At 65.6% G+C, this 115,343-nt stretch carries 103 protein-coding genes (2 of these 103 cut by a window edge); 45 read left to right on the forward strand and 58 right to left on the reverse strand.

The features are described from left to right. From M2390_RS09330 to M2390_RS09375, 10 genes are all read right to left on the reverse strand, one after another. On the reverse strand, window positions 1-1,834 hold the 5' portion of the coding sequence (locus M2390_RS09330; RefSeq protein ID WP_259178197.1) for an alpha/beta hydrolase. It extends 44 nt beyond the left edge of the window; the window shows 1,834 of its 1,878 coding nt (coding positions 1-1,834); the start codon lies at window positions 1,832-1,834; the stop codon falls past the left edge of the window. Further along, window positions 1,831-2,115 (reverse strand): hypothetical protein, encoded by a 285-nt coding sequence (locus M2390_RS09335; RefSeq protein ID WP_259178199.1) that lies wholly within the window; start codon window positions 2,113-2,115, stop codon window positions 1,831-1,833. The genes M2390_RS09330 and M2390_RS09335 overlap by 4 nt, the downstream gene beginning before the upstream one ends. A gap of 205 nt (window positions 2,116-2,320) precedes the next feature. Beyond that, window positions 2,321-3,301 carry an ROK family protein gene (locus tag M2390_RS09340; RefSeq protein WP_259178201.1) on the reverse strand — a complete coding sequence of 327 codons (981 nt, stop codon included), beginning with the start codon at window positions 3,299-3,301 and terminating at the stop codon, window positions 2,321-2,323. Then, window positions 3,298-5,085: an ABC transporter ATP-binding protein gene (locus M2390_RS09345; protein WP_259178202.1), complete on the reverse strand. Its 1,788-nt coding sequence runs from the start codon at window positions 5,083-5,085 to the stop codon at window positions 3,298-3,300. Before M2390_RS09345 ends, M2390_RS09340 begins: the two co-directional genes overlap by 4 nt. Next, a complete protein-coding gene (locus tag M2390_RS09350; RefSeq protein WP_121689186.1) occupies window positions 5,082-5,984 on the reverse strand; it encodes an ABC transporter permease in 903 nt (300 codons plus the stop codon). Before M2390_RS09350 ends, M2390_RS09345 begins: the two co-directional genes overlap by 4 nt. Further along, window positions 5,981-6,976, reverse strand: coding sequence for an ABC transporter permease (locus M2390_RS09355; RefSeq protein ID WP_051701935.1), 996 nt, complete (start codon window positions 6,974-6,976; stop codon window positions 5,981-5,983). The genes M2390_RS09350 and M2390_RS09355 overlap by 4 nt, the downstream gene beginning before the upstream one ends. Before the next feature lie 29 nt (window positions 6,977-7,005). Then, window positions 7,006-8,817: a peptide ABC transporter substrate-binding protein gene (locus tag M2390_RS09360; RefSeq protein WP_121689187.1), complete on the reverse strand. Its 1,812-nt coding sequence runs from the start codon at window positions 8,815-8,817 to the stop codon at window positions 7,006-7,008. A 133-nt stretch (window positions 8,818-8,950) separates the two neighbouring features. Then, window positions 8,951-9,712: a copper homeostasis protein CutC gene (locus tag M2390_RS09365; RefSeq protein WP_259178207.1), complete on the reverse strand. Its 762-nt coding sequence runs from the start codon at window positions 9,710-9,712 to the stop codon at window positions 8,951-8,953. Window positions 9,713-9,762: 50 nt separating this feature from the next. Beyond that, window positions 9,763-11,253 (reverse strand): M81 family metallopeptidase, encoded by a 1,491-nt coding sequence (locus M2390_RS09370; protein ID WP_259178208.1) that lies wholly within the window; start codon window positions 11,251-11,253, stop codon window positions 9,763-9,765. Between the two features lie 117 nt (window positions 11,254-11,370). Then, window positions 11,371-12,651, reverse strand: coding sequence for an ROK family transcriptional regulator (locus M2390_RS09375; RefSeq protein WP_259178210.1), 1,281 nt, complete (start codon window positions 12,649-12,651; stop codon window positions 11,371-11,373). 158 nt (window positions 12,652-12,809) lie between these two features. Here M2390_RS09375 and M2390_RS09380 point away from each other — a divergent pair, with 158 nt between their 5' ends. The 5 genes from M2390_RS09380 (at window position 12,810) to M2390_RS09400 (ending at window position 22,685) form a co-directional block, all read left to right on the forward strand. Further along, complete coding sequence (locus tag M2390_RS09380; RefSeq protein WP_259178212.1) at window positions 12,810-14,267, forward strand: 3' terminal RNA ribose 2'-O-methyltransferase Hen1; 1,458 nt, start codon at window positions 12,810-12,812, stop codon at window positions 14,265-14,267. 97 nt (window positions 14,268-14,364) lie between these two features. Beyond that, window positions 14,365-17,127, forward strand: coding sequence for a polynucleotide kinase-phosphatase (locus tag M2390_RS09385; protein ID WP_259178213.1), 2,763 nt, complete (start codon window positions 14,365-14,367; stop codon window positions 17,125-17,127). A gap of 146 nt (window positions 17,128-17,273) precedes the next feature. Beyond that, complete coding sequence (locus M2390_RS09390; protein WP_259178215.1) at window positions 17,274-19,427, forward strand: adenylate/guanylate cyclase domain-containing protein; 2,154 nt, start codon at window positions 17,274-17,276, stop codon at window positions 19,425-19,427. Then, entirely contained in the window at window positions 19,420-20,856 is a 1,437-nt protein-coding gene (locus M2390_RS09395; RefSeq protein WP_259178217.1) for a mechanosensitive ion channel domain-containing protein, read from the forward strand. The genes M2390_RS09390 and M2390_RS09395 overlap by 8 nt, the downstream gene beginning before the upstream one ends. Window positions 20,857-20,960: 104 nt before the next feature. After that, window positions 20,961-22,685, forward strand: a complete 1,725-nt coding sequence (locus M2390_RS09400; RefSeq protein WP_259178221.1) for a sodium:proton antiporter — start codon at window positions 20,961-20,963, stop codon at window positions 22,683-22,685. A gap of 82 nt (window positions 22,686-22,767) precedes the next feature. On the opposite strand, the gene rsrA is transcribed toward M2390_RS09400, so the two are convergent. Then, window positions 22,768-23,016 carry a mycothiol system anti-sigma-R factor gene (gene rsrA / locus M2390_RS09405; protein WP_259178224.1) on the reverse strand — a complete coding sequence of 83 codons (249 nt, stop codon included), beginning with the start codon at window positions 23,014-23,016 and terminating at the stop codon, window positions 22,768-22,770. Beyond that, on the reverse strand, window positions 23,013-23,630 hold the full coding sequence (locus M2390_RS09410) for a sigma-70 family RNA polymerase sigma factor (RefSeq protein WP_051701974.1): 618 nt from the start codon (window positions 23,628-23,630) through the stop codon (window positions 23,013-23,015). The genes rsrA and M2390_RS09410 overlap by 4 nt, the downstream gene beginning before the upstream one ends. Before the next feature lie 136 nt (window positions 23,631-23,766). Between M2390_RS09410 and aroA the strand changes: the two genes are divergently transcribed. The 3 genes from aroA to bcp all read left to right on the forward strand — a co-directional run bounded on the left by aroA (window position 23,767) and on the right by bcp (window position 26,834). After that, entirely contained in the window at window positions 23,767-25,155 is a 1,389-nt protein-coding gene (aroA, locus tag M2390_RS09415) for a 3-phosphoshikimate 1-carboxyvinyltransferase (protein ID WP_259178227.1), read from the forward strand. A gap of 31 nt (window positions 25,156-25,186) precedes the next feature. After that, window positions 25,187-26,251, forward strand: coding sequence for a ribosome small subunit-dependent GTPase A (gene rsgA, locus M2390_RS09420; protein WP_121689194.1), 1,065 nt, complete (start codon window positions 25,187-25,189; stop codon window positions 26,249-26,251). A 103-nt stretch (window positions 26,252-26,354) separates the two neighbouring features. Beyond that, window positions 26,355-26,834: a thioredoxin-dependent thiol peroxidase gene (gene bcp / locus M2390_RS09425; RefSeq protein WP_259178229.1), complete on the forward strand. Its 480-nt coding sequence runs from the start codon at window positions 26,355-26,357 to the stop codon at window positions 26,832-26,834. 50 nt (window positions 26,835-26,884) lie between these two features. Here the strand turns inward: bcp and M2390_RS09430 are convergent, their stop codons facing one another. Then, the gene (locus M2390_RS09430) at window positions 26,885-27,424 is read right to left on the reverse strand and encodes a MarR family winged helix-turn-helix transcriptional regulator (RefSeq protein WP_259178231.1); all 540 of its coding nucleotides are present in this window, start codon (window positions 27,422-27,424) and stop codon (window positions 26,885-26,887) included. 59 nt (window positions 27,425-27,483) lie between these two features. On the opposite strand from M2390_RS09430, the gene M2390_RS09435 reads away from it, so the two are divergent. Beyond that, complete coding sequence (locus tag M2390_RS09435; protein ID WP_259178233.1) at window positions 27,484-28,410, forward strand: DMT family transporter; 927 nt, start codon at window positions 27,484-27,486, stop codon at window positions 28,408-28,410. On the opposite strand, the gene M2390_RS09440 is transcribed toward M2390_RS09435, so the two are convergent. Next, a complete protein-coding gene (locus tag M2390_RS09440) occupies window positions 28,407-28,871 on the reverse strand; it encodes a hypothetical protein (protein ID WP_259178234.1) in 465 nt (154 codons plus the stop codon). The two genes, M2390_RS09435 and M2390_RS09440, sit on opposite strands and share 4 nt — an antisense overlap. 185 nt (window positions 28,872-29,056) lie before the next feature. Between M2390_RS09440 and M2390_RS09445 the strand changes: the two genes are divergently transcribed. Beyond that, the gene (locus M2390_RS09445) at window positions 29,057-29,305 is read left to right on the forward strand and encodes a WhiB family transcriptional regulator (protein WP_030148928.1); all 249 of its coding nucleotides are present in this window, start codon (window positions 29,057-29,059) and stop codon (window positions 29,303-29,305) included. 193 nt (window positions 29,306-29,498) lie between these two features. Then, window positions 29,499-30,530, forward strand: a complete 1,032-nt coding sequence (locus M2390_RS09450; protein ID WP_259178239.1) for an NAD(P)-dependent alcohol dehydrogenase — start codon at window positions 29,499-29,501, stop codon at window positions 30,528-30,530. Here M2390_RS09450 and M2390_RS09455 read toward each other — a convergent pair. Then, window positions 30,527-31,546 (reverse strand): LacI family DNA-binding transcriptional regulator, encoded by a 1,020-nt coding sequence (locus M2390_RS09455; protein WP_259178241.1) that lies wholly within the window; start codon window positions 31,544-31,546, stop codon window positions 30,527-30,529. The genes M2390_RS09450 and M2390_RS09455 overlap by 4 nt on opposite strands. 296 nt (window positions 31,547-31,842) lie before the next feature. Between M2390_RS09455 and M2390_RS09460 the strand changes: the two genes are divergently transcribed. The 6 genes from M2390_RS09460 to M2390_RS09485 are packed head-to-tail and all read left to right on the forward strand — an operon-like array spanning window position 31,843 to window position 37,965. Further along, a complete protein-coding gene (locus M2390_RS09460) occupies window positions 31,843-33,147 on the forward strand; it encodes an ABC transporter substrate-binding protein (protein WP_121689206.1) in 1,305 nt (434 codons plus the stop codon). Window positions 33,148-33,152: 5 nt separating this feature from the next. Next, window positions 33,153-34,058, forward strand: a complete 906-nt coding sequence (locus tag M2390_RS09465; protein ID WP_121689207.1) for a carbohydrate ABC transporter permease — start codon at window positions 33,153-33,155, stop codon at window positions 34,056-34,058. Continuing rightward, the gene (locus M2390_RS09470; RefSeq protein WP_259178244.1) at window positions 34,058-34,972 is read left to right on the forward strand and encodes a carbohydrate ABC transporter permease; all 915 of its coding nucleotides are present in this window, start codon (window positions 34,058-34,060) and stop codon (window positions 34,970-34,972) included. The genes M2390_RS09465 and M2390_RS09470 overlap by 1 nt, the downstream gene beginning before the upstream one ends. A 15-nt stretch (window positions 34,973-34,987) precedes the next feature. Beyond that, a complete protein-coding gene (locus tag M2390_RS09475; protein ID WP_259178247.1) occupies window positions 34,988-36,175 on the forward strand; it encodes a Gfo/Idh/MocA family protein in 1,188 nt (395 codons plus the stop codon). Window positions 36,176-36,196: 21 nt separating this feature from the next. After that, window positions 36,197-36,886: a ThuA domain-containing protein gene (locus M2390_RS09480; protein ID WP_030148935.1), complete on the forward strand. Its 690-nt coding sequence runs from the start codon at window positions 36,197-36,199 to the stop codon at window positions 36,884-36,886. After that, window positions 36,871-37,965, forward strand: a complete 1,095-nt coding sequence (locus tag M2390_RS09485) for a Gfo/Idh/MocA family protein (protein WP_259178249.1) — start codon at window positions 36,871-36,873, stop codon at window positions 37,963-37,965. The genes M2390_RS09480 and M2390_RS09485 overlap by 16 nt, the downstream gene beginning before the upstream one ends. Before the next feature lie 75 nt (window positions 37,966-38,040). Here the strand turns inward: M2390_RS09485 and M2390_RS09490 are convergent, their stop codons facing one another. Further along, window positions 38,041-39,531, reverse strand: coding sequence for a sensor histidine kinase (locus M2390_RS09490; protein WP_030148937.1), 1,491 nt, complete (start codon window positions 39,529-39,531; stop codon window positions 38,041-38,043). Window positions 39,532-39,770: 239 nt separating this feature from the next. Here M2390_RS09490 and M2390_RS09495 point away from each other — a divergent pair, with 239 nt between their 5' ends. Then, window positions 39,771-40,313 carry an Rv3235 family protein gene (locus M2390_RS09495; protein WP_259178251.1) on the forward strand — a complete coding sequence of 181 codons (543 nt, stop codon included), beginning with the start codon at window positions 39,771-39,773 and terminating at the stop codon, window positions 40,311-40,313. 90 nt (window positions 40,314-40,403) lie between these two features. On the opposite strand, the gene secA is transcribed toward M2390_RS09495, so the two are convergent. The 6 genes from secA to mtrA all read right to left on the reverse strand — a co-directional run bounded on the left by secA (window position 40,404) and on the right by mtrA (window position 50,086). Beyond that, the gene (gene secA, locus M2390_RS09500) at window positions 40,404-43,187 is read right to left on the reverse strand and encodes a preprotein translocase subunit SecA (RefSeq protein WP_121689217.1); all 2,784 of its coding nucleotides are present in this window, start codon (window positions 43,185-43,187) and stop codon (window positions 40,404-40,406) included. A 307-nt stretch (window positions 43,188-43,494) separates the two neighbouring features. Beyond that, window positions 43,495-44,148 (reverse strand): ribosome hibernation-promoting factor, HPF/YfiA family, encoded by a 654-nt coding sequence (hpf, locus tag M2390_RS09505; RefSeq protein ID WP_259178253.1) that lies wholly within the window; start codon window positions 44,146-44,148, stop codon window positions 43,495-43,497. 217 nt (window positions 44,149-44,365) lie between these two features. Then, window positions 44,366-44,902 carry a DUF1440 domain-containing protein gene (locus M2390_RS09510; RefSeq protein ID WP_121689219.1) on the reverse strand — a complete coding sequence of 179 codons (537 nt, stop codon included), beginning with the start codon at window positions 44,900-44,902 and terminating at the stop codon, window positions 44,366-44,368. 1,147 nt (window positions 44,903-46,049) lie between these two features. Next, window positions 46,050-47,753 (reverse strand): LpqB family beta-propeller domain-containing protein, encoded by a 1,704-nt coding sequence (locus tag M2390_RS09515; protein ID WP_259178258.1) that lies wholly within the window; start codon window positions 47,751-47,753, stop codon window positions 46,050-46,052. Further along, complete coding sequence (gene mtrB / locus M2390_RS09520) at window positions 47,750-49,333, reverse strand: MtrAB system histidine kinase MtrB (protein WP_259178261.1); 1,584 nt, start codon at window positions 49,331-49,333, stop codon at window positions 47,750-47,752. The genes M2390_RS09515 and mtrB overlap by 4 nt, the downstream gene beginning before the upstream one ends. Window positions 49,334-49,405: 72 nt before the next feature. Then, a complete protein-coding gene (gene mtrA, locus M2390_RS09525) occupies window positions 49,406-50,086 on the reverse strand; it encodes an MtrAB system response regulator MtrA (protein ID WP_259178263.1) in 681 nt (226 codons plus the stop codon). A gap of 252 nt (window positions 50,087-50,338) precedes the next feature. Between mtrA and M2390_RS09530 the strand changes: the two genes are divergently transcribed. The 5 genes from M2390_RS09530 to M2390_RS09550 are packed head-to-tail and all read left to right on the forward strand — an operon-like array spanning window position 50,339 to window position 55,999. Then, window positions 50,339-51,775 (forward strand): hypothetical protein, encoded by a 1,437-nt coding sequence (locus tag M2390_RS09530; RefSeq protein WP_259178264.1) that lies wholly within the window; start codon window positions 50,339-50,341, stop codon window positions 51,773-51,775. Further along, window positions 51,772-52,431 carry a DUF4129 domain-containing protein gene (locus tag M2390_RS09535; RefSeq protein WP_259178265.1) on the forward strand — a complete coding sequence of 220 codons (660 nt, stop codon included), beginning with the start codon at window positions 51,772-51,774 and terminating at the stop codon, window positions 52,429-52,431. Before M2390_RS09530 ends, M2390_RS09535 begins: the two co-directional genes overlap by 4 nt. Then, window positions 52,428-53,678: a DUF4350 domain-containing protein gene (locus M2390_RS09540; RefSeq protein WP_259178266.1), complete on the forward strand. Its 1,251-nt coding sequence runs from the start codon at window positions 52,428-52,430 to the stop codon at window positions 53,676-53,678. The genes M2390_RS09535 and M2390_RS09540 overlap by 4 nt, the downstream gene beginning before the upstream one ends. A 5-nt stretch (window positions 53,679-53,683) precedes the next feature. Further along, window positions 53,684-54,667, forward strand: coding sequence for a MoxR family ATPase (locus tag M2390_RS09545; RefSeq protein WP_259178267.1), 984 nt, complete (start codon window positions 53,684-53,686; stop codon window positions 54,665-54,667). Beyond that, the gene (locus M2390_RS09550) at window positions 54,668-55,999 is read left to right on the forward strand and encodes a DUF58 domain-containing protein (RefSeq protein WP_259178268.1); all 1,332 of its coding nucleotides are present in this window, start codon (window positions 54,668-54,670) and stop codon (window positions 55,997-55,999) included. Here the strand turns inward: M2390_RS09550 and M2390_RS09555 are convergent. Both M2390_RS09555 and M2390_RS09560 read right to left on the reverse strand, forming a co-directional pair. After that, window positions 55,996-56,646 carry a TMEM175 family protein gene (locus M2390_RS09555; protein WP_259178269.1) on the reverse strand — a complete coding sequence of 217 codons (651 nt, stop codon included), beginning with the start codon at window positions 56,644-56,646 and terminating at the stop codon, window positions 55,996-55,998. The genes M2390_RS09550 and M2390_RS09555 overlap by 4 nt on opposite strands. A gap of 31 nt (window positions 56,647-56,677) precedes the next feature. Next, on the reverse strand, window positions 56,678-57,190 hold the full coding sequence (locus tag M2390_RS09560) for a DUF6790 family protein (RefSeq protein WP_259178270.1): 513 nt from the start codon (window positions 57,188-57,190) through the stop codon (window positions 56,678-56,680). Window positions 57,191-57,246: 56 nt separating this feature from the next. Between M2390_RS09560 and M2390_RS09565 the strand changes: the two genes are divergently transcribed. After that, complete coding sequence (locus M2390_RS09565; protein WP_259178273.1) at window positions 57,247-57,702, forward strand: MarR family winged helix-turn-helix transcriptional regulator; 456 nt, start codon at window positions 57,247-57,249, stop codon at window positions 57,700-57,702. 80 nt (window positions 57,703-57,782) lie between these two features. Here M2390_RS09565 and M2390_RS09570 read toward each other — a convergent pair whose 3' ends face one another. The 4 genes from M2390_RS09570 to M2390_RS09585 form a co-directional block, all read right to left on the reverse strand. Next, a complete protein-coding gene (locus tag M2390_RS09570) occupies window positions 57,783-58,142 on the reverse strand; it encodes a VOC family protein (protein ID WP_259178275.1) in 360 nt (119 codons plus the stop codon). A 168-nt stretch (window positions 58,143-58,310) separates the two neighbouring features. Next, entirely contained in the window at window positions 58,311-59,762 is a 1,452-nt protein-coding gene (locus M2390_RS09575; protein ID WP_121689234.1) for a catalase, read from the reverse strand. A 94-nt stretch (window positions 59,763-59,856) separates the two neighbouring features. Then, on the reverse strand, window positions 59,857-60,321 hold the full coding sequence (locus M2390_RS09580; RefSeq protein WP_259178278.1) for a Fur family transcriptional regulator: 465 nt from the start codon (window positions 60,319-60,321) through the stop codon (window positions 59,857-59,859). 73 nt (window positions 60,322-60,394) lie between these two features. Then, entirely contained in the window at window positions 60,395-61,390 is a 996-nt protein-coding gene (locus tag M2390_RS09585) for a stage II sporulation protein M (protein ID WP_259178279.1), read from the reverse strand. A gap of 17 nt (window positions 61,391-61,407) precedes the next feature. Here M2390_RS09585 and M2390_RS09590 point away from each other — a divergent pair, with 17 nt between their 5' ends. After that, complete coding sequence (locus M2390_RS09590) at window positions 61,408-62,259, forward strand: RDD family protein (RefSeq protein ID WP_259178280.1); 852 nt, start codon at window positions 61,408-61,410, stop codon at window positions 62,257-62,259. Window positions 62,260-62,331: 72 nt separating this feature from the next. Here the strand turns inward: M2390_RS09590 and M2390_RS09595 are convergent, their stop codons facing one another. Next, window positions 62,332-63,207: a trypsin-like serine protease gene (locus M2390_RS09595; protein ID WP_259178282.1), complete on the reverse strand. Its 876-nt coding sequence runs from the start codon at window positions 63,205-63,207 to the stop codon at window positions 62,332-62,334. Between the two features lie 149 nt (window positions 63,208-63,356). On the opposite strand from M2390_RS09595, the gene M2390_RS09600 reads away from it, so the two are divergent. From M2390_RS09600 to M2390_RS09620, 5 genes are all read left to right on the forward strand, one after another. After that, entirely contained in the window at window positions 63,357-64,592 is a 1,236-nt protein-coding gene (locus tag M2390_RS09600) for a histidine kinase (RefSeq protein WP_259178284.1), read from the forward strand. Next, on the forward strand, window positions 64,580-65,245 hold the full coding sequence (locus M2390_RS09605) for a response regulator transcription factor (protein ID WP_259178286.1): 666 nt from the start codon (window positions 64,580-64,582) through the stop codon (window positions 65,243-65,245). Before M2390_RS09600 ends, M2390_RS09605 begins: the two co-directional genes overlap by 13 nt. After that, the gene (locus M2390_RS09610; RefSeq protein WP_259178287.1) at window positions 65,242-65,826 is read left to right on the forward strand and encodes an SMI1/KNR4 family protein; all 585 of its coding nucleotides are present in this window, start codon (window positions 65,242-65,244) and stop codon (window positions 65,824-65,826) included. The genes M2390_RS09605 and M2390_RS09610 overlap by 4 nt, the downstream gene beginning before the upstream one ends. Before the next feature lie 114 nt (window positions 65,827-65,940). Further along, window positions 65,941-66,180: a hypothetical protein gene (locus tag M2390_RS09615; RefSeq protein WP_259178289.1), complete on the forward strand. Its 240-nt coding sequence runs from the start codon at window positions 65,941-65,943 to the stop codon at window positions 66,178-66,180. A gap of 53 nt (window positions 66,181-66,233) precedes the next feature. Continuing rightward, the gene (locus M2390_RS09620; RefSeq protein WP_259178290.1) at window positions 66,234-66,848 is read left to right on the forward strand and encodes a Fic family protein; all 615 of its coding nucleotides are present in this window, start codon (window positions 66,234-66,236) and stop codon (window positions 66,846-66,848) included. Between the two features lie 93 nt (window positions 66,849-66,941). On the opposite strand, the gene M2390_RS09625 is transcribed toward M2390_RS09620, so the two are convergent. From M2390_RS09625 to M2390_RS09655, 7 genes are all read right to left on the reverse strand, one after another. After that, a complete protein-coding gene (locus M2390_RS09625; protein ID WP_121648305.1) occupies window positions 66,942-68,111 on the reverse strand; it encodes a glycoside hydrolase family 1 protein in 1,170 nt (389 codons plus the stop codon). Between the two features lie 43 nt (window positions 68,112-68,154). Continuing rightward, complete coding sequence (locus M2390_RS09630) at window positions 68,155-69,051, reverse strand: alpha/beta fold hydrolase (protein ID WP_259178297.1); 897 nt, start codon at window positions 69,049-69,051, stop codon at window positions 68,155-68,157. Between the two features lie 122 nt (window positions 69,052-69,173). After that, a complete protein-coding gene (locus M2390_RS09635) occupies window positions 69,174-70,901 on the reverse strand; it encodes an ABC transporter ATP-binding protein (RefSeq protein ID WP_259178299.1) in 1,728 nt (575 codons plus the stop codon). Further along, window positions 70,898-71,803 (reverse strand): ABC transporter permease, encoded by a 906-nt coding sequence (locus tag M2390_RS09640; RefSeq protein WP_259178300.1) that lies wholly within the window; start codon window positions 71,801-71,803, stop codon window positions 70,898-70,900. Before M2390_RS09640 ends, M2390_RS09635 begins: the two co-directional genes overlap by 4 nt. Further along, entirely contained in the window at window positions 71,800-72,780 is a 981-nt protein-coding gene (locus M2390_RS09645) for an ABC transporter permease (RefSeq protein ID WP_030148966.1), read from the reverse strand. Before M2390_RS09645 ends, M2390_RS09640 begins: the two co-directional genes overlap by 4 nt. Further along, complete coding sequence (locus M2390_RS09650; protein WP_259178303.1) at window positions 72,780-74,462, reverse strand: ABC transporter substrate-binding protein; 1,683 nt, start codon at window positions 74,460-74,462, stop codon at window positions 72,780-72,782. The genes M2390_RS09645 and M2390_RS09650 overlap by 1 nt, the downstream gene beginning before the upstream one ends. A 227-nt stretch (window positions 74,463-74,689) precedes the next feature. Then, window positions 74,690-75,787 carry a LacI family DNA-binding transcriptional regulator gene (locus M2390_RS09655; RefSeq protein ID WP_259178304.1) on the reverse strand — a complete coding sequence of 366 codons (1,098 nt, stop codon included), beginning with the start codon at window positions 75,785-75,787 and terminating at the stop codon, window positions 74,690-74,692. 92 nt (window positions 75,788-75,879) lie between these two features. Here M2390_RS09655 and M2390_RS09660 point away from each other — a divergent pair, with 92 nt between their 5' ends. After that, on the forward strand, window positions 75,880-76,290 hold the full coding sequence (locus M2390_RS09660) for a tautomerase family protein (protein ID WP_259178306.1): 411 nt from the start codon (window positions 75,880-75,882) through the stop codon (window positions 76,288-76,290). 22 nt (window positions 76,291-76,312) lie between these two features. On the opposite strand, the gene M2390_RS09665 is transcribed toward M2390_RS09660, so the two are convergent. Together M2390_RS09665 and M2390_RS09670 are read right to left on the reverse strand one after the other, a co-directional pair. Beyond that, window positions 76,313-76,681, reverse strand: a complete 369-nt coding sequence (locus M2390_RS09665; protein ID WP_259178307.1) for an ImmA/IrrE family metallo-endopeptidase — start codon at window positions 76,679-76,681, stop codon at window positions 76,313-76,315. A gap of 3 nt (window positions 76,682-76,684) precedes the next feature. Beyond that, window positions 76,685-77,167, reverse strand: a complete 483-nt coding sequence (locus M2390_RS09670; protein ID WP_259178309.1) for a helix-turn-helix transcriptional regulator — start codon at window positions 77,165-77,167, stop codon at window positions 76,685-76,687. Window positions 77,168-77,298: 131 nt separating this feature from the next. Here M2390_RS09670 and M2390_RS09675 point away from each other — a divergent pair, with 131 nt between their 5' ends. Then, on the forward strand, window positions 77,299-77,859 hold the full coding sequence (locus M2390_RS09675) for a helix-turn-helix transcriptional regulator (RefSeq protein WP_259178312.1): 561 nt from the start codon (window positions 77,299-77,301) through the stop codon (window positions 77,857-77,859). Window positions 77,860-77,889: 30 nt separating this feature from the next. Beyond that, window positions 77,890-78,642: a M23 family metallopeptidase gene (locus M2390_RS09680; protein ID WP_259178314.1), complete on the forward strand. Its 753-nt coding sequence runs from the start codon at window positions 77,890-77,892 to the stop codon at window positions 78,640-78,642. Window positions 78,643-78,700: 58 nt separating this feature from the next. Here M2390_RS09680 and ahcY read toward each other — a convergent pair whose 3' ends face one another. The 3 genes from ahcY to M2390_RS09695 are packed head-to-tail and all read right to left on the reverse strand — an operon-like array spanning window position 78,701 to window position 80,673. Then, window positions 78,701-80,182: an adenosylhomocysteinase gene (gene ahcY, locus M2390_RS09685; RefSeq protein WP_259178315.1), complete on the reverse strand. Its 1,482-nt coding sequence runs from the start codon at window positions 80,180-80,182 to the stop codon at window positions 78,701-78,703. A 56-nt stretch (window positions 80,183-80,238) separates the two neighbouring features. After that, window positions 80,239-80,457 carry a hypothetical protein gene (locus M2390_RS09690; RefSeq protein ID WP_259178317.1) on the reverse strand — a complete coding sequence of 73 codons (219 nt, stop codon included), beginning with the start codon at window positions 80,455-80,457 and terminating at the stop codon, window positions 80,239-80,241. Window positions 80,458-80,469: 12 nt separating this feature from the next. Next, complete coding sequence (locus tag M2390_RS09695) at window positions 80,470-80,673, reverse strand: DUF3499 family protein (protein ID WP_030148976.1); 204 nt, start codon at window positions 80,671-80,673, stop codon at window positions 80,470-80,472. Window positions 80,674-80,753: 80 nt separating this feature from the next. On the opposite strand from M2390_RS09695, the gene M2390_RS09700 reads away from it, so the two are divergent. After that, window positions 80,754-81,194: a metallopeptidase family protein gene (locus M2390_RS09700; protein ID WP_030148977.1), complete on the forward strand. Its 441-nt coding sequence runs from the start codon at window positions 80,754-80,756 to the stop codon at window positions 81,192-81,194. Window positions 81,195-81,320: 126 nt separating this feature from the next. Then, entirely contained in the window at window positions 81,321-82,133 is an 813-nt protein-coding gene (locus M2390_RS09705; RefSeq protein ID WP_259178319.1) for an ABC transporter ATP-binding protein, read from the forward strand. A 167-nt stretch (window positions 82,134-82,300) separates the two neighbouring features. Here the strand turns inward: M2390_RS09705 and M2390_RS09710 are convergent, their stop codons facing one another. The 4 genes from M2390_RS09710 to manA all read right to left on the reverse strand — a co-directional run bounded on the left by M2390_RS09710 (window position 82,301) and on the right by manA (window position 88,842). Further along, window positions 82,301-83,704, reverse strand: coding sequence for a DUF5719 family protein (locus M2390_RS09710; RefSeq protein ID WP_259178321.1), 1,404 nt, complete (start codon window positions 83,702-83,704; stop codon window positions 82,301-82,303). Then, on the reverse strand, window positions 83,705-87,037 hold the full coding sequence (locus tag M2390_RS09715; protein WP_259178323.1) for a glycosyltransferase family 2 protein: 3,333 nt from the start codon (window positions 87,035-87,037) through the stop codon (window positions 83,705-83,707). It lies immediately after the preceding gene. A 124-nt stretch (window positions 87,038-87,161) separates the two neighbouring features. Next, window positions 87,162-87,479, reverse strand: a complete 318-nt coding sequence (locus tag M2390_RS09720; protein ID WP_121689252.1) for a WhiB family transcriptional regulator — start codon at window positions 87,477-87,479, stop codon at window positions 87,162-87,164. Window positions 87,480-87,630: 151 nt separating this feature from the next. Then, window positions 87,631-88,842 (reverse strand): mannose-6-phosphate isomerase, class I, encoded by a 1,212-nt coding sequence (manA, locus tag M2390_RS09725; protein WP_259178326.1) that lies wholly within the window; start codon window positions 88,840-88,842, stop codon window positions 87,631-87,633. A 182-nt stretch (window positions 88,843-89,024) separates the two neighbouring features. On the opposite strand from manA, the gene M2390_RS09730 reads away from it, so the two are divergent. The 3 genes from M2390_RS09730 to M2390_RS09740 all read left to right on the forward strand — a co-directional run bounded on the left by M2390_RS09730 (window position 89,025) and on the right by M2390_RS09740 (window position 93,047). Then, a complete protein-coding gene (locus M2390_RS09730) occupies window positions 89,025-90,203 on the forward strand; it encodes an acyl-CoA dehydrogenase family protein (RefSeq protein ID WP_259178328.1) in 1,179 nt (392 codons plus the stop codon). 91 nt (window positions 90,204-90,294) lie between these two features. Continuing rightward, the gene (locus M2390_RS09735) at window positions 90,295-91,734 is read left to right on the forward strand and encodes an O-antigen ligase (RefSeq protein ID WP_259178329.1); all 1,440 of its coding nucleotides are present in this window, start codon (window positions 90,295-90,297) and stop codon (window positions 91,732-91,734) included. Next, entirely contained in the window at window positions 91,731-93,047 is a 1,317-nt protein-coding gene (locus M2390_RS09740; protein WP_259178331.1) for an O-antigen ligase, read from the forward strand. The genes M2390_RS09735 and M2390_RS09740 overlap by 4 nt, the downstream gene beginning before the upstream one ends. 23 nt (window positions 93,048-93,070) lie before the next feature. On the opposite strand, the gene M2390_RS09745 is transcribed toward M2390_RS09740, so the two are convergent. The 3 genes from M2390_RS09745 to M2390_RS09755 all read right to left on the reverse strand — a co-directional run bounded on the left by M2390_RS09745 (window position 93,071) and on the right by M2390_RS09755 (window position 95,188). After that, window positions 93,071-93,463 (reverse strand): DUF2304 domain-containing protein, encoded by a 393-nt coding sequence (locus M2390_RS09745; protein ID WP_259178333.1) that lies wholly within the window; start codon window positions 93,461-93,463, stop codon window positions 93,071-93,073. Then, window positions 93,460-94,200 carry a glycosyltransferase family 2 protein gene (locus M2390_RS09750; RefSeq protein WP_259178335.1) on the reverse strand — a complete coding sequence of 247 codons (741 nt, stop codon included), beginning with the start codon at window positions 94,198-94,200 and terminating at the stop codon, window positions 93,460-93,462. The genes M2390_RS09745 and M2390_RS09750 overlap by 4 nt, the downstream gene beginning before the upstream one ends. A gap of 103 nt (window positions 94,201-94,303) precedes the next feature. Continuing rightward, window positions 94,304-95,188 (reverse strand): glycosyltransferase, encoded by an 885-nt coding sequence (locus tag M2390_RS09755; protein ID WP_259178337.1) that lies wholly within the window; start codon window positions 95,186-95,188, stop codon window positions 94,304-94,306. A 96-nt stretch (window positions 95,189-95,284) separates the two neighbouring features. Between M2390_RS09755 and M2390_RS09760 the strand changes: the two genes are divergently transcribed. After that, window positions 95,285-96,259: a glycosyltransferase gene (locus tag M2390_RS09760; protein WP_259178338.1), complete on the forward strand. Its 975-nt coding sequence runs from the start codon at window positions 95,285-95,287 to the stop codon at window positions 96,257-96,259. Window positions 96,260-96,351: 92 nt separating this feature from the next. Here M2390_RS09760 and M2390_RS09765 read toward each other — a convergent pair whose 3' ends face one another. After that, a complete protein-coding gene (locus tag M2390_RS09765; RefSeq protein WP_259178340.1) occupies window positions 96,352-97,506 on the reverse strand; it encodes a hypothetical protein in 1,155 nt (384 codons plus the stop codon). A gap of 359 nt (window positions 97,507-97,865) precedes the next feature. Here M2390_RS09765 and M2390_RS09770 point away from each other — a divergent pair, with 359 nt between their 5' ends. Beyond that, window positions 97,866-99,425, forward strand: a complete 1,560-nt coding sequence (locus M2390_RS09770) for a DUF2142 domain-containing protein (RefSeq protein WP_259178341.1) — start codon at window positions 97,866-97,868, stop codon at window positions 99,423-99,425. Between the two features lie 65 nt (window positions 99,426-99,490). Here the strand turns inward: M2390_RS09770 and M2390_RS09775 are convergent, their stop codons facing one another. From M2390_RS09775 to M2390_RS09785, 3 genes are all read right to left on the reverse strand, one after another. Continuing rightward, window positions 99,491-100,024: a hypothetical protein gene (locus M2390_RS09775; RefSeq protein WP_259178342.1), complete on the reverse strand. Its 534-nt coding sequence runs from the start codon at window positions 100,022-100,024 to the stop codon at window positions 99,491-99,493. Between the two features lie 201 nt (window positions 100,025-100,225). Next, window positions 100,226-102,688, reverse strand: coding sequence for a hypothetical protein (locus M2390_RS09780; protein WP_259178345.1), 2,463 nt, complete (start codon window positions 102,686-102,688; stop codon window positions 100,226-100,228). Between the two features lie 130 nt (window positions 102,689-102,818). Next, the gene (locus M2390_RS09785; protein WP_259178347.1) at window positions 102,819-105,296 is read right to left on the reverse strand and encodes a glycosyltransferase; all 2,478 of its coding nucleotides are present in this window, start codon (window positions 105,294-105,296) and stop codon (window positions 102,819-102,821) included. 190 nt (window positions 105,297-105,486) lie between these two features. Here M2390_RS09785 and M2390_RS09790 point away from each other — a divergent pair, with 190 nt between their 5' ends. Both M2390_RS09790 and M2390_RS09795 read left to right on the forward strand, forming a co-directional pair. Next, on the forward strand, window positions 105,487-106,413 hold the full coding sequence (locus M2390_RS09790; RefSeq protein WP_259178348.1) for an ABC transporter permease: 927 nt from the start codon (window positions 105,487-105,489) through the stop codon (window positions 106,411-106,413). 16 nt (window positions 106,414-106,429) lie between these two features. Beyond that, complete coding sequence (locus M2390_RS09795; protein WP_259178350.1) at window positions 106,430-107,668, forward strand: ABC transporter ATP-binding protein; 1,239 nt, start codon at window positions 106,430-106,432, stop codon at window positions 107,666-107,668. 30 nt (window positions 107,669-107,698) lie between these two features. Here M2390_RS09795 and M2390_RS09800 read toward each other — a convergent pair whose 3' ends face one another. Genes M2390_RS09800 through M2390_RS09810 form a run of 3 tightly spaced genes read right to left on the reverse strand, consistent with a single transcriptional unit; the run spans window position 107,699 to window position 110,237 of the window. Then, window positions 107,699-108,766: a glycosyltransferase gene (locus M2390_RS09800; RefSeq protein ID WP_259178352.1), complete on the reverse strand. Its 1,068-nt coding sequence runs from the start codon at window positions 108,764-108,766 to the stop codon at window positions 107,699-107,701. After that, the gene (locus tag M2390_RS09805; RefSeq protein WP_259178358.1) at window positions 108,763-108,972 is read right to left on the reverse strand and encodes a hypothetical protein; all 210 of its coding nucleotides are present in this window, start codon (window positions 108,970-108,972) and stop codon (window positions 108,763-108,765) included. The genes M2390_RS09800 and M2390_RS09805 overlap by 4 nt, the downstream gene beginning before the upstream one ends. Window positions 108,973-108,974: 2 nt before the next feature. Beyond that, on the reverse strand, window positions 108,975-110,237 hold the full coding sequence (locus tag M2390_RS09810; protein ID WP_259178360.1) for a glycosyltransferase: 1,263 nt from the start codon (window positions 110,235-110,237) through the stop codon (window positions 108,975-108,977). Between the two features lie 123 nt (window positions 110,238-110,360). On the opposite strand from M2390_RS09810, the gene M2390_RS09815 reads away from it, so the two are divergent. Further along, on the forward strand, window positions 110,361-111,248 hold the full coding sequence (locus M2390_RS09815) for a glycosyltransferase family 2 protein (protein WP_259178361.1): 888 nt from the start codon (window positions 110,361-110,363) through the stop codon (window positions 111,246-111,248). A 67-nt stretch (window positions 111,249-111,315) separates the two neighbouring features. On the opposite strand, the gene rfbA is transcribed toward M2390_RS09815, so the two are convergent. The 3 genes from rfbA to M2390_RS09830 form a co-directional block, all read right to left on the reverse strand. Beyond that, a complete protein-coding gene (gene rfbA / locus M2390_RS09820; RefSeq protein ID WP_259178365.1) occupies window positions 111,316-112,194 on the reverse strand; it encodes a glucose-1-phosphate thymidylyltransferase RfbA in 879 nt (292 codons plus the stop codon). A gap of 4 nt (window positions 112,195-112,198) precedes the next feature. After that, the gene (locus tag M2390_RS09825) at window positions 112,199-112,804 is read right to left on the reverse strand and encodes a dTDP-4-dehydrorhamnose 3,5-epimerase family protein (protein ID WP_259178367.1); all 606 of its coding nucleotides are present in this window, start codon (window positions 112,802-112,804) and stop codon (window positions 112,199-112,201) included. Between the two features lie 66 nt (window positions 112,805-112,870). After that, the gene (locus M2390_RS09830; protein WP_259178369.1) at window positions 112,871-114,160 is read right to left on the reverse strand and encodes an esterase family protein; all 1,290 of its coding nucleotides are present in this window, start codon (window positions 114,158-114,160) and stop codon (window positions 112,871-112,873) included. A 139-nt stretch (window positions 114,161-114,299) separates the two neighbouring features. Here M2390_RS09830 and rfbD point away from each other — a divergent pair, with 139 nt between their 5' ends. Together rfbD and M2390_RS09840 are read left to right on the forward strand one after the other, a co-directional pair. Beyond that, on the forward strand, window positions 114,300-115,163 hold the full coding sequence (gene rfbD, locus M2390_RS09835; protein ID WP_259178373.1) for a dTDP-4-dehydrorhamnose reductase: 864 nt from the start codon (window positions 114,300-114,302) through the stop codon (window positions 115,161-115,163). 81 nt (window positions 115,164-115,244) lie between these two features. After that, window positions 115,245-115,343, forward strand: the 5' end (the start) of a protein-coding gene (locus M2390_RS09840) for a glycosyltransferase family 1 protein (protein ID WP_259178375.1). The gene runs 1,032 nt beyond the window's last position; 99 of the gene's 1,131 nt are visible here — the first part of the coding sequence; its start codon is at window positions 115,245-115,247; the stop codon falls past the right edge of the window.

Below are 115,343 nucleotides of genomic sequence, written 5' to 3' on the forward strand. Positions count from 1 at the left end.
GGCCTACATTCGACCAATAATTGTTGTCCACATCATCACGATCACCCTTGGTCAGGTCAGGAGTATCGCTATTAATGATGAGTCTGAGATTCCACATCGATTCAGAGTTTTTCCCCAAATGAGTGTTCTTAAACGTATCTTCGTCGGCAACGCCGCCATTCTCTTCTGACCCGATTTCCGTAGCCTTGCCCGTGGCATCGTGACCATCCACGCGCAACAGAGAGTCCTTGCCAATTTTGGTCCCGTCGGATCCAAACGCGGTTGCACCCCAGGACTCCGCCTCCGGATTCAACCGCCCCGAGAACCGCCCCATATCCGCAACATCATCACCCTTGGGCTCGGTCACATACACATGCTTGGGATCAATATGAAGATCCTTGATGCTAATCGACTTATCAATACCCGCCGAACTCAACATCGTAAACGAGTCCAACCCCACATTCCCCTTAGCCATGGCAAAGGTCGCAGTGGTCGTCCCATACGAATGCCCCACAAGATTAAACCGGCCCCCCTCGGGCTTCCTGGAGTCATAACCCTGCAACAGCGCATACAACCGATCCCCGCCCCGACGCGCATCATCGCTGCGTAAAACACCGCCAGGATCAACAATATCCAGCTGCGGCGACTCATAATTCAAAAACACAATCGCCGCATGATCTTCCTTACCTTCGATCATGTTCAGGGTGCCCTGAATATAAGCCTCGGGCTTCGACCCTTTACTATTCATCCCCGGCACAAACACCGTGGTGTTCTTTGCCGTATCTAGATCTCCCAGACCGATCGACACCAGCGGAAAACGCGACGTCTTGTATTCGAAATTCACCAGGTATCGCGGCGGAGTGAGCTCCAGACCATTTCCATCGGTAAACGCGTTAAAAAGCGCATCCAGGTTCTCGTATTTCTCCTTCGCCTCTAAATACGCCTTAGACGCATACTCCGAACCCGGGAAATACTTCGCCGTATTCCACGCAGCCTCGGCCTCCTCAAACTCCTTCTTCAACTCGGCACGACGCTCTTCCAACACACGAATATTCGCCTTGGATCGGTCCGAATACCGCGCCCCCTCCAACCCGCCCACAAACTCCGAACGATCCTCCACCAACGACGTCTTCACACGATCCGACAGCCCATCCCACACCATCGCCACACCCGAAGCATCCATCTGCTTCAACAACCCATACGCCTCATCCGCAGACAACCCAGTCAAAAACTGCGCCAACCCCGCCGGAGTCAAACTCGTAATATCCGTCCCCGCACGCACACCAGCAACCAACCTCAACTGCACCCACGACGCCGGCATCACACCCTCAAGACCCGACACACACGCACGCTCAGCCTCACGCCGCTCCTGGGCCAAACCCTGTAAATCAGCAATCGCAGCAAAATACGCATCATGCCCAGCAACCTGCATACTCACAAAACTGCCCGGCACCGGCACCGAGGGAACACTCCCCACCGCCAGTAGCCCCGCAGACACATCATTACGTTTCTTCGCCGCGTCGGCCTGGAACGTGGCTAGTGCCTGTTCCCTCCGAGCCTTGGCCGCGGTCGCGCGCGCCTGTAGATCCTCCATCACCGACCCGAACCGGGAAATAATGGTCCCCATCTCGGCCTCGATCCGGGAAAACTCCACCACCGCGTCATGCTGAGTTTGTACCTGATGAGCCCAGGTCTCCCCGCCCTCGCCCTGCCAGTGCAACGGGGTCTCGGCCACGGCCGCGTTAAGCGTGGACACCACGCTCTGCAACTCGCCACTCTCCCGCGTCAACGCGGCACCGGTCGCAACAGCTCCCGAAAAATCCCCCACCCCAGGATCAGCCTCAGACCAACTCATTTGTCACTCCCCGCCTGTGCCGCCAGGCTCACGCCCTGATCGGTGGCCAAATACTGTTCGACAGCGGCGCTTCCCGCCTGCTGCAAGCGCATCAGCGAATCCGCAGTATTGCGGGAAGTCAGTACCCGCCACGCCAGACTATCGGCGATCGACGAGGAGACCCCGTCGCTTCGACTTCCCGAAGCATCGTCCAGACCGCCGGTGGGCATGCTGTTGCTCTGCGACCCCACACTCGTAGAGATCGCTCCTATCATGGCGGTATTGATCGCCCAGTTTGCCATTCGTTTCCCCCAAAAAGCTTCGGCACCAGGCTAACACGCCGCACAGGGACCAAACGAAATAAGACCCCTCGAAGTGGTCACTACCGCGAAATGGGTAACATTGCGGACCCTGCTCCGTGCATTACGCGCCAGGCACGCATACACATGGCAACGCGCCGGACCCCGCATCGGGTCCGGCGCGTTCCGTGTGTGGAGAGAGGTGAGGCTAGCCGGCGACGGGCACGGCCACCAGGGCGCGCGCGCTGCTGGCCGCCCCCAGCGCGACCGCGTGTGAGCCCAGCTCGGCGCGGCTGATCACCAGGGTGCGGCCGCTGACCGGCGGGTGCTCGGCGAGGTAGGTGCGGATGCCCGGTTCGATCAGGTCCCAGGCCCCGCTCACCCCGCCACCCACGACGAGGTGGCCGAGGTCGAGGGTGGCCGCCAGGGTCACCGCGGCCTGGCCGATCATCAGCCCGGCCTCGGCAAACACGTTGGCCGCCGCGCCATCGCCCGCACGGGCACGGGCGGCCAGGGCCGCACCGTCGCCCACCGACAGATCCGCGGCGCTCCGGCCGGCACGGGCACGGTAACGGCGCTCGATCGAGCGTCCCGAGGCGATCGACTCCAGGTGCGCCGACTGCCCACACGTGCACGGCTCCTCGCCGTGCCCGGGTACCACGTAGCTCGGGCTGTGACCCAGCTCACCGGCGGCGCCCTCGGGTCCTTCCCAGAGTGCCCCGTCGAGGTAGATCGCGCCACCCACGCCGGTACCCAGGGTGATCCCGGCTACGTTATCCAGCCCGCGAGCGGCCCCGAAGGACAGCTCGCCCAGCAGGAACGCGTTCACGTCGTTGACCAGCGAGTTGGGGATGCCCAGCTCGCGGTCCAGGTGCGCGCCCACGCTGTAGCCCGCCCAGCCCGCAAACGAGGCGCTGGCCGCCACGATGCGCCGAGTCTGGGGATCCACAACCCCGGCCGCACCGATGCCCACCGACACCGGGGACAACCCGGTCTCGGCACTCAGTTCGGCAATTAGGTCCACCGCGAACTGCACCATCGCCTCGCCACTCACCAGCGCGGGGGTAGCCCCGCCACGCTCGGCGACCACGCGGCCGTGCTCATCTACAAAAACCACCAGGGTGGAGGTGCCGCCAATGTCGACACCCGCAACCACGTTTTCCCCCGAGGCGGCTACGGCAGCGCTCACGCGACGCTCTCGGCGAGAATCGCGCGGGCCGCACGGCGACGCGCCTGTTCGACCGGATCCGGCGAGGGCGCCGAGGCCAGCAGTCGCTTGCTGTACTCGTGCTGCGGACGAACCAGAACCTCGGAGCTCAGGCCCTCCTCAACGATGCCGCCGCGATACATCACCGCCACGCGGTGCGCGATATCGTGCACCACCGCGAGGTCGTGGCTGATGAACAGGCACGCAAATCCGTAGCGCTCCTGCAGCTCACGCAGCACCGCGAGCACGCTCGCCTGAACCGAAACGTCGAGGGCCGAGGTCGGCTCATCGGCGATGATCAGTCCCGGCTCAAGCGCGATCGAACGCGCCAGCCCCACCCGCTGCCGCTGTCCACCCGAAAGCTCATGCGGATAGCGGTCGGCGAAGTCCTTGGGCAGCTCGACCGCATCCAGCAGCTCGGCCACACGCTTGCGGCGCAGCGCCGAGGAGGCGCGCTTGCCCTGCCAGCCGTGCACCACGAGGGGTTCGGCGATGCAGTCGGCGATGGTCATCCGCGGATCCAACGAGGAACCCGGATCCTGGAAGATCACCCCTACCCGGGCGCGGGCCGCACGCTCGCGTCGGTTGAGCAGCGCGCGGTCCCGGACTGGCTGCCCGAAGATGTTGACGTGGCCACCCGCGAGCGGGGCAAGTCCCAGGGCCGCGCGACCCAGGGTTGACTTGCCCGAACCCGACTCCCCCACCAGGCCGACGATCTCGCCGCGGGCGATGGTCAGGCTCACGGCGTCCAGCGCGGTGAAGGTGGAACCCTTGCGGGTGTACTGCACGGTGGCATCCACCAGTTCCAGGGCCGCATCGGCCCCGTCCTGGCGGGCAAATTCGGCCTCGGTTACCGGTGTCGCCCCGTCCACGGCGGGCTCGCTGACCACACCATCAATCTGATTGACCTGACCCGGCACGCCCTCGGCGATACCGGCGATCTCGCTCCAGGCTGCCTCGGGCAGCTTGGGGACGGCATCCAGCAGGCGACGCGAGTAGTCGGCCTCGGGGGCCAGCAGCACCCGCTCGGCCGGGCCCTCCTCGACCAGGTTGCCGCGGAACATCACGGCGACTCGGTCGGCCACGTCCGCCACCACACCCATGTTGTGGGTGACCAGCAGGAACGCGGTGTTGGACTCGGCGGCCAGGCCGCGAATCAGGTCGAGGATTTCGGCCTGCACGGTCACGTCCAACGCGGTAGTGGGCTCGTCGGCGATGATGATGCGCGGGTTGCAGGCCAGCGCGATCGCGATGACCACGCGCTGGCGCTGTCCACCCGAAAGCTCATGTGGGAAGCCCTTCGCGCGGCGCTCGGGCTCGGGAATACCGACCCGACCCAACAGCTCAACCGCGCGCTCCCATGCCTGGTCCTTGGGGCAGATGTTGTGGTTCAGCAGCACCTCGGTGATCTGCTCGCCGATGCGCATGGTGGGGTTCAGGGCCGTCATCGGCTCCTGGAACACCATCGCGATGTCTTTCCCGCGCACCCCGTTCATCTTGGCCTCACTGAGTGTGGCCAGATCGTTGCCGGCGAAGCGGATGGTGCCGCCCACCTTGGCGGTACCGGGCAGCAGGCGCAGCACCGCCATCGAGGTGACCGACTTACCCGAGCCCGACTCCCCGACCAGGGCCAGCACCTCGCCCGGATAGAGGTTCAGCGAGATGCCCTTGACCGCGGGGATCACACCGTTATCGGTGTGGAAGTCGACGGTGAGGTCGGTGATTTCCAGCACGGGCTCGCGTGCGGAGGTGGTTTCGGAACTCACTTGAGTCGTCCCTTCACGTCGAAGTAGTCGCGCAGACCGTCACCGATGCAGTTGAACGCAACCACAACCAGGACGATGCAGAATCCGGCGGGCAGGATCAGCCACCAGGCGCCGCCGTAGGTGTAGGAGATACCGCTGGTGAGCATCGCGCCCCAGTCGGTCGCGGGCTTTTGCACACCCATGCCCAGGAAGGAGATATAGGCAACCAGCAGGATCGCGTCGGCCACCTGGAAGGTCGCGTTGACGATGATGGTGCCCACCGAGTTGGGGATGATGTGGCGGGTGATCGCGCGGGAGTGGGTGCCACCCATCGCCCGGATCGCCAGCACGTACTCGCGAGACTTCAGCGAGATCGACTCGGCCCGCACCAGACGGGCGGGTACCAGCCAGGAGACCAGGCCGATGACCAGGATCATCAGCGGAACACTCGGGCGGGCGATGGTCGAGATGATCAGCAGCAGGAAGGTCGCGGGGATCGCGATACCGGCGTCCACGATGCGCATCATGACCGAGTCGACCCAGCCGCCGACGTATCCGGCGATGGCTCCCCAGAAGGAACCGATCAGGGTGGCCAGCACACCGGCGGCCAGACCGATGATGATCGAAGTCTGACCGGCGATCATCAGGCGGCCCAGCACGTCATATCCCACGTCATCCGTGCCGAGCAGGTGACCCCGCTCACCGGGACGCAGCGAGGCCTCGGAGAGGTTCGTGTGCACCTGGTCGGTCTGGTAGAACAGCGGACCGAGGAAGCAGAAGATCAGGAACAGCACCAGGACGATCAGTCCGAAAACGGCCAACCGGTTCGACGTGAAGCGGGCGAGGGCCCGGCGTCCGGGCTTCGCGGTGCGCGGCTGCGGCGCGGGGGTCGCGGCCGGGGTTGCGGTGACGTCGCTCATGCGAGTTCCCCTCTGGTTCGTGGGTCAAGCAGTGCCTGGATGAGGTCGGCGAGCAGCGAGCCCACCACGGTGGCGATCGCGATGATCAGCACACAGCCCAGCAGCACGGGGTAGTCCGAGGTCTGGGCGGCGGTCCAGAACAGCAGGCCCATTCCCGGATAGTTGAAGAGGGATTCGACCACGATCATGCCACCGAACATCACCGGCAGGTAGTAGCCGAGCATCGCGATGACCGGGGTCAGCGAGTTACGAACCACGTGCCGGGTCACAACCACGGTGACCGAGGTGCCCTTGGCGCGGGCGGTGCGGACGTAGTCCTCGGAGAGGTTGTCGATCGTGGCCGAGCGCATGTAGCGCGAGAAGGTCGCGATGATACCCAGCGCCATGGTCAGCACCGGCAGCACGAGTCCCGCCGGATTGGCGAGCACCTCGCCGACGGTCGAGCCCTGTGGGGCCTGGGCGGGGAACCAGCGCAGCCACTGGCTAAACACGATCACCAGGATCAGGCCCAGGAAGAAGGAGGGCGTGGAGTAGATCACAAAGTTCCACGCGGTGAGGGCCACATCGCCGATCTTGCCGCGGCGGGTGGCCTGGTAGATACCCATCGGGATGGCCACGATCAGGGCAACGATCATGCCGATCAGGGCGAGGGCCATGGTCTTGGGCAGGCGCTGACCGATCGCCACCGATACCGGCTTATTCAGGGTGAACGAGGCCCCGAGATCCCCGTGCAGCAACTGCCACAGGAAGTTCAGGTACTGCTGCCACAGGGGCAGATCGAAACCGTTTTTGTGGTTGAAGGCGTCGATCTGCTCCTGTGTGGCCTGCATACCCAGGACCCCGAGTGCGGGGCCCTGGGGCAGGGCCAGGTGTAACAGTGAAAACACGATGAGCGTGACGATCAGAATCACGATCACGGATTGGAATATCCGTCGCGCGAGGAACGTACCGATGTTTCCCCGTGGTCGCTTGGTTTTTGTCAGTGTGCTCATGGTGCTTCCGTTAGAGGGGTGTTATCCGATTACTTCCAGGACCAACGCTGCGGGTAGAACGAGGCTCCCGGGTCCTGCTGTCCGCCGATGTCCAGGCCCTTCTTGATGACCGAGACCTGGTATACCGGGTTCGGCATCCACATCACGGGCAGGTCCTGAGCCAGCAGCGCCGAGTACTTCTTGGCGATGTCCTTGTCGGTCGAGAAGGTCAGATCGGTGATCAGCTTCTCGGCCTCGGGGTTGTCGTACTGACCGGCGTTCCACTTGGTGTCCTTGGCGAACACGCGCTCACCGTTGGGGTAGGCGGAGAAGTACCAGCTACCGGCGGTGCCGAAGAAGACCAGCTCCCACTTGCAGTCGCCACCGGTCTTGCAGCTCTGAGCCTCGGTGAGGACCGAGTCCAGCGGGATCGCGTCGATGGTCATGTTCACGCCGACCTTCTGCAGCGAGGACTTGATCTCGGCCATCATGTTGTCGGTCTCCTGCGAGCCGTTCTGAGTGGTGACCACGATGTTCATGGCCTGGCCGGCGGCGATTCCGTCACCACACTGGTCGGCACCGGAACCGGCGTTTTCACAGGTCAGGACACCCTGGGCGTTCTTCTTCCAGCCGTGGTCGGTGAAGAGCTTCTCCGAGGCCTTGAGGTCGAACGGGTACGGGTTGTTCTTCTGCTCATCGGAGAGGTAGTCGGTGGCGGGGTCCTGCGGGATCGGGCCGTAACCCGGGGTCGCGGCGCCCTTCCAGATGACATCCGAGATCGACTTCTGGTCGATCGCGTGCTGCAGGGCCTGACGCACGTAGAGCTGCTTGTAGACCGGGCCCATGGTGGGGTTGGCGAAGTTGTACGGCATGTAGGTGATCGACCAGCCCTTCCAGGGGTCAATCTTGTAGCCGAGGTCCTCGAACTGAGCCTTGGAGCTCAGCTGAGCCGAGGTGATGTAGCCGTAGTCCACATCGCCCGAGCGCACCACGTTCATCTCGGCATCGGCCGAGGTGAAGGGCATGAAGGTCACGTTCTTGATCTTGGCCTTGTCCACACCGGTGTACTTCTCGTTGGCGGTCAGCTCAACCTGTCCGGCATCGGTCCACTTGCCCACGGTGTAGGGCCCGTCCACGGTCTTCCACAGCGGGTTGGTGGCGTAGGTAGACATGTCTTCGGCCTGCTTGAACAGGTAGTCCAGAACCTTCTGGGCGCCGGCCTCGTCGCGGTCGTAGTCGCCCACGGCTTCGCTATCGGAGGTCTTGTCCCAGACGTGCTGCGGCATGGGGTACATCAGGGTCAGCTGGTTGGCCAGCAGGAAGTCCTGGTTATACACCTTGTCGAAGGTCAGGGTGAAGTTCTTGTCGTCGTTGATCTCGAACTTCGTGACGTTATCGGGCATGTTTCCAGCCGAGTAGCCACCGATCTTGGTGTTGTTGTAGCGGGCCAGGTTGTACCAGAACTCCACGTCGCGGGAGGTGACGGGCTTGCCGTCGCTCCAGTCGAGGTCGTTCAGGGTGATCTTGACCGAGGTTCCGTCGGCTGAGAACTCGTAGGACTTGGCGGCCGAAGCCTTCTTGTCCCAGCCCATCGCGCCGCCGGTACCGTCATATTCAAACAGCGGAACCCACATGGTGGACTTCAGGGCCTTGTTGTGGGTGGCCATCTTGTCCGGCGGGGACATCGGCAGCAGCCAGTTGGGGCCGGTGCCCGCGGGCAGGGCGTAGGTCACGTTGTCCTTGTTCGAGGCCCCGCTGTCGCCGCCATTGTCGGCACCGCCGGCACAACCGGCGAGGATCAGTGTTGCCGCGGCCGCGGCGGCCACGGTGGCCACCCAGCGACGGGTCGATAATGTACGCATCAAACCTCCTTGTTTTGGCATTGCCAAATTTACTCAAAAGTTGCTTCGAAAATTGGCGTAAGTAAACTGTTACACGAATTAAGCCCCCTCCGGTAGTCGGAGCAGGTTACGTTCGGATAACTACGCCTGTGGGTTAGTCCCGGGTGCGCAGCAGGCGCACAAAGGTTTCGGCGCGGGCACGGTCGGTTGCCCACACCATGCCGGGTCCGGATCCGGTCGCCGAGCCCAGGGAAACCCCGGCCTCGGCGGGCCTCGCCGAACGCGCCGAGAAGTGCAGGGCACCCACCCCGGTCGCCGCCACGGCCTCGCAGTTTTCGGGGCTGAGCCCGCCACCGGCCATCAGGGTGATATCCCCAGCCAGCGGCACCAGCTCCCGCAGCCGTGGGAGGGCATCCCCCACGCTGCTTTCCCCACCCGAGGTGAGGATGCGCCCGATCCCCGAGCCCCGCAGGGACTCCAGGGTGCGCGCCTGATCACGGACGTAGTCGAAGGCGCGGTGCAGGGTCACAAAGACCCCGTCTGCCGCCTCGATCAGCCGATCCAGGGTGTCCCGGTCCAGCTCGCCGTCGCGCAGCGCACCGATCACCACCCCGTCCACGCCGCGGCGCGCATAGGAGCGCACCTCGGCCACCATCACGGCCACCTCATCCTCGGTGAAGTCGAATCCACCGGGGCGGGGCCGCACCAGCACATGCACCTGAGCGGGGGTAACCGCGGTGTGCGCCAGTTCGAGGGCGGTCTCCACGAGACCGTCCGAGGGCGAGAGCCCGCCGAGCTCCAGCCCGGCGCACAGCTCGATTCGATCCAGACCCAGATCCGTGGCGATACGGATGCCGGCGAGGTCGCCGACGGCCATTTCCAGGGTCTGGTGGGTCGAGTTTACGGTCGCGCTCATGGCAGGATCACTCTCGTTCGAGTTCAGTGCGGGTCCGCTGTTGTTTGCGCTCATGGCAGGATCACTGCCTCGAGCGCGGGGTCCTGATCGAACGTATCGAAGGGGAACATCGGCCGGTCGATCCGGTGATGGCCGAGACGTTCGAGGTCTTGGTCGACGCCGCCCGGGGTCAGGGCGAGGGTCCATCCGCGCTGCACATCGTAGAGTTCGGGTTCCAGGTACCCGATCTTGGTGACCACAATCTGGGCGTCAGCGGGCGAGAGCCCGATCGCCGTGAAGTCGGTCACCGCGTGATATGCCTTGCGGAATTCGGTCACGATCACGTGCAGCCCGCCCACCCGGATGACGGCGATGCGGCCGGCGGCCGGATCACCCTCGTGGAGCGAGTGCAGGATGCCCACCACGCGGGCGGGGCCGGCGGGACCGGAGTCCACGCGGGCACCCACCGAAATGTCGACGGGGGCACCGATCGGGGTCTGGGCGAGCACCTCCAGGGCCTCGCGGTCAAAGACCGAGGCGCACAGGGTGATCGGGGAGTCTTCGGCGGTCAGTCGCTCGTCGGCGAGCAGCTGGGTCAGGGTCCAGGTCACATCCCCGGTACCACCGGCGCCGGGGTTGTCGCCCGAGTCGCTGATCAGGTACGGGTGGGTCGCGCTGGCCAGGCCCGCGTCCACACCCTCGGCGAGGGTGCCGGGAGGACCCACAAATTCGAATTCGTCTCGCACGTCCCAGAAGGCACGAGCCAGCTCGTGGGCGCGGGCGGCGATGACCTCACGGTCATAGCCGGTGACCACAACGGTCGCGTTGCAGCGGGGCTCATCGGCCCAGGCGTAGCCCACCCAGATGGCCGCGTCGACAACCTCGGGCAGGGCCTCGATCGCCGGGATCCGGTTGTACAGGCTCTTGGCGGGCTCGACCCGGGTGCTGGTCTTTTCTCCGGGCAGCAGGATCGGCACGCGCACCCACGCCTTGAGCGGACTGCGGCCCTCGCGCAGCGCGTCCACCAGGTTGATGATCGCGCGGTCGCGGGTTTCCCAGGCGTCCTCATGCGGGGCCAGGCGGAAGCAGGTGATCAGGTTGACGGCGTCCAGCAGCGGCTGGGTCACGTTGCCGTGCAGGTCCATGGCCGCCGAGATCACAGTGTCGGGTCCCACCAGGGCACGCACGGCCGAGACAAAGTCACCCTCTGCGTCATCCATACCGTCCACGCTCATGGCACCATGGATGTCGAGGAAGACACCGTCCAGCGGCCCCTCGGCCAGCAGTGCGGCGAGGCCGTCGAGGATCTGCGTGCGGATGCTGGCGTACACGTGTGTCAGGACCGGACCGCCGGGAATCGCGCGGGCACCGAGTACCGGCAGCCACTGGGCGGCGTCGCGCAGTTCGGTGCCGGGGGCGATCGAGGCGTAGCGGTTCACGAGGGCGTCGCCGGTGACGATCGGGAAGTCGCGGAAGTCGGCGCGGTGCGGCGAGAAGGTGCTCGATTCGATGGCGAAACCGGCGATCGCGATGCGCGGAAGAGTGGAGGACGAAGTGCTCATATCCCCAGCATCGGCTCACACGGGCATTCGAGCAAGCCCGGGAGGCTAAATCTCCAAAAACGTAACAAGCACGTAATATATTTCGTAAATTCCGAACTAAGTTTCTACGAATTCGAATTAACTACCGCTGGTACGCAATTCGGCATCGATCCGTGCGGGGTCAACAATCTCCTCCAGCAGGGCCCACCCGATCCCCTGCACTCCGCCGGTCCAGCCAATTTCACTCACCGAGACATCGAGGAAGTCCGTGGCCATCGGCAGACACTGCGTGTAGATCGCCTGACGCACCCCGGCCACAAACGCCTCGGACTGGGAGAGCTTGCCGCCGAGCACCAGGGCCTCGGGATTGAAGAAGTTGACAATCGTCGCCAGCACCTCGCCGGTGCGTCGTCCGGCATCACGCAGGTAGCGGGTGGCCAGGGGGTGGGCGTCGCTGGCGATCGCGATCAGCTCGTTCATCGACTCAACCTCAACCCCCTCCTCGCGCAGCGAATCGAGGATCGCCGATCCGCTGGCGATCACGTCGAGGCAGCCGAGGCGTCCGCAGGAGCACGGAATCGGTTCGGCATCACTCAGCGAGACGTGGCTGATATCCCCGGCGATCCCGCGGAACCCACGGTGCAGGGCGCCCGAGGCGATCACGCCGCAACCGATGCCGGTTCCGGCTTTGACAAACACCAGGTTGTCAATGTTCTGGCCGCGGTAGACGTACTCCCCCAGCGCCATGATGTTGGCGTCATTGTCCACCCGGGCGGGCAGTCCCGAGTAGGACTCCAGCAGCTCGCGCACGGCGACCCCGTTCCAGCCGGGCATCCGCGAGGGTGCCACCAGCTTGCCCGTGCGTGAGTCCACCGGACCCGGCAGCCCCATCGCGATACCGGCGAGTTCCAGGCCCTCCCCGGCCTCGGCCACGAGGGCACGGCTGCGCTCAACCAGCTGGCGCACCACGGCCTCGGGACCGTCGATCAGCGAGACGGTTTCCAGGGACTGGGCGATCAATCGGGCACGACGATCCATGACCCCGAGGGACGCATGATGTTCCCCCAGGTCGATGCCGACAACCACCTGATTGCCCACCTTGAGGGAAAGCGAGCGGGGCTTGCGTCCACCGGTGGATTCGCCCTTTCCGGTTTCCTCCAGGTAGCCGGCGGCGATCAGCTCCTCCACGCGCATGGCGACGGTGGAGGCCGAGACACCGGACAGGCGCGCGAGTTCGGCGCGGGAGGAGGCCTGGCCCGTGCGGATCAGGTGGAACAGCGACCCGGCGCTCGCTCCGGCATTCTGCGCGGCGGCGACCTTCCCACCCCCGCGACGCCCAGGCACCCCCGGCACCACCGGTTCCGCGGGCACCGCCTGGCGCGGTTCAACCGATGCGGTGGGGACGGGATTCGCGGTCACGGGGCCTCCTAAAGCGTGGGTTCTCGCACATTACCGCACTTAGTCCGTGATTGGAGAAAGGTTCTTCGAAACTCGCGGTAATATCGCCCCGAAGGTCGAAATATGACATTTTCGGCGGGCATCCCCGTGCCCCGCACACCGCGTGTAAGAATGGCCGCATGTACCTGTCGATCACCCTCACCGGCGCCCACGCCTCGGGGCTGAACCACCTCCTGCACAAGCACCCCGATCGGGTGCATCGGCGCGAAAAGAACGGCAGCACTGCCACCGTGTTTACCCCGGTCTTCGAGCCCGATCGCGCCACCGTGGGGCTGCTACTTGAGGTCGACCCGATTGCGCTGGTGCGCGGGCAGGGGGCCGCGCGGGATTCATTTACCCTCGGCCAGTACGTGAACGATCGTCCCTACGCCGCCAACTCGCTGCTCGCGGTTGCGCTGCGGCAGAGCTTCTCCACCGCGTTTGCCGGGAACTCCACGGCGCGTGCGGACATCGTGGACCTCCCGCTTCCGCTCCGCTTCGAGATTCCCGCGCTGCCCGGAGACTCGCTGATTCGCGAACTGTTTGAGCCGCTGGGATGGCGGGTGAGTGAGACCCAGATTCCGCTGGATCCCGAGATTCCCGCCTGGGGCGAGGCCGCCGTGCGCCGGGTTGTCCTGGAACAGGACATCGTGCTGGCCCGCGCCCTCAGTCAGTTCTATGTGCTGTTGCCGGTGCTCGACGGAGCCAAGCACTACTGGGTGGATCAGAGTGAAACCCAGACGCTACTGCGTCACGGTGGCGACTGGCTCGCGAGCCATCCCCGGCGCGAGCTCATTCTGCGCCGCGCACTCATCCATCAGGGTGAGTATGTGGACGAGGCGATCGCGGCCCTGGACGGGGTGACGGATGCACCGGACGCTCAAGGCACACCGGGTGCACAGACCACGCCGGCCACTGGTTCCGCGCCGGGCGCGACCGGTTCCGCGGCTCACATGACCGGTCCCACGGCGAGCGCCACCCCGCGCATCTCCCTCGCCCGCGAGCGTCGCGACGGCATCTTGGCCCGGCTGCGCGAGCTGCCGGTTTCCACGGTGGTCGACATGGGCTGCGGGCAGGGGGCACTGCTAAACGTCCTGCTGCGTGATGCCCGTTTCACCCGCGTGATCGGCGCCGACGTGTCCCCGAGCGTGCTCGCCCAGGCGGAGCGTGCGCTGGGCCTGGACCGGATGCCCGAGACGCAGCGGGCCAGGCTGGAACTCGTCCAGTCCTCACTCACCTACCGGGATGACCGCCTGGCCGGGGCCGACGCGATGGTGCTGATGGAGGTCATCGAACACCTGGATGCGGAACGCCTGCCGCGGCTCGAACTGGCCGTCTTTACCCATGCCCGGCCCGCCCATGTGCTGGTGAGTACCCCGAATGCCGAGTACAACGTGCACTATCCGGGACTGGCCACCGGGTCCTTCCGGCACACCGATCACCGCTTCGAGTGGACCCGCGCCGAGTTTGCCGACTGGGCCGAGCGGGTGGCCGCCGAGCACGGTTATCGGGTCAGCTATTCGGGTCTGGGCCCCGAGGATCCCGCCACGGGTGCCCCGACCCAGCTCGCAACCTTCACCCGGATCGGCACCCCATGAGCGCCCTCCCGGCGACTCTGCCCCGCAACCATCACCCGGGTAGGCGCCGCATGAGCACCATTAGCCCTCTCCCCACCGTCTGCCGAGGAGTATCCGCATGAGCGAGTCCATCACACCGATCGAGGTGCGAATCCCCGAGGTGTCACTGGTCCTGCTGATCGGTGCCTCCGGCTCGGGAAAATCCACGTTCGGGCGGGAGAAGTTTGCCCCGTTCGAGGTGGTGTCCAGCGACTTCTGTCGCGGCCTGGTCGCCGGGGACGAAAACGATCAGTCGGCCAGCAAGGACGCCTTCGACGTACTCGAGTACATCGTGGGCAAGCGCCTGGCCGCCGGCCGGCTCACCGTGGTGGATGCCACCAACGTGCAGCCGGGCTCGCGCGCCTCGCTGATCAACCTGGCCCGCGCCCACGACGTGCTCCCGGTCGCGATCGTCCTGGACATGCCCGAGCAGGTCTGCCGCGAGCGCAATCGCCTTCGCCCCGACCGCCAAAACTCCGACGCGGTCATCACCCGACAGCGCGATGCCCTCCGCCGCTCCCGTAAGTCGATGGGCCGTGAGGGTCTGCGTGGTGTTCACGTGCTCTCCTCCCCCGAGGAAGCGGATGCCGCGGTCATTGTGCGCGAGAAGCTGCGCACCGATCTGACCGACCAGCACGGACCCTTCGACGCAATTGGTGACGTGCACGGCTGCCTGAGCGAGCTGGAAACCCTGCTCACCACCCTGGGCTATACCCTCACCCGAGATGATGCCGGTCGCCCCATCGATGCCGAGCATCCCCAGGGACGCCGGGTAATCCTGCTGGGCGACCTGGTGGATCGCGGCCCCGATTCGGTGGGCGTGCTGCGCCTGGCGATGGGCATGCACGCCGCCGGCCATGCGCTGGTGGTGCCCGGAAACCACGAGCAGGCGCTGATCAATGCGCTGGGCGGCAAGAAGGTCAACCTGTCACACGGGCTGGGCGACACCCTGGCCCAACTCGCCGCCGAACCGAAGGAGTTCACCGACGCTTTGCGCGCCTGGCTGTACTCACTGGTCTCGCACCTGGTGCTGGATGACGGCAACCTGGTGGTCGCCCACGCGGGGCTCAAGGAGGCCTATCACGGGCGCAGCTCGGGCCGGGTGCGCAGCTTCGCGCTGTACGGGGACACCACCGGGGAGGTGGATGAGTACGGCCTGCCGATCCGTCTGCCCTGGCAGCGTGACTACCGCGGATCCGCCGTGGTGCTCTACGGCCACACCCCGATGCTCACCCCGCGCTGGGTCAACAACACGCTGTGCCTGGACACCGGCTGCGCCTTCGGTAACGCCCTGAGCGCGCTGCGCTATCCCGAGCGGGAGATCGTCCAGGTGCCGGCCGAACGCACCTACGCCGAATCGCGGCGTCCGCTGGGCGATCCCGAGGACGTGCCGGTGCCCGCGGGGCAGGGACCGGCCACGGGATCCGAACCCACACGCGCCGACGGCACGGCACCCGCGCGGGCCGAACATACGGCCGCCGGCCACCCCGATGCCACGGCCCCTGCACGCCCCGAGGCAGGCACCACGGATCGGTCCGCTCCGGGGAACACTTCACTCCTCGGTCGGGCCCGGGCCGCCCGTCCTCCCCGCGAGCGCGCCGCCGATGAGCTGCGCCTCGACGACGTCCTGGGTCGCCGCTCGATCGAAACCGGGCTGCACGGCCGGGTCGCGATCCGCTCGGAGAACGCCGCCGGCGCCCTGGAGGTGATGAGCCGCTTCGCGCTCTCCCCAAACCTGCTGCCCACCCTGCCCGCGACCATGGCCCCCGTGGAGACCAGCCGGGAGGAGGGCTACCTGGAGTATCCCACCGAGGCATTTGCCGGATATCGGGCCGCCGGGATCACCGACCTCATCGCCGAGGAGAAGCACATGGGCTCCCGCGCCCACGTGCTGGTGTGCCGGGACGCGGATGCGGCCGCCCGGGTACTGGGGACGTCCGCGGACACCACCGGCGCGGTCTTTACCCGCACCGGCCGCGCCTTCTTCGATTCGGCCACCACCGAGGAGCTGCTGGGTCGGGTTCGCGCCGCCGCCGACACCGCCGGTCTCTGGGACACCCTCGACACCGACTGGCTGCTGCTGGATGGCGAGCTGCTGCCCTGGTCGCTCAAGGCCGAGGACCTTCTGCGCGGCACCTACGCGGCCACCGCCGCCGCGGGCCGGGCGAGCCTCGGCGCCGCCGGGGCCGACCTTGCCCGCGCCCTCGCCCGCGGGGTCGAGGTCGAGCCGGAGGCCGAGCGGACCGCGTCCCGGCTCGGTCACATCGAGGACTTCGCCGCTGCCTACCGTCGTTATGTCTGGCCGGTGGAGGGTCTGGATGGGGTGGAATTTGCCCCGTTCCAGCTGCTCGCCTCCCGCGGAGCCGTGCACCACGAGCGCGACCACGGTTGGCATCTGGACATCGCCGACGCCCTGATCGCCGCCGACCCGGCAACGTTCCGCACCACCCGGCGGCTGCGCATCAACGCGGCCGACCCCGACGAGGTTTCCGCCGCCACCACCTGGTGGCTGGAGCTAACCGCGGCGGGCGGGGAGGGCATGGTGGTGAAGCCGTTTGCGGGTACCAGCTTCGATAAGCACGGACTCGTTCAGCCCGGACTCAAGGTACGCGGACGCGAGTACCTGCGCCTGATCTACGGTCCCGACTACACCGATCCGGGCCAGCTTTCCCGGCTGCGCGACCGCCACCTGGGCCACAAACGCTCCCTCGCGCTGCGCGAGCACGCGCTGGGCATCGAGGCGCTCACCAGGTTTGTCCAGGGCGAGCCGCTGTGGCGGGTACACGAGGCGGTTTTTGGCATCCTTGCGTTGGAATCCGAGCCCGTGGATCCGCGTCTCTAATCGCCCTACTCTCGGAATAAAACCCCCCGTTTAAGGGATCTATACACCGGCCTCCTCGGGCGGATATAACGGTAGACAGAGCATCCGAAACACCGCCCCGGCGGTTTCTGTCGAAATCGCTACCGCAGATTTTTCAGAGGAGCGCCATGACCGAGCCGAGGACCGTCCGGAAAGTATTTAGGCGCCCGACGGGCGGGCTGGGGATCCAGTCCAAGCTGCTGATCATGCTGTTGGCGGTGAGCCTGATCTCGATCATCGTGACCGGAATCATCGGTTATGCCAACGGCCGAGACTCCCTCAACGCGGCGGCATTTAAACAGCTCACCACGATTCGTGAGCTGCGCGCCAACGAGGTGGAAAACGCGATCCAGACGATCCAAACCACCGTGCGGTTGAACTCAATCACCAGCGATACCGCCCAGGCCTCGGTCGCCTTCAACCAGGCGTTTTCCGAGCTGGACCAGGCGGGCCCCTACCCCGCCGACCGGGAAAAGGTGTTGGACTTCTACCGGACCTCCTTCGTCCCCCAGCTGGACGAGCGCAGCGGACAGCAGTATGACGCCCTCGGCCTCCTGCCCAATAACAACGCGGGAATCTACCTGCAGTCCCACTACACGTCGGGCACAGATAACTACGACAAAACGCTCACCATCAACGATGCCGGGGACGGGAGTGCCTGGTCTGCCGCCCACGCCCAGTATCACCCCTACTTCCGGGACCTGATCGACAATCTCGGCTACGAGGACATGGTCCTGATCAACCCCGAGGGTCAGATCGTCTACACCGCCTATAAGGGCGTGGACCTGGGCCTCAACCTCTTTGACACCCCCGAAAACCAGTCGGCGCTCTCCAAGGCGGTGTCCCAGGTTCTGCGCAGCGACTCGGTGAACACGGTGGTCACCACCGATTTTGAACGCTATATCCCCTCCCTGGATGTGCCCACCGCCTGGATTGTTTCCCCGGTGGGCACCCGCGAGGGCGGGATCACCGGAGTGCTGGCGGCCCAGGTTCCCATCCAGCAGCTCAATGACACGCTGACGGGAAAGGAATCCTGGGAGCCCCAGGGGCTGGGTAAGTCCGGGGAGGTGTACCTGGTGGGTGAGGACCACCTGATGCGCAGCGTCTCGCGCGCGCTGGTGGAACACCCCGACACCTACGAGAAGGCGGCGATCAGCAACGGTTTGCCGCCGGCCACCGCCAAGCGCATCGTCGAGGTCAAGGGCACGGTGTTGCTTCAGGAAATCAACACGACCCCGGTCGAGCGCGCCCTCAAGGGTCAGGAGGGCACGAGCCTCGCCACCGGCTACCTGGGCATCAAGAAGCTCAGCTCCTATGCCCCGCTGCGCATCGATAACGGACCGCGCTGGGTGGTGGTGGCTAGCATCGACGAGTCCGAGGCGTTCGCCCCGGTCGAGGTGTTTACCCGCATCGTGATGCTCTCCGCCGGGGCCCTGGTGCTGATCGTCGCGGTCATCGCACTGCTGCTCGCCCGGGTCTTCATCCGCCCGTTGAATAAGCTGCTGGGCGGGGTGCGCCGGGTCTCCTCCGGCGAGCGCGACGTGACCGTGGACACCGGTACCCGGGACGAGTTTGCCGAGGTGGGCAGCGCGTTCAACGAACTCTCGCGCAGCCTCCAAACCAAGGCGGACCTGCTGGATGCCGAGCGGGCCGAACGCGACCGTCTACTGCTCTCGCTGATGCCCGAGGCGGTGGCCGAACGCTATCGACAGGGCGACGAGGCGATCGCCGAAGACCACACCGATGTGACCGTGGTGTACGCCGACTTCATCGGCTTCGACGCCTATGCAACCGGGATGAACTCGGGCCAGTCCCTGGCGGCCCTGAACGAGATCCTGACCGGGATGGACGACCTGGCCGAGCAGTTTGGGGTCGAGCGGGTGCGCACCACCAAGCAGGGCTACCTGGCCAGCTGCGGACTGAACGTCCCGCGGGTGGATAGCGCACGCCGGGTCATCGAGTTCGCCCATGCGGCGGAGCTCCTGGTCTCGCGCCTGTCCTCGCAGTGGGGAACCAACCTCGCGTTGCGTGCGGGGGTGGACAGCGGCAGCGTCACCAGCGGTCTGATCGGACGCACCTCGATCGTCTACGACATGTGGGGTGAGGCCGTGAACCTCGCCTACCGGCTCCAGGACACCACCGGGGATCCGGGGATCCTGATTTCCCAGCGGGTGGTGGACCGCCTCGGCGACATGTTCCCGGTGACCCCGATGGGCACGGTGGAAACCACGGCCGGCAGCCAGCAGGTGTGGAAGCTCGATATGGCGGCCAGCGGTGTTTGAGCCGTGGCGGCAGGCCTGGTTTGTGCCGGTGCTGATCGTCACCATCGGCCTGCCGGTGCTGCTGATCGTCTTCACCGAGCTGCTGCGGATCCTGGAGCGGCGAGAGAGCCGGGCCGCGGGGATCCTGCGCCTGATTCGCAACTTTGTATTGCCCCTGGGCGCGCTACTGATCCTGATCTCGCAGATTGATAACCTCGCGCTCGAGGTCAACTGGTCCCGGATCGTGGCCACGGTACTGGGCTTTGTGCTGATCCTCGTGGTCATCAACATGCTCAACTTCGCCCTCTTCGCGACCGCCGAAACCGGTAGCTGGCGTCAGCGTCTGCCCTCGATCTTCATCGACATCATGAAGCTGGTGGTCATCGGTGTGTGCTTCGCTCTGCTGTTCCAGTGGGTGTGGGGCGCGGATGTGGGCGGGCTGTTCACGGCCCTGGGGGTAACCTCGATCGTGATCGGCCTGGCGCTGCAAAACGCCGCCGGATCGGTGGTCTCGGGCCTGCTGCTGCTATTTGAACAGCCCTTCAAACTCGGGGACTGGCTGGATGCCGGTTCGGTGCGCGGCCGGGTCGTGCAGGTGAACTGGCGGGCCGTGCACATCGATACTGGCAACGGTACCCACATCATCCCCACCGCAAGCCTGGCGGGATCCTCCTTCACCAACCTCTCTCGGGTCTCGCAGTATTTTGAGGCCACCACCACGCTGCACTTTGCCAAAACCGATGCGCCGAGCGATGTGGCCCGGCTGGTGCGCGGGATCGGACGGGATCTGCCGCTGCGCATCCCCGACACACCCATCGACGTGGTGCCGACCGGGGCCGGATCCTTCGCGGTATCGATCGCCGTGGTGCGCCCGGCCGATGAGGGACCTACGATCGCGGTGCTGTTGGACTGGCTCTGGTTCGCCGCCCGCCGAGCCGGGCTCAGCCTCGATGGCGAACGCGGAGATGCCTCCACAACCCCCGAGCGCACCTACGCCGCCGCCGAACGGGTGGCCAAACGGCTGCGCTGCGATGAGGAGGATACCGCCGCGATCGAGCAGCGTGGACGGCTCGAACGTTTTGGTACCGGGGAGACCATCACCCGGCGCGGAACAACCTCCACCAACCTGTATTTCATCATCGAGGGTCAGGTTTCACTCGCCGCCGAAGACGATCTGTTTGCGATTCCGTATCACACGCTCTCGGCCCCGGAATCGGTGGGCATGGGTGTGTACACCCAGCAGCCCGAGACCGACACCGCCCGGGCGGTTGGCGTAGTCACGGCCCTCTCGGTTCCGCGGGATCTGGTTGAGGGACTCATCGCCAAGCACCCGCGTCTCGCGATCGAACTGGGCCAGGCCAGCGATAATCGTCGCCAGCTGTTGGCCGCCGCGGTTGCCCGTCGCGCGGCGGCGGCGCTGGCCCAGCGCGGCGGCCGGGGCGACACCTAGCGGGTACCCGAACCGGCATACGTCCGGCTGCACGTGCGCCCGGGTTACGCCCCAGACGGTCGCAACGCTACCGTTCGTTTACCCACGAAGCGTAAACTAACCAAATGGAATTTGCGCTCATGCTCGTGGTTGGTGTGTTCATTCTCGTGCTGGTGAGCGTCTTCGCAAACCGGCTGGGAGTGGCGGCACCGCTGATCCTGGTGGTGGTGGGCGTGGGGATGAGCTTCCTGCCCTGGCTGCCACCGGACTTCCACATCGACCCGTGGATCATCCTGGTGGTGGTGCTGCCTCCGCTGCTGTACTCCTCGGCGGTGAACGTCCCGCTGATGGACTTCAGGCGCAACCTGCGCCCGATCGGCTGGCTCTCCATCGTACAGGTCATCGTGACCGCGCTGCTGGTGGGTCTGATCATGAACGCGCTGATCCCCGACCTCGGTTTCGCCCTGGGTGTGGCCCTCGGTGCCGTGGTGAGCCCGACCGATGCGGTGGCCGCCACCTCGATCGCCAAGCGGCTGGGTCTGCCCACCCGCCTGGTCACCCTGCTCGAGGGCGAGAGCCTGGTGAACGACGCATCGGCCCTGGTGCTGCTGCGCACGGCCGTGGCCGCGACCGCCGGTGCCGTCTCGATCTGGGGAGCGCTGGGCGACTTCCTCTATGCGGCGGCCCTGGCCATAGTGATCGGTGTGATCGCCGGTTACGTCACCGTGTGGATCCGGTCCAAGATCAACGATCCGGTGCTCAACACCGCGCTGTCGTTTGTGGTCCCGTTTGTGGCCTATATTCCGGCCGAGGAATTCCACGCCTCCGGTGTGCTGGCCGTGGTGGTCGCGGGTCTGATCACCGGCCATCGAGGCGCCCGCTACTTCCGTGCTCAGGACCGAGTGAGCGAGCGGTTGAACTGGCGTACGGTCCAGTTCCTGCTGGAAAACGGCGTGTTCCTGGTCATGGGAATGCAGCTCAACAGCCTGCTCGGTGACGCCCGAGCCGGGGTCACCGGTACCTGGTGGACGATCGCGATCGGTCTGATCATCACCGCGACCCTGATCATCCTGCGCTTCCTGTTTGTGACCCCGATGATCTGGGGCCTGCGCTCCGAGGAGCGCCGCGCGGCGGCGATGCAACCACGGATCGAGAGCGTCAGATCAAAGATCGAGGAGGTGGACAGCGAACGCTGGGATGATGCCCGCAAGGATCGTGCCCGCCGCCTGCTCGCCCGGCGTAGCGCCGACATCAGCTTCCTCACCAACGAGGGTCTGGGCTGGCGCGGTGGCGCGGTCATCGCCTGGTCCGGGATGCGCGGCGTGGTCACCCTGGCCGCCGCCCAGTCGCTGGATCTCAATACCCCACACCGGGCCGAGCTTGTCCTGATCGCCTTCACCGTGGCATTTGTCACCCTGATGCTGCAGGGCGGAACGCTGCCCTGGGTGATCCGCAAGCTGGGTGTCTCCGGCCCCACCGCCGAGGCCGAACAGCGCGAACTCCAGTCGTTGATGGCCGAGATCAACCAGGCCAGCGAGGCCGCTCTGGCCAGCCCCGAGCTGCGCCGCCCCGACGGCAAGAAGTTCTCCCCCGAGCTGCTCGAACGCACCCGCAAGCAGGCGGCCGTGCGTGCCGAGTGGACCGCCAAGGTGGAGCAGGAGGATGCCGAGAACGGCATGAGCATCAGCGATGAGTTCCGCGCCCTGCGCCGGGTCATCCTCGATGCCCAGCGCAACGCCCTGCTGGATGCCCGCTCGACCGGAAACTACAGCTCCCCGCGCCTGGCGGCCGTGCAGCACCTGCTCGACAACGAGGACATCCGGCTCTCCCCCGGGGAGCAGGGCCACTAGGCTTCGCGCCTCCCGCACAGAACAAAACGTCCGCCCCGGCAACGGGACGGACGTTTTGTTATTGGCGTGGGGTGCCGGGCCGCTAGCTGTGCGAGGCCTGGATGCTGCGCAGGCGCTCGAGCACCTGGTCGCGCAGATCCTGCGGGGCCGATTCCTTGCAGGCACGCTGGATAACCTCGGTCAGGGTGCGGGACAGATCCGCCTCTCCCTGGCAGGACGGGCAGGTTTCCAGGTGCGCCCGGATGTCCGCGGCGTCGGTCTTGCAGACCTCGTTACGCAGATACTCTTCCAAATTTGTTTTGGCCGCTTCGCAGCCGCAGTCTCCACTCATTGACCGCTCCTTGCCTCTGAGGGGATCGAAATCCCACGTTCGATTGCATAGTCCGCGAGAAGCTCGCGGAGGAGGCGACGCCCCCGGTGTAGTCGGCTCATGACGGTCCCAACCGGGGTCTTCATGATGTCGGCGATCTCCTGGTAGGCAAAGCCCTCCACGTCCGCCAGGTAGACGGCGAGACGGAAGTCCTCGGGAATCGCCTGCAGCGCTTCTTTCACCGCGCTGTCGGGCATCCGGTCGATGGCCTCGGCCTCGGCCGAACGCGAGGCGCGCGCGGTGGTGGACTCGGCACCGCCGAGCTGCCAGTCCTCAAGATCATCGATCGTGCCCTGATAGGGCTCGCGCTGCTTCTTGCGGTACTGGTTGATGTAGGTGTTGGTGAGAATCCGGTATAGCCACGCCTTGAGGTTGGTCCCCTGGCGGAACTGGCCAAACGCCGCATAGGCCTTCACGAAGGTTTCCTGCACGAGGTCCTGGGCGTCCGGCGGATTCTTTGTCATCCGCATCGCGGCACCATAGAGTTGGTCAAGGAAGGGCAGTGCCTGTTCCTCGAACAACGCCCGGGGGTCGTCGCCCGCGGGGGGATTCTGGGATACTTCGTCTTCTGACATCGCAACCCAGTCTACGTCGAGTGCGGTCCCGGGGTCTGGAAGGTCGCCAATTACCTCCGCAAACTGGTCCCGCACCGGGGTCTGAACTACCACCCGTCCACCTTTCCTCGCTAAGTGCCGCTAGATTAGGTAAACAATGCTTGAGTCACAGTATTCCGCGCCCGAGTTCGATATTTACGGTGTCAACCGCCCCGGCGGCGAGCCCGGAGACTGGCCCGCGCCGGTCGCATCCGCGCCAATCCGCGCCACGGTGCCCCTGCCGGGGTCCAAATCCCTCACCAATCGTGAGCTGATTATTGCCGCGTTGGCAAACGGCCCGACCCTGCTGCGTGCGCCCCTGCACTCCCAGGACAGCGACAATATGGTCGCGGCGCTGCGCGCCCTGGGTGTCAGCATCACCGAGGTGGCCCCGGCCACCGAGGGTGGCTTTGGCAACGACCTGAGAATTGTGCCCGCCGAGGAGCTGCTGGGCTCGACCACCGTGGACTGCGGCCAGGCCGGCACCGTGATGCGCTTCCTGCCGCCGGTGGCCGCGCTCGCACTTGGCCCGACCACGATCGACGCCGATGCCTCCGCGCGTCGCCGCCCGATGAACACGCTGATCCAGGCGCTGCGCGCGCTCGGGGTAGACATCAACGATGACGCCCGCGGCACCCTGCCCTTCACCGTGCACGGCACCGGCGAGGTACGCGGCGGTCGGATCGAGATCGACGCCTCCAGCTCCAGCCAGTTTGTCTCGGCCCTGCTGCTGGCCGGTTCCGCATTCACCGAGGGTGTGCACGTGGTGCACACCGGCGAGCGCCTGCCGAGCATCCCGCACATCGACATGACGATCAAGGTGCTCGCCGAGCACGGCGTCGAGGTTACCTCACCGGCAACCGGCGAGTGGATCGTGGCCCCGCAGACCATCCGCGCCCAGGACGTCACGATCGAACCCGACCTCTCCAACGCCGCCCCGTTCCTGGTGGCCGCGGTCGCAACCGGCGGCACCGTCTCGGTCCCCAACTGGCCAGCCGAGACCACCCAGGTGGGCGCCCACCTGGCCGAGCTGCTCCCGCAGTTTGGTGCCACCGTCACCTATGCCGACGGAGTGCTGACCGTCACCGGCCCCGACACCATCGTGGGCGCCAACATCGACCTGACCACCGGCGGCGAGCTCGCTCCCCCGCTGGCCGCCCTGGCCGCGCTGGCCACCACCCCGACCACCCTCACCGGCATCGGGCACATTCGCCACCACGAGACCGACCGCCTGGCGGCCCTGCGTACCGAGATCGAACGTCTCGGCGGACAGGTTGAGGAGCTTGAGGACGGCCTGCGGATCACCCCGCAGCCGCTGCACGGCGGCCAGTGGCTGAGCTATGAGGATCACCGGATGTCCACCGCCGGCGCGATCATCGGCCTGGTGACCCCGGGTGTGGAGATCGAGAACATCGGTGCCACCGCCAAGACCATGCCCGACTTCCCGCAGATGTGGGCGCGCATGCTCGCCGGAACCGTGGACCCGACCCGGGCGGTCCAGGCATGATCCGCATCGGCCGACCCACCAAGGCACGCGCATGAGCTGGTGGGATGAGGTTTCCGGGCCCGATGAGGACGACGACTACATCGATGAGTCCTCGATCCGCACCCGGCCCAATCGCAAGGGCACACGTCCGCGCACCAAGGTGCGACCGAGCCACAGCGACGCCCAGACCGGGCGGATCGTCGCGGTAGACCGCGGCCGCTACCAGGTCATGGTGGATGAGAACGGCGCCGATGAGCGCACCATCACCGCCTCGCGCGCCTCCGAGCTGCGCAAGCAGGGCATCGTCGCCGGCGACCGGGTAGACCTCGTGGGTGACCTCTCGGGTGACGACGGAACCCTGGCCCGGATCGTCCGGATCCAGGAGCGCAGCACGCTGCTGCGCCGCTCGGCGGATGACACCGACGAGGTCGAGCGGATCATCGTGGCCAACGCCGATCAGATGCTGATCGTGGTGGCCGCCGCCAATCCCGAGCCGCGCGCCCGCCTGGTGGATCGCTACCTGATCGCCGCCTACGATGCCGGGGTCACCCCGATGCTCGTGGTCACCAAGACCGACCTGGCCGACCCGGAGGAGTTCCTGGCGAACTTTGTCGGCCTGGACATCCCGGTCTTCACCAGCCGCACCGACTCGATGCCACTGGAAGAGATTCATGCGGCCCTGCGCGGCCACTCAACCGTGTTTGTGGGCCACTCCGGTGTGGGCAAGTCCACCCTGGTCAACGCACTGGTTCCCAGCGCTCAGCGCGCCACCGGGCACGTCAACGCGGTGACCGGGCGCGGTCGACACACCTCCTCCTCCACGGTGTCCTACCGGATCTCCGATTCCGAGGGTGCGGGCTGGGTCATCGATACCCCCGGTGTGCGCTCCTTCGGGCTCGGCCACATCAACACCGACAACATCCTCAAGGCCTTCGGCGACTTCGCCCAGGTGGCCGACACCTGCCCGCGCGGATGCACGCACCTCGAGGATGCCCCCGACTGCGCGATCGCCGCGGCCGCCGCCTCGGGCGAGCTGGGTGAGGCGGGTCCCGCCCGGCTGGACTCGCTGCAGCGCCTACTGAAAACCTTCGCCAAGCGCGCCGAGCCCGAGAGCTAGGACGCACACGGGCTGGGCCGGGGAGCACAGACTCCCCGGCCCCGATTCGTGTCTGCGACACCCCACACTCGTATCCGTCGGCCGTGCTGGGTAGGCTTATGGCATGACCGATTATCCTCGACTCGCACTCGGCGACACCGCACCCGACTTCACCCTGCTCGACCAGGACGGCCAGCCCGTTCACCTCGCCGATCTGCGCGGCAAAAAGGTCATCCTGTACTTCTACCCCGCCGCGATGACCCCGGGCTGCACCACCCAGGCCTGCGACTTCCGCGATAACATCGCCTCGCTCGGGGCCGCCGGTTACACGGTCATCGGCATCTCCAAGGATGCCCCCGGCAAGCTCAAGACCTTCCAGGAGCGCGACCACCTGCCGTTCCCGCTGCTGAGCGATGAGAACCTCGCGGCGCACCAGGCCTACGGCGCCTACGGTGAGAAGAACAACTACGGCAAGATCATCCTGGGCACCATCCGCTCGACCGTGGTACTGGATGAAAACGGTGTGGTGACCCTGCCCTGGTATAACGTCAAGGCCACCGGCCACGTGGCCAGCCTGCGCAAGAAGCTCGGCATCGACGCCTAGGACCCGCACACACAAAACCGGGCCGATCTGAATGATCGGCCCGGTTTTTGTTATTCGGGCCCGGTGCTGCCCGCATCCGGCGTCCGTTCGGCCTCGATTCGGCGCAGCCAGCCGCTCAGGATGCGCTCCAGATCCGCACGATCCTGCGCATCCAGTCCGGCCAGGAGGCGCTGCTCCTCGGCGACGTGCGCGGTGTAGGCCGCATCGATCAGCTCCTTGCCCGCGGAGGTGAGCGCGATGACCCGGCCGCGGGCATCGCCCTCGGCGGTGCGCCGGGTGATCAGGCCCGCACGCTCCAACCGGTCCACCCGCTTGGTCATCGCGCCGGTGGTCACCATGGTGTTGTGGGCGAGGTCTGAGGGCGAGCGCTCAAAGGGGGTGCCGGCGCGACGCAGCGTGGCAAGCACGTCGAAGTCGCCCTCGCCGAGGCCGAAGCGCGCGTAATTGGCCAGGATGTCCACCATCAGGAAGCTGCCCACGCGGTGCAGTCGGCCGATGACGCCGAGCGGGGAGACATCAAGGTCCGGGCGCTCGGCGGCCCAGGCTGCCTGAATCCGGTCGACGTGATCCGGGGTCTCGGGGGAAGTCATGCTCCTAGCCTAACCCAGAACCCGAGATAGTTTCCATGGAAAGTGTTACTGTAGCTTCCATGGAAACTAATTTGCGCTGGATCCTGATCACGGCGATAGCCCCGATCCTCTGGGGATCCACCTACTACGTCACCGCGCACCTGCTGCCCGCCGATTCCCCGCTCTGGGGCTCGGCCATTCGCGCACTGCCCGCCGGACTGATCCTGCTGGCGATCAGCCGAAAGCTGCCGCGTGGATCCTGGTGGTGGCGCTCGCTTGTGCTGGGCACGATCAACATGGGGGCCTTCTTCGCCCTGGTCTACGTCGCCGCCCAGCTCCTGCCCACCAGCATCGCCTCCACGATCATGGCGACCGGACCGATCGTGATGATGCTGGTCGCCTGGGCGCTGATCCGCGAGCGCCCGAAAATCATCGCGGTGGTCGGGGCCGTTCTCGGGCTCGCCGGCGTCGCGATCATGCTGGGTGGGGGCGGCGGCGAGATCAGCCCGCTCGGCGTCCTCGCCTCGGTCGCCGCCATGATCCTCAGCGCGTTCGGCTTTGTCCTCGCCAAACGCTGGGCCGGGCAGGTGGATCCGCTCTCGCTCTCCGCCTGGCAGCTGATCGCCGCGGGCCTGGTTCTGCTGGTTGCGGCAGCCCTGGTCGAGGGCGCACCACCGGCCCTCACCCTCAACATGCTGTGGGGATTCGGCTACGTCTCAATCCTCGCCACCGCGCTCGCCTACACCGCCTGGTTCACCGGACTCAAGCACCTCAGCGCGGGCAGCGTGGGCCTGATCGGCCTACTCAACCCGGTGGTCGGGGTCCTGCTGGGCACCGTTCTGGCGGGCGAATCACTCACCGTGCAGCAGATCCTCGGACTGGTTCTGATCCTGGTGGGCATCGTACTGGGGCAGCCGATCATCGACCGCTTCCGGGCGCGCAAAAACACCGCCCGCTCCGCCGTGACAACCCCGGCACAGGCGGTGGCATCCGCCAAACGAGACTAGCGGCGCTGGCTGCGGTAGCGAGCTTCCTCGTCGGGATCCTCATGCCGCAGCACCGCCGTCACGGGCTTGGAGAGCAGCAGCGCAATCCCGATCACCGAGGGGATCAGGATCGCGATGCCCGCGAGCGGCTGCGCGGTCTCGCCCTGGAACGCACCCACGGCAATCGCCAGCTGCAGAACCTGCCAGATCAGCGCGCCCGCCCGCACCCAGCGCGCCAGGCGCAGCGAGGCGATAAAGAGGGCGACCACCCAGAGCGCACCGGCGGCCACCAGCACGGTGAGCGCAATCGCGGTGGGCATCGAGGTGGCTCGCTCGGTGAACAGATCCACCACGAGCCAACCGGTCACCAGGATCATCGCCAGCGCCTCGAGTCCAAGGATCACACTGAGCCAGCGCAGGTTGGGGTGCACGCCGGAGGAGGCGGGGACGGATGAACGATCGGTATCGTCGGACTGAGACATGGACAAACCCTTAGAAAACTCTTGCGCTGTGGTGACCAATATGCGACCATATTTGAGGCCGAGTCGCCGCTCACAGGGTCGTGGGCACCAACGCGTTTATTGTTTCGCGACCTCTGAGACTCGGTACGATCCCCTCACACCGACCTTAGCTGGTTGGGAACCGTATTCAAAAAAGGAGCACCCCCATGGACTGGCGCGATAAAGCTGCCTGCCTGACAGCCGACCCGGAACTCTTCTTCCCGGTAGGAAACACCGGCCCGGCCGTTGACCAGATCGAGAAGGCCAAGACGGTCTGCGGTCGCTGCAACGTCACCGAGCTGTGCCTGCAGTACGCGCTGGAGACCGGTCAGGACTCGGGCGTTTGGGGTGGCCTCTCCGAGGATGAGCGCCGCGCACTGAAGCGTCGTGCCGCTCGCGCACGCCGCGCCTCCTAATCCGCAAGGATCTCCCCGCACCAGATTTTTCACGCAAACGCCCAGGAATTCTCCCCACATGTTCCTGGGCGTTTTTGCGTGCCCAAATTCGGAAAATCGGGGCTATCGCCGGGGACGCTGGCGGGGTATCGTACCCAGTAACGATATTTACCGTTTGACACAACAAATGTGTCCCGTCCCGTCAGGATCCTCAATGTCGACGACCCAGCTCCCCACCTCCATGCGCGCCAGCGTGCTCCAGGCAGCCCGCCAGATCACCCTGGAGGAGCGCCCGCTCCCCCACCTCGACCCCGACCAGGTCCTGGTCAAAATTTCTGCCGTGGGTATCTGCGGCTCGGACGTGCACTACTACCACGAGGGACGCATCGGCGACTTCGTGGTGGAGTCCCCGATGATCCTCGGCCACGAATCCGCCGGCGTGATCGCCGCCGTGGGTGCGGGCGTTGATCCCGCCCGGATCGGCTCGCGCGTCTCGATCGAGCCCCAGCGCCCCACCGCCACCTCCCGCGAAACCCTCGAGGGTAACTACAACCTCGACCCGCACATGGAGTTCTACGCCACCCCGCCGATCGACGGAGCATTTGCCGAGTACGCGGTGATCCAGTCCCACTTCGCCCACGACGTCCCCGACTCGGTGAGCGATGAGGCGGCCGCCCTGATCGAACCCCTCTCGGTGGGAATCGCTACCGCCCGCAAGGCCGGATTCACCGCGGGATCGCGGGTGCTGATCGCCGGTGCCGGCCCGATCGGCGTGATTATCGCCCAGGTCGCCCGCGCCTACGGGGCCCTCGAGGTCATCGTGAGCGACCTCAGCCAGAGCCGCCGCGAGCAGGCCCTGCGTTTTGGCGCCACCCGGGTACTCGACCCGCGCGAGGAGGATGTGAGCACCCTCGGGGTGGACGCCTTCGTGGATGCCTCGGGTGCCACCGCCGCCGTCACCTCGGGCATTCGCGCGGTGCGCCCGTCGGGCCGCGTGGTTCTGGTGGGCCTGGGAACGCCGGAAATGACGCTGCCGGTGTCGGTTATTCAGAACAACGAGCTGATCGTCACCGGGATCTTCCGCTACACCAACACCTGGCCGCTGGGCATCGACCTGGTGGCCGCGGGCCAGGTGGATCTGGATGGTCTGGTCACCGGAAAGTACGGCCTCGCCGAGGTTGAAATCGCGCTGGAGGCCAGCACGCAGGAATCCGCGCTCAAGACCGTGGTCTACCCGGGACGCTAAACCAGAGCCGGCCGATCCGTCGAGGCACGGGTGATCAGCGTGGTCGCGAGCTCCATATGATGCGAGTCCAGCAGCCCGTCACGGGACTGTTCAAGCACCAGGCGCAGGGCCGCGTGTCCAATATCCCGCAGCGGTTGGGCGACGGTGGTCAGCGGCGGGATCGTGCGCAGCCCGAGCGCGGTCCCGTCAAACCCGATCACACTCAGGTCCTCGGGGATTCGCAGCCCACGCCGGGCAGCCTCCTCGAAAACGCCCACGGCGATGCTGTCACTGGCGGCGAAGATCGCCGTGGGTGGCTCCTCCAGATCCATCAGGGCAGCCATACCGGCCACCCCGGATTCGGTGTGAAAGGTTCCGGGAATCACATAGTCGGCGCGCGGTTCGATGCCGTGGGCGCGCAGGGAGGCGAGGTAGCCGTGCAACCGGGCCACATGGCACTCGGCGATCTCGGGGCCGCCGATATAGGCGATGCGCCGATGCCCGAGGTCGGCCAGGTGATCGGTTGCCGCGCGTCCACCGGCCCAGTTGGTGGAGCCCACGCTCACAAAGCCCTCGTCGATCGGACTGAAGGGATCCACCACCACGACGGGCATCCCCAGGCGACGAAACTCCGCCAGCTCGGCCACGGTCATCCGCGAGGTGATCAGGACCATGCCGGTGCGCCCGGCATCGGCGAGGCGGCGTGCCCACGCGCCGCTGTCCACCCGGTCGGTGCGCGCCTGGGACACCACGATATCCACGTCGATCTCACTCGCCGCCTCGACAACGCCGCGCAGCACCTCGAGGGCATAGTCGCTGTCGAGCTCCTCGCAGACAAAGTCGATCAGGCGTGGACCCGCGGGGGCCTCCCGGCGACGCCCGGGCGCCTCGTATCCGACCTCATCGATCACCGCCTGAACGCGGATCCGGGTTGCGGCCGCCACGTCGTCGCGTCCGTTGAGGACCTTGGACACCGTGGCCATCGAGACACCGGCCTGCGCCGCTACCTGCGCGAGCGTTGCGCGTTTGTGAGTCATGGGCCTCCTCGATCGGGTCATCGAAAATCTTTCGGTGCCTCGCAGCTTAGCGCCCCCGCTCGCCGAAACGGAACGCCACGCATTAATTTCGCGAATTATCCAACAAATACCCTTGACCTTCGCCGCGGCGTCTGGCTAAAGTACCTGTATTCCACCTAAATAATTGCGAAAAGTTTTCGTAACCAGCGGTGGAACACCCTTCAGGTTCGACCTCAGCCGTTTTGCCTCGGCAAGACCGCACGGTCCGAGTTTCGATATCCCGGCACTGGCGCCGCGGAGAAAGCAATGGAGCACTCATGAAGCGACGTACCCTGACCAGCGTGATGGCCACGGCGGCCATTCTCGCCCTGACCCTGACCGGCTGCGGAAGCGCCGGCAACTCCGTCCCCGAGGGATCGGCCACGATGTGGACCCTCGCCGGAGGCACCGAGCCCATCATCAACGACTCCGTGGCCCGCTGGAATAAGGCACACGAGTCCGAGAGCATCAAGCTCGATTCCTTTGCCAACGATGCATATAAGACCAAGGTCCGCACCGCCATCGGTGCCGGCGAGGGCCCCACCTTTATCTACAGCTGGGGTGGCGGCGTGCTGCGCGACTACGTCGAGGCCGGCCAGGTAGAGGACCTCAGCGGCTTCCTCGCCGAGAACCCCGAGGTGGCCGATCGCTATCTCAAGTCGGTGCTGCCCACCGGCCAGGTGGATGGCAAAACCTACGCCCTGCCCAACAACGCCAACACCCCCGTCATGATCTACTTCAACAAGAAGGTCTTCGAGGAGGCCGGGGTCACCCCGCCCAAGACCTGGGATGACCTGATGAGCCTGGTGAAGGTCTTCAAGGACAAGGGCATCGCCCCGTTCTCCCTCGGCGGGCAGTCCAAGTGGCCCAACCTGATGTGGCTGCAGTACCTCACCGACCGCATCGGCGGACCCGAGGTCTTCCAGGCGATCATCGACGGCAAGCCCGACGCCTGGTCAAACCCCGCCGTTCTCGCGGCACTGACCAAGATCCAGGAGCTGGTGGATGCCGGCGGATTTGTCACCGGCTTCTCCTCGATCGCCGCCGACTCCGGTGCCGACCGCGCCCTGCTGCACACCGGCAAGGCCGCGATGCTGATGCAGGGTGCCTGGGCCTACCCCACCTTCAAGACCGACGCCCCGCAGTTCGTCAAGGACGGCGACCTCGGGTACATCCCCTTCCCCGCGGTAACCGGCGGTGTGGGTGACCCGCAGAACATCGTGGGCAACCCCTCGAACTTCTGGTCGGTGTCCAGCAAGGCCACCCCCGAGCAGAAGAAGGCGGCCCTGGCCTACCTCAAGGACGGCATGTTTGACGCCGAGTACACCAAGCAGCTGATCGACACCGGCTCGGTCCCCGTGGTCACCGGCGTCGAGGACCAGCTCAAGAAGAGCGAGGACGCCGACTTCCTCACCTTCACCTACAACCTGGCCTCCAACGCGCCGCACTTCCAGCTCTCCTGGGACCAGGCTCTTCCCTCGACCCAGGGCGACGCGATGCTGACCAACCTGGACCAGATCTTCCTGAAGAAGATCACCCCCGAGGAGTTCGCTACCAACATGAACAAGACCCTGGGTAAGTAATCATCATGACGCTCATCACTTCCAAGCGTCACCGAGGGGCCCACGACGCGGGCCCCTCGGGGTGGTTCGTGGCCCCAGCCCTGGTCTTTTTTGTCATTTTTGCGGTGGTGCCGCTGGTCGGCGTGATCGCGCTGAGCCTGGCCAGCTGGAACGGAATCGGGGCGATCACCTGGGCGGGCTTTGCCAACTGGGCCAAGGTCCTGGTGGACCCGGTCACCGGCAACGCGCTGGTGGTCACCGCCAAGATCATGGTGTTCTCCTATATTGTGCAGGCCCCGATCAGCATCCTGCTGGGTGCCTTCGTGGCCGGCAAGCAGCGCTACCGCGCACTGCTCGCGGTGTTCTACTTCATCCCCCTACTGCTGAGCTCGGCCGCCGTGGCCATCGCCTTCAAGGCCCTGCTGGACCCGAACTTCGGTCTTGGTGCGGGCCTCGGTATCCCCGCCCTCGCGCAGGACTGGCTGGGTAACCCCGACCTGGTCCTGTTTGTGGTGATCTTTGTCATCGCGTGGCAGTTTGTTCCCTTCCACACACTGATCTATCAGGGTGCCGTACGTCAGATTCCGGCCAGCATGTATGAGGCCGCACGCCTGGACGGAGCGGGCACCATCGCCCAGTTCTTCCACATCACCCTGCCCCAGCTCAAGTACACAATCATCACCTCCTCCACGCTGATGGTCGTGGGATCGCTGACCTACTTTGACCTGATCTTCATCCTCACCGCCGGCGGTCCCGGATACTCCACCCGCCTGCTGCCGCTGCACATGTATCTCACCGGATTCCGCTCCAACGACATGGGGGCGGCCGCCGCACTCGGCGTGATCCTGGTGGTCATCGGATTGCTGCTGGCACTCATGCTGCAGCGACTGGGCGGCAAGGATCGCAGCGCAAACCAGACCGAGGGAGCATAATGACCGCCACCCAAACCCGCGCCGAAGCTCGCACCGCGGCGAGCGCCCCAACCCCGCGCGCCGCCTCGGCCGGTCGCTCCCCCGAGGCCTCCCGCGGGGTGGGCCGGCCCAACTTCCTGGCCGGGCTCGGCGGATGGATCTGGCTGGCCATCATCATCCTGCCGGTCTACTACGTGGTCATCACGAGCCTCAAGAAGCAGTCGGACTACTTCTCCACCAACCCGTTGCTCCCCCCGACCAACCCGACCTTTGAGAATTACGCGCTGGTCCTGGAAAACCAGTTTGTGCGCTACCTGATCAACTCGGCCGTGGTCACGGTGGGATCGGTGATCCCGATCCTGCTGGTGTCGTTTATGGCCTCCTACGCACTGGTGCGCGGTAAGGGCAGGTTCATCAACGGGGCGAACACGCTGTTCCTGCTGGGGCTGGCGATTCCGATCCAGGCGACCATCGTGCCGATCTACTTCATGATCTCCAAGGCGGGTCTCTACGATTCGCTGCTCGCGCTGATCCTGCCCTCGATCGCGTTTGCGATTCCGCTCTCGGTCATCATCCTCAACACGTTCATGCGCAACGTCCCCACCGAGCTGTTTGAGTCGATGCGGCTGGATGGCTGCTCGCACTGGCAGATGCTGTGGCGGCTCGCCCTCCCGCTCACCAAGCCCGCGTTGATGACCGTCGGTATCTATCAGGGGCTGCAGGTGTGGAACGGATTCCTGTTCCCGCTGGTGCTGACCCAGAGCCCGGATAATCGGGTGCTGCCGCTCTCGCTCTGGGCATTCCAGGGCGAGTTCACCATCAACATCCCGGCGATCCTGGCCAGCGTGATCCTCTCGACGCTGCCGCTGCTGGCGCTCTACCTCGTCGGTCGCCGCCAGCTGCTCAGCGGCCTCACCGCCGGTTTCGGAAAGTAAGAAGGAAGGAACATCATGACCCCCACTTCCCCGCCCGCACTGCGGGTTGGCATGATCGGGCACGCGTTTATGGGTGCCATGCATTCACATGCCTGGCGCACGGCCCCCCGATTCTTTGATCTGCCGCTCATCCCCGAGCTCGCGGTGATCGCCGGTCGAAATCCCGCATCCACCGAGGCCGCCGCGGCCAAGTACGGCTGGGCCGAGTCGACCACCAACTGGCGCGAGCTGATCGAGCGTGACGATATCGACCTGATCGACATCTGCACCCCCGGCGACACCCACCGCGAGATCGCCCTGGCGGCCCTCGCCGCCGGCAAGCACGTGCTGTGTGAAAAGCCGCTGGCCAACACCGTGGCCGAGGCCGAGGAGATGACCGCGGCCGCCGAGGACGCCGCATCCCGCGGCGTCTTCTCGATGTGTGGATTCACCTACCGTCGCACCCCGGCGCTGACCCTGGCCCGCCAGCTGGTGGACGAGGGACGCCTGGGGACCGTGCGCCAGGTGCGCGCGCAGTATCTCCAGGACTGGCTGAGCGATGAGAACGCCCCGATGACCTGGCGGCTGGACAAAACCAAGTCGGGGTCGGGATCGCTCGGGGACATCGGCGCCCACATCATCGATGCCGCCCAGTACGTGACCGGCACCGACATCGCCGGAGTCTCGGCGATGCTGGAGACCTTTGTCACCCGACGCCCGGTGGGCGGGGAGCACGTGGGTCTCGGCGGTTCCGGCGCGACCGATGGTGAGTACGCCAAGGTGACCGTGGATGATGCGGCCCTGTTCACCGCCCGCTTCACCGACAACACGGTGGGTATCTTCGAGGCCACCCGCTTCGCCCTGGGGCGTAAAAACGCGGTGCGCCTGGAGATCAACGGCACGCTGGGCTCGCTCGCCTTCGACTTCGAGGACATGAACGTACTGGAATTCTTCGACGGCACGGCGCCCGCCCACACCCAGGGGTTCCAGCGCATCATCGTGACCGAGCCGGTCCACCCCTACACCGCCAACTGGTGGCCCGCCGGACACGGCCTGGGCTATGAGCACGGCTTCACCCACCAGGTGGTGGACCTGGTCACCGCAATCGGTGCCGGCACCTCCCCCACCCCCTCCTTCCGCGACGCCCTCGGCGTGCAGCGGGTGCTGGACGCGGTCGAACGCAGCTCGGCCGATCACAGCATCTATACCCCGGTTTCCCGGTAACCCTCAAAGGAAAGTACACCCATGAAAAACGCCCTCGTGGTGCGCGGCGGCTGGGACGGACACCAGCCCGTCGAGGCCACCAACCTCTTTATCCCCTTCCTCGAAGACAACGGCTATACCGTGCGGATCGAGGAGTCCACGGCCGTCTATGCCGATGCCGACTACCTCGCCACCGTGGATCTGATTGTGCAGTGCAACACCATGACCACGATCGAGAAGGAGGAGTTTGAGGGTCTGCGCGCCGCGGTGGAGGCCGGCACCGGACTCGCCGGCTGGCACGGCGGCATCGCCGACTCCTACCGCAACAACTCCGACTATCTGCAGCTGATCGGCGGCCAGTTCGCCTGCCACCCGGGTAACCACCCCGATACCCTGACCGGTGAGCAGTCCGACAACTATGTGCCGCACACCATCAACATTGTGCCCGAGGCCGCGGATCACCCGATCGTTGCCGGGATTACCGACTTCGACCTGGTGACCGAGCAGTACTGGGTCCTCGCCGATGACTACAACGACGTGCTGGCCACCACCACGCAGGCCGTGCGCGAATGGGATGCCTGGACCCGTCCGGTCACTTCCCCCGCCATCTGGACCCGCCAGTGGGGCCGGGGACGCATCTTTGTGAGCACCCCCGGTCACCGGGTGGAGATCCTGCAGGATGACAACGTGAAGACGATCATCGAACGGGGGCTGCTGTGGGCCAGCCGGTAACCTCCCCCACCCGCGTGGGGATCGTCGGGGTCGGCGCGATTGCCGGCCAGTACCTGGCGAGCTTCCCCACGCTGGAACACCTGCGCCTGGTCGCGGTGGCGGACCTCGACATGGATCGTGCACGCAGCGTCGCCGAATCCGCCCCGGTGCCCGGGGTGCGCGCACTCACGGTGGATGAGCTGCTGGCCGACCCCGAGGTGGATGTGGTGCTCAACCTCACCATCCCGCGGGCGCACGCCGATATCGCGCTACGGGCGATTGCCGCGGGTAAGGATGTCTACGGCGAGAAGCCGCTGACGGCGACCGTCGCCGAGGGCGTCGAGGTCCTGGCCGCCGCCAAGGCCGCCGGGGTTCGGGTCGCCTGCGCGCCGGACACGGTGCTGGGCACCGGCGTGCAGACCGCCCGCGCGGCGGTGGATGCGGGCCTGATCGGGAAGCCGATCTCGGCGAGCGCCACGATGGTCACCCCGGGGCACGAGCGCTGGCACCCGAACCCGGACTTCTACTATGCGCCCGGCGGCGGCCCGCTGCTGGACATGGGACCCTACTACGTGACCGCGCTGGTCAGCCTGCTCGGCCCGGTCACCCGCGTCATCGGGGCCGCAAGCCACACCCGCGCCGAGCGCACCATCGGTTCGGGACCGCGCGCGGGCGAGGTGATCCCGGTGACCACCGACTCGCATGTGACCGGGATCCTGACCCACGCCTCGGGTGCCCTCTCGACCCTGTTCATGAGCTTCGATGCGGTGGCCACCCGGTCCTCGAACATCGAGATCCACGGCGAAACCGCCTCGCTGATCGTCCCGGACCCCAACGGGTTCGAGGGCGACGTGCAGATCCGCCGCCTGGGCGAGGACAACTGGGAGACCCTACCGGTGTCCGCGGGCTACCCCGGAGCCTCCCGCGGCATCGGCCTGGACGACTTCGCCGCGACCCCAGCCGACCAGACCCCGCGCGCCAGCGGCGACCTGGCCCTGCACGTCCTGGAGATCATGGAATCGGTGCTAACCTCGGCCCACTCGGGCAGCGCGGTCACCATCGCCTCCACGGTAGAGCGTCCGGCGGCGGTCACCATCTAGCCGACGCCGCACACGAACCAACGGTCGCCTCCGAACTGGAGGCGACCGTTGTTCTGTATTCCGAAACCGGTATGGCTAGCCGCGGATGAAGCGCATGGGCACCTCGATGGTGACCTCGGTCCCGGCCCCCATGACGGTGTGCCAATCGATCCGGCCCGAGAGCTCACCCTGGATCAGGGTGCGCACGATCTGGGTTCCCAGGCCCGCACCCACGCGTCCCTCGGGCAGACCCACGCCGTTGTCGCGCACCAGGACGGTGAGGTTTTCGGCGTCACGCTGGGCCACGATTTCGACCTTGCCCTCGCGCCCGGCCAGGCCGTGCTCCACCGCGTTGGTCACCAGCTCGGTCAGTGCCAGCGCGAGCGGGGTTGCGTACTCGCTCGGCAGTACCCCGAAGGTGCCGGTCTTGATCGGGTGTACCTTGGTGTTGTGCGAGGAGGCAACCTCGGCGATCAGCATCAGCACACGCTCAAACACGTCGTCGAAGTCCACGGCCTGGTTCAGCCCCTCGGAGAGCGTGTCGTGCACCACGGCAATGGCGGACACCCGACGCATGGCCTGGGTCAGCGCCTCGGCACCCTCCTCGGTGCGTGCACGACGCGCCTGAATACGCAGCAGCGAGGCCACGGTCTGCAGGTTGTTTTTCACCCGGTGGTGGATCTCGCGGATGGTCGCATCCTTGGTGATCAGCTCGCGCTCCTGGTGGCGCAGCTCGGACACGTCGCGGCACAGCACGATCGCCCCGGCCCGTTCCCCACGGTGGCGCAGCGGGATGGTGCGCAGCGAGACGGTCACCCCGCGCGCCTCGATGTCGGTGCGCCACGGTGCGCGACCGGTCACCACGAGCGGCAGCGACTCGTCGATGTCCTGCTTCCCGGGCAGAATCTGCGTGGTGACCTCGGCGAGGGACTCCCCCTCCAGCTCGTCCACAAAGCCCATCCGGTTGAACGCAGACAGCGCGTTGGGGCTCGCGAAGGTCGTGATGCCCTCCACATCCAGACGGATCAGGCCGTCATTCGCGCGCGGAGCACCGCGGCGCGGACCGCTCGGGGCACCCAGATCGGGGAAGTCACCGGCGGCGATCATGCCAAACAGGTCATCCGCACACTCGTTGAACGTCAATTCCTGACGGCTCGGGGTACGGGTCTCGGACAGGTTGGTGTGCCGGGTCAGCACGGCGATCGGACGCGGCGCGTTCTCGGCCGAGGTCGGGTTCAGTCGGCGCATGACCGGGACCGCGAGCACCCGGGTCGGGGTCTCCTCATACCAGTCCGGCGAGGAGGAATCCACGATCTTGCCCTCCTCGAAGGCCCCGGAAACCTGGGCCGACCACTGCGGCTTGATCCGCTGGCCCACCACGTCGCGGTAGAAGAGCGTCGCGGCGCTGGAGGGGCGGTGATGCGACACGGACACAAACGATCCATCCGCGGTGGGCGCCCAGATGACGATGTCGGCGAAGGCGAGGTCGGCCAGCAGCTGGGCGTCACCGATCAGCATATGGAGCCAGTCGATGTCCTCTTCGCTGGCGAGGCCCTGACGGTGGATGAGGTCACTGAGAGTCGACATTCCCCCAGTTTAGAATGCCGCGCGTTGTCTGATGTGACGGCCCGCGGAATCGACACGGCGGAATCCTCCTCCCAATCCTCCACAGCGCCTTTTTTGAACGGGTTATGCACAGTGTGCGCCGGGTGTGCGCGGCGTATGGTGCGTGGCTGTTTGGATAGTTAGCCCATGCCGCCAGTTCCGGGCTATCCGGCTCGAACTCCCCGGCATCCGGGCGGCATCGGTATCCATCGGAGACACTCATGTCCGCTCACCACGACCCAGTAAACCCGTCCGTTCCTCAGCCCGCAGACCCCAACAGCCCAGTACACCCGTCCGTTCCTCAGCCCGCAGACCCCAGCAGCCCCGCACACCCCTCCGTTCCCGAGCCCCTACACACCAATGCCCCCGGTTCCTCAGCATCGGCATCGGCATCGGCATCGGCCCAGCATCCCCCACGCACGCTGCGGCCCGGCGTCGAGATCGAGATCGCCCGAATCGCCCTCGCCGCGCTGGAGGCGCTGGCCGGTATGCGGGATGTGAGCCAGCTTGCACGCTGGCTCACCCCCGAGGTGTACACCGGACTCGAGCGACAGGCGACTCTGGCACGGCGGGGACGATCCGCGCACGGTCAGTCCGAACGTCATGTGGCCTACCGGCTCGGGCCTCCCCACTTTTGCCGGCCGACCGTCCACACCGTGGAGGCGACGATCATCGCACACGGGCCGGTCACCTCGGTGGCCGTGGTCCTTCGGCTCGAAACGCACGGTGCCCACTGGCGAGCCAGCGTCCTGCATGTCCTCTAACGTGCCACGGTCGCTGGATCCACCATGAAAAGCGGGAATGCCGCCCACCCCGAGGGGCGAGCGGCATTTCCGAACCGGGAAGGTCCCGGACTACTTCTTCTTGCGGCGATCGGCGCGGTTTCCGCCGGTCTGCTGACCGAACGCGCCGCGGTCACCACCGGTGGCGCTGGCGGCGGACGGACCGGCCGGGCCCGCCTCACGCTGAGCCTTGGCGGTGGCGCTCTGGTTAACCTGACCGCCGGCACCGCGCACCTCGACCTCGCCGTCCTCACTGGGGGCGATGTAGCTCAGCTTGCGCTGCTCGGGCTCGTTGCGCTCCAGACCCTTCGCCGTCACCTCAACGGTGCCGCCGTCCACGGCCTCGGTTGCACCCTGAGCGACCTCAACCTCAAGGTTGAACAGGAACCCGATGGACTCCTCACGGATCTGGCCCATCATCTGCTGGAACATTGCATAGCCCTCGCGCTGGTACTCAACCAGCGGGTCGCGCTGTGCCATCGCACGCAGGCCGATGCCGTCCTTGAGGTAGTCCATCTCGTAGAGGTGGTCACGCCAGCGGCGGTCCACAACCTGCAGCACCACGCGACGCTCCAGCTCACGCATGGCCGGCTCGCCCAGCTGCTCCTCGCGACGGCCATAGGCCACCTTTGCATCGGAGAGAATCTCGCGGCGGATGAAGTCGCGGTTCACGCGTCCACGCTGACCGGCCTCGGCGATCACCTCGTCGATGGTCACACCGACGGGGTAGATCTGCTTGAGGTCGACCCACAGGGCGTCGAAGTCCCAGTCGTCGCCGTTACCCTCGTGCACGTGCACGTCGAGGATCTCGTCGATGACGTTCTCCAGGAAGGTGTCCACGCGATCGTGCAGGTCATCACCCTCGAGGATGTGGCGACGGTCGGTGTAGATGGCCTCGCGCTGACGGTTCAGAACGTCGTCATACTTCAGCACGTTCTTACGGATCTCGGCGTTACGCTGCTCAACCTGCGACTGGGCGCTGCGGATAGCCCGCGACACCATCTTGGACTCGATCGCCACATCGTCCGGGGTTCCGCCACGGCTCATCAGAGCCTCGGCCGCACCGGAGTTGAACAGGCGCATCAGATCATCGGTCAGCGACAGGTAGAAGCGGCTCTCGCCCGGGTCTCCCTGACGGCCCGAACGACCACGCAGCTGGTTGTCGATTCGACGCGATTCGTGGCGCTCGGTGCCCAGCACGTAGAGGCCACCGGCCTCGGCAACCTTGTCGGCCTCCACCGAGACCTCGGCCTTGACGGCCTTGAAGACATCGTCCCAGGCTGCCTCGTACTCCTCGGGGTTCTCCGAGGGGCTCAGGCCCTTCTCGGTCATCTTCGCCACCGCGAGGAACTCGGCGTTTCCACCGAGCATGATGTCGGTACCACGACCGGCCATGTTGGTGGCCACGGTCACGGCGCCGAAGCGTCCGGCCTGGGCCACGATCGCGGCCTCACGGGCGTGGTTCTTGGCGTTCAGAACCTCGTGACGGATGCCCTTCTTCGCCAGCAGGCGGGAGAGGTACTCGCTCTTTTCCACCGAGGTGGTTCCCACCAGGACCGGCTGGCCCTGCTCGTGACGCTCGGCGATGTCTTCGGCGACCTGCTCGAACTTGACCTGCTCGTTCTTGTACACCAGGTCGGGCTGGTCGATGCGCTGCATCGGCTTGTTGGTCGGGATCGGGACCACACCCAGCTTGTAGGTGGACATGAACTCTGCGGCCTCGGTGTCGGCGGTACCGGTCATACCGGAGAGCTTCTCGTAGAGACGGAAGTAGTTCTGCAGGGTAACCGTGGCGAGGGTCTGGTTCTCCGCCTTGACGGTCACACCCTCCTTGGCCTCGATGGCCTGGTGGATACCCTCGTTGTAGCGACGACCGGCGAGGATACGACCGGTGTGCTCATCCACGATCATGACCTCACCGTTCATCACGACGTAGTCCTTGTCGCGCTTGAACAGGGCCGAGGCCTTGATCGAGTTGTTCAGGAACGAGATTAGCGGGGTGTTGGCCGACTCGTAGAGGTTGTCGATGCCGAGGTAGTCCTCGACCTTTTCGATACCGGGCTCCAGCACACCCACGGTGCGCTTCTTCTCGTCGACCTCGTAGTCCACGCCGGCCTCAAGCTTGGTGGCGATGCGGGCAAACTCGGTAAACCAGCGGTTGGCCTCACCTGAGGACGGGCCCGAGATGATCAGCGGGGTACGGGCCTCATCGATCAGGATCGAGTCAACCTCATCCACGATGGCGAAGAAGTGGCCACGCTGGACCAGGTCGGCGGACTGCCACGCCATGTTGTCGCGCAGGAAGTCGAAGCCAAATTCGTTGTTGGTGCCGTAGGTGATGTCGGCGGCGTACTGCTCGCGACGCTCGGCCGGGGTCTGACCGGAGATGATCACACCGGTGGTCATGCCGAGGGCACGGAACACACGGCCCATCAGCTCCGACTGGTAGCTGGCGAGGAAGTCGTTAACGGTGACCACGTGCACACCCTTGCCGGCGATGGCGTTGAGGTAGGCGGGCAGGGTCGCGACCAGGGTCTTACCCTCACCGGTCTTCATCTCGGAGATGTTGCCGAGGTGCAGGGCGGCACCACCCATGATCTGCACGTCGAAGTGACGCAGACCCAGGGTGCGCTTGGATGCCTCGCGCACGGCGGCGAACGCCTCGGGCAGGAGATCGTCGAGGGTTTCGCCGGCTTCGAAGCGACCGCGCAGTTCGGCGGTCTCCTCGCGCAGCTCCTCGTCGGTCAGGCCGTTGAAGTCTTCCTCAAGCGCGTTGACCGCCTTGGTCAGGTTCTGCAGCTTTTTGATGACTCGGCCTTCGCCAACACGAAGGACTTTTTCCAGGACTGAGGCCACGACTTGCTCTCCACTTGTCTTTGGTCGCCGACGGGGCGCGGGTCCGCACGGGTGTGCGGCCCACCCATCGTCGACGGGGCGCAGTTCCGCACGGTGTGTGCGGCCGACCCTTCGATGGGACCATCGAGGGCCAAGTCTATGTTATCGGGACGGGGGAACAACACCGGTGTTCGGTACGGATTTCGACCGAAAACACAGCAAATTTCTCCCAAAGCGAAGCGCCCCGGCGCTTCAGAGAAGGCCGGGGCGCCAAGCCGCGGGGCGACAGGCACCGTATGGATGGTGAGTGTCTCGGCGGATGATGCGTCTATGAGGCGCGTGCTTCTGCTTCCTCGTGGAGACCAATCACCCCGTAGTCCCAGCCCTTACGGCGGTAGACGACGCTGGAGCGGTCGGTGCGGGCATCGATGAAGAGGAAGAAGTCGTGTCCCACGAGTTCCATCCGGTCCACCGCCTCCTCCACGGTCATCCATTCGGCGGGGAACAGCTTCTCGCGAATCACCACGGGGCTGTACGGCACGTCCTCTTCGGATTCTTCGATCACGGGGACGGCACCGGTGGCAACCGCGTTCAGCACGTCAACGCCGGCAGCTTCGAGACCAATAGAGGTAAATCCCTCCGCGCTGGCCTCGTGCAGCGAGGTGCGTCCGCGACCCCGGAGGACCTTACGACGGTCCTTCGAGCGGCGAATCCGCTCCATGAGCTTCGCCATGGCGAGGTCAAACGCCACGTATTGGTCGGATCCGGTGGCCTCCGCGCGGACCAGTGGGCCGGGACCCACGAGGGTGAGTTCCACCCGGTCTTCGCCGCGACGGCCGGACTTATCGCTGTGCCGGGAAACCTTGACCTCAAACGAGATCGTCTTCTCCGCCAGGTGCTCGACCTTGGCGGACTTTTCCTCGACATAGTCACGGAAACGATCGGTGATCTTCAGGCCAAATCCTACGATGTTGGTTTCCATGTGGACCTCCAGTCAGGGCGTGCCACCAGTTGATCCCGGCGGTCCTTTCACGCCTTTAGCCCCCACCGTAGCCCCCTTTCCTACACTTGTCATCAGAAAACTTGGATCCAATGTTTTCCGGGCGTGCCCCATTCGGGCCGACCCTGAGAATCCGCACAAAAAACGGCGGCAGGACGGGCATCGCCCACCCTGCCGCCGCCGTTTCCGGCTCTTCCGGTTACAGGTTCACCAGCGTCTTAGACCGGTCTTTCTGCGCCAGGAAGAAGCCGCAGGCGGCAATGGCCCAGCCCCACACGGCATGGCCGAACAGCTCGGAGAAGTGTTCCTCCCAGGGCTGGTTCCAGGCGGCAGGCACCGTCCCCATCGCGGGCATCAGGATCAGGTGGAAAAAGACCCAGACCACGAGGCCAAAGGCGGCCCCCTGCCACAGCGAGGTGATCGGCAGATACTGGGCGGCGAAGAGATACACCATGGCGCACACGATCGAGAAGGCAAAGTGGATGATCAGAGCCACGTAGAAGACCTTCTGGTCTCCGAACATCACGAACGAATGGGTCTGCTCGGAGGTCATCCCAAACTGCTCCAGCAGCGTCTGCGGCGGGTTGGTGGCGTTTCGCTCGATGGTGCGTGGCGGGAAGATGACCTCCCATCCAATCTTCACCATCCCGGAAATCATTCCGGCGATAAAGCCGTACCACAGGCTCTTTAGGATGATCGTTCCCACCGGAGCGGTCGGTTTTGTTACCTTAAACACGGTTTCCCCCACACATGATTGTCCCCAAAATTACGTCGGTTATGACAGCTTCTAGCGTAATTTTTGCGACAAATCCCTGTCAATGCAGTTGCATCCGTGCGGCCAGAACTCACCCCTCACCATGGTCCAGGGCTTGCCCAGAGGCCCGCATAAACCCCGAAAATTCGGTATTTTTTGGCCAGAGGAGTGCATCACGCAACCAGAATCCCGTGCGCAATCACACCCGTCAAATAGCGACACTAGTTGTATGCATTAGGCTCCCGGAGCCTGCCTGCACCGCATTTCGTGCCGTCGCGGCCGGGAGGGGGCGGCCGGGAGGGGCGACGGGGAGGGGGCGGCCGTGCGGAGTGTTCTTCCCGGGCCGCACGCGCGAGCACCAACACGCCGGCCGGCGGCATTCCAGCGCTCCGGAGCGCACGCACGGCTTCCCGGAGGGTGGCACCACTCGTGCACACATCATCAACTACCCAGAATGTCTCGGGCCGCGGCGAACGGGTAGACGCGCCCCGGGAGGCGAGCAGCCGCGCCGTGCCGCGCGCCCGCACCCGCAGGGCACCGTCTAGGTTCTGGGCACGCTCGGCGGGGTTCAGCCCCAGCTGATCACGCGGGGCACGCGCCCACTCAAGCATCCGTCGCGGAGTGTGCCCGGTGCGCCGAATCAGCATCTCGACCGGGTGGTACCCGCGCCGAATAAATCCGGCGTCCCGACCCGGGACGGGCACCAGAACGGCAGGGGCCAACCCCGGGTGCTCGGCGGCCTCGGCGATGGTTTTGGCTAACGGTGCGGCTAACGCACCGGCGAGGTCGACTCGATGGTGATTCTTGAAGTCGATGATCAGCCGGGCGTGAGGATCGTGATAGCGCAGGGCCCAGAGCAATCGGACGTCCGGGGCACCGGGTAGCCGCCCCTCATGGGGCCTCGCCGCGGCGAGCGCGGCACGGCAGCCCGGACAGAGCCCGGACACGGGCCAGCGTGGATCGGCCGGATGCCCGCATCCGGCACAGGGGATGGGAACAAAGCAGCCAAGGGTGAAGGAGGCGATTCGAGTGGTCATGGGACCATTCTTGGTCGCGGTTCTCGGTGCCGACACGAGATTTCCCAAGCTGTGGAAAACAGGCCTCGGGAATGATGTTGTGGAGGACGAGCCTATTCGACCCGCTCGACCGCACCCTGCTGGGTCGCGATGACCCGCACATCGCTGGCCACCTGCTGCCATGATCCCGAGCGCCACTGCATCATGCGCCCGCCCTCGACCAGGACCCGCAGCTGATTCTCCGAGCTGCCCCCCACGATCTCCCGTCCGCCGGAAACCGTGACCAGGCTCTCGCTGCGGCCACCGATCGTGGACTGCACGATCTGAGCAACCCCCTGATCGTTGGTTCCCAGCGAGGCGACCGAGTTCTCATCCACCCAGGTGGCCGAGGCCGCAGACCCCGCGGCGGCCGGCACCCGAATGGGCTCACCGAGTTTGGACGGCACCCCGTTCTCATCCTTCTGGATACCCGCAACAAGCAGGGTGCTGCGCCCACCGGACACCACAAAAGCAAGCACCCGCGTCCCGTCTCGGGAAACCTGGAGCGAGACGATCTGCGAGGCATCCGGCCAGCTAGCAGCCACCGGATGCTGCTTCCCATCCGGGGTAATCACCAGGATTTCGCCGGGTGCATCGTTAGGAACGGTCCAGATGTTGCCCGCCTCATCGATGCTCGGCGCGATCAGATGCGGACGAGCATCCACCAGTTCCGGCCCGCCGGGTCGGATCGCCGAAACCCCGCTGGGAGCGAGGGCCGCGATCAGCTGCCGGGTGCCGTCGATCGCCACCGCGCTGGGGTTCAGCGCCTCCACATGGGCCGAGAGTACGGCAATCTTTTCCAACCGGTCATCGGTCTGGAAACCGAATCCGTCCTTGGTCAACACCAGCGCGCGCGGATCGGTGCGCGCGCCCGAGATGGTGAGCGGAACCGCCTCCTGGGCGACCCCGTTGATGCTCAACGAGATGGCCTTAATCGAGGAAACCTCGGACAGGCTCTCGGTGAGCTGCGCCTTCATCCGGCGCAGGGTGAGATCATCCTGGCCACCGGCCTCACGGTTGAGGTTGATATTGGCCACGCTGTTGTCCACCGGTACGGCATCCGAGAGCAATCGTGTGCCCTCGGGGAACGCGCTTGAGACCGCGCCCGCGAGCCATGGACTCGGGCCCGCCAGCAGTGCCTTGACCACGTTGGTTGACGTCGACGAACGCGAGGGGAACCAGCGCACCTCGGGCACCAGGACAATCCAGGTCGGGTCAAAGAAGCGCAGCGTATAGGGCTTGAATACCTCGCGGAACTTGACCGGGTCCAGGATCACACCGTCCGGGGCACCCGAAATACGCCACTGACCATCCACCCGGGAAAACGTGAAATCCAGCTGAATGGATGAGTTTCCAAATGACGGGGTGTACTGGCCGGTGCTATCCACCGCCGCCTCGGGGTTGGTGGTCAGGGATAATCCGCCCGAGCCATCATCCGGGGTGATCTTGCGCTGTTCGGCCTGATCCACGATCGCCCGTGCATCGGGTTTCCAGGAACCGGCGAGGGTCGCGGTCAGGAATTCTCGCGCGGTCGCGTAGTTACCCGCGGGACTCGCGGCGGCCTCGATAAAGCCGGTGAGGATCTCCTCACGACTGGCATCCTTTTCCGGACCTCGAGCGAGGAAGACCACCTCGGGTCCCTCGGGACGATCCACCGCGTGTCCGGCATTGACGCCGCCGCCCCGCGGAATGGTGGCGCACCCGGAAACCAGGAGCAGGGCAATGACCGCCCCGACCAGGGCGGTGCCGCGGCGACGCCAGGGGGTGGAGATACTCATGCGGTAGTCCCCTCAAAATCGGTTTCATCGGGCCCCTCGGCACCCGCGTCCACGGGTTCCAGCGGGAGCGGGGACGCCCCGAGGGTTTCGGTATCGCCCTGGTGCCGGGGCAGGAGCAACCGGAAGTTAGATCCGGCCCCCGGACGCGACCACACCGCCAGGGTTCCCCCGTGCAGCTGGGCATCCTCGAGTGCAATCGCCAGGCCCAGCCCGGTCCCACCGATGGTGCGTCGACGCGACGGGTCCGCCCGCCAGAACCGGTCAAAGGCTCGGGCGGCATCGGTCTCGTTCATGCCGAGGCCGTAGTCGCGTACGGTGAGTGCCACGGTGCTGGCGGTGGAGTCGATGGTCATCACAACCGGTCGGCCCTCGCCGTGTTCGATGGCGTTGCCCAGCAGATTGTTGACGATCCGTCGGATTCGGCGCGGATCCATATCCACCGGCCCGTATCCACCCGGGGCCAAGACGATCAGCCGGGTGCCGCTCTGATCCGCGAGCTGTTGCATGCCGTCGGCGCAGTCACGCACGAGCCCGGGCAGGCTCACCGGCTCCATCTCGAGTTGAATCGAGCCGGCGTCGTAGCGGCTGATCTCCAGCAGGTCGGCCAGCAGCAGCTCGAAACGCTGCGTCTGCGTGTGCAGCAGTTCCACCGTGCGTCCGGTGGTAGGAGAGAAGTCCTCGCGCTGGTCGTACAGCACGTCGCCTGCCAGTCGGATCGTGGTCAGCGGCGTGCGGAGCTCATGGGACACGTCGGAGACAAAGCGCTGTTGCACGCTGGACAGCGCCGCGAGTTTTTGAATCTGGCCCTGCATGCTGTCGGCCATCCGGTTGAAGGAGCGTCCCAGCGTCGCCAGCTCGTCCTGACCGCGCACCGGGATGCGCACCTCCAGGTCGCCCGCCGCCAACTTTGCCGAGGTCTGTGCGGCCACCTTGACCGGATCGGCCACCAGGCGCACCACAACCCAGGCGACTCCGCCCACCAGCAGTAGCAGCACCAGGCCACCCACCAGGAGCGAGCGCTGGACAAAGCCCAGGGTTTCCTCGGTGCTGGCCAGGTTATAGCCGATGTACACCTCATAGGCGGCCCCATCGGGCAGCCGTACCTGGCCGCCCACGATCAGGCCGGGATCGGTATGTTCGCCGCTTGCGGCAAGGGCCGTGGATTGCCACCACAGGCCATCGGGGTTCTTCTGGACCGTGCGACGCAGCTCGGCGCTGATCACCTCACCCTGCAGCCCGGGGGCCACAAAGTCCTGGGGCGCGGTCGCGCTGAAGGGCTGGTCCGGAACGCGGAAGGCGGCCACCAGCGGACTGCCCGACGCCTGGGCGAGGTCGGTGCGCGCCGTGGTCATCAGCGCCTGGAAATCGACGCGAGACTCGGCCGTGGACGAATCCAGGGTGCGCTGGGCGGTATCCAGCGCGCGCCGGGTGTCACTCTGAGCCTGAGCGGCCCGGGACTGATAGAGATCGCTCCCGATCGAGATGGTCATGTAGCCGCTGGACAGCATGATCGCCAGTGCGCTCAGCACCATCGTGATGGTGACCGCGCGAAACTGGAGCGAGTGGCGCCAGGCACGCATGATTCCACGAGGAATCCTCCGCCAGCGGCGGAGCCGAACCGCGGAGAAGTAGTCTTCGGGCATCGTGGGCCGCTACTCGGCGCTCCCGGCTCGGTAGCCGACGCCGCGCACGGTCATGACGATCCGGGGGTTATCCGGGTCGAGCTCAACCTTGGAGCGCAGACGCTGAACGTGGACGTTGACCAGGCGGGTATCGGCCTTGTAGTGGTAGCCCCAGACCTGTTCCAGCAGGGCCTCACGGCTAAAGACCTGCGCGGGCTTGGCGGCCAGGGCGTGCAGGAGGTCAAATTCGAGCGGGGTGAGGTTGATTCGCGAGGCGCCGCGGCGCACCTCGTGGCCGGCCACATCGAGGATCAGGTCCCCGATGGCCAGCTCGGTCGCCGATGCTTCGCTCGCGGGGCGCAGCCGGGTACGCACCCGGGCGACCAGCTCCTTGGGGTTGAACGGCTTCACGATGTAGTCGTCGGCACCGGACTCGAGCCCCTTGACCACGTCCGCGGTGTCCGACTTGGCGGTCAGCATGATGATCGGCACACCGGATTCCTGGCGCAGGCGGGTGCAGATTTCGATCCCGTCCATCCCGGGCAGCATGAGATCGAGCAGCACCAGGTCGGGCTTGTACTCGTGGAAGGCACCCACGGCGGCGGCACCGTCGGCGCAAAACTCCGGCTCAAAGCCTTCGGTGCGCAGCACGATCCCGATCATCTCGGCCAGCGCCGTGTCGTCATCAACCACCAAAATGCGTGGAGTCATCGATCCCGTTCTCAGTATTCGCCGCGGGTTTGCACCGCGCAGGGGGGAAACACAGTTCCCCTCACACTACCCGTTGTCGCCGCTTTAAGAGACGTATTCTCCCGGTCGTGGCGATTTCCCGTCCGGTCAGGGGCCGATACACGACAAATTTGACGTCGCTTTCGCCCCGCGGGGCGTGACTCTGCACGCGCGGCGACTCGGTGTGTCACGATGGAGACACGCTAGCCGCCCCGATAGCCGAGGAGAACTCCGGTGACCGACCCACGATCACAGCACCAGCCCGAACAGAATAGTGCGCGCTCGGATGGGTTTGACCCGGGGATTCCGGCCTTTACCCCTCCCTCGGCGGGTAATTTTGACCCGGCCACGGCGGTCCCCAGTTGGACCGCTCCGGGCTATCCGACGACACCGGCCGCGCCCGCTCCCGGAGGTCCGGGACCGGGTACCGGCGGTCCAAACGGAAGCTATTCACCCCCGGGTTACACGAGGCCCGGCGCGAACCAGTGGCAGGCTGCCCCCAAACCGGGGCTCATTCCGCTGCGCCCGCTCGCCTTCGGCACGTTGATGGGTGCGCCGTTTCGTGTCCTAACCCGCAATCCGCGCGCCAGCCTGGGTAGCGCACTCCTCCTCCAGGCACCGATCAGCATCCTCTCGATGGTGATCGCCGGCTTCGGCATGGTCTGGTTCAGCGATCGCATCGCGAGCGCCTCGTCCGCCGACCGCGATGAGATTGCGATTGGTAGCGGCGCGGTCCTTCTCCTGCTGCTGCTGATTCCGATCCTGCTCTCGGCGTTCAGCGTGGCCTTCCTCCAGGGAGTCCTGGTGAGCGAGGTTTCACGCGCCACCATCGGTGAAAAGCGCCGAATGGGGGAACTGTGGAAGGCCGTCTGGCCCCGGGTGGGACACCTGTTCCTCTTCAGCCTGTTGCAGATCGCCGTGATGATCGTCGCGGTGGCCGTGATCGCCGGTGTCGTGATCGCGATTATTGCGACCAACACCGACAACTGGGGGTGGGCGCTCCTGGCCGGATTCCTGCTGGGTGCCGCCTTCTTCCTTCTGTTTGCCTGGCTGCTGATCAAAACCTCCCTGGTTCCCAGCGTGATCGTCCTGGAACGTCGCGGGGTTGGCGCGGCCATTCAGCGTTCCTGGCGCCTGACCAACGGGTACTTCTGGAAGACGCTGGGTATTCAGTTCCTGGTCAACGCGATTGTCTCGGCGGTCAGCCAGATCGTGGTGTTCCCGGTCTCCATCGCCGTCAGCCTGCTGACCACCCTCTTCATGCCCACCGGCGAGACCGATATGTACGGGGCTGTGATCAGCCAGGCGGTGCCGAGCCTGATCGTCGGGGTGATTTCACTGCTGATTGGCTCGATTTCGGTGGTGATCCAGTCCTCCGTCGTGGCGCTGATCTATATCGACCTGCGCATGCGCAAGGAGGGCCTGGATATAGACCTACTGCGCTATGTCGAGGCCGGTGCAACCTCGAGTAATCTGCCCGATCCGTTCACCATCGTGCGCAGCGAGTCTGCGGCGTCGGCGGGCCAGTATCGCTCGGGTGGACCGGCCGGACCGCAGTCCTTTGCGACGCCCGGATATCCGTCGGCGCCCGGCCCGCACGCTCCCACCGGGCCCAGCTATCCGGCACCACCGTCGGACGCCCCGAACGGTTCCGAAACGGGAAACCAATGAGTGTGCGTTTTGCCGAGCCTCCGCTCACTCCCGATGTTCCGGAAGCACAGGACTGGCTGAGTAGCGAGCTCGCAAAGCCCGAGTATGCGGCGGCCACCCCCAACCTTTTTGACCGCCTGGTCAACCAGTTTCTGCAGTGGTTGGGGCGTCTGTTCTCCGGAAACATCGACGGCCCCGGCGACTGGGTGCCGGTGTTACTGTTGCTCCTGGTCGCGGCCGCGGTCATCGCCGTGGTGCTGATCTGGGGTCGTCCACGGCTCAACCGTGCCCGCACGGCCTCGGTGCAGGCACTGTTTGGTGAGCGCGACACCCGCAGTGCCGCCGAGATCCGCGCGGCGGCGGCCCGAGCGGCCGGTGCCGGCGACTATAACCTCGCGGTGTTGGAGGGGTATCGAGCCCTCTGCCGCGACCTGGATGAGCGCACGATTATTGCCCTGGATCCGGGCAGTACCGCACACCAGGCGGCCATCGCCGCGGGCCAGGCATTCCCCGAGTATGGTGCCGTGCTGGCCCAGACGGCCAACGATTTTGATGCCGTCCGCTACCTCTCGGTCCCGGCCTCGGCCGAGCAGTGGGAGCGGATCCGCAGCACCGACAACGGCCTGCGCGCGCAGCGCCCGGTCCTCGCCGGTGCGGGTGAGGGGATGCGCTCATGAGCGTGCTCGAAACCGAAACGACACCCGGGGCGGCCTCCCCGGCCCTGACCCCCACGATCCGCAGATTCCTGCGTCAACGGCGCTTCTGGCTCATCGCGGCGGCGGCAATCATCGTCACCGCCCTGATCCTGATGGTGCTCGGCAACGCCGGCAACGCCCGCGGTCGTGAACTCTCGGCCGAGGACCCCTCGCCGGTGGGATCACAGGCGGTGGCGAATGTGCTGCGTGATCACGGGGTCCGCATTACCATTGCGCACTCGTTTGAGCAGGCAAAATCGGCGCTTGAATCCACGCCCGGAACCCTCCTCTTCGCCGATACCGGCGGATATCTGGACGGTTCACGGGTGGAGGAGCTTGCGAATACCGCAACCTCAACGGTGCTGGTGGACCCGGGATTCTCAATCCTGTCCGAGTTCGATCTCGGCGTGATGCCCGCGGGCCTGGCGTCGGATGAGGTCTCGAAGGAGGTGGCCTGCCGGGTTCCCGCGGCCGTCCGCGCGGGTAGCATCACCACCGGACGGGTGTTCCAGACCGAGTCCGCAACCGGGTGCTTCGGTACCCCCACCGATGGATACTCGCTGGTGGTGAGCGCGGACAATTCGGTTACCGTGCTCGGGTCGCGCTCGGTCCTGCAAAACGAATCCGTGCTGCGGGAGGGCAACGCCGCTCTCGCGGTGGGCCTGCTGGGTGAAAACACCCACCTGGTTTGGTATCTCCCCACCGCGGCAGACCTGGAAGACACCGGAATCACCTCCCTCGAGAATGCGACTCCGGCCTGGCTCACCCCGGTTTTGCTGCTCCTGTTTGTCACCGCACTGGCGGCCTTTGTGTGGCGTGGACGTCGATTCGGCAAGCTCGTCGCCGAGGATCTGCCCGTGGTGGTTCCGGCCTCGGAAACCCGTCGGGGACGGGCACGTCTCTACCAGCGGGTGGGGGCACGCACCCGGGCCCTGGATGCGCTCCGGATCGGGGTGGTGGATCGATCCAGCGCGCTGCTGGGCCTCCCCCGTCAGACGCCCGCCGATGAGGTAGCCCTCGCCGTCGCCGACCGGCTTGGCCATTCCCGAGCCGACATCTTCGACCTGCTGATTGCCCGCCCAGCCTCCACCGAGGCCGAACTGGTTCAGCTCGCCCGAACCCTACACGATCTGGAGGACGCGCTGGCCGCGGCCCTGGATCCCAGCCGTCCGGCATCGCCCGGGCAGGCGCCCCACCATACCGACCCCTCGTCCCTCGACCGGAAGTAGCTACGATGACACTCAGCGCCGAAGAAATCCACGCCCGCGACAACAACCTGCGCGGCGCCCTGGCCCGGGTTCGGGCCGAGGTGGGCAAGTCCGTTGTGGGGCAGGATGCCGCCGTCAGCGGTCTGATCATCGCCCTCCTCGCCCAGGGACATGTGCTCCTGGAGGGTGTGCCGGGTGTGGCCAAGACCCTGCTGGTGCGTACACTCAGCACCGCGCTGTCGCTGGACACCAAGCGGGTGCAGTTCACCCCCGACCTGATGCCGGGAGACGTCACCGGTTCGCTGGTGTACGACGCCAAGGCCGGGGACTTCGAGTTCCGTCGTGGTCCGGTTTTCACCAACCTCCTGCTCGCGGATGAGATTAACCGCACGCCCCCGAAGACCCAGTCGGCCCTGCTGGAGGCCATGGAGGAGCGCCAGGTGTCGGTGGACGGCGTCTCGCTGCCACTGCCGAGCCCGTTCCTGGTGGCCGCCACCATGAACCCGATCGAGTATGAGGGCACCTATACCCTGCCCGAGGCCCAGCTTGACCGCTTCCTGCTGAAGCTGGTGCTGGACCTGCCCGAGCGCGACACCGAGATCGAGGTGCTGCGCCGTCACGCGCTGGGATTCAACCCGCGCGACCTAGGCGGAGCCGGCGTACAGCCGGTGCTCAGCGCCGAAGAGCTCAAGGCCGCCCAGGGTGCCGCCGCACAGACCACCGTCTCCGGCGACGTGCTGGCCTACCTGGTGGATCTGGCCCGCGCCACCCGGCAGAGCCCGTCGGTGCGCATGGGTGTGAGCCCGCGTGGTGCCACCGCGCTGCTGGCCAGTGCCAAGGCGTGGGCTTGGCTGAGTGGCTATCCGGCAGTAACTCCCGATCACGTGCAGGCGATGGTCCTGCCGGTTTGGCGTCACCGGTTGCAGCTGCGTCCCGAGGCCGAGCTGGAGGGTGTGTCCGCGGACACCATTCTGCGCTCGATCATGCAGCAGGTTCAGGTTCCCATCTAAATGGCGATCACCGGTTGGTTTGTGCTGGTTGTGGGCGCCGGGGTCATCCCGATCGTGGTCGGAACCGGGCTCGGTGGCAACCCGCTCTTGATTCTGGCGGGCTGGATGGTGCTAGCCGCGGTGTTGCTGATCCTGGATCTGTCCCTCGCAGCCTCGCCCCGCGCACTGCGTCTTGCCCGCGGTGGTGCCGCGCGCGCACGCCTGGGCGAGCCCACCGATGCCCTGCTGTACCTCACCAACACCGGTGCGCGCACGCTGGTGGGCATCGTTCGGGATGCGTGGACGCCGTCCGCCGGAGCCCAAACATCGCGCGCGCGGGTCCGGATTCCCGGTGGCGAGCGACGCCTGGTGCGCACGGTCCTGGTTCCCACCCGGCGGGGCGAGCGGCGCAGCGAATCGGTAACCATCCGTTCGTTCGGCCCGCTCAGGCTCGCCGCCCGGCAGACCACCCTGTCGGCACAGGGCACCCTGCGTGTGCTTCCGCCGTTCAGATCGCGCCGTCACCTGCCCTCGCGGTTGGCCCGGCTGCGCGAGCTGGATGGAGCCACCTCGCTGATGGTGCGCGGTCAGGGCACCGAGTTTGACTCCCTACGCGACTATGTCCGCGGCGATGATGTGCGCTCCATCGACTGGCGGGCAAGCGCCCGCCGGATGGGCGGCCAGCCGGACGCGGGCGAGCACCTGGTGGTACGCACCTGGCGTCCCGAACGCGACCGCCGGGTTATCATCGTGGCCGATACCGGCCGTGCCGGGGCCGCCCGGATCGCCGATGAGCCGCGCCTGGATACCGCGTTTGAGGCCTCGCTGCTGCTGGCCGCGCTGGCCACCCGTGCCGGGGACCGCGTGGATCTGCTGTGCTTTGACCGTCGTATCCGCGGGCGGGTGACCGGCTCTACCGGTGCCGCGCTGCTGGAAAACATGGTGAACACCATGGCCGATATCGAGCCCGAACTGATCGAAACCGACTGGTCGGCCATCCCCGCGGAGGTGCGTCAGATCACCTCCCAGCGCTCGCTGGTGGTCATCCTGACCGCGGCCGAGAGCCCGGGATCCGCGGCCGATCTGATCGCCAGTCTGCCCGAGCTCACCGCGCGTCACCTGGTGGTGGTCGCGTCGGTACGCGATCCCGAAGCGCTGGCCGCACGCCATTTTGTGGACAGCCGCGAGGATGTGTACGAGGCCGCCGGTGCCGAGCGCGCACTGTTGGATGCCGACCGGGTCGCCCAGGCGTTGCGCCGTGTGGGTGCCGATCCGATTGCCGGTTCTCCGGAGGCCCTGCCCCCACTGCTCGCCGACCACTACCTGGCACTCAAACGGGCGGGCAAGCTCTAGCTACGGTCCCGCTCCCCCTGCTTGCCCGTCCCGCGGTGGGGCTTTCCTCGCCGCTCCAGGAAATCGGAGACCCATCCGGCAGGGACCAGGAGCAGCAACCACCAGACCCCTCCGATCGGGACGATCAGGGTCAGAATCAGCGCAAGCAACACGGCGGCAAAGGTCAGCCAGCTGTTGGTGGGGGTCAGCAGGTCCCGGTCCGTGTCCGAACGAAGACTCGGGTCGCGGATGACGACCCCCTCCATCAGCGCGAAGGTTAGGCTCGCCACCGCGATGGTGCCGATATAGAGGGCCCGGGCAGCCGGGTTCTGCCCGGCCGCCGCGAGCATATTCGAGGCAAATGGGAGAAAGGCGATGCTGGCCAGCCAGACCAGGTTGACCCGCATGAGTCGCGACGAATAGGCGTGCACAACCTCAAATAGGCGGTGATGCATGGTCCACATTCGGGCGATGACCGCGAAGCTCACAAAAAACGCGATCAGGGTGCCCTGATGCTCGGACAGGAACTCCCCCACCCGGTCGGCCCGAGCATCGGATGCGGCGTCCACCAGCGGAAGTAGCAGCAGTGTGATTGCGATCGCCACGGTGGCGTCGGAAAAGTTGACCAGCCGGTCCAGGCCGCGCTGGGTGCGCAGAATTCGGCTCATGGATTCATCCCCCTCGGATGCGCGTGACTGTTTAGGAAACGGTGGCCGGTGCCGCGGATTCCAGGCGGCGACTGCGGACGGCCAGGATGATCATCACGGCCGGAATCAGCACGTCATAGGCCAGCACGCCGCCGGTGTTCCCGGGCTCCCAGTTGCCGTGGGCCAGCGACTGATAGACGTGACCGAGGGTGGCACCCCAGAGGAACATCCCGGCAATCAGGCCGATCGTGATGCGCTCCCGGGCCCCGGCGCGCACGGCACGGAACCCGCCGATAGCCAGACCCAGGTTGGCAAACGCGATCTCGGTGACAAACGGGGTCTGCGGGAACCCGATGGCGGTGGTCATCACGTCGGGGATCACCAGGAATGACAGGGTCATCCAGGCGCTTCCGCACCCCAGCGCGGCCACCGCCCACCAGCGCTGCCAGATTTCCAGGCGCGGAAGTTTCGTGGATCGTGCCGAGTGAATGCTCGCCCCGATCACGGCGATCAGCAGCCAGAGGGCGGGAACGGACGTTTCAAAAATGAACTGTGAGGTAGACATATCGACAGTCTTGCACACGCAATATTGCATGCGCAAGACTGCGCTATACTGATCACATGGATGATGGAATTGCCGACCTGCTGCACCGTGTCGTCGCCACCTTTGGCGATCTTGCGCGCAGGCGCATGGCCGCCGGCGACGCCCTGTTGACCTATACCCAGGTTCGGATTATCGGCACCCTGGAGGAGTCTCCGGGAATGACTCAGCGTCAGCTCTCCGACTCCGTCGGCCTCTCCGAGGCGGCGACCTCCCGCGCCCTGCGCACGCTGCGCGACGAGGGGTTCGTGGACATCATCATCGACCCCAGCCACGCCAAGCGACGCCTCGCCTCGGCCACACCGGCGGGACTCGACGCGTTCCACGCCTCGGGCACCGCGAGCGCGAGTCAGCTTCGCGAGTGGCTGATCCGCGAGGGCTTCCCCTATGATCGCTACCTCGCCGACTCGCAGCGCCTGGCCGAGCTTCTGGACACCGTGGATCGCGGCCCAGGCCCCGGCCCAACGCAGCACTAAACTCGGTCGCTCGCCGGGCTGAGCCGAGCCGGGCTCAACAACACCGGGCCGAGCCGGGCCGCGCCGGCAACTACGATCGTCTAGTCGTGCGCGTCGCCGATGCAGAAGACGGTCCCAAAGGGGTCGGTGAACACATCCCACTGAATACCCGGAAACTCGTGGTGGGCCTGATGCTCGGCACCCGCCGCACGCACCGAATCCAGCAGGGCTTCACGCTCCTCACCGGCCTCTAGATCGAAATCGAGGTGGATGAGGTTTTTCCCCGGTGTCGGGTCCGGAACCTTCGCGAACCCGAGGTTGATGCCGGGAATAGCGCCCGAAAGCACCAGGAACTCCCCCGTCCCACCCACATCGTTGAGCGAACCGCCCAGAAGCTTCGCCCACCAGGCCGCCACGGGCGCCGGGTCGAGGGTGTCCAGGGTGATCATGCCGAGTCGCATCGGGGGTCCTTTCGCCGGTGAAGAGTACCCCCAGCGTAGCCGGATCCCCCGACCGTTCGCCAGAACCTCGCCAGCACCCAGCAGCGCCGCGGATGTCCCCAGGGGAACCAAAAACCGCACGACGCCGCCGGTGAGGGCGACGCCGTGCGGCGGAGCGGGGAACCGAGCCTAGGCGGCCAGGTTTGCGGCGAGCGCCGCACCCAGGGTTGCGTCCACGTTGGTCCAGTAGGCGATCGCCCGGGCACGGATCTCGGTGTTCTGGACGGCACCCACGTGACCGGTGATGGTGGCCAGCAGACGTGCGCGCTGCGCGTCATCCATGACCTCGCGGACAAGGGTTCCGGCCTGACCGAAGTCGTCGTCCTCGGCGTGCAGGCTGGCGGCGGTCCGAGCGAACTCGCCGTCGTTCTCCCAGCCGCGCTCGTCGGCGGCGTAGGCGGAATCTCCGGCGGGGCCACCCACCGAGTTCGGCGCATACACCGGGGTCGAGGCGGAGTTGAAGGAGTAGCGTGCGGCACCGTCCTGCGAGTACGAGTGAACCTCGTTCTTGGGGGCGTTCACCGGCAGCTGGGCGTGGTTCGTGCCCACGCGGTAGCGGTGTGCATCCGCGTAGGAGAAGATGCGGGCCAGCAGCATGCGGTCGGGGCTGGCGGCGATACCCGGCACGAAGTTCGAGGGGGCGAAGGTGGCCTGCTCGATCTGCGCGAAGTAGTTCTCCGGGTTGCGGTTCAGCTCAAACTGACCCACCTCGATCAGCGGGTAATCGGCCTTGGGCCACACCTTGGTGAGGTCAAACGGGTTGAAGCGGTAGGTCTTGGCATCCTCGTAGCCCATGACCTGAACCGAGACGGTCCAGCTCGGGAACTCCTCGCGCTCGATCGCGTCGTGGAGGTCGCGGATCATGTAGTCGGCGTCGGTTCCGGCCAGACGCTCGGCCTCTTCGGCGGTCAGCGAGGCATTGCCCTGGTTGGTGCGGAAGTGGTACTTGACCCAGAAGCGCTCACCCTCGGCGTTGATCCACTGGTAGGTGTGCGAGCCGAAGCCGTCCATGTGACGCCAGTTGGCGGGGATACCGCGGTCACCCATCAGCCAGGTCACCTGGTGTGCACTCTCCGGGGAGAGCGACCAGAAGTCCCACTGCATGTCGTTGTCGCGCAGGTGGCTGCCCGGCAGACGCTTCTGCGAGTGGATGAAGTCGGGGAACTTGATGCCGTCGCGGATGAAGAACACCGGGGTGTTGTTACCCACCAGGTCGTAGTTACCCTCGGTGGTGTAGAACTTCAGCGCGAAACCGCGCGGGTCGCGCCAGGTGTCCGGGCTTCCGGCCTCACCGGCGACGGTGGAGAACCGGGCCAGGGCCTCGGTGACCACACCGGGCTGGAACAGCGCGGCCTTGGTGTAGGCCGAGACATCGTGGGTCACGGTCAGGGTACCGAAGGCACCGCCGCCCTTGGCGTGCACCACACGCTCCGGCACACGCTCGCGGTTGAACTGGGCGAGCTTCTCAACGAGGTAGTGGTCGTGCAGCGGGATCGCGCCGTCGCGGCCGATCGCAAGCGAGTGCGAATCGGCGCTGACCGGGGCGCCGGAGTTGGTGGTGGTGGTCGGTGATTCCGTCATGGTGATCTCCTCTTTTTTCGCTGGCAAGTACCCCGATATGGCAGCTGCCACCGGGGTGTGTCACAGTGTCCGGATAGGGCCGGGACCGTCTGGTTCAGGAGACGGGTTCGGCCGTGTTTTCCGCTCGGGCCACCTCGTCCTGACAGGCCGGACACAGCCCCCAGAACGTGACCTCGGCGGTCTGCACCGTGTATCCCGAGGCGTTGCCCGGGTGCAGGCACGGAGCGTGCCCCACGACGCAATCCACATCGTTGATCGCACCGCAGCGGGTGCACACGATGTGATGGTGGTTATCATCCACCCGACGCTCATACCGGGCCGGGGAACCGGCCGGTTCGATCCGACGCAACAGGCCGGCATCGGTGAGCGCAGACAGGACGCCGTAGACGGCCTGCACCGAGGTGTCCGGGAGGTCCGCGAGGACCCGCTCAAACACGGTGCCGGCATCCACATGCGACTTCTCGCCCACCGCACGCAGCACCGCGAGACGCGGGGCGGTGAGGCGCAGCCCAACACCGCGAATGGCGTCGGAGAGTTCCTCGGTGGTGGCGACTGTCATGACACCCACCCTACACGCTTTTTTGAATGACTAAAAATAACGAGGGGTTTCCGTGTGGCGAACGGAGGTTGAACTAGCCCGCGTAGACGCGCTGGGCACCGGATTCAAACTCGCCCAGATCGCCGGTTTCTCCCGACCGATACGCCTTTCGTCCCAGAATCAGCATGTACGCGAGGAACCCCAGGAACACCGCGGCACCGATCCCGATTTTCACCGGCCAGGGCAGCTCGGATCCGGTCACAAATCCCTCCACAACCCCCGAGACACCCAGCACAAACACCAGGCCGATGGCCACGGTGATCAACGAGCGACCGTCCTCGGCGAGCGCCACCAGACGCGGACGCTTGCCCGGAGCCACCCAGGCCCAGAAGATGCGCAGTCCCGCGGCGGCGGCCACAAAGATCGCCGTCAGCTCCAGCATGCCGTGCGGGGCAATGTAGAGGAAAAAGTCACCGCCGTGGCCGAAGGTGTGCAGGATTGCGAAGGACTGCCCCAGCCCCTGAGCGTTCTGCGCGATGATGAACGGCACCCAGATTCCGGTGACCCCGAAGGCCACCGCCTGGGCGGCGATCCACGCGTTATTAGTCCAGACCATCGCCCCAAACGAGGAGGACGCATACTCGGAGTAGTACTGGTAGAAGTCCTCCGAGGCGTACTTTTCCAGGCCGGCCTGGGTCCCCAGGTTATAGACCAGCTGCGGGTCCCCCAGCAGCCAGATGGCCCATGCCACCGCGATCAGGATCGTGGCCAGCGCCACGGCGAGGGTCAGCCAGCGAATCCGATAGAGCGCGGTCGGCAGTTGCAGCACAAAAAACTCGCCCAGCTGAAGCAGCACGTTTTTGCTCGCGGCGGTAAAGCGCAGCCGAGAACGGGCGATGATCACCCCGAGACGATCCCCGTCCGGGGTGCTGCCGGCAGAGGCCTGGAGCACCGAAAGATCACTCGCGGCCGACTGATAGCGGGCGATAAATTCGTCCGCCTCGGCACCACTGAGCGAGCCTCTGGCGGAGAGCGCCTGAAGCCGGGTCCATTCTTTTTCGTGCGCGGCACGATACGCGTCAAGATCCATCTGCTTAGATTGTAGACATGACCGCGACATTTTCGCCGATTGCCGTCGGCGACAGCACGGAAAACGAACTCATCACCGGTGAGGCCGTTGTCCTCGAGGTGCGCCACACCTCGTTCCTGCTGCGCGCCGCCGGCGCCCTGATCGACGGCCTGGTTACGGTAATCTTCATCATCGGCTGCTTCATGCTGCTGGGGATGCTCTCCACGATGATCGACATGGACGCGGCCATCGGGCAGGCGCTGAGCGTGGCCGTCGTGGCCACCGGGCTGGTGATCCTGCCGGCCACCGTGGAAACCCTCACCCGCGGCCGTTCCGTCGGCCGCTTCACCGTGGGTGCACGAATTGTGCGCAACGATGGCGGAGCGATCTCCTTCCGTCACGCCCTCACCCGGGCGCTTGTGGGCGTGCTGGAGCTGTACCTCACGCTGGGCGGGTTGGCCGCAACCGTGGGGCTGCTGAATAATCGCAGCCGCCGCCTAGGCGATCTCCTGGCGGGCACATACTCCCAGCACGAGCGAGTCCCGCAGATTCGTCGTTTTATCCGGCCCATGCCGCCCGAGCTATACGGGTGGGCACAGATCGCCGACGTCGCCAAGCTCCCCGAGCCGCTCGCCCGTCGAATCAGCCAGTTCCTCGCCCAGGCGGACCGGTTCACCCCCGAATCTCGCCTCCGCGTGACCAACGAGCTGGCGGCCGAGGTCGCCCCCTTCACCTCGCCGCTCCCGCGCGTGCATCCGGAAACCCTCCTGGTGGGGGTGGCCGCGATCCGTCGCGACCGTGACGCCCGTGCGCTGCAGGCGCGGGGCCGCCGCCTCGATGCACTGGCACCGGCGCTGATGGGTACACCTCACGATTTCCCCCAGCGGTAGGTCCACAGACTCCGTACCCGCGGGCCGAGAGCGGAAACCCGATCCGCTTCCCGACCCGTGGGAGACTCATGCCTACTTATTGGCCTCGATGGTCTGAGAGATCCAGTCGTGGAATGCGGTCACGTTGGTATAGAGACCCGGTCCCTTCTCACAGGAGGGACTCTTGGCACCCGGGCCGGAGGTGACGCCGATCAGCTCCCAGGCGTTGTCCTTACCCTTCTGAATCTGAGGTCCGCCCGAGTCACCGTTGCAGGCCATCGCATTGGCGGTGTGACTCACGGTGCAGAGACGGGTGTCACCGGCAAACCCGGGATCGCACTCCTCGAGGCTTCCGCGCACGGTGTCGAGCTGACGCAGCTTCTCCGACATCTTCCACTTCTGCGGATCCTTATTGGGCTTGGTGATCCCGAACCCGAGAATTCGAGTGGCGCTGCCGTAATCGGCCGCCCGATCGGCAATCACGATCGGCTTATTTTTGACCGAACGATCCAGGCGTACCAGCGCCACGTCGTTCTGGTTGGGCTGACCCTGAGCGTATCCGGGGTTCAGGAACACCTGAGTAATGGTGCGGACGGTGCCGCCCGAGGAACGCTTATCGCTGCCGATTCTTACCTTGCCCTTGGCGAAGGATCCGATCTGCATGTCGAGGCAGTGCGCGGCGGTCACGACCCATTCGGGGTCGATCAGTGCGGCGCCGCAGTTACCGTTGTTGAGGCCGGCGGCCGGGGCTTTAATCGGAATGCTCGCCATAAACGGGTACTTCTCCGAGGCTTTCTCGCCTCCCACGATGGTCTTGAATCCGGTGGCGGCAACCTGAGAATGAGCCGCAGCGGGGGTGATGGTGGCCGCGTTTGCGGTGGCGGCACCGGCGGTGAGGGTCAGTGCACAGGCCGCGGCGACGAGGGTCGACCGGGTCATCACACGGCGAAGCGTGGAAATTCCAGACACGAGCGTAAACCTTTCGTTGAATTGAGCTGACGTGATGTCATGTTTCAACCGTAGAAATTTGGCGGTCCCTGTCCCATCCGGCCCACTCCCCACTCGATGGTGGAGCCAGCTATACCGTGGTACCGGTCCTCCTGTGGAAGACTCGATATGTGAAACTGGGACGCACACATCGGTGGCTTCGAGATCTGCGATTCTTTGCGCTGTCGACGGTGGGCTCGCTCGGATCCGTTGTGCTGTTTTGTGTCATTCTCGCGCTGCTCCCGGTGATGGTCATCAGCCGGGGTGTCCTGCTGGCTCCCGAGCTGGCACGGGTGTTGCGGTGGTGGTCGAACCGAGCCCGGGATCGGGTCGGACGCTATCGTGGCGATCCGGTCGCCGGCCCCACGGGCACACTGAGACGCGATGCGCTGATTGATGATCGCCTGCGCTTTGCCCTCTCTCGCGATACCGGGCGTGATGTCCTGTGGCTCGCTCTCGATGCGATCCCCACGCTCTTCCTGGTCACGGTCATCCTGACCCTCCCGTTTGGTGTCCTGCACGCGGTCAACACCGTATATCGCTGGCTGGCGGGCCTGGGGATGGAACCGGCGAGCGCCCCCGACCCGGTCCTCCTCTGGCCGGCCGTCCTGTCGATTCCGCTGCTGATACTGGGATACCTCCTGGTGCTGGTTGTTCTCATTCCGCTCGCCGCACACCTGTCTGCGCAGGCATCCGCCGCCCTGCTCGCGCTTCCGCGGCGCGCACTGTTGGCCGAGCGGGTGGATGCGCTCACGCTGAGCCGCGCCGCCGCACTGGATGCCCACGCGGCCGAGTTACGCCGGATCGAACGCGACCTACACGACGGTGCGCAAAACCGCATCGTGGGGATCGTCATGATGCTGGGGATGGCCGAACGCGCGATCGAAAACGGGGACCCCACGGCGCGCGACCACGTCCGCCGCGCACAGGATGCAGCCTCCGAGGCCCTGGCCGGGTTGCGGCACACGGTGCACGATATCTATCCGCCGATCCTGGAGGAGCAGGGACTCGACGGTGCCCTGGCCTCCCTGGCGGGCCGCAGCGTGGTGCCTTGCACGCTGGATGCCGCCGGCATCGGACGTGTCCCCGCGGCCATCGAATCGGCCGCCTACTTTGTGGTGGCCGAGGCACTGAACAACCTCAACAAAAACGCCACCGCCTCGCGCGCATCGGTGCGGGTTCGCCGCGAAGCACAGCTGCTCACGCTCGAGGTCGAGGACAACGGCAGCGGCGGCGCAATCGAGCGTCCGGGCGGCGGAATCGCCGGCATTCGCCGCCGAACCCTGGCCTTCGAGGGCACCCTGGAACTCATCAGCCCGGTGGGCGGTCCCACCATCATCAGAGTGGAGATCCCATGCGCATCATAATCGCCGAAGACAACACCCTCCTGCGGGAGGGGCTGGCGCTGCTGCTGGAGAGCGAGGGCTTCGAGGTGGTGGCCGCCGTCGATAATGCCGACGGCTTTCTTGACCGGCTGGACGAGGCGGACGCGGCGGTGCTTGATGTGCGAATGCCTCCCACCTTCACCAACGAGGGACTCCGCGCGGCAGCCGAGGCGCGTTCTCGGCGTCCGGGGTTTCCGGTCCTGGTGCTCTCGGCCTATGTCGAGGACCGCTATGCGGGTGAACTACTAGCTGCCGGTGCCGAGGGCCTCGGATACCTGCTCAAGGAGCGGGTGGGTCGGGTCGCCGCGTTTGTGGATGCCCTGAACCGGGTCGCTGCCGGAGGCACCGTCATGGATCCCGAGGTGATCGCCCAGCTGATGAGCCGGCGCCACATGGACGATCCGGTGCGCTCGCTCACCCCGCGTGAACGGGAGGTACTGGGGCTGATGGCCGAGGGCCTCGACAACCTCACCATTGCCGCGCGGCTCTTTGTCACCGAGACCGCCGTGAGTAAACACATCGGCAACATCTTTGCCAAGCTCGGCCTCGCCGCGACCGACAGCGGTCATCGCCGGGTGCTCGCGGTGCTCGCCTACCTGCGCGACGAGAACCCACCCGCTAGCATTTCCGTATGAACGACACGCAGCGAGCTGGTACGGGTGCGGGGCTGCCCGCGATCGAGTGGATTGGCACCCCCGACTCCCCCACGCGTGAGCACATCGATACCGACGCTCTCGATCGGATCCGACTCGGCGACGGTGAGCCGTTTCCGCCGTCCTATCGTGCACTGATTCGCCAGGTGGGCTGGGGACGACTCTGTGGGCTGTGGTTCATCTATCCCCCGGTCAGGGAGGGGTACGCCGATGGTTGGCCCGGCCGCACCTCACGATTGAGCGAGCACTTTCGGGTTGTGTACGCCGACAGCCGCGCCGAGGAGTACACCTGGGTCATCGAGCCCGATGGCTCCTGGGACCTGTCCGAACGACTCGAGGTTTTTGGGTGGAGCGAAAACGGCGACTACCTACTCTGGGAGCTCGGTGCCCGCACGCCGCAGGGCGAACTCCCGATCTGGGAATCCCGCGGGCTTGGATCCCTGCACCGCTTGGGGAGCAGCCTCGACGAGGCACTGCCGCTCCTGCACGAGCGCGCCACCGACCCGGCGGCCCCGGACACCCCGCCGTTCCAGCCCCTTCCAAGCTTCCGCCTGAAGGGTTAGCTCCCGATCCGCCCCAACCACAGACTTGAGCGTCGGCTGAAAATCCGGTACTGGGCTCTGGTACTTCGTCTAGGAGGTTGTTAGGGTCAGAGCACCCCTTCGAGGAAGGATCCCATGTCCACCCATTTTGATATCCAGGCGCGCTGGCCGGAGCTCTTCGCCTCACTCGATGCAGTCACCACAACGCACATCATCAACACACTCGCGTCAGGTTGGCACGAAGGCTGGGAACCCAACCGCGAAGACGTAAAGAACCTTACAGATTACGCACGCGGCACGATCGACAAAGCCGAATACGCTCGTCGAGCAGACGCGGCGGCACGTGCGCACGAGGCCCGAAGCCCCGCCATCTAATGCCCGGGCCGTTTGATTCCTGGGATGCATATTTCTGGGAGCCAGGTGGCCTCGTGCTCCAAAATCTCTTTGGCCTCCGTGACGCACATGCGCTCGCGAAGCGAGAGTATGCGGAAACCGCGATTCAGCAGTTCGATATTGAGCGTGGAGCGACGAACATCGCTCGGACCTATGATGCTCGGCATCTCCGCAGCATTCACGAGCACCTTTTTGGCAGCGTCTATGCGTGGGCCGGCCAGTTCCGCTCGGTGGGGATGAGTAAGGGCGCTTTCGATTTTGCAGAGCCGGCATCGATATCGGGCTATCTTGCGCAGGCGCACCGCAGGATCACGACGTCGCCGTGGGCGGCCATGCATAAGACCGAGTTTGCGACCGAATGCGCGCGGATCTTTGCTTACATCAACTATGCGCATCCGTTTCGCGAAGGTAATGGACGAACATCAAATATCTTCATGCAACAGGTATCCGAGCTGAGCCGATTTCGACTTGAATTCGACCCGAGGATTTCCCGCATAACCCCGGAGATCTGGAACCAGGCTTCACACCTATCGGTACCCGATATTGGTTCACATGAGCCCGAATCACACGCGCTAGTTCCCGTATTTGCTCGGCTCGCACGGCCGCGAAACCCTCTGGAACCGGCTAGACCCGGTTCCTCACCTGCGTGAACCGGGCCCGCTCTTTGTGGCTGGGATTGCGCAAGACATGGGTGCACAAAAATGCCCGGGACCAGCGGTCCCGGGCATTTTCGGTGGTGACGCTTAGAGCGCGTTGCGCTTGGCGATCTCACCCAGGTAGGCCAGCGAAGGCTTGGGGGTGCGCACGAAGGTTTCGCGGTCCACGGCGATCAGGCCGAAGGTCGGGCGGAAGCCCGAGGCCCACTCGTAGTTGTCCAGTGCGCTCCAGTGCTGGTAACCCAGCACCTCGACGCCGTCCTGCATGGCCGAGTGGAGGCCCTCAAGAGCGCCGTCCAGGTAGGCGATGCGGCGGGTGTCATCGGCGGTGGCGATGCCGTTTTCGGTCACGAAGACCGGCACACCCTCGGTGAGCTCCCAGGCCGAACGCACACCCATCTCCAGGGCCTTCGGGAAGAACTCCCAGCCGGTGAGAGTGGTCTCGACGTCCTCGGACACGGGCAGCGGGCCGTTGGGGCCGATGAAGGTGCGGGTGTACGCCTGCACACCCACGAAGTCATCACCCTTCACGTTTTCCAGGTACCAGTCATCGCGGGGGTGACCGTACTCGCGCATCATCTCGTCCGCGCCGGGCTCACCGGTGGAGTGGAAGGCCTGGGTCGCGACGGTCCAGCCGGACTTCAGGCCGGAGATCTGCGAGAGCACCTCGCGCGAACGACGGTGCGACTCCAGCAGGGTGTCGGCAACGCCCAGGTCCGGGTTGGGCAGGCCGTAGGCCACCAGATTCGAGGCGTCCTCGCCGCCGGCGAGCATCGCGGCGATGTTCGGCTCGTTGATCGTGCACACGTGCTTGACGTCCTGCAGGATCGGCAGCAGCTTCTCGGTGTAGCGCGCGAACAGATCCGCGGCGTCCTTGGCACGCCAGAATCCGTCGTTGTACATCCAGCGCGGCACGGTGAAGTGCATCAGGGTCACGGTGGGGTCCAGGCCCAGCTCATGCGCGGTGTCGATCATGCGACGGTAGTGGTCGATCTCGGCGTTGGAGAAGAATCCACGTTCGGGCTCGATCCGGGCCCACTCGATGCTGAACCGGTAGGAGTTCAGACCGGCATCCGCGAGGAGCTTCATGTCCTCCGGGTAGCGGTGGTAGCTGTCCATGGCGTCGCCGCTGGGCTCCACAATCGTGGTGTCCTTGGCGTGCTCCATGACCCACCAGTTGCTGTTGACGTTGTTGCCCTCGATCTGGTGCGCGGCGGTCGCGGCACCCCAGAGGAAGCCTTCGGGGAATTTCAGCACGGTACTACTCCTTGGTCGTGAATGTGCGGACGGTAGGGGAAATTTAGTGGTCGGCCCAGAACGCATCCAGGGCCACCGCGGTAGCCTCGGGCGCTTCGAACTGGGGCGAGTGGGCACCGACGGGGATCACCGCGTAGTCGGCCCCGAGACGCAGGGCGCTCTCGCGCTGCATCGGGATCGGCCACTTATCGTCGTGCTCGCCGTGAGCCACCAACACCGGCAGGCCGGTCGCGGCCAGCTCGGGGGTGGTGTCGGGGTCGTTGCGGAGGATCCGGGCACCGGAGATCAGGTTGTCCGAGGAGGTCGCGGCGGCGCGGTGGCGCAGGAACGCCATCTCGGGATCCATATCCTCATCGGGCATGCCCAGGGTGTGCGGGTTGTCGCGATACCAGAGGCCGATCGAGCCGCCCTCCTGGACCGCATACTCGGTGTCCTGGTGGCGTCCGGGCCAGCCGTGCGGGCCCGAGCAGAGCAGGGTCAGGCTGGCAAACGCCGAGGGGTCCAGGATCGCCGCGGCGCGCGCGACGCAGCCACCAAAGGAGTGGCCCACCAGGTGCACGGTGGCGTCTCCGGTTTCGGCGGCCACGATTCGGGCCACCTCTACCGCGTCGGCGGCAAACAGATCAAGCGTGTAGTTCTCCACGCCCTCGGGTCCCACCGAATCGGCCTGACCGCGCTGGCTGTATACCCAGGCATCCCAGCCGCGCTCGGCCAGCAGCGGCAGGAACGTGCGGAAGTCCTCACGAGACCCGGTGAAACCCGGCACAAACAGCACCGTGCCACGACGCTGCCCGACGGGTGCCGAGTGCAGCGCGGTGAGCGTGCCCACCCCGGCGGCAATGTTCAGCGGGCTCACCCGCGGATCCAGCGCCAGGCCGCCAAACGGGCTGCCGGGGGTGATCGTGGCACCGGGGGTGGTGGTCGAGTCGGGGGTACTCATGGGGTCTCCTTCGCAAGGCTCGGGCGGTGAAGCGGGGTTTCCCACCGGTGCATCCGAATCGGGTTCGGGTGCACCGGTGGGATTGTGGGTGTCCGGGAACCAGGTTCCCGGACACCGCTGTTCTAGCGGGTTTCGCGTGCCCGCGCGGGGTTGGGCACGGCATCCAGCAGGCGGATGGTGTACTCGTCGCTGGGGTTGCGCAGCACGTCGGCGGTGGGGCCGGACTCGACCACGCGGCCCGAGTTCAGCACCATCATCCGATCGGTGACCAGACGCGCGCTCAGCAGGTCGTGGGTGATGTAGAGCATGCTCACACCCCACTGCTCGCGCAGGTCCTCAAGCAGACCCAGGACACCCGCGCGCAGCGAAACATCCAGCATCGACACCGGCTCATCCGCCACGAGCACCTGCGGGTCACTCGCCAGGGCGCGGGCAATGACCACGCGCTGACGCTGACCACCGGAGAGCTGGTGCGGGAGCTTCTGCGCGAAGGTCTCCGCGGGGGTCAGCCCCACGGTTTCCAGCAGCTCCAGCATGCGCTCGCGCGCGGCCTCGCCGCGACGCTCGGTGAAGTTCAGGATCGGACGCAGCAGCGTGTACTCCACCGTGTGCAGCGGGTTCAGCGCCGCATACGGGTCCTGGAACACCATCTGGACGTTCTTGCGCAGCTCACGCAGTTCGCGGCGGCGCAGCGCCGAGAGGTTCGAGTCACCGAAGCGCACCAGGCCGGAGCTGGGCTTTTCGGCACCGGTTACCAGCTTGGCGATCGTCGACTTACCCGAACCCGATTGTCCCACCAGTGCCAGGGACTCTCCCGGTGCCAGCGTGAAGGACACGTTGTCCACCGCGACCACGGGTGCCTCGCCCCGACGCGGCGGTGCATAGACCTTGCTCACGCCCTCGACCACGATCGAGGCGTCGGCGCGGCGGGCCGCCCGAGCATCGGATCGCGGCGAGGTGGTGGCACGCTCGGCACGCGCGGCATCGGCCGAGCGTCCGCGGGTGCTGAAGCCGGGGATGTGGATCTCCTCGGCGCGCGGGTCCGCATAGTGGCTGAGCAGCATCCGGGTGTATTCGGCCTGCGGATCATCCAGGATCTGGTGGCTCGGGCCATCCTCCACCACGACGCCGTCGTGCATCACGAGCACACGCTCGGTGGATTCCAACACGATACCCAGGTCGTGGGAGATCAGGATCGCGGTGAACCCCTCGCTGGCCTGAAGCTGGCGGATGGTGTCCATCACCGCGTGCTGCACGAGCACGTCCAGCGCGGTGGTGGGCTCATCAAAGACCAGCAGTTCGGGCTCAAGCGAGAGGGCCAGGGCGATCGAGACACGCTGACGCATACCGCCGGAGAGTTCCCCGGGGTAGCGATCCAGCACCGTCTCGGGCAGCTCAACCTTGCGCACCAGCTCGCTCGCACGGGCATTGAAGCTGCCCGCCTCGACGTGACCGTGGGCACGGAAGATGTCGTGGAAGTGCTTGCGGATGGTGCGCACCGGGTTCAGCGCGTTCATGCCCGACTGCAGCACCATCGCGAATCCGCCGCGACGCTGCTTGCGCAGGGCCTCGTCATCCAGGGTGCGAATGTCGGATCCGTGGAACAGGATCTTGCCGTCCACGATGGTTGCCGGCGGCTTGGCCAGACGGGTCAGTGCAAAGCCCAGGGTCGACTTACCCGAACCCGATTCGCCCACGAGTCCGATGAACTCGCCACGACGCAGGCTGAAGGACACGTTCTTGACCGCGGCGACCGGCTCGAAGCCCTCGCTGCGGTACTCCACCGTGAGGTTTTCGACCCGCAGAATCGGCTCTTCGGCTCCCTGTGCGGGAGTGGTGTTGGTGGTCATCGACCCTTTCCTTCCCGAAGCCGCGGGTTGGAAATCCCGTCGACACCAAAGTTGATGAGCGTGAGGCTCGTGGCCAGCAGTGCGATGCAGAGACCCGGAGCAAACAGCAGCAGCCACTGTCCGGTGAGCAGCGCGTTGGAGTTCTGTGCCCAGAAGAGCATGGTTCCCCAGCTGACGGTGGTCGGGTCACCCAGACCCAGGAATTCCAGGCCCGCCTCGGCGAGGATTGCCGCGGTGGCCGCACCGAAGAACGAACCGGTGATCAGCGAGGTCATGTTGGGCAGGATCTCACGGAAGATGATGCGGAATGAGGAGTCCCCGGCGAACCGGGCGGCGGTCACGAAGTCACGCGAGCGCAGCGTCTGGGTCTGGCTGCGCAGCACGCGCGCACCCCAGGCCCAACCGGTGACCACGATCACCGCGATGATCATCACGATGCCACCGTTTTGCAGGTAGGAGGCGATCACGATCATCAGCGGCAGACCCGGGATGACCAGGAACAGGTTGACGATGAAGCCAACCACGTCGCCGCCGAAGCCGCGCGAGTAGCCCCAGCTGAGGCCGATCAGCACGGCGATAACCGTGGCGATCGCACCGGCCGCGAATCCCACAAAGACCGAGACGCGGGCGCCCCAGATGATCTGGGAGAGGACGTCCTCACCGGCGGCGGTGGTCCCGAGCCAGTGGGCGGCCGAGCCGCCGGCGCTGCGTTCGAACCCGTCCTGGCTGGCACCGTAGGGGGCAAGCCAGGGGGCGAAGGTTGCGGTGATGATGAAGATGGCCAGCAGGACCACGCCGATCCGGGCCCGGGGGTTGGACCAGATGGTGCCGGCGATGCGGCCGATCGTGCGCAGGGTGCCACGCAGTGCGCGCGCCCGCACGGGGGTAGTGGTGGATGTCATCGTCGCGTCCTTGGGTCGAGTACACCGTAGAGAATGTCTACGAGGAAGTTAGCGATGAGCACGCTCACGGTGATCATCAGGAAGAGGGCCTGCATCAGCGGGTAGTCCTGGTTGACCACGGCGTTGTACAGCAGGTATCCGATTCCGGGGTAGCCATACACCTGCTCCACCAGGATCGAACCACCCACCACGCCACCGAGGGCCAGACCGAAACCGGTGAGGTTCGGCAGGATCGCGTTGCGGGCGGCGTACTTGATGGCCACGGTGCGGCCGCGCAGACCGTTTGCCTCGGCAAAGGTCACGTAGTCGTCGCCGAGGGTGTTGATCATCGCGTTACGCATTCCCAGGATCCAGCCACCCAGCGAGGTGATCAGGATGGTCAGGGCCGGCAGGGTCGCGTGGTAGATCAGGTCGGCGATGAAGGAGAACGAGAACTCCGGCACCGCGGTGGGCGAGGATGCGCCCGAGGTCGGGAACAGGTGTCCCACATAGCCCGCGAAGAACAGCAGCAGCAGGGCGATCCAGAAGTACGGGAATGCGCTGAGGAAGCTGCCGCCCAGGGTGGGCAGGGTGTCGAGCCAGGTGCCGCGCTTCCAGGCGGCGAGGACACCGATCAGGGTACCGATCACAAAGGCCAGGATGGTGACGATTCCCACCAGCACCACGGTGTAGGGCAGGGCCGTCAGGACCAGGTCCGAGACCTTTTCGGGATAGAAGGTGAACGAGACACCGAAGTCCAGCGTGACAACCTGCTGGAGGTAGTGCACGTACTGCTCGAACAGGTTACCGCCGGGCACACCCAGCTGGGCCTCGATCGCGGCGCGGGTCGCGGCGCTCACGGGTCCGTTCTGGGAGAGCTTGGCGATCGCGGCGTCGGCCGGCGAACCGGGCATCAGCCGGGGCAGGAAGAAGTTCAGCGTGACCGCGGCCCACAGGGTGAGCAGCAGCATGCCGAGCTTGCGCAGTGCATACTTCATTATTTCTTGTCCTCGGTCTGCTCACGCGGCTTCAGCGAAGTGAAGATCAGCAGGGCGGTCGGGGTGTAGGTCTTCAGCGAGGCGTACGGGTGGTCGGCGTCGGGCCAGCCCACGTACTTGTTCTCGCTGTACAGGCCCCAGGAACCGCCGTAGTAGAGCGAGATCACCGGCAGGTCGGTGACCATCGCGTGCTGCAGCTGGTATCCCAGCTCGCGGGTTTCGTTGGGGTCGAGCGAGGTGCGGTACTTGGCGAGGATCTCGTCCACCGCCGGGTTCTGGTAGCGCTCGAAGTTGCTCGGTGCCTCCTGGCCCACGGGCCGGAAGTTGGAGCTGTTGAGCAGACCGTTGAGGTCCTGGTACTGCGAACCGAGTCCGCCGTAGGCACCCATCGCGATGTCGAAGTCACCGTTACGCAGGGCCAGCTGGTAGGCCGGGGGCTGCGGCTGGGTGAGCTTGACGTCGATGCCGAGGGCGGAGAGCTGACGCTGTACCTGGCTGGCTGCACGCAGCCAGTCGGTGTAGCCGTTGGCGGTGAGCAGCGAGAAGCTCAGCTGCTTACCCGAGGCGTCCACAAGCTTGCCATCCTGGTCGTGGTACCCGGCCCGGGCGAAGGCCGCCTTGGCCGCGTCCAGGTCCTGGGTGATCACGCCACCGTTGGGGATCGAGGGGTCCAGGTCTGCCTGCTGGTTGGGCAGCAGGATTCCGGCCTGGGTTGCGGGCTGCATCGAGCCCTCGGTTGCGGCATCTGCGATCTGCTTACGATCCAGGGCCAGCGCGATTCCCTGACGCACGTCGGGGTTGTTGAACGGAGCCTTGGTGAGGTTCGGCTGAAGCGAGATCACACCACCCGGCGGGAACCAGTAGCGGTTGTACTGGTTGGCGCCGCCCCAGGTCTTCTTCACGTCACTCATGTACATGTAACCCCAGTCGTATCCCTGGGTGACCATGGCGAGCTGACCGTTGGTGGCGGGCAGGATCAGGTGCTTGACCGTGACCTTGTCCTTCTGCCAGTAGTTCTCGTTGCGGTTCATCGTGTACTGCTGCGGGCTGTAGTTGCCGAGCGTGAACGGACCGGTACCCACCGGGTTTTCATCGGTGTAGGTGCCGGGGTCCTTGACGTTCTTCCACAGGTGCTCGGGCAGAATCAGGGTCTGCGCGATGATGTTGGCGGCGGGAACGTCCGCCGACTTCAGGTGCACGGTCACGGTCTGGCTACCCTCATCGGTGCCGGTTTCGACCGTGCTGATGTACTGCCAGATGCCCTGCATGTCCAGGGTCGGGCTGGTCTTGAGCAGGTTGAAGGTGAACTCAACATCCTTGGCGGTCAGCGGCTTGCCGTCGGACCACTTGACGCCATCCCGCAGGGTGAACACCACGGTGGAGGCGTCGGGCTGGGTGACCTTCTGGGCGAGCCAGGGGGTCACATCCCCGTTGACGTCGTTCACGATCACGAGCGGCTCGTAGATGTAGGCGGCACCGATCCGGCGGTTAGCCATGAACGGGTTGAAGTTGCGCTGATACATGGGCGAGCCCTGATCGGCGGCCAGGAGCAGGGTGTCCTGGGGAATTGTGGGGTCCGGCTTGCTCTCGATGTGGATGTTACATCCGGTGAGGGCTAGACCCGTCGCGATCGTGATTGCGACAAGCGATAGCAGTCGCGATCGGCGGGGAAATTTCTTCATTGAATGCGAAACCTCGAGTCATCCTCGTCACGAGTCGGCGCGTTCGGGGGAGGGCATTGAACACGTCGAGTTGCCACGCGGACGCGTGCAACCCCCTCAGTGTAAGCGCATACATTTACAAAATGCAAGCCCCAGAGCGTGGCGCACGGCCCCCGGTCGGGTCACACCCAGATTCGGGCGTTTTCCTCACAAATGGGATGGATTGCGCCGAACCATGTGGCACCCCGCTACCGCGCGGGTTCGGTGCTCTCGCGCAGCAGGACCGACACCGGCAGGCGCACTCCGCGCGGCTCCCCCGCCGGCTCCTGGAATCGCTCATCCAGCAGGGCGATCGCCGCCCGGCCCAGATCCTCGATCGGCTGACGCACGGTGCTCAGCCGCGGACTCGACAGCGCCGCGGCGGGGATACCGTCAAAGCCCGAGACCAGCACGCGCCCGGGCACCTCAATCCCGGCGGCCGCAAACTCGTCCAGCACCCCGAGCGCCATCTGGTCGTTACCACACAGCACGGCTCCGGGAAGCTCCCCGCCGGCGTCTGCCAGTTCCGCCAGTTCACGGCCGACTCTGCGGCCGGTTTCCCGGGTAAAGGTGTCGCTGATCCAGCGCATATCTTCGGCGCGACCGTGCTTTTCCAGGGCGTCGCGCACGCCGCGGCGACGATCCCGGGCGTCGGGAGATTCCTCGGGCCCACCGAGATACACCAGCGCACCATCGGTGCGTGTGAGCACGTGATCGGTGAGCGCCGCCATGCCCTCACGGTTGGACACCGACACCCGGTCAAATTCCTCATAGTCGCCGCGTGAGGACAGCACCACCACGGGGATGCGTGCGGCCAACGGCTTCAACACCGCGTCGGGCACGGCCCGTGCCAGCACGATCAAGCCATCCACCCGTCCGGCCATATCGGTAAAGGTCTGCAGGGATTTACTCCCCCGCCCCACCGCAACCATCAGCGCAAATCCACGTCGCCAGGCCTCAAGCTCGGCCCCGCGCACCACCTCGTCGAAGTAGAGATCGGCGATGTGGTCGTCGGCCGTCTTGCCCAGGTCGGTGACGATATCGGTGCCACCGGTTTCGGGCAGTTCGATCTCGGTCAGGTCCTCGATGGCGTCAAACCCCGGCAGGTAGAGACCCAGCACGCCGGTGCGCCGCTCGGCCAGTCCGCGGGCGGCACCGCTTGGGACATACCCCAGTTCATGCACGGCCGCCTCGACCCGGGCGGCAGTGTCGGGACGCACCCGATCCGGCGAGCGCAGCACCCGAGAGACCGTGGCGATCGAGACCCCGGCACGCTCGGCAACGTCATACACGGTGGGCGGTTTCACTATCCGGGGCCTTCCAAAATGGATGCGCTTACGCGCGGGAGGATTCCAGCGTACCCTGTTGCCGAGGCGCACACGCGGGCATACTGGCATGCATGGCTCAGATCATCGTCTATGGACTCGCAGACATCCTTCGCCCGCGCCGGCAGGCCCTCTCGGATGCGATCCACGCGGCCGCGGTCGCCGAACTGGGGTTACCCGAAGCCAAGCGCTTCCACCGCTTCATCCCGCTCGCGCGCGAGGACTTCATCTTCCCCGCCGACCGCAGCGAGAACTACACGATCATCGAGGTGTCACTCTTTGCCGGGCGCAGCGTCGAGACCAGGAAGAACTTCATCCGCGCGCTCTTTACCCGCATCAACGACGCCACGGGCATCGAGGCGCAGGACGTGGAGATTACCCTGACCGAAACCCCACGCGAAAACTGGGGCATCCGCGGTCTCCCCGGCGACGAACTGACCCTGAACTACGCGGTGGAGCCCAGTGACACCATTCACGAGCCCTAACTTTTTTGGGCGCTGCCACTAGCTAGTTTCCCGCGTGACGCTCGCGTTCGTCGAGGTAGGCGCCGAGGATGCGCTCGGTCACACCCAGCTCGACCGCGAGCTCATGGCGCTGCTGAGTCCAGCGGGCAACCTCGGCAAAACGTCGATCTTCGATGAGGTTTCGAGCGGCGAGCGCGTCGGCCGCGCGCTCCTCCTTGCGGCTGGTGGCCGAGTGCCCCAGCACCACATGGGCCACCTCATGTGCCACCACCGAGCGCTCATGCCGGGCGGTGAGGCCGGGACGCACAAAGATCACACGCAGGCGCGGTACCCAGAGTCCCGTGGGCGCGCCAATCCGCCGGGCAAGCACGGCCACCCCCAGGGCTTCGGCATGCGCGTACGGATCGTACATCCACTATCCATTCGGAAACTCGGGGGCCCCTCCGTCGTCGGTCGTGGCGGCCGCGATTTCCTCACCCAGGTCAACACTCATCAGGTACTCGTCCCGTGAGCGAGTCTTAGTCTGCCGGAGGGGTGTGACATTGGCGGGCAGCATATGCGCCACCAACACCTGGCTCGCCTCCTGAACCGCCACCTCACGACGATCCTCCGGCACCAGCTCAACCAGACGCCCCAGCACGTCGGCATAGCGGGCCGCCGCGTCACTGACCGCGCCTTCCGCCTGCGGCACATCAAGCACCGACATGATGCGCTGAAGCGTGCCAGCCTGGGGAACCTTGACGCCGTTTTCCAGGTTGACGATGGTCTGCCTGGTCACACCCGCCTCCGTTGCCAGCTGCTGCTGGGTCAACGATCGGTTTCGGCGCTCGGTGCGCACGCGCTGAGCCACCTCTTCACGCTCGGCGGCCGAAAACCGCGCAAAGTCATTTTTTGCCATGCCCCTACCGTAACATCGTTGACTTCCCGTGCAAACAATAAATGGGCTAATTGTCACTAATCGCCCACTAGTGCGCAAAAAGTCGCCTAAATGGTTTGCATTACTGTCAACTATGTTCTAGATTCGTTGACATGAACACGGAAACAATCACCCCGGGAGGCGCGCTTCGCACCCTGCGAGCCCAGGCGCACCTCACCCTCGCCGAAGCCGCCGAGCTGGGGAACACGGACATCTCCTATCTCTCCCGGGTGGAAACCGGCAGGCAGGAGGCGACCCCCACCTTCCTCGGGCTCATGCTGCTTGGACTCGGCCGCGCACTCCTCACCGAAGGGGGTGACGAGACCCACCTCGCCGAAGCTCGGAGCCGGACATTCCTCAATCCTGGGCAGGTCGAGGAGCGATTCCCTCAGCTCAACCGCGGCAAGCTGTCGCGGCTGCGGTTCAATGACCGCGGCCCCCGCTTCGTCAAGCGCGGTCCCCGAACGGTGCTCTACCTGGAATCGGAGATCCGGCGCTGGCTGGCCTCTCCCGAGGCGGCGGTGGAGGGGATCGAGAATCCCGACCCTCGAACACTGCATCCCTCCAACCACCGACGGTCCTCCGTGGAAGTGGTCCGCACGTCACCCACAGATTTTCCGCCCCGTCCGGCGTCGGAACCCATGCTTTCTCGTTCCGGAGCGAGAGAGAAATAACAGTACATACACACATCGAAAGGAGGAGCAATGGCACGACTACCATTCCCGCGCAGCCAGGTTTATGCGGTCTTTGGACCGCGTAACTTTCCACAGGACCCTAACCACAAGGGCATCGACTTCGGCTACGGCATGAGCGTTGGCCTGGCCGTTCCCTGCGCCGCGGCCGGCGTTGTCATCGGCTCGGGCCGAGGCAACCAGATCAACTTCTGGAAAGAGGTTGACCACGGCGGAGGCTGGACCACCCGGTACCACATGCTCGGATCATCAAACGGACCCGGCGTCGGTGACACCGTCGCCGAGGGCCAGACCATCGGTTTCGTTGGCCCGCAGAGCGGAACCAGCGACGGAGTACACCTGCACTTCGAGGTTCACAACAAGAACCTGCCCAGCAAGCCGATCTACGGCACCGCCGTAGACCCGCTGACAAACATCAACAACATCCCCGGCGGAACACCCACCACCACACCCCCACCCCCGCTTACTCAAGAGGAGCTTGAAGAAATGGCATCGTCCAAGAACGCATCGATCATCCGCGACTACGAGACCGAGAACTCTCGTGGCATCGTCGCAACCGCCCTGGTTTATCCCGACGGAAAGGTGGTGAAGCTGAGCGAGCGCGTTGATGTCAACGGTGCCGTGCTGGCCCACGCCATCGTCTACGGTCTGGAGCCCACCAACGGTTCGCTCGCCGCCCCGCGTGACCGCTTCGGCGCTCAGGTGACCACCTCGCAGTGGAACGCGTTCTTCCGCGTGTTCCCGGGTACCGTCACCACGGCGTAATCCCTTAAACACGAACGGCCCGGCATCCCTGTGGATGCCAGGCCGTTTGGCTTGTGCGCTAGTAGCGGTAGTGGTCGACCTTATAGGGGCCCTCAACCGAGACACCGATGTAGGCGGCCTGCTCCGGGGAGAGCTCGGTCAGCTCGACACCCAGGGCGTCCAGGTGCAGGCGGGCAACCTTCTCATCCAGGAGCTTGGGCAGCGTGTACACGCCCACCGGGTACTCCTCGAGGCGGGTGTGCAGCTCGATCTGCGCGAGCACCTGGTTGGTGAACGAGTTGCTCATCACAAACGAGGGGTGTCCGGTGGCGTTACCCAGGTTCATCAGGCGACCCTCGGAGAGGACGATCACGCTGCGACCGTTGGGCAGGTTCCACTCGTGCACCTGCGGCTTGATCTCGACCTTTTCGACGCCCTCGATCTTGCCGAGCCCGGCCATATCGATCTCGTTGTCGAAGTGGCCCACGTTGGAGACGATCGCGTGGTGCTTCATCGCCAGGATGTGCTCGGGACGGATCACGTTGAAGTTACCGGTGGTGGTCACAAAGATGTCAACCAAGCCGACAACCGATTCCAGCTTGGCCACCTGGAAGCCGTCCATCGCCGCCTGCAGTGCACAGATCGGGTCAACCTCGGAGACGATCACCCGGGCACCCTGACCGCGCAGTGCCTCGGCCGCACCCTTACCCACGTCACCGTAGCCAACCACGAAGGCAACCTTGCCGCCGATCAGCACGTCGGTGGCGCGGTTCAGGCCGTCCGGCAGCGAGTGTCGGATGCCGTAGCGGTTGTCGAACTTGGACTTGGTCACCGAGTCGTTGACGTTGATGCCCGGGAACAGCAGCTTGCCGTCGCGCTCGAGCTCGTAGAGGCGGTGCACACCGGTGGTGGTCTCCTCGGTGACGCCCTGAATCTCCTCGGCGATGCGGGTCCAGCGGTCGGTGCTGGTGCCCAGCGAGTCGCGCAGCAGGTCGAGGATCACGCCGTATTCGACGCTGTCGGTCTCGGCGGTGGCGGGCACGGCACCGGCGAGTTCAAACTCGCGGCCCTTGTGCACCAGGATCGTGGCGTCGCCGCCATCGTCCAGGATCAGGTTCGGTCCGGCCCAATCGGCACCGGCCGCGGCAGCCTCGGTGGACCAGTCGAAGATCCGGCTGGTGCACCACCAGTACTCGGGCAGGGTTTCGCCCTTCCAGGCGAACACCGGGACACCCTGGGGGTTCTCCACGGTTCCGTGCGGACCCACCACGACGGCCGCGGCGGCCTCATCCTGGGTCGAGAAAATGTTACAGCTGGCCCAGCGCACCTGGGCGCCGAGGGCAACGAGGGTTTCGATCAGCACGGCCGTCTGCACGGTCATGTGCAGCGATCCGGCGATGCGAGCGCCGGCCAGCGGCTGGCTCTCGGCGAATTCGGAACGCAGGCTCATCAGGCCCGGCATCTCGTTTTCGGCGAGACGCAGCTGGTGACGACCGGCCTCGGCGAGGCTCAGGTCTGCAACGAGATAGGGGAGATCGTTTGAAAGTTCAGGACGCGACATAGTCCCATTGTTGCAGACCGTTTCGTTACATTACGGAGAGGATTCTGGGTGGGCGATCAGCGCTCGGACGAATCTTCCGAGCGTCGCTCCAACATCGTGCGCACGCCGCGAAATCCGCGGTAAAGCACCAGGCCACCGGCCAGAATCAAGATGATCGCGGTGAGCAGGCTCGACCCGGCGAACCCGCCCATCGCCCCGCGCATGATGCCGTAGATGACAAATCCCGCGCCCAGGATGATAAACAGGATGTAGGACACACGCTGGAACGGGCTCATGCTGCCTCCGGGTTAGGGGGTGGTTCGCGGTTGAATCAGGGTCCATCCCCGCGGCACCGTTTGGCGGGTCGCATGGAACGCACACAGGTCATAGCAGTGCGGGCGACGCTCGGTGCCGAGCGGTCCGATTACGGCCATCGAATCCGCGTAGTCGTAGGTGAGGGTCGCGACCGCCTCGCGGTTACAGCCGATTCGGGAGCAGAGCCTCTGATTCATATCCCTCTCAGCGTACCCTGCCGACAAAGACCCACCGGCCCAGCCGGTCGGTATTGCCGGGAAACGCGTAGACTGGGGCAATGCCCCGCTCCTCCCACTCCCAACGATCAGGTACCGGACGACGTGCCGTACGACACGATCGTCACGGACGCGCAGGCCGCAGTTCGGTCACCGGGCCGCACCTCCCGCCGCTGCGCGGACGGGTTGACTTCTTCGATCTGATCGTCGGCAGCACCGCGGATTTCCTGCGCGGTATGTGGAGCGAGGAGTTGGAAAACGTCTCGTTTGAGATCGGCGGAATGCCGCTGGGCGAGCCCGGTCCCACCGGGGTACGCCGCTGGGATGCGCTGCGCGATCAGCGCCGGATCATCCTGTACCGGGTGCCGATCGAGCGCCTGGCCCGGCTGCACGTCAACGATCAGCTGCACCGCCAGATGCACATCGAAAGCTGCGTCTTCAGGGCCACCGCCGAGTATCTGGAGCGCGACCCCTGGGACCTCGGTCCCGAGCGTTTCCGCTAGGCTGGAATCCCGGGCACGACGCCGCACACCCACGACTCGCGTCCCCGCGCCACGACCCCGCAGCGCTCCCTGCACCGTGTTGATCGTGCCGGCTCGGACCGCGCGATCCCGTCTTGAAAGCGTGTGATGCTCCCCTCTTCCTCCTCCCCCGAAATCGGCACCGAGGTGCTGAAACTCGAAAACGTCGGCCTGGTACGCGGTGGCCGCCCCCTTCTGATCGACGTCAATCTCACCGTCCATGCCGGTGAGCGCTGGGCGGTGATCGGGGCCAATGGTGCCGGTAAGTCGACCCTGCTGAGCCTCTGCGGCGCGGTCCAGCATCCCACCAGCGGCACCGTGGACGTGCTGGGTGCACGCCTGGGCCGGGTCGAGATTCGAGAGCTGCGCACCCATATCGGCCATGTGAATCCGCGGCACCCGCTACAGAGTCCGCTGCCGATCCTGGATGTGATCCTCACCGGGTTGACCGGCAGCGTGGAAAAGATGATGCGTTGGGAACCCACCCCGGCCGAGAGTGCCCGCGCCCTCGAACTGGCGACGCTGCTGGGGCTGGGTTCCAAACTCGCCGAGCCGTGGACCACCCTGTCTCAGGGTGAGCGTGGTCGCACGCTGATCGCCCGTGCCCTGATCACCGATCCGGCCCTCCTCCTGCTGGACGAGCCCTCCACCGGGCTCGATGTGGCCGCCCGCGAGCAGCTGTTGGAAACCGTGGACCACCTGGTGTCGGTCCGGCCCGAACTGGCCACCCTGCTGGTCACTCACCACCTCGAGGAGCTACCCTCCTCCACCACCCATGCCGTGCTGGTGACCGACGGTCGGATCTCGGCCCAGGGTCTGGCCAGCGAGGTACTCACCACCGAGGCGGTCTCGGAGAGCTTCAACTATCCGATCCGGATCAGCGAGCACGAGGGCCGCTGGAGCGCCCGCGCCGGGCGCTAGACGGACGCACAAAACCCGCGCCCTCCCGGGGCGCGGGTTTTGTGATGCTGGCGCGACTAGCCCGGCTCCGCAGGGGAGCCGGTGCGCTTAGCGCGGGTAGACCGTGACCGTGGAGGAGCCGGTGCGTTTGGCGCGACTAGCCCGGCTCCGCAGGGGAGCCGGTGCGCTTAGCGCGGGTAGACCGTGACCGTGGAGGAGCCGGGGTTGGCCGGCTGCACGGCGAAGGAGGACAGCGCGCTCGCCCCCGCGTAGCTCACCGAGGCCAGCACATCGCCGGTCCCCGAGACCACGTAACCGGCACCGGCGGTGACCGGAACCACGGCACCGCCGCCGGCGGGCACCGTTACCTCGATCGGGTCACCCTCGGCCGGAGTTAGCGTGACCCGGGCGTCGGCGTCACCGCGGTTGCCCAGGTGCAGTCGCGGGTTCTCCCCCGGTGCGATGGCAAGCCGTGCGGAGTTTCCGATCTTGGAGGTGGAGGCAAACCAGGCAAAGTCGGCCCCGTTGGTGGTGGTGACGCGCACGCCACCCACCACGGGCTGGTCGGACTCAACCTTGACCCCGAAGGATCCGGCAGGCAGATTGGCAAGGAAGATTTCGTGCACCACGCCCGCGGGCACCGTGGCCTCAAGCGACATTGGGGCATTCCCGCCGGCCTCGTTGACAAAGGAGATGGTGACCTTGGCATCGGTGGTGCCGGGAACCATCAGGCGCAGCGCGGTCGCGCGGTCGTCATAGGTGTCATCGGACTCGAGCTCTGCGGGGGTTTCGGGGATCACCACACCGGGCATGTACTGGTTCAAGGCGGGGGCGGCAGACGGTCCGGCGACCTCGACACCCGAGGGAGTCAGGCCGCGCACCGAGCTCTGCTGCACGCTGGCAAATACGTGCCCACCGCGGGTGCTCACGTGGATGATCGGCTTTTCCAGGCCCGGGGCGAGGCTCGCCAGGGAAACCACCTTCTGCGAACCAGCGCGCACGATGATGCCGTCGGCTCCAGGGGCCTCGACGCGGCCATTCTCTCCGAAGATTTCCAGTACCACGTTGGCGTCGGCGGTCCCGGGGTTGGCCAGGGTGATCAGCGAGGTACGACCGGTAGCGGTGCTTCCGGCAACCAGCCAGGCATCGGCCACGGGCTCGGCGCACGCGCTGGCCGCGAAACCGGTGAGATCGGCCAGGCCGACCTGCTGAGACTGCGATCCGGCCAGCAGCGGGGTCTGGGTTCCGGCCACCGGGATCCGCAGAACCTCGGCCGAACCGGCCTCGGTTCCGCTGAGTTCGGGGTTGGTCAGCGGGGTGACGGACGGGTCGGCGTCGGCGCTGGTGGCCGTTTGCACGCCGCCAATCACGGTTGCCTGCCCACCGGATTCACCCGGCTGCAGCAGCGGGCCCGAGCAGACCCGGGTCTGGGCGGCGGCGCTTGGATGAACCTGAACACTCGGCGCGCTGGCGCTGATCGTGGGAATCGTCACCCGGGTAAACCCGAACGCAACCAAACCCACGACACCCACTCCGGCGATGCCGGCAACGATACGTCCCGAAACCGTGGCGATGCTCCGTGAGGAAACCATTTACTTCTGCTCCTTCGAGTCATCGGCTAAGGCATCGGGAGCCGAACCTGTGACAATAATCGTCGGTTCGGCGGCCGGAGCCTCCTCGGGGATGGCGATCGGCGCTGCAGCCGCATCGGGGACACGCCCCTCCCGCTCGGTCGCCTCGCGGTCGGTCTCGGGCACCGGGGCCGGCTCGGCGTCGAAGGCCGGCTCGCTCGCCTGGGCCAGCTCGGCGTCGTGGGCGGCTTCGGCGGTGCGGGCGATGGCCTCGGCGTCGGTGGGCTCGGGCCAGGCCGGTGCGGACTCGGCCTCGGGAGCGGTAACCGGTGCCTCCGGCTCGCTCACGTCCGGGGCGTGCGCCTCAACCTCGGCGGCCAGTGCCGCCTCGGCCTCCTTCTCGGCAACCCGTTCGGCCCGGCGGCGCGCACGACGCGACCCCTCGCCCTCGCGGTTCCCGCGACGACCGGCGGCACGACGTCCACCACCGGAACGCGGAACCGCGTGTCCGATCGTACGCGGGGTCGCCTCGGCCATCCGACGCGAGGCCGCGGTGGGCACCGCGAGCAGCAGCGCCACGATAAATACCAGACCGGTCAGGAAGCCCACCACCGGGGTAGCCCAGGAGGTAGGGGCAACGGCGGCCGGCGGGATCTCGCCGTCAAAGCGCCAGAGGATGCCCTGATCGGTCGGGCCCACGCGTCCCAGCGCACCCTCGGTTTCCAGCGCGGCGACCGCACGGTTGAGGGTCTGCTCGGCACCGGCCGCATCCGCCGGGTCGAGGCCGGGGCTGGCCGGGGCGAGCAGAACAAAGCGCACCCGCAGGTCGGTTAGGGTCTTGGCCACGTCCAGTCCGCTGGCGGAAATCAGGTTTCCGGCCAGGTCGGCGATACGGTTATCGTCCTCGGTCAGCACGGTACGCGTATTGGCGCGGGTAGAGCGTGAATCTAGGCTGGTCCCGCCACCCCGAATCAACGTCGCCGAGATCGCGTCGGCCCGCTCGGGGCGAATCAGCAGGGTGCCCTGGCTCGGGTCCTGGCTGGCGGCCGCGGTCACGTAGGCGGGCAGGGTGCGTCCATCCGAGGCCTGCACCGGACTGTGTCCGGTGGGGAAGATGGCGATCATCGGGCCGGCCACCACGATGGCCAGCACACCTACCACCAGGGCGGGGATCATGCCGCGACGGCGCATGGCGTCCAGACCCACCGCCGCTGCACCCACCAGGCCCAACCAGTACAGGCTCAGCGCCGGTGCCGGCCAGATTGCCACGGTGTTGGGGCCGCTCAGGGTCACCAGCAGGTGGCTGGAGAGGGCCGCGGTGGTCAGACCCAGCAGCGCGATCAGCAGGAGCCCGGACACGCGCAGGGTTCCGCGGAAGAACAGGGCGATAATCGCCAGTAGGAGCAGCGGGGCCAGCAGCACCGGCAGCGCCCACTCGGCGGCGACGCCGCCGATGCCGAGCGAGGAGATCAGTCCCGGCCAGCCGCTGTTGCCGTAGGCGGGCATGCCCAGGGCGATCTTCCAGCCCTCGGTCACCGGATACGCGGTGAGCACCGAGCCGGGATCGGCGAGCAGCGCCCACCAGTTACCGGCGCGGATTCCCTGCTGCCAAATCAGCGGGGCAAACAGGGTCAGGGCGGGGATCAGCATCCAGATCACGCGCGGGATGTACCGTCCAGCGGTCACCAGCAGCACGACCCAGATCAGCGCAAACGCGATCGAGAGAGAGGGGGCGCAGGCAAGAATCACCGCGGCCAGCATTGCGGCCACGGCCGTGGCCGCCCAGGAGCGGCGGAAGACCGAGGCGGTGTAGAACAGCCACGGCAGGAGCAGATGCACGATAACAGCGCCGATTTCCCCGGCGGCCAGCGAGCCGAGCAGGCTCGGGGCCAGGGTCCACAGGGCGGCCACAAAGAGGCGGTATCCGCTGCGTTCGGTGAGCCGGGTTGCGGCGAACCAGGCACCCAGGGTGGCCAGCGGCAGGGCCAGCAGGTAGAGCAGCACGATCGAGAACGAGGGGTTCCAGAAGGTCAGCGTGCCCAGGAAGGCCAGCACCACGGCGAACGGATCGGCCGCGGAGATGACGCCGAGGCCCTGATCACGCCAGGCAAAGCCGGTGTTTCCCCAGAGCTCGCCGACGGTGTTCGAGAGCGGGAGAAGTCCGCCTCCGGCCAGGGCCTGCACGTCGATAAAGCGGAAGAACAGCACGGCCGAGAGCAGCGCGGATGCGGTAACCAGCCATCCTCCACCGCCGGAGATAAAGCGCAGGTCGCTGCGTTCCACCACCACACTCACGGCGCCGGCCTCGCGGCGCAGACGGCTGCGGCGGGTGACCTCGCCCACCGAGATCCGCAGCGGTGCCAGCTGTGCCCAGCCCACACGCTTAGATGCCCGAAGACGCTGGCGGGAGCGCGAGATCCGTCCAAATCCGAAAGCCACGGCCAACGCGGCCCCGATCTCCGAGGTGATCAGCTCGGGCTGCTTGGTGATCAGACGCCAGACGGCGCGCACCAGGGCCAGCGGCAGCAGGCTCAGCCAGTGCAGCCACACCACGGCCGCGTTGGCGTAGACCATGCGGCGATGCAGCTGCGCCGCCCGTGAAACATAGGCCTGTCGGCGCACCACGGCACCGCGACGCGAGCGGTTGGGACCGGCCACACCGTCGCCGGCCCAGCGCACGCGAGCGCTGGGTTCCAGCGAGACCCGGTGCTCGGCCAGGCGCACACGCACCGAGAGATCCAGGCCATCATCTGCCTGGTGCAGGGCGGGATCGATCCCGGAAACCTCGTCCCAGACGCGGGCACGCACAAGCATCGCCGGCGCGGCCACACCGAGCACATCGCTCACCGCGTCGTGCTGGCCCTGATCAAGTTCGTTGGCAACCAGGGTCACGGCGGCCCCGAGCGGGGTCATCGATTCGCCATAGGAGATGATGGTCTCGCCACGATCCCAGTCAAGAAGCTTGGGTCCCACGATGCCCACCGAGGGCGACACCTCAAGCGCGCCGACCAGGGCCGCCAGGGCACCGGGTTCGGGGGCGGTGTCCTGGGCAAGAAGCCAGTAGGCGTCGCCATCCACATCCGCCGCGCCGGTGGCCGCGAGCACGTCGGCGGAGGCACGGATTCCCGCACGCACGGCCTCACCGAAGCCCATGTTTTCGCGCAGCTGAACGATCTGCTGGATCGCCGCCGTTTGCAGTAATTCGATGACCGCGGGCGGCGAGGCGAGACTCACGGCGACGACATGATCGGGACGGCGCGTCTGAGCCTCGAGGGCGTGCAGCGTCGCCCTCAGGTGCACGGCATCCCGGGAGCCGTCCTGGACAACAATGATGGCGGTTACACGTGGAGACATTTCTTCCAGACTATGTTGTCCCGGCGAGCACCGGGACTCGCTGCCTCGGCGCGCCATAAATCCCGGCGGATGCCCAGGAAGCACACCGGGGCGGAATCCTCAGATTCCACCCCCGTGGTGAGTCCTAGCCCGCGCGCTTTTTCAGCTTGCGACGTTCGCGCTCGGAAAGTCCGCCCCAGATTCCGAACCGCTCGTCATTACCCAACGCGTATTCCAGGCACTGAGCCCGCACCTCGCACGAGGTGCAAATTCGCTTTGCATCGCGTGTAGAGCCGCCCTTTTCAGGGAAAAACGCCTCGGGATCGGTCTGCGCACACAGCGAGTCAGCCTGCCATGAGAGAGGATTCCCGTCCTCGTCATCGCGGCGTACTCCGGGTACTCCCAGATCAACCGGGTCAATAAACCAGTCGTCGGGAACCCCCTGTCGATAGTCGAGCGACATATCGACCCCCTTTCCCCTTGGTGTTTCGGTGCACCGGTTAGTGACACCTAGATAATTACACCTTTGTAATTGGGGATTCGTCAAGTCGCAGATCGTAAACCCTCAGCGCGAGCTAGAGACTTCACGACGCGCCGACAGGTTCAAATCGTGTTCAAGCGGTGACGCCAAAAGGGCCAGAAGCGATCCAAAGTTCGCCGTTCCCGGCGATGCGTACCGCCGTATCGCTCGGCGTCAGATATCGGATATCCCCGCGCACCAGGCTCGTGTGGTCCGCGTCCTGCTCCAGCGTCGCCTCGCCACGAATCTGCAGCGCGATTGCCGGGCCCGAAACCCGAAAACTCCGCGTGATTTCGGGGTCTACGCGGTACAGCGCAAAGTTTGCGCCCGCGGGCTGATAGCCCACAACACCCGGGGCGATATCGCTGCGGTCCAGGAAAGGAACCGGCCCCGGAGCAAATCGGACAACCGCCAACAGCTCGGCAATATCCACGTGTTTGGGGGTCATTCCGCCACGCAGCACATTGTCGCTGGCCGTCATCAGCTCGAGGCCGATGCCGCGCAGATAGGCGTGCATATTGCCCGCATCCAAATACAGCGATTCCCCCCGTTTTAGGGTGACCCGGTTGAGAAACAGCGCAACAAACACACCCGAATCCTCGGGATAGTCCGCGACAAGCAGGCGGACCGTCTCGGCCAGGTGCGGCAGCGGGACCCGAGAAATCGAGGTGGCCGCCGCGACCAGCGCGGCACGTTCGCTCTCCCGATCACCGCCGAGCGCGGCCGATACCTCCTGCGCCAGCACCTCGGCCTCGGCGCCCTCGGCAATCGCGTGAGACAGTCGCTCGCGCAGATCACCAAGCACCGGATCCTGCACCCCGGCGTGCACCAGCTCATCCAGATCGGCGATCACCTCGGCGATCGGGCGGAACCCCGAGAGCGCCTCAAACCCGTCCTCCATCGCGACGATCAGCTCGGGCTTGGGGAAGGGGTCACGATAGTTGCGGTGCGGGGCATCCAGGGCGATCCCCGCGGCGTTCTCGCGTTCGAAGCCCGCGCGCGCCTGTTCGGCATTGGGGTGTGCCTGGATCGACAGCGGAGACCCCGCGGCGAGCACCTTAAAGAGGAAGGGCAGCGCACCACTCTCGGTTCCCGCGGCCGCGGGTTCCGCCGCAAGCCACCGCTCCAGCGTGCCGAAGCTCGCCGGGCCCTCGGGCGCACTCACTCGCGTCGGGCTGCCCGCGTGTGTTCCCAGCCAGAGCTCCGCCTCCGGTGCAGCGGTGGGCGTCCCACCCAGCAGCGCGCTGATCGCGCCCGGGGCACCCCAGGCATAGTCACGGGGAGTATTGGTGAGGGTGACGAACACTACTTCCTCTTTTCTACGGGTGCGCCGTACACGGCCGTCATGGATGTGCTTATGCCCACCATACAAGTCCGGACACCCGGTCGTGACGAACTCTGGAGGAACTCACCAAGGAGTCTGGCGCGAGCATCCGGGCGTCCCTAGGCTGGGGTCGGTTTCATCGGTGATTCAGCAAAGGAGCGATCATGACTTTCCAGCCCCTCGACAGTGACTTCTACGGGTTCTCCACCACGCTCGAACCCCATGAGCAGGAGGCCCTGACAACGGTCAGATCCTTCCTCGCCGACCACGTCGCCGACCGGGTCACCGATCTGTGGGAGGCCGCCGAGTTTCCGCACGATCTGATTCGCCCCCTGATGGCGACCGGCGTGGGAACCTGGGCCTGGGAGGAAACCCGACCGCGGGAGAACTCCGCGGTGTTCCGAGGTTTTTTGGCGCTTGAGCTCTCCCGCGTGGACGCCTCCATCTCCACCTTCCTCGGCGTGACCGAGGGCCTGGCCATGGGCTCGATCGGGGTGTGCGGCTCGGCCGCCCAGCGCGCCGAGTGGCTCCCCCGACTGGCCAGCGGCGAAATCGTCGGGGCCTTTGGACTCACCGAGCCGCTCTCGGGCTCGGATAGCGCTCGGGGACTGACCACCACGGCCACCCGGGATGGGGACCACTGGATTCTCAACGGACAGAAGCGCTGGATCGGCAACGCCACCTTCAGCGATATCACGATCATCTGGGCCAAAGACACCGCCGACAACCAGGTCAAAGGCTTTATCGTGCCCACCGACACCCCGGGATATGTGGCCACGAAGATCGAGCGTAAGACCAGCCTGCGGATCGTGCAGAACGCCGACATCACGCTGACCAATGTGCGCATCCCCGGGTCCCTCAAGCTGGAAAACGCCAACTCCTTCGCCGACACCGCCCAGGTCCTGCGCCTCACCCGGGCCGGTGTGGCCTGGTCCAGCGTGGGCGTGGCCATCGGCGCGTATGAGGCGGCGCTGGAATATGCCCGCGAACGCATCCAGTTCGGTAAGCCGATCGCCGCGCACCAGATGATTCAGGATCTGCTGGCCAAGTGCCTGGCCAATATCACCGCGTCGATCGCGCTGTGTGTGCGTGTCTCCGAGATGCACGATGAGGACGCGCAGCGCGATGAGCACTCGGCCCTGGCCAAGTCGTTCTGCACCTCGCGGATGCGTGAAACCGTGGCCTGGTCACGGGAGATTCTCGGGGGCAACGGAATCGTTCTGGACTACCGCGTGGCCCGGTTCTTTGCCGATGCCGAGGCGCTCTACTCCTATGAGGGCACCCGCGAGATGAACACCCTGATCGTGGGTCGCGCAATCACCGGAAAGGCCGCATTCGTCTAGGTCGACGGCTCGGATCGCGTTCGCCGTGAATCCGGCTGGATCGCCGGGCAATTCGGCGTGGATCATCGGGCCCACCGGGTAGTGTGGACCTATGTCCGACACCCGAGTGCTCCCGCCCGCCGCGCTGTCTACGGAGCGCCTGTGGCTGCGCGCGGTGGCCACGTTTGCGCTGTTTGTGGCGTTGGCGGGAGACGGACTGCGCAACCTCCTCGGATTTCCCGGGTACCTCGCGGTGGCCTCGCTCACGCTGATCGCCTGTGTCTACTTCCTGATTCGGCTGCGTCCACGCCCGCTCACCGGCCCCTGGCCGCTCGCGCTGGCCGGATACATTCTGTTTGCGGTACTCTCGCTGATCTGGTCGGCCTATCCCGGCGGATCCGCGATCACCCTGCTGGGTATGCTCGCGTGCACCGCGACCGCACTGATGCTCGCGCTGGTCCTGACCTGGAACGAAATTATCGGGGCCCTCACCCGCGCGGTGCAGGCGGTCCTGGCCCTCTCGATCGTGTTTGAGCTGGTGGTCTCGCTGATCATCCGCCACCCGGTCCTCCCGTTCTGGGTGGAGTATGGACACAAGCCGCCGCTGCTGGCCTACTGGTCGCGCAACGTCCTGTTTACCGGTGACCGAATCCAGGGCATTCTGGGCAACGCCAACCTCCTGGCCTTTGTCGCGCTGCTCGGTATCATCCTGCTGGGCCTGCGTCTGCTGGCCTACCCCCGGCTCTCCCCCGCTGCCCGCGCTCGGGAACCCCGTCGCTGGGTCACCGGTGCCTGGTTTGCCCTGGCCGTCCTGCTGTTTGCGCTGACCCGTTCCTCGACCCTGGTGCTGGCACTGGCCGCGGTCATCGTGGTGGGGGCCGCCGCACTCTGGGTGCGCGCGGGTGCACCGGGCAAACAGTTTGGTCGCTCACTCGTTGTGGGTGGAGTATTTGCCGTGGGCGGCATCACCTTCTGGCTGCTGCGTGATCGGGTGTTCTCCCTGCTGGGCAAGAGCTCGGATCTGACCGGCCGCGCCGAGATCTGGGCCACCGTGATCAGGCAGGCCGAGAAGAGCCCGATTTTGGGGAACGGATTCGCCAGCCCCTGGATCCCCTGGGTGGAACCCTTCAACCACCTGGTGGTACGTAACCGCGTCCTGCAGTTACAGGCACACAACACCTGGCTCGACGTCTGGATGCAGCTGGGCATTATCGGTGTCATCCTGCTGGCCCTGGCCCTGGCCTCGGCACTGTGGCGTGCCTGGTTCACCGCCATTGACCGCCCCCGCGTCGACCAGAATGATGCCCGTCCCTTCTCCCCCTATGCGCTGGTCCCGCTGCTGATCCTGGTGACCCTGCTGGTCCAGTCGATCGCCGAGAGCCGTCCGCTGGTGGAGTCCGGCTGGGTCCTGATCTGCCTGTTTGCACTCACCGGTGTACGCCGGCCGCTCATGGACGCGGGCACCGAGCTCGCCCCCGATGCGAGTCCTCAGCCGCGCTATGACCGTCCCGAGGTACCCCCGCCCGGCGATACCCGAACGGCGCACGCATGAGCCGTCCGGATCCCATCGGTGCCACGCCGATCCGGCAACTGCGGGAGGTCCTCACCGGCGCACCCGGGGTACAGGCCCTCGCGGTCACCATCATCGGCTGGTCGTTCTGTGTGCCCTTCACCCAGTCGCTGCTGGGCTGGGCCGGAGTAGCCGCGGGCCTGGCCACACTGTGTTTCCTGGCCGCCCTGATGCTAATCGGCCGGCGCGAATACATCGAGTGGGGCGGGGTCATCCCGCTCACCGTGCTGGCCTTTGTCGGCTGGTGCACGATCTCGGTCATCTGGGCCACCTCCCCGGCGAACTCGCTGGTGGGTGCCGCCTATCAGCTGGGATTCGGGTTCCTGGCGGCCGCGGTCGCGCTCAGCCGCGACACGATTCAGGTGGTCCGGGCCGTAGGCACCGCGATGCGCATCCTGCTCACCGCCTCGCTGATGCTGGAGATCTTCTCGGGCATCCTGCTGGACACCCCGGTGCCATTCCTCAAGATCAGCGGAACCATCGCCTCGGGCGGCCCGATCCAGGGCATCTTTGGCTCGCGCAGCTTCCTGGCGTTTGCCACCATGATCGCGCTGATCTCGTTTGTGATCGAGTGGCGCACCCGCTCGGTCCCCAAGCCGCTGGCGGGTTTCTCGATCTCACTCGCGGTGATGTGTCTGCTGCTGAGTCGCTCGCCGGTCATGATTTTTGTGGCGATTGTCCTGGGCATCGCCTCCGCCGCGCTCTACGGCATCCGCAAGGCGCCCGCCGAACGCAGACCCGCGCTCCAGTGGATCCTGCTGTCGCTCAGCGTCATCGTGACGATCGTGGTGTATCTCAACCGGGTCTGGGTGCTCACGCTGCTCAACGCCAACGGAGAATTCCTCACTCGCTACTCGCTGTGGATTCAGGTATGGCGACTGATCCCCGTGAATACGATGGAGGGATGGGGGTGGACCGGCATGTGGCGGGCGTCCACGACCCCCTACAACACGATTAACTTCACCCTGCAAAATCGCCACACGTCGGCACTGAACGCCTATCTGGATGTGGCGCTTCAGGTGGGTGTGGTCGGGATCTGCCTGTTTGCGATCCTCGCGATTACCGCGTTTATCCGGTCCTGGCTCCTGGCCAGCAACCGCCGTACGGTCACCTACACCTGGCCCGCACTGATCATGGTGGCGCTGGCCGGAACCTCGGTTGCCGAGAGCTTTGTGCTGACCTCGGGCGGATGGGTCATGCTGGTGATCTGCGCAATTCTGGCGTCCAGATCCACCTCATGGCTGGCCCGCTTCCGGGATACCCGGCGGGCGTTACCGCCGGTTCCGCGCGAATAGGCTGGACCGGCGTATGCGACGCGCTAGGCGTCGTTTGCCGACGAGGGCCTCGAGTCGCGGGCACCGAGAGCGTCTTCAAGCGCGCGAATACGCATTTCCTGCAGCGCGCTCTCCTCGGTCAGGACACGCACGCGCTCCTCGGTGTTTGCCAGCTCGGAACCGTGCTGCAGGCACACCAGGAACAGGACCGCGGCGCACGCGAAGAACACCAGGTTCAGCGGAATCTCTACCCCGAGAATCTGTGATGCCCACTGGAGAATGCCCGGGAAGATACTGGTGATCAACGCGATCACACCGGCAATCAGCCACCAGGTCGCGTGACGCTCCTTGAGCCGGTGACGGCGCACCATTTCGATCACCACCACCAGGATCAGGACCGAGGCGGCGATGGCAAGAATGTGGGAAACCGCGATCATGCTGCGCTCCGTTCGATGTTGGCCAGGCGGACCGGCGGACGGACAAGCGCAAATGTCAGCGCGACAAAGGCACGGGCCAGGTAGATTGCGGCCTTGACCGGATTATGCGAGGGGACACCGCCGGCACGCTCACGCATCGATACCGGCACCTGCTTCACCACGCATCCGGCGCGGGCCGCAATGACCAGGGCCTCAATGGTGTCGCCCAGATACTCCGCCGGATAGTAGCGGGCAAACAGGTTCAGTGCTCGCGGGCCAATCGCCTTAAAACCACTGGTGGTGTCGGTGAGCTTGGTCTTGCAAATGCGGCCAATCACCACCGACAAAAACTTCATCGCCCACTTGCGCGGGCCGCTGACCTCGTAGTCGCCGCTGCCGGCAAAACGGGCACCAATGACGATATCGGCCTCATCCAGACCGGCCACGAGCTCGGGCAGGGACTTGGGGTCGTGCTGACCGTCGGCATCCACCTGGACCACCGCGCGGAAACCGTTTGCGACGGCGTATTTGAACCCCACCCGCATGGCCCCACCCACACCGAGATTCAGCGGCAGGGTGGCCACCCGTGCCCCGGCTGCGCGGGCCACCTCGCTGGTGCGATCGGCGGAACCGTCATCCACCACGAGGCAGGTCACATCGCCCAGGGTTTCGCGAATTTCCGCGAGGACACCGCCCAACGCTTCCTCTTCGTTGTAAGCAGGTAGGACAACGAGGGTCTCGCTGAGTGAAATCGGCATAATTGTCATTCTAACCGCTCTTTTATGCTTTGTCGGGTGCCGCGCACGCGGGATGAAGGAGGATCGCCCTCGGGGCGACATACCCCGCCGAGGCGCGAAGGTCCTAGCCGCCAAACACGTGTCGCAGCAGCGACCGCGTCGAGGCACCCGACCCCGCCCGCAGCGCCGCCGGCAGTTCGGTGAGCGCATTGGCACGGGAGGTGAGACGCAGCGAGGCCGCCCGAGCCGCGCGGCGCCATCCGCGAGCCTTGGCGCGGGAGGCGGCGGCGTCAAAGACCGCGCGCTCCTCGATAAACTTCTTCCCATCCGGACCGCGCTTGGCCGACAGCGACTGAGCGTGACGGCGATACTGGAACACGGTCTGCTCATCGATGACCAGCGTGTTGTCGGCCTCGATGATGCCGAGGATCATGTCGAGGTCCTGCACCACCTCAAGATCGGTGCGGAAGGCGCGCGACTTCAGCTCCGAAACCCGCCAGATCAGCGACGGAAAGTAGAGCCAGTTTCCCCGCAGCAGGCTGGTCACCAGCTCCTCGCCGCCGACCTCGCGGGTACCCGATCCGCTCGGGCGGCACATCGCCTTAATCCGGTCCGCGAGAGGCGAATACACGTGGTCCTCACCATCGATAATTTCCACGCCCGGCTGAATCAGGGCGGCATCGGGGAAACGTTCGATCAGCTCCAGCGCACGGCCGACAAATCCGGGCAGGAGGATGTCGTCACAGCCCAGGATGATCGCATGAGAGTTTTCCATCAGACGGATGCTCTCGTTGAAGTTTCCACTGATCCGCAGGTTCTTGGTGTTGCGGCGGTAGGTGACCCGGGGGTCCTCGATGGCGGCCGCCCACTCCCCCGGTGCCGGGTCGGGATACTGGTCATCGATGATCACCAGGCGCCAATCCGGGTTGTCCTGAGCCAATACACTCTTCACGGCCGTCATAAACTGGGTCGGGTCGCCATAAAACGGCAGCATGATGTCAAGAGTCACAGGTTTACGCTATCAGGTGCCCCGCCCGAGACGTTCCCGGGCTCAGCCCATATGATGGTCCCCGAAGCCCCTAGATCGCAGGTCGGAGTAGTACCCATGTCACGGATTGCGGTTGTGCTGGCCACACATAATGGCGCACGCCACCTGAGCGAGCAGCTGCGCAGCATCGCCGCCCAAACCAGGCGACCCGACCTGGTGGTGGTTGCCGATGACGCGTCCACCGATGCCACCCTGGCGCTGGTCGAACGCGAGCTTGAGGGGGCCCTGCCGTTTACGGTGTTGACCTCCCCGACCCCGCTGGGCGTGCGGGGCAACTTCTCCCGTGCCCTGGATGCGGCCGCACTCGAGGCCGACGTGCTGATCCTCAGCGACCAGGATGACCGGTGGTATCCCAACCGCGTCGCCGCTGCCGCCGACTACTTTGACACGCATCCAGATGTCGCACTGGTCTTTGGCGATGCCGATCTGATCGACGATGCCGGCACCCGTCTCCCCGGCACCCTGTTTCAGACGCTGCCACTGCACCAGCATGAGCGTGACGCGGTGGAGACCGGCCGAGCCTTTGAGGTGTTCCTGCGGCGCAATCTTGCCACCGGGATGACGATGGCCTTCCGTGCGGATCTGTGGCGTCGGGCGGCACCGATTCCCGAGGGCTGGATTCACGACGAGTGGCTCGCGGTCATCGCCGCAGCCGAAACCCGAATCGGGATCATCACCGATCCGCTTGTTGAATACCGACTGCACGCCAGCAACCAGATCGGGGTGTCCCGCCCCACACTGCGCCGCAAGCTGGACCGGGTACTCAGCCCCCGCGGGAACCGCAACCGGGGATTGCGCGATCGAACCGCTGCCCTGGTGGCCCATCTCGATGGCCGAGACTCCGAAATCGACGCATCGATTCGCGCAGCCGCCCGGGGCAAACTGCGAATCGAGACGTTCCGTGCGGAGCTCCCCGATCGCCGAATCCGCCGGTTTTTCCCGGTGCTGCGCGAGGCCACACGTGGTGACTACGCGCGGTTCACCTCACAGGGCAATACCGAGATTCTGCGCGACCTTTTCCAACCGCGCTAGTCAGGAACACACCGGCGCGACCCGCCAGCTTCGCCCGCGCTCGTCAGGAACAGCCCGGCACGACCAGGCGGCTCCGGCCGCGCTCGCCCGACTCAGATCCCGGGGGTTCCGGTCTCCACCGGCACCGCGTCCGGCCGGGTCGTGCGGATCGCCAGCAGGTGCACAACCAGACCCAGCAGGGGTCCCGCGCTCAATGCCAGCACCGTACGGGTCGCCAGATCGATCGGGGCGAAGATCAGCGCAATGCTGGTGATCGCTGCCACCACCCAACCCACCACAAACGCGCCGTGCCGACTGGTGGCCACCGCCGCGGATCCACTCACGCAGAGTCCGGCGGTGAAACCGGCACTGGCGATCATGCCAAACAGCAGCAGGGGTGCCGGGTCGAAGGCCCCGTTGGTGATCCAGCTCACGATCGGCGGACCGATCAGCGCACCCAGCCCGCCCAGGACCACGGATGCGGCGATGATGACCAGGATCAGCCTGAGGGCAGATCCGACCGCGCGCGCCAGGTTCTTGGTGAAGTGCACAATCATGAAGCTCTGCAGGGCCAGCAGCGGAATGACGATCGGGGCCCGCACGATGGTGAACACAAAGATAATGGTGGCCAGTGCGGCATTGCCCTCGCCGGCGATCTTCAGAAACAGCGGGAAGCCCGAGACCAGCGCGGCGGTTGCCGCCGCACCGCCCATCGCCCGCAGCGTGTTCCAGCTGAGGGCCCGCCAGGACATGCCCAGCGCGGGTAGTCCATTCTTCCCCACCCGCATCGCCACCAAAAGAAGCACCACACACAGGGCAACAGGAAGTACCACGGCGGCCTGAATCGAGAGCGCCAGTCCCCCCAACACGATGGCGAAGGTCAGGGCGATCGCCCGAATCAGCGGGTCGGCAACGATCCCCAGCGAGAGCACACCCCAGCGTTCGTGACCATAGAGCAGGCCGCTGAGGCCCGCAAACACCGCGTAGAAGCCGGCCCCCACGGCGATGAACAGCGCCGCGGCGTATCCGCCCGACCCGAAGACCGCGGGGCCCCACAGGGCACCCGTCAGCGCCAACACCGCACACACGATCAGCGCGGCCACCACCAGGTAGCGACCGGGACGGGTCCCGCGCTCGATCTCGGGGCTCTGCCGCGCAATCGAGGAGGCCCGGGTGAACTCCTGCTGCACACCCGAGAGCGTGCCCACCACCAGGTAGAACGCCGCCCAGAAGGCCATGAAGGACTCATACTCGGTGGTATTGCCCAACGCCCGGCCCATTCCCAGTTGGATTAAATACCCTAGGAGTCCGGCGATTGCTGTCGAACCAAGCACCATGCTCAAGCCCCCGAACGCGAGCACTCGCGCTTTGGCCGGGCCGGGCACCACGGAGGCACCTCCCGTAGGTTCGGATCCTGAATTGGGATTCTCCGTGTGCACGTGCTGTCCTATCCGTGTGTCTCTCAGCCCGCGCCGCCGCCTGTCGGTCGCGGGGCTCAGCTGCATGTCTAGGCTACGCTAGGCTAGATCGTAATCTTATCTGTGGATGCGGGGCGGATCCTTACAGAGACAGCACGTTCCGCCGGCGATTCACCACCCATCAGTCACCGGACAGAGGACCCTCCTAAGTGCCAAAACGTTCACGCGTAAAAAGAGAGCCCATTCGCCCCATACTTGCCGCAATTCTTGCCGGCGGGATCTTCTTTATTCTCTCCTCGATTTGGGCGTTGAGCACTCCCCCCTCGTCGGTACCCGACGAGGCATCACACTTCATTCGTGCCGCGGCCGTGGCTCACGGCGAGTTCTACGGAACCGCCGGAGATGCGCATAACGGCACCGTGTACGTTGATGTACCCGCGGGTGTCGCATACTCACACAATTTCACCTGTAACGCGTTCAAACCCGACATCACGGTCACCACGTGCATGGACCAGCGTCCGACCGACCCCTCGGCAACCGTCTCCACCAGCACCACCGCCGGTCTCAACGCCCCGGGCTACTACATCCTGACCGGGTGGCCGTCGCTACTGATCAACGGAGACTCCAGCCTGTACGCCATGCGGTTGGCCGGTGCACTGGTTGCCTCGATCCCGGTGGCAATCCTCTTTGGGGCGCTGACCCGTCTGCGCGTGGGACGCTGGCCGTACCTGGCGGTGGGAGCAATCCTCACCCCGATGACCTTCTATCTCTCCGGCTCGGTGAACCCCAACGGGCTGGAAGCCACCTCGATCCTGGCCGTGTTTGCCACCACCCTGCTGCTGTCTCGCAAAACACTGAGTACCCGAGCGACCCTGGGCTATCTGGCCTTGATGCTGATCTCGGGTGTGCTGCTGATGTCCACCCGCAGTATCTCGATCCTCTGGCTGGTGATCGCCCTGGCCGTGGGTCTGCTGATGGGCGAAGGCAAGGTGATCGGTGCCCTGCTGCGTCGCCCGGTGACCTGGATCATCGGCGCACTCGGTGTGATCGCCGGCCTGGCAACCGTGGGCTGGTATCTGACCGCCCCGGATGTGGGTTCGCCTCCTCCCGGCGGCCTGATGCGCGGCGAGTTTGGAACCGCCCTGGCGATGCTCAACTCCACCGGAAACCAGATCATCGGTTGGATCGGTGAGTTCGGCTGGCTGGACACCCCCGCGCCGATCTTCACCCCGATCGTATGGGGTGGCGCCATCCTGATCACCTTCATCGTGGGCTTCTCCGTGGCCGGAAAGAAGAACCGTCTGATCATCGCCGGTCTGCTGGCGGTCACCCTGTTTATGCCGACCGTTGTCCAGACGATGGTGGTTCATGAGCTCGGGCAGATCTGGCAGGGCCGCTACATGCTGGCGATGGCGCTGCTGACGCTGCTGGTGTGCTCGATCGTCATGTCGGATGCGCGACTGCCCTGGCCCTCGATCCGCCGTCCCGCGCTGGCGGTCTTCGCCCTGCTCTGGGCCGCCCACGTGGCCGCCTACATCCTGGTGATCAAGCGCTACTCGATCGGCATCAACTACCCGCTGTTGCAGATGTTTGTGGCCCCGACCTGGACCACGCCGTTCGGCATCCCGATCCTGGCCCTGATCATCGCCTTCAGCCTCGTGCTGGCCGGTGGGCTGTGGCTGCTGTGGAAGCTCGCCGACAGCGTCCCGCTGGATGAGGACGCGCTGGATCTGCGCCGACTGCGCGAGCCCGAAGCACTCCGCGCCTAGACACACAAAAAGCTCCGGCCGCCCCGTCAGTGACGGGGCGGCCGGAGCTTTTGAGTACCGGGAGCCTAGCGGGTTGCCGTGCCCACCTGAACGCCGTTGATCGCCGTGCGAATCTCCTTGAGTCCGGGAACGGAACCGGCAACGCTGGAGAGGATGCTCGCGGCCAGCGGCGCGGTGTTTCCGGCCTGTGCCCCGGCGGTGAAGTTCACCACCACCACGCCCGCGCTGGGCTCGCTCAGGGCCGCGATGTAGCAGTAGGGGGCACCCTGGCTGCAGGTATCGCTGAACTGCGCCACCTGGAGGCTCGCCAGCAGCGCCTTCTGGGTCTGCTCCGCCAGGCCCGCCGAGGTATCGACGGTCGGCGGGACGGGGGCGGGGCCGGCACCGGATCCGCCGTTGGTTTCCTCCGGGGTCGGGGTGACCGCGGGATCGCTCGATCCACCGGGAGTGGGCGTTTCGCTCGGGCTCTGCGACGGGGACGCGCTCGGCGAGGCGCTCGCCGAGCTGGACGGGCTCGGCGATGCCGATTCGGAGGGCGTGTGCGGGGCGCAGCCCGCAAGCAGGAGGACCGCGGCAAGAACCGGAGCGATACGTTTCATGCTTCCACAATACGGGCTTGGCCAGATGGCGGGTGGCAGGTTGTCCGCGTGCCGCAGCACGCTGCCCACCCGAGCCTCCCGGCCCCACCGTTCGGCACCACAAAACCCCTCGAAGACGCACAAACCCCCGGGTGTTGGCGGATCCGAAGATCCACCATCACCCGGGGGCTGGGTGCCTCACGAGGAGTCAGGCGGGTGTGACTAGTTCACCGTCACGCTCTTACAACCGAGCAGGGTGTTCCCACCCGCACCGTTGTTAATCGCGTACATGCACACGTTGTTCACGCCGGGACGCCCCTGCATCTGCGTTTCGAACCCGTGGTTGGGTCCAAATGCCGGATACACGGTTGAGACGTCGGGTCGGCTGGTGTCCGCGCGGAACGCGGTGCTGGCCTCGTTGACGTACATGTGCACGGCGATCGGATCGTTAGTGTCCGGGTCAATGGCCCAGCCACGTGCGGAGATCGTTGTGCCACTCACCGAAACCGAGTCGAACCAGCCAAACGGCGGGCGACCCTGATCCACGATGGCCGACGGAATGGTGACCGTCCGGCAACCGAGCAGGGCGTTGCCACCCGGCCCCGTATTGATGCCGTAGATACACACATTCTGCGTGCCCGAGACCCCGGTCACGTCCACGGTAAACCCGTGGTTCGGGCCGTAGTCCGGGTACAGCGCGGCGACATCCGGTCGTGCCTTGTCGGCGCGCACAGCGACGCTGCGACCGCCCACATACACGTGGACCTGAATCGGCTCACTGGTATCCGGGTCGATGGCCCAACCGTTGACCGTAACCTTGCCCGGTGCCACCGGGGTTGCGTCCAGCCAACCGATGGGCACACGACCCTGATCCACGATCTTTGCCGGAATGTTCACGGTCATACACCCGAGCTGGGTGTGACCGCCGGGTCCGGTGTTGATGGCGTACATGCACACGTTTTGGGTGCCTGCGACGCCGGTCATCGTGGTCTGGAATCCGTGCTTGTTTCCATAGGCGGGATACGCATTGGCCACATCGTTGCGGACACCGTCGGCGGTGTAGGCCGCACTCCGGGCTCCGACGTACATGTGGACCTGGATCGGCTGTGCGGTATCGGGGTCAAGAGCCCACCCCGATGCGGTGACCTGGCCGGGGGCAACAACAACCTTCTCGAAGTTACCGATCGGCGCGCGACCCTGCTCGGTGGGTCCGGTGGAACCCGGGATGGTTGTCTTTTGACAGTCCATCTCGGTATTGCCTCCGAGGCCCACGTTGATACCCCAGATACACACGTTCGTATCGCCCGGTGGAGCGGCGACCGAATAGGTGAATCCGTGCTTGGTCCCGTACGCCGAATACGACGCCGGTACCGACTTGGTGTCCTGGTCGGCGGTCACCGCATAGGAGGCGGATCCCACATAGACGTGGACGGTGATCGGTGCGGCGGTGTCGGGGTCAAGAGCCCACCCCGTCACGGTGACCTTGCCGGACTCGGCGGTCACCTTATCGATACCCCCAACCGGCGAACCGGAGGGAAGGACCACATCACCACAGCCAAGCAGGGTGTTGTCTCCGGCACCCACGTTGATCGCGTAGACACAGATCTTATGGCTGCCACCCGGACTGACCGGGACGGTGACATCAAATCCGTGCTTCGATCCGAACCCGGGGTACGCTGCCCCCACGTCGGGCCGGTCGCGATCGGCGGTGTACGCGGTGCTCGCGTTATCCACGTAGACGTGCACCTGGATCGGGTTTGCGGTGTCGGGATCAAGCGCCCATCCCGTCACACGAACCTGGCCGGGCGACCCCTGAACCGATTCGAACGAACCAATCGGGTTGGAGTTTTTCACCGGTCCACCAAACCAGTCGGTGTAGTACTGGTAGAAGTTCCGGTTTCCGTAGGAGGAACAGGCATCGCCGGTTCCGTAGCCCGCGGCAATGGCGGCCGGGTTGGGCTGATACGGGGTGTAGTAGTACAGGGCTGCGGTGGCCTTGTTCCGAATGGTGATGGTCTTCGAACCGCACGCGGCGTTCGGGTTCCACATCACCGCGGAGGGCTTACCCACCGGGAACCAGGTAAAGAACTGGGACGTGCCCGGCGGGTTACCGTAGCGCTTCAACTGCCAGGCCGCCATATAGACCTGGTTATAAAAACCGTAGTAGCGCGTGTCACACGCCGCGGTATCGGGGCAGGCGTAACCCATCGCTGCGTTCCAGCGATAGTTTCCGTACTTACCCGGTGCCTTGGCGGTAACCAGTCCCTGCTCCTTTTCGAGCATGACAATAAGAGCCTGCGGGTTGAGTCCACAGGCTTGGGAAACCTTCATCAGGATCGTTGCGGCACTCTCGTTTGAGGCACCCTTATAGGCTGAACACATCTGATCAGCGCCGCGGTCGAACGTGTTGATACGAAGGTTGATCAGGCAGTCGTTACCGGGAGTACAGGTGGAAACCTTACTCTGCAGGAACTGCTGAATCTGGTCGGCATTCATCGTGCCGGGGTTGTAAAAATCCGCGTCGCTGATGATTTGCTCGGGATTAAACTTGCTGAGGTCCGCCGCCTGAGCGCCGGGTCCACCCCGGACAGGCAGAGCAACAAGAACCGCGGCGAGCAGTACCACCGCGATCACCGAACCAAATATCTTACGAGCGGATGTCATCTGATTGGTGATTTCATCCACCTGGCCAGCTTAGCTCCTAGCGAACAATATGCCGGGCGACAGGCGGAATTGGCACCAACCGACGCCACCCATGAAAATGGCCGGTTCGCCCCATAAATAGGGCTGAACCGGCCATTTTTCTCGGTGGATCCTAGCGGGTCAAGCGCTTCTTGACCCGGCTGGCGACGGCGCGGACGCCACCCTCCTTGAGGTAGAAGACCGTGGCACGAATGTCCTGTGCGAGCTTGCCCGGGCGACGAGCCGGGGCAAAGGAAACCTGGGCCACGGCGGCGGAGGATTTCACCCCGGGTGCCTTGTCGGCCGAGTGCACGGGGTTCCGGCAGAACTCGATCAGCGGTGCCATCGCCTTCTCCCAGAAGAAGTCCTTACGCACACGCGCCACATTCTTGCGTGCGGCTGCCTGGAACTTCTCATCGAAGAGGGTCTTCTCAATGGCCTCTGCCAGCGCATCGACGTCGCGCTCGGGAACCGAGACTCCCAGCTTCTGCTGCGAAACCAGATCGCCGAAGGAGTCCCCCTCGGTGGTGATGATCGGCAGTCCCGCCCACAGGTAGTCGAGGATTCGGGTGCGGAACGAGAAGGTGGTCTCGACGTGCTGGAAGTGGGTGGAGACACCCGCATCGGCCTCCAGCAGGTAGTTCTGGCGCTCGTTGTAGTCAACCCAGACCTCGTTGAAGAACACGTTGGTTCCGGTGATGCCCTCGGCCTCGGCGACCGCACGAGCGCGCGAGACAACCTCCATCTCGGGCACATCCGGGTTGGGGTGCTTCACACCCATGAAGAAGAGCTTGAGGTTATCGTGCTTCTTGGATACCTTGGCGACGGCGCGAATCAGGGTTTCCGGGTCGAACCAGTTGTAGATGCCGCCGGCCCAGATGATGATCTTGTCATCCTCGCCGATGCCCGGCACCACACCGCGCATGGCGGGCTTGGTTTTCACCGGTGCGTCCGAGGACAGTCCGAACGGGGCAATCGCGATCAGCGAACCCAGGTCCCCATCGCGGGAGTAGGTGAACGCGTTGACCCGGCCCACGGCGCTGAGCTGTCCCAGCCAGAAGTGGCGCTGACGCTCGCTCGCGGCCAGGAAGAAGTCTCCCAGCACCAGCTGGCTGTTGAGCAGTTCGGTGGCGTCCTTGATCTGCTTGTTCCAGCGGTTCATTCCCAGCTCGCGTGCCTGCTCAAGCTGTTCGAGGTGCATCGGGTCGTATACATCTACCACGAGCACCTTCTGGCTGGTGGCGATCGCCGGGAAGACCACCGACGCGTGCCCCTGGAAGATGATGACATCGGCCCACTGCTCGTGCTGCACGATGCTCTTGGGGCGGTGACGATCCACGGTTGCGATCGTGAAGTTGGGGTCGGTGATGGTGGCGTTGCCCATGGTCACCAGGCGGACATCGTGCTCCTTGGAGAGCAGGTTCGCCATGTTCCAGGCACGAATGGCGGGGCCCGCCATCTTCAGCCCGATGGTGTCACCGGTGATGATCAGGACGCGGCGGCGGCCGCCCACGTCCAACTGTCCGAGGGTGGAGACGATCTTGTCGTATCCGCGCAGGTAGTTTTCGATCGGGTAGGCGGGCTCGTCGGTCTTACCAAACAGCGGGGAAAGCTGACGATCCGAGCGGGTGCGGGTGGCCTGCACCTGCTCGCGGGCGGCCTGCATCTCGGGCAGCTTTTCCACAAACTGGTCCATCGCGAAGATTCCCGCCATGGTCTGCTTGGATACCGGCATGGTCTCCTGCGAGTCGTCACCGGGGTTGCGCAGGTCCAGGCTCTCCGAGTCGAGCTCCCCGCGGGCCACGGCACGGCGCAGCGCCAGCGAGAGGGCACCGGGAAGCACCCGGGCCAGCGACTCATCGTCGAGGTTCTTGTACAGGGTGAACAGCGCGTTGCGCTCCAGCAGGTACGTCTCGCGGAAGTTGCCGAACTTATTCATCGAGGCGTGGTGCTTGTGGTACGCCAGGGACTTCGGCTGGTAGCGGAAGCGGTAACCCAGCAGGTTCATCCGCCACCCCAGGTCCACGTCGTCGTAGAACATAAAGAAGTTGTCGTCGAAGCCGCCCAGCTCCTCAAACACGGTGCCCCGCATGAACATGGCGGCACCGGTACCAAAGAGCACATCGCGCTCGTCGTCAAGGGAGCCGTTATCCGGCGAGCCCGCCTGGGGCTTGTATCCCATGCCATACCAGGTGATCGAGGCGGCGGCATAGTCGATGTTGACGCCCTCCCAGTCCAGCACCTTGCTGGCCACGGCACCGATGTCCTGGCCAGAATCGAAGGTACGCACGGCCTCCAGGATCCAGTCCTGGTGCGGACGCGCATCGTTATTGAGGAATGCGACGAACTCCCCGCTGGATTTCTCAACACCCAGGTTGCAGCCGCCGGTGAATCCAAGGTTTGCGCCGGAATCAATCAGGGTAATGGTGTCGCCCAGGGCCTTCAGACGTTCCAGGCTGTCGTCCCCCGAACCGTTTTCCACCACCACAATCTCGAGCTTGTCCTGGGGCCAGTTGAGCGCGCGCAGGCCCTCAATGCAGGTGATCGTGTCGTCCGTGCCACGGAAATTAACCAGGACAACGGACACCACGCCGGAGCGTCTCTTCTTCACAGGGGACCTCGAATACGTTGAAACCAACATCTACCAAAGCTGCAGTCTACCAAGCATGCCTGATCCTTCACCGTGCCTCGCCCCAGTAACGCAGGCCGAGCTTTTACAGGAGGCGCGGAGAATCGCGAAGGTATACTTTGATGCTGACCGTTCGCTCCGTGTGAGGAACGCCCCGATGGAAAAAGGAAACATGACGCCAGAAGACCGTATGGAGCGCCTCTCCCAACTGCCGCTGACCCGAGTGGGAGGTCTCTCGGCCGGATCCGGAGGGTTCTGGAGCACGGTGCGGGAGATCCTGGGCCGCACCCCAATGCTCGCGCTTCTGGTGCGCCGCGATATCAAGGCACGTTATAAGGACAGCTCGCTGGGTCTGCTGTGGACGCTGATTCGTCCGCTCACCCAGCTGATGATCTTCTACCTCGTTGTGGGCAAGTTCCTGCAGGTTGAGCGCGGAATTCCCGAGTTTGCGATCTACATCTTCAGCGGTCTGACCGTCTACGGCCTGTTCTCGGAGATCATCAGCTCCGGAACTGGATCGATCGTGGGCAACTCGGGCATCATTAAGAAGGTGTACCTGCCGCGGGAGCTCTTCCCGATGGCGGCCACCGGCACCGCACTGTTTAACTTCTCGATTCAGGCCGTCATCCTGATCATCGCCACCTTCGCGGTGGGAAGCCCCCCGCTGACCGGCGATCTGATCTATGTGATCCCCTCCATCCTGCTGCTAATCGCCTTCGCGTTCGCGATCGCCCTGCTGCTCTCGGCGATCAACGTGTACCTGCGCGACGTCCAGTACCTGGTCGAGGTGTTCCTGATGGTCATGATGTATGCCTCCCCGATCATCTACTCGTGGACGATGGTGAAGAAGGCCCTCGGCGACGGAATCCTGCTGCAGATCTACACCAACAACCCGGTCACCCTGGCGGTCCTGGGATTCCAGCGAGCCTTCTGGACCGCGGGTCACGTCGAGAACTACCCGGATCCGACTCTGGCCCCCGAGTACCCGGATTTCCTCCTCCTGCGGATTCTGATCGCCCTCGTGGTGTGCCTGTTCTGCGTATTCATTTCCCAGCGAATCTTTGCCCGTTTGCAGGGCAACTTCGCCCAGGCGCTCTAGGAAGTTAGACAACATCGTGACTATCACCGATTCCCCTACCCCGAGCACCAATCCGGTCCTCGTCGAGATCGACGAGGTGTCCAAGCGGTTTGTGCTGCGCAAGGACAATTCGCTCAAGGAGCGCATCGTGAACTTCCGTCGTGGCGCCAAGCACCGCGAGGATTTCTGGGCGCTGCGCGATGTCTCCATCTCCATTCAGGCCGGCACCACGATCGGTCTGATCGGCCACAACGGGTCGGGAAAATCCACCCTGCTCAAGGTCATCGGTGGGATCCTGGATCCCTCCTCGGGCAGCATCAAGCGTCGTGGGCGCATGGCAGCCTTGCTGGAGCTGGGTGCCGGATTCCATCCCGATCTGACCGGTCGCGAAAACGTCTTCCTCAACGCGGCCATCCTGGGCCTCAGCCACGAGGAGACCGAGCGCCAGTTCGATGACATCCTGGCATTCTCGGGCATCGGCGAGTTCATCGATACCCAGGTGAAGTTCTACTCCTCGGGCATGTATGTGCGCCTGGCGTTTGCCGTGGCCGTGCACACCGATCCCGACATTCTGCTGGTGGACGAGGTCCTGGCCGTGGGTGATGAGGCGTTCCAGCGTAAGTGCATGGATAAGATTCGCTCATTCCAGCAGGACGGGCGCACCATCATCCTGGTGACCCACTCGATGGGTCAGATCCTGGAGCTGTGCGATCGCGCGGTACTGCTCAATCAGGGTGTCCTGGAATTCGACGGGGATCCCCGCCGGGCCGTGGCGCTGTTCCGCGACAACCTCGAGGACCGCCGCCTGGAAAACGAGGCCGACGGCCCCGAGGGTGAGGTCGCACCGACCGCCCGGATCGTGGCCCACACCTCGGCCGGAACCACCGAGTCGGGAACCGTCCTGGTCCCCGAGGCACCGCTGACCCTGACCATCGACATCGACTGCGACCAGGAGATTGACGACTGGATCTGCGCGATCCAGATCGACAACACGCTGGGCCAGGCCGTCTACGGCACCGCAACCGACCGGCTCAAGGTTAAGCCCTCCCCGCTGCACCGCAATCGGCGGGTGGAGTTTGAACTCCCGCGTACCCACTTCGGTCAGGGCAAGTACTTTGTCAACGTCTCGATCATGGACTACGCCGGACGCCACCTGCACGATAAGCCGCAGGCCTGCTCATTTGATGTGGAGTCCTCGGATGAGTGCCGCGGGGCAATCTTCATGCCCGCCAACTTCATCGATCGTGGCGAAACCGCCACCTTCGACAACGAGTAGTACCCCTACCCTCGCCGAGATCCTGTGCGGCTATCCGCGCAGGATCTCGGCGAAGTCCGTACTGACCCTGATTGCCGCACGCGGCTCGGCGAATGCGCGCGCGGCCGCCTCCAGCTCGGCGCGCTCGGATACCGCGTGCTCCAGGGCTTGACTCAGCGATTCGGCAAAGGGTGCCTCGGACGGCTCGGTGATCGGGAACACCCACGGCTCGCTCAGTAGATGCGTGTTCTCGCGGATCTGCGGAACCAGTACCGGGCGACCATAGGACGCGGCCAGATACACCACCCCGGAGTTCAGCCCACCGCGATAGGGCAGCACCACCAGATCACAGGCGGCAAACAGCAGGTCCGCGCGCTCATCGCTCACATGCTCGATATAGGCGCTCACATCATCGCGCGCACCCAGCAGCGTCGTGATGCCCGCCTCGGTGTAGCCGGGGCCGCGCGCACCGGCAATCATCAACCGGGTGGGCTCATCCGCATGGTGATCGGCCCGGGTGAGGGATGCCAGCAGACGCTCGATTCCCTTATACGGGCGCAGCATCCCAAAAAACAGTGCCACCCGCTCGGCCTCCGCAAGGCCCAGCTCGGACCGCGCCTGTGCGCGTGTAACCGTGCTGGCCTGGGCGTCCGGGTAGCTGGGGTGGGAGAGCACCCGTGTCTTCTCCGCGGGCAGCAGGTAGAGGTGGGCAACCAGGCGTGCGGTGTCCGGGTTCATCACGGTGATCGCGTCCACGCGGTCACACAGCCACCGGCACAGTTCGATCTCCGGCCCCAGGTAGAAAACCTCGTGCGGTAGGGCGTTGTGAATCGTCCAGACGATGCGTCCCCCGGCGCGCTGATACGCCTCCAGGCGGCCCATCGCGCTCGCGACGGCCCCGAAAGACTCAACCAGGCTTGGCACCGACTGGGAGATCGCGGCGGTCCAGTTCAGGTGCAGCACCGAGTCCTCGGCCGCTCGGGCCTCGGTGGGAAGCTCATCCAGGCTCGCGATCGGGACGGTGTGAAACTCCTCCGGGTCCAGCCCCGAGTACATGAGTCCCTGCCAGGGATTATTGGCATAGTGCGGGTACACAAATACCCGGCGAGGCTCGCTCATCGGTTCCTCCGTAGGATACGCCGGGCCAGGGCGCGCAGCCGTCGAAACGGTACCCGGGCGGCGTGGAGTTCGGCGCTCAGCTCCGCCACCCGACCACGCTCATGCGCCAGCTGGCGGGCAAGATCGGCGGACTCAGCAACCGACTGGCGCAGAAGTTCACGCATCGTCTCGGCAGCCAGCTCCTCGGCGCTACCCCGCTGGTTCATGGTTAGGCCCGGCCTCGGAACAGACGCTTCACACGCCGCACCACCCGCACCGCCGGCAGGGTGGCGATCCGAGTGAGCTCAGCATGAGCGTTTTGAACCTCGGCGCGTAGACCGTCATTTTCTGCCTGGACAAGCGCCAGGCGTTCGGTTGCGTGGGCGGCCTCACCGGTGAGACGCTGCTGATGGTACTCGGCAACCAGGCGGCGAGCCCGCTCATCGGCGAGATCCGCCAGCGGGCCCGTCTCCACCCGGTTCGCCGAGGAATCGGCGCGGACCCGGGCGAGGAAGTCGACAAGAGCGACGGCTCGCGCGGTGTAGTCATGACGCTCGATCACCACCTCGTGCAGGCGTGCGGCCAGCGCGGCACTCCCCTCGGGATCCGCGTTCAACCGGGTAAGCAGCTCGGTGAGTTCCTCGGGTGAGGAGTAGACGGGCACCTCATCGAGGCCCAGCTCGTCCAGCCCCCGTCCCTCATTCAGGATGGGCAGCGCACCGGCCGCCAGCGACTCGTACAGGCGGCTGTTCTGCGATCCGTATTCCCGCGCCGACGGGGTCAGATCATCCAACACAAAACGGGACTGTGAGTAGAGATCGGGCAGCTCAAAGAAGCTGATCGGAGCGTGGCGATGAACCGAGGAACCGTACTCGTTGGCGGTGTTCTGGCGGGCACCAAACCAGTGCAGCGTGATGTCCTCGGGCAGTGCCGCCACCGCCCGCTGAATGTCTCGGTTCTGACCCCACTCGTTTACGGTGGTGGAGAGATCCACCGTGCGCTCGCGGTCGGCACGCGGACGAAACAGCCGACAGTCCGCGGCGATGGGCAGGACCGCCGCGGGGCCCGCAAAGTTCTCGGTGATGCGGGTGAGGGCTGCCGAGGAGGAGGCCAGCACCCCGTCAAAAGCCTGCAGATAGTGCAGGGTCGCCCAGGAATCGGTCCAGTTCCGAGCCCAGGCCAGCCGGGTCACATCCGGTCCCATCAGGGCGGGAACGTAGCTCTCCAGCATCGCGATCGACACCGTGGTTTCCGGGGGCAGCACCTCTCCCCAGCGAGTCTGGTCCAAAAAGCGCACACCCCAGCCCAACCGATCCAGCGCGGAGGCCAGCCCCAGGGCTACATAGAGGTCACCACGACCGCTTGCCGGATCGGTATTGGAGACGGCAAACACCACGTTCTCGGGCTTGTCTGCGGCAATGGTTCCGGCCAGGAGACGACGGTATTCGGCACCAACAACGTCGTTGGCGTCAAAGGGGAGAGTAATGCTCACAAACTTCTCTTTCATCCGTGGTCGGAGCCCAAGATACGGGCACTGCCGATGTAGCAAGCGTACTGGTCAGACGGCGTGATTCGTGTATCCGTGTCTCGTCAAGTCGCGTAAGATGGAGCGGGTATGGATTCCTCAGCCACCGCCTCCGTCCCCCAGCGTGTCTCGACGATCACGGTGAGCTACGGATCCGCCGAGGTCCTGCCCGGGCTACTGTCATCCCTCCGCGATGCGTACGGCTCCGAGCTGCCCATCACGGTTGCCGATAACAACCCGGCCCGCGCCGGCGTGCGCGACCTCAGCGAGCACTATGCCGCCCGATACCTGCCGATTCCCGAGAACCCCGGATACGGGGCGGCGATCAATCGCGCGGCCGAATCTGAAACCGAGCCTCGCGAGTGGATCTTCGTCTGCAACCCCGACCTTGAGGTGAGCCCCGGCTGCCTGGAGGCGCTGCTCGCCGTGGCCGATAGCGACCCGCAAATTGGCGTCCTGGGACCCCGCATCCTCCAGCCCGACGGCGAAATCTATCCCTCCGCCCGCAACGTCCCCTCGATCCGCGCCGGCATCGGTCACGCGCTGTTTGCCAACATCTGGCCCAGCAACCCCTGGAGCGCGAACTATCACAACCGCACCGAGGGCAGCGAACCGCGAGACTCGGGGTGGCTCTCCGGTGCCTGCCTGCTGATCCGTCGGGACGTTTTCACGGCGCTGGGCGGATTTGATGATTCCTACTTCATGTACTTCGAGGACGTGGATCTGGGCTACCGCGCGGGAAACGCGGACTGGCGCAACGTCTACGTACCCGCCGCCACGGTGACCCACACCGGCGGCCACTCCACGCAGGACAGCTCGGGCGAAATGCTGCTGGTGCACCACCGCAGCGCCGCTCGATTCCTCGGGCGCAAGTACTCCCACCCACTGCTCTGGCCGCTGCGCGCGGTCCTGAATGTGGGGCTCGGGGTTCGTGGACACCTCCTCGCCGCCAAGGCGCGGCGCACGCAGCGCCACTAGATTCGCCCCCACCAAAACGATCGGGCACCGGGATTTCCCGGTGCCCGATTGTTAGTGGTGCATCACCCTAGCGGTCGATGTGTGCGGAATCGACCAGGTGGGCGAGGTAGCGTCCGTATCCGCTCTTGACCAGCGGAGCCGCCAGCGCGCGCAGCTGATCATCATCAATCCAGCCTGCACGCCAGGCGATCTCCTCGATGCAGCCGACCTTGAACCCCTGACGGTCCTCGATCACGCGCACGTACTCGGAGGCCTGCATCATCGACTCGAATGTGCCGGTGTCCAGCCACGCGGTACCCCGATCCAGAACCTGAACGTGCAGGTTGCCCTGGTTCAGGTAGCGCTCGTTGACGGTGGAGATCTCCAGCTCGCCGCGGGCACTGGGCTCGATGGTCTTGGCAATCTCGATGACCGAGTTGTCGTAGAAGTACAGGCCGGGCACGGCGTAGTTGCTCTTGGGCTGCGCGGGCTTTTCCTCGATCGAAATCGCGGTGAAGGTCTCGTCAAACTCGACCACACCGTAGCTGCGCGGGTCGGCAACCGGGTAGGCGAAAATCACCGCGCCGTCGATCTCGTTGTGGTTACGCAGCGCCGACCCCAGGCCAGTGCCGTGGAAGATGTTGTCACCGAGCACCAGCGCTACCGAGTCATCACCGATGAACTCCTCACCGATGATGAACGCCTGCGCCAGGCCGTCCGGGGAGGGCTGAACGGCGTACTCCAGGCGGATGCCCAGGTCCGAACCGTCTCCGAGGAGCGCCTTGAACTGCTCGTTGTACTCGGGGGTGGTGATGATCAGAATCTCGCTGATTCCGGCCATCATCAGGGTCGACAGGGGGTAATACACCATCGGCTTGTCGTAGATGGGCATGAGCTGCTTGGAGATGCCCTTGGTGATCGGCCACAGCCGCGTGCCGGAGCCTCCGGCGAGAATGATGCCCTTCATGGCGTTAGTTACCCTTCAGCGAGTCGTAGTAGGCGCGGGCGGCTTCCCAGGTGGGCAGCAGACCGGCGGCGGCGGCTTCGGCAAGGCCCGGGGCCTCGGTGTCCTTCGGGGAGAGCAGCGGGGTGCCGGCCTCCTCGGGGAACACCAGACCGATTTCGGGGTCGAGCGGGTTGATCCCGTGCTCGCGGTCCGGACGGTACACGTCGTTCACCAGGTAGGTCACGGTTGCGTCATCGGTGAGCGCAACAAAGCAGTGTCCCAGGCCCTCGGAGATGAAGATCGCGCGACGGTCCACATCGTCGAGCAGAACCGAGTCCCACTGCCCGAATGTGGGCGAGCCCACCCGGATATCGATCACGAAGTCGAGCACGGCACCACGCGGGCACATCACGTACTTGGCCTGGCTCGGAGGCACATCGGCAAAGTGGATGCCACGAACCGAGCCACGCTTGGACACCGAGGTGTTCACCTGCGCGAGCTTGATCGAGCGGCCGGTTGCCTCCTCGAGACGGTCGAAGCGATACGCCTCAAGGAACAGTCCACGGTCATCCCCGAACTGCTTCGGGGTGATCTCGTAGCTGTCGGGGATCTTCAATTCACGAATTTGCACGGAGGCAGTCTACCAATTCCTGCCTTAGCACCCGGTGTGTACGCCGGTCTTTCCCGGAATGGGTGACTATTTAGCCTGGAGTCCCAGAACCGGATAGAGCACGTTGAAGCCCGCCTCCAGCCCACCCAGCAGCGCATCGGCACCGTGTCCGGCACCGGGAACCGACACCAGGGTTGATTTCATTCCGGCCGCTTTTGCGCCCGCCTCCACCTTTCGCGACTCCTCGGTATAGAGCGGATCGTTGGCCCCCGCGGTGAAAATAGCGGTGGTTTCCGGATAGGTGTTTCGGCCCAGGATGGTCAGGGGCTTGACCTCGTTATAGGCCACCTGGTTGCCCCCGAAGACCTCGCGAAGCGCCAGCTTGGGGTTACCCGTTCCCTGATACTCCTCCCCCGAGATATCGATCACATTATGGAAGAGGGTTGGATATTTCGCCGCAAAGTAGATCGAGCACACGCCCCCGTTGGAGTAACCGGCAACGGTGGTGTAGGCCGGGTCCTGGATGACGTTGAGGTTTTTGTGGGCCCAGTTCATCACGTCCTGGGTGATGTAGGTTTCCACCTTCCCGTACTTAGCGGTGTCCAGGCACAGGGTGTCATCGTTGGGGTTACCCAGCTGATCGGCGACCACCACGATCGGAGCGAGCCCCTGATGCTTGGCGGCAAACTTATCCAGCACCTGCTGAACAAAGGTCGGGTTCGGGTCCCCGGGCTGACCCATCATCAGGATCATCAGGGGCAGGGCGGGCGCGTTTTTCACCCGTGCCGCCGGGGGCAGATAGATGCCGGCCGGACGGGCATTGAAGCCCGAGATGACTCCGGGAATCACCTGGCTGCCCACCTCGCTGGCGGGCATGTTCGCGGGCGGTTTCCAGGTCTCATAGAGCGGACCGGCCGGAGGCTTCTGCTGCGGTTTGGGGGTGGCGAGCGTGATGGGCTTCTCCGTGGAGATGTGCAGGAACGCCCCCAGGGTCGGGTTGATGCCAAAGGCCGCATTAATCCCCACGGTCGCGGCCAGGGCAAACGCGACCACCCCGAGCCCGGCCAGTGCCTTGCGCCACCAGCGACTGCGCCACAGGTTCACCAGGGCGACCGCGATCGCCATAATCGCGACGACGCCCCAGACGCGGGCGGGGGCACCGATCGGCCCACCAAAAAGATTGAGCCCACGCTCCAGCAGCAGCACAATCGCGGTGCCACCGAGCAGGGAAGCCAGGAGGGTAATGGCCAGGGTACGGATCCAGCGCCAACCACCCGGACGCACCAGCAGGTACACCAGCAGTGCCCCCGCCACGGCATAGCTCACCACCACAACCGGGCCGGTCACAATATCAAGATCAAGGAGCTGGGTGGACATATGGGGGCTCCTTGCGGGTACGAGGTGGGGGCAGGATTCGCCGAGGCGGAACGACAACCGAGAGTATTACGCATTTCTGACCGCTACCTGTACCCGGTATGGACCCCGTAGAATCGGGGGAACAACACGTGAGGAATACATGCGCTACCTGATCACGGGAGCGGCCGGAATGCTCGGCCGCGACCTGCAAACCGTTTTGGCCGACCAGAGTGTCACCGCGCTGGATCGCGCCGGGCTGGACATCACCGACCCCGATGCCGTGCACGCGGCGGTTGCCGGGCACGATGTGGTCATCAACTGCGCCGCCTACACCGCGGTGGATGCGGCCGAAACCGATGAGGACGCCGCCTTTGCGGTCAACGCGCTGGGACCGCGCAACCTGGCCGCCGCGGCCGCCGCCCACGGAGCCAAGCTGATCCACATCTCCACCGACTACGTGTTCGCCGGCAACGCCACCGAGCCCTATGCCGAGGACACCGCCCGTGCACCGCTGAACGCCTACGGTCGCACCAAGGCCGCCGGTGAGGAGTTTGTGCTGGGTGAGCACCCGACCGGTGGTTTCATCGTGCGCACCGCCTGGATCTACGGCGAGCACGGCAACAACTTTGCCGCCACCATGCTGCGCCTGGCCGGCAGCCACCCCACCGTGAGCGTGGTCACCGACCAGGTCGGTCAGCCCACCTGGACCCGCGATCTGGCCACCCAGCTGCGTCTGCTGGCCGAATCCGATGCTCCCGCCGGCGTGTATCACGGCACCAACGCCGGTCAGGGTAGCTGGTTCGATTTCACCCAGGCGATCTTTGCCGAGGCCGGGCTGGACCCCGAGCGCGTGCTGGAGACCGACAGCGCCTCCTTCGTGCGTCCCGCTCCGCGCCCCGCGTATTCGGTCCTCGGTCACGAGGGTTGGACCGCCGCAGGCCTGCCGATCATGCGCGACTGGCGCGAGGCGCTGCACGAGGCCATCGCCTCGGGTGCGATCCACGCCCCCGAGCCCACCGCCTAGCCAGAACGGCCGCGCCTTCGGGCGCGGCCGTTTTGCTCACGCCGAGCCCCGCCGTCACCTACCCGCAGGAGGGAACCCACGATGTCCGCAGTTCTCCGCGTCATTCTCGATTCGGCCCTGACCCCCGGCCACGGGGGCAACGGTCGCTATGCCGAGGAACTCACCCGCGCCCTGATCGCC

Origin of the sequence: Mycetocola sp. BIGb0189, from assembly GCF_024810155.1 — a bacterium.
GTDB classification, from domain to species: domain Bacteria; phylum Actinomycetota; class Actinomycetes; order Actinomycetales; family Microbacteriaceae; genus Mycetocola; species Mycetocola lacteus.

Bases quoted from the DNA above. Each gene is read 5' to 3' on its own strand.
- M2390_RS09335 (WP_259178199.1), bottom strand. From the start codon at position 2,115: ATGGCAAACTGGGCGATCAATACCGCCATGATAGGAGCGATCTCTACG.
- M2390_RS09350 (WP_121689186.1), bottom strand. From the start codon at position 5,984: ATGAGCGACGTCACCGCAACCCCGGCCGCGACCCCCGCGCCGCAGCCG.
- M2390_RS09355 (WP_051701935.1), bottom strand. From the start codon at position 6,976: ATGAGCACACTGACAAAAACCAAGCGACCACGGGGAAACATCGGTACG.
- M2390_RS09360 (WP_121689187.1), bottom strand. From the start codon at position 8,817: ATGCGTACATTATCGACCCGTCGCTGGGTGGCCACCGTGGCCGCCGCG.
- M2390_RS09365 (WP_259178207.1), bottom strand. From the start codon at position 9,712: ATGAGCGCGACCGTAAACTCGACCCACCAGACCCTGGAAATGGCCGTC.
- M2390_RS09370 (WP_259178208.1), bottom strand. From the start codon at position 11,253: ATGAGCACTTCGTCCTCCACTCTTCCGCGCATCGCGATCGCCGGTTTC.
- M2390_RS09380 (WP_259178212.1), top strand. From the start codon at position 12,810: ATGTACCTGTCGATCACCCTCACCGGCGCCCACGCCTCGGGGCTGAAC.
- M2390_RS09385 (WP_259178213.1), top strand. From the start codon at position 14,365: ATGAGCGAGTCCATCACACCGATCGAGGTGCGAATCCCCGAGGTGTCA.
- M2390_RS09390 (WP_259178215.1), top strand. From the start codon at position 17,274: ATGACCGAGCCGAGGACCGTCCGGAAAGTATTTAGGCGCCCGACGGGC.
- M2390_RS09400 (WP_259178221.1), top strand. From the start codon at position 20,961: ATGGAATTTGCGCTCATGCTCGTGGTTGGTGTGTTCATTCTCGTGCTG.
- rsrA (WP_259178224.1), bottom strand. From the start codon at position 23,016: ATGAGTGGAGACTGCGGCTGCGAAGCGGCCAAAACAAATTTGGAAGAG.
- M2390_RS09410 (WP_051701974.1), bottom strand. From the start codon at position 23,630: ATGTCAGAAGACGAAGTATCCCAGAATCCCCCCGCGGGCGACGACCCC.
- aroA (WP_259178227.1), top strand. From the start codon at position 23,767: ATGCTTGAGTCACAGTATTCCGCGCCCGAGTTCGATATTTACGGTGTC.
- rsgA (WP_121689194.1), top strand. From the start codon at position 25,187: ATGAGCTGGTGGGATGAGGTTTCCGGGCCCGATGAGGACGACGACTAC.
- bcp (WP_259178229.1), top strand. From the start codon at position 26,355: ATGACCGATTATCCTCGACTCGCACTCGGCGACACCGCACCCGACTTC.
- M2390_RS09430 (WP_259178231.1), bottom strand. From the start codon at position 27,424: ATGACTTCCCCCGAGACCCCGGATCACGTCGACCGGATTCAGGCAGCC.
- M2390_RS09435 (WP_259178233.1), top strand. From the start codon at position 27,484: ATGGAAACTAATTTGCGCTGGATCCTGATCACGGCGATAGCCCCGATC.
- M2390_RS09440 (WP_259178234.1), bottom strand. From the start codon at position 28,871: ATGTCTCAGTCCGACGATACCGATCGTTCATCCGTCCCCGCCTCCTCC.
- M2390_RS09445 (WP_030148928.1), top strand. From the start codon at position 29,057: ATGGACTGGCGCGATAAAGCTGCCTGCCTGACAGCCGACCCGGAACTC.
- M2390_RS09450 (WP_259178239.1), top strand. From the start codon at position 29,499: ATGTCGACGACCCAGCTCCCCACCTCCATGCGCGCCAGCGTGCTCCAG.
- M2390_RS09455 (WP_259178241.1), bottom strand. From the start codon at position 31,546: ATGACTCACAAACGCGCAACGCTCGCGCAGGTAGCGGCGCAGGCCGGT.
- M2390_RS09460 (WP_121689206.1), top strand. From the start codon at position 31,843: ATGAAGCGACGTACCCTGACCAGCGTGATGGCCACGGCGGCCATTCTC.
- M2390_RS09465 (WP_121689207.1), top strand. From the start codon at position 33,153: ATGACGCTCATCACTTCCAAGCGTCACCGAGGGGCCCACGACGCGGGC.
- M2390_RS09470 (WP_259178244.1), top strand. From the start codon at position 34,058: ATGACCGCCACCCAAACCCGCGCCGAAGCTCGCACCGCGGCGAGCGCC.
- M2390_RS09475 (WP_259178247.1), top strand. From the start codon at position 34,988: ATGACCCCCACTTCCCCGCCCGCACTGCGGGTTGGCATGATCGGGCAC.
- M2390_RS09480 (WP_030148935.1), top strand. From the start codon at position 36,197: ATGAAAAACGCCCTCGTGGTGCGCGGCGGCTGGGACGGACACCAGCCC.
- M2390_RS09490 (WP_030148937.1), bottom strand. From the start codon at position 39,531: ATGTCGACTCTCAGTGACCTCATCCACCGTCAGGGCCTCGCCAGCGAA.
- M2390_RS09495 (WP_259178251.1), top strand. From the start codon at position 39,771: ATGTCCGCTCACCACGACCCAGTAAACCCGTCCGTTCCTCAGCCCGCA.
- hpf (WP_259178253.1), bottom strand. From the start codon at position 44,148: ATGGAAACCAACATCGTAGGATTTGGCCTGAAGATCACCGATCGTTTC.
- M2390_RS09515 (WP_259178258.1), bottom strand. From the start codon at position 47,753: ATGAGTATCTCCACCCCCTGGCGTCGCCGCGGCACCGCCCTGGTCGGG.
- mtrB (WP_259178261.1), bottom strand. From the start codon at position 49,333: ATGCGTGCCTGGCGCCACTCGCTCCAGTTTCGCGCGGTCACCATCACG.
- mtrA (WP_259178263.1), bottom strand. From the start codon at position 50,086: ATGACTCCACGCATTTTGGTGGTTGATGACGACACGGCGCTGGCCGAG.
- M2390_RS09535 (WP_259178265.1), top strand. From the start codon at position 51,772: ATGAGTGTGCGTTTTGCCGAGCCTCCGCTCACTCCCGATGTTCCGGAA.
- M2390_RS09540 (WP_259178266.1), top strand. From the start codon at position 52,428: ATGAGCGTGCTCGAAACCGAAACGACACCCGGGGCGGCCTCCCCGGCC.
- M2390_RS09545 (WP_259178267.1), top strand. From the start codon at position 53,684: ATGACACTCAGCGCCGAAGAAATCCACGCCCGCGACAACAACCTGCGC.
- M2390_RS09550 (WP_259178268.1), top strand. From the start codon at position 54,668: ATGGCGATCACCGGTTGGTTTGTGCTGGTTGTGGGCGCCGGGGTCATC.
- M2390_RS09555 (WP_259178269.1), bottom strand. From the start codon at position 56,646: ATGAGCCGAATTCTGCGCACCCAGCGCGGCCTGGACCGGCTGGTCAAC.
- M2390_RS09560 (WP_259178270.1), bottom strand. From the start codon at position 57,190: ATGTCTACCTCACAGTTCATTTTTGAAACGTCCGTTCCCGCCCTCTGG.
- M2390_RS09565 (WP_259178273.1), top strand. From the start codon at position 57,247: ATGGATGATGGAATTGCCGACCTGCTGCACCGTGTCGTCGCCACCTTT.
- M2390_RS09570 (WP_259178275.1), bottom strand. From the start codon at position 58,142: ATGCGACTCGGCATGATCACCCTGGACACCCTCGACCCGGCGCCCGTG.
- M2390_RS09575 (WP_121689234.1), bottom strand. From the start codon at position 59,762: ATGACGGAATCACCGACCACCACCACCAACTCCGGCGCCCCGGTCAGC.
- M2390_RS09580 (WP_259178278.1), bottom strand. From the start codon at position 60,321: ATGACAGTCGCCACCACCGAGGAACTCTCCGACGCCATTCGCGGTGTT.
- M2390_RS09585 (WP_259178279.1), bottom strand. From the start codon at position 61,390: ATGGATCTTGACGCGTATCGTGCCGCGCACGAAAAAGAATGGACCCGG.
- M2390_RS09590 (WP_259178280.1), top strand. From the start codon at position 61,408: ATGACCGCGACATTTTCGCCGATTGCCGTCGGCGACAGCACGGAAAAC.
- M2390_RS09605 (WP_259178286.1), top strand. From the start codon at position 64,580: ATGCGCATCATAATCGCCGAAGACAACACCCTCCTGCGGGAGGGGCTG.
- M2390_RS09610 (WP_259178287.1), top strand. From the start codon at position 65,242: ATGAACGACACGCAGCGAGCTGGTACGGGTGCGGGGCTGCCCGCGATC.
- M2390_RS09615 (WP_259178289.1), top strand. From the start codon at position 65,941: ATGTCCACCCATTTTGATATCCAGGCGCGCTGGCCGGAGCTCTTCGCC.
- M2390_RS09630 (WP_259178297.1), bottom strand. From the start codon at position 69,051: ATGAGTACCCCCGACTCGACCACCACCCCCGGTGCCACGATCACCCCC.
- M2390_RS09635 (WP_259178299.1), bottom strand. From the start codon at position 70,901: ATGACCACCAACACCACTCCCGCACAGGGAGCCGAAGAGCCGATTCTG.
- M2390_RS09640 (WP_259178300.1), bottom strand. From the start codon at position 71,803: ATGACATCCACCACTACCCCCGTGCGGGCGCGCGCACTGCGTGGCACC.
- M2390_RS09645 (WP_030148966.1), bottom strand. From the start codon at position 72,780: ATGAAGTATGCACTGCGCAAGCTCGGCATGCTGCTGCTCACCCTGTGG.
- M2390_RS09650 (WP_259178303.1), bottom strand. From the start codon at position 74,462: ATGAAGAAATTTCCCCGCCGATCGCGACTGCTATCGCTTGTCGCAATC.
- M2390_RS09660 (WP_259178306.1), top strand. From the start codon at position 75,880: ATGGCTCAGATCATCGTCTATGGACTCGCAGACATCCTTCGCCCGCGC.
- M2390_RS09665 (WP_259178307.1), bottom strand. From the start codon at position 76,681: ATGTACGATCCGTACGCGCATGCCGAAGCCCTGGGGGTGGCCGTGCTT.
- M2390_RS09670 (WP_259178309.1), bottom strand. From the start codon at position 77,167: ATGGCAAAAAATGACTTTGCGCGGTTTTCGGCCGCCGAGCGTGAAGAG.
- M2390_RS09675 (WP_259178312.1), top strand. From the start codon at position 77,299: ATGAACACGGAAACAATCACCCCGGGAGGCGCGCTTCGCACCCTGCGA.
- M2390_RS09680 (WP_259178314.1), top strand. From the start codon at position 77,890: ATGGCACGACTACCATTCCCGCGCAGCCAGGTTTATGCGGTCTTTGGA.
- ahcY (WP_259178315.1), bottom strand. From the start codon at position 80,182: ATGTCGCGTCCTGAACTTTCAAACGATCTCCCCTATCTCGTTGCAGAC.
- M2390_RS09690 (WP_259178317.1), bottom strand. From the start codon at position 80,457: ATGAGCCCGTTCCAGCGTGTGTCCTACATCCTGTTTATCATCCTGGGC.
- M2390_RS09695 (WP_030148976.1), bottom strand. From the start codon at position 80,673: ATGAATCAGAGGCTCTGCTCCCGAATCGGCTGTAACCGCGAGGCGGTC.
- M2390_RS09700 (WP_030148977.1), top strand. From the start codon at position 80,754: ATGCCCCGCTCCTCCCACTCCCAACGATCAGGTACCGGACGACGTGCC.
- M2390_RS09705 (WP_259178319.1), top strand. From the start codon at position 81,321: ATGCTCCCCTCTTCCTCCTCCCCCGAAATCGGCACCGAGGTGCTGAAA.
- M2390_RS09710 (WP_259178321.1), bottom strand. From the start codon at position 83,704: ATGGTTTCCTCACGGAGCATCGCCACGGTTTCGGGACGTATCGTTGCC.
- M2390_RS09715 (WP_259178323.1), bottom strand. From the start codon at position 87,037: ATGTCTCCACGTGTAACCGCCATCATTGTTGTCCAGGACGGCTCCCGG.
- M2390_RS09720 (WP_121689252.1), bottom strand. From the start codon at position 87,479: ATGTCGCTCGACTATCGACAGGGGGTTCCCGACGACTGGTTTATTGAC.
- M2390_RS09730 (WP_259178328.1), top strand. From the start codon at position 89,025: ATGACTTTCCAGCCCCTCGACAGTGACTTCTACGGGTTCTCCACCACG.
- M2390_RS09735 (WP_259178329.1), top strand. From the start codon at position 90,295: ATGTCCGACACCCGAGTGCTCCCGCCCGCCGCGCTGTCTACGGAGCGC.
- M2390_RS09740 (WP_259178331.1), top strand. From the start codon at position 91,731: ATGAGCCGTCCGGATCCCATCGGTGCCACGCCGATCCGGCAACTGCGG.
- M2390_RS09745 (WP_259178333.1), bottom strand. From the start codon at position 93,463: ATGATCGCGGTTTCCCACATTCTTGCCATCGCCGCCTCGGTCCTGATC.
- M2390_RS09750 (WP_259178335.1), bottom strand. From the start codon at position 94,200: ATGCCGATTTCACTCAGCGAGACCCTCGTTGTCCTACCTGCTTACAAC.
- M2390_RS09760 (WP_259178338.1), top strand. From the start codon at position 95,285: ATGTCACGGATTGCGGTTGTGCTGGCCACACATAATGGCGCACGCCAC.
- M2390_RS09775 (WP_259178342.1), bottom strand. From the start codon at position 100,024: ATGAAACGTATCGCTCCGGTTCTTGCCGCGGTCCTCCTGCTTGCGGGC.
- M2390_RS09790 (WP_259178348.1), top strand. From the start codon at position 105,487: ATGACGCCAGAAGACCGTATGGAGCGCCTCTCCCAACTGCCGCTGACC.
- M2390_RS09800 (WP_259178352.1), bottom strand. From the start codon at position 108,766: ATGAGCGAGCCTCGCCGGGTATTTGTGTACCCGCACTATGCCAATAAT.
- M2390_RS09805 (WP_259178358.1), bottom strand. From the start codon at position 108,972: ATGAACCAGCGGGGTAGCGCCGAGGAGCTGGCTGCCGAGACGATGCGT.
- M2390_RS09815 (WP_259178361.1), top strand. From the start codon at position 110,361: ATGGATTCCTCAGCCACCGCCTCCGTCCCCCAGCGTGTCTCGACGATC.
- rfbA (WP_259178365.1), bottom strand. From the start codon at position 112,194: ATGAAGGGCATCATTCTCGCCGGAGGCTCCGGCACGCGGCTGTGGCCG.
- M2390_RS09830 (WP_259178369.1), bottom strand. From the start codon at position 114,160: ATGTCCACCCAGCTCCTTGATCTTGATATTGTGACCGGCCCGGTTGTG.
- rfbD (WP_259178373.1), top strand. From the start codon at position 114,300: ATGCGCTACCTGATCACGGGAGCGGCCGGAATGCTCGGCCGCGACCTG.